This window comes from Ruegeria sp. CDSB117, from assembly GCF_059611005.1.
This window is the reverse complement of record NZ_JBXWOS010000005.1, coordinates 1-115,343: the sequence shown is the minus strand read 5'-3', so window position 1 is coordinate 115,343 and position 115,343 is coordinate 1. Positions and strand designations below refer to the sequence as shown.

Genomic DNA, 115,343 nt, shown 5'->3' with positions numbered 1-115,343 from the left:
ATCCCGTGGCGAACCATAGGGAACCATCGCGGTGATGCTTGCCCGAGTTCCGAATTTGGGTCAAGCGATAATCCGCGCCGCCCCACGCACAGAGGTCATTTGTCATTTGCCAATGATCTGACTACGCTGCGTTGCAGAAATGTAGCAACAAAGGTGGATATGTTCTGGTTCCGGGGGGCCGCACATCCAATGTTTGAAACAACGAACACGCATTCAAAAACAAAGCCGGACGAGATGAAAATTCAAGAAAACAGAACCTATTCTCAACTGAAGGTAGGCGACAAGGCGCAGGTCACCCGATTGTGCACCGTGGACGACTTGTACGCGTTTGCCTCGGCTTCGGGTGACCACAACCCGCTAAATCTGGCGGCCTATGACGGAGATGGAGATGGACACCCCGAGGCTGTTGCGCCCGCCTTGTGGCCCGCGGGTTTGGTGGCTGCAGTCATTGGAAACATCTTACCGGGGGCCGGTACGCAAACACGTCGGGCGGACCTGAGTTTTCATGCTCCGGTTATGGCGGGCGAAGAACTGACCGCCTTTGTGGCTGTTACCGAAAAGCGTGAAGACGGCGACCTGACCTGTTCCGCCGAAGTGCGCCGGGTCGGGGATAACGCATTGATCCTGAGTGGTACCGTACAGGTCACGCCACCGTCGCGGCATTTGACCTTCGACTCGGTCGAGGTGCCGGGACTGATCGTTCAGCGTCACCGGCATTTCGACGCTTTGTTGGAAAGGGTACGTCCTTTGGACCCGATGCCCACAGCGATCGTCGCCCCGGAAGAGCCGAATTCGCTAGGCGGGGCATTACTCGCGTTGGAAAGCGGCATCATTACTCCGATTTTGGTTGGCGACCCGGACAAAATCACCGCCGCTGCTGCCCAGCTTGGGGCCGATTTGTCCGGAGTTGAAATCATTGAAGCGCGAGACCAGGAAGTGGCCGCCCAACGCGCGGTCGGGCTGGTCGTTGAAAGTAAGGCCCGGATGCTGATGAAGGGTCATTTGCACACGGATGTGTTGTTACGCGCCGTTCTGCGCAGGGAAAAAGGTCTGAGAACCGGGCGGCGGCTGTCGCATGTGTTCGTGATGGACGTGCCAGGCATGTCTCGACCCATCATGGTTACAGATGCGGCGGTGAATATCGCACCGGATCTCGAAACCAAGGCCGATATCGTTCAGAACGCCATCCATCTTGCGCATTCTATTGGCATCGAGATGCCTAAGGTTGGCGTCTTGTCAGCGGTTGAGACGATCAACCCGCATTTACCGTCGTCTGTCGATGCCGCGCTGTTGTCGAAAATGGCCGAGCGTGGGCAGATCACCGGCGGGCTGGTCGATGGCCCCTTGGCCATGGACAACGCGGTTGATCTGAACGCGGCGCGGACAAAAGGCATCACCTCACCGGTCGCGGGGGTCGCAGACATTCTGGTTGTTCCGAATATCGAAGCCGGCAACATGGTAGCCAAACAGCTGACATATATCTCTCATGCCGAGGCTGCCGGCGTCGTGATAGGTGCTGCGGCACCGATTATCCTGACATCTCGGGCAGATGATGATGCTTCGCGGCTGGCGTCTTGTGCTGTCGCGGCGCTGCATGCAATTGCGAATGAAGGCAAAATCCATGGCTGAACATGTTTTGGCACTGAATGCCGGGTCGTCCTCGTTGAAATTCGCGCTTTACGAACTGGTCGAGGACCGACGTCCCAGTATGCGCTGGCGCGGTCAGATCGAGCGGTTGGGGGATGCACCACGCTTGTTGGCCCAATCAGCAGGGGGGCGGTCTGTCGACCGTCAGTTGTCTGGAGCCAAAACACATGACGAGGCCATCAATGCGTTTCTTGAACTTACCCGCGAATACCTGCCGGACATTCACGTCCGGGCCGTGGGCCACCGCGTCGTTCACGGCGGACCAGTCTATTCGGAACCTGTCGTGGTGGACGAGCACGTCTTTGATACGCTAAGCGGTTTCATTCCCTTCGCGCCTTTGCACCAACCCTACAGCCTTACGGGTATCAAGGCGGCCGCCGCGGCTTTTCCTGGCACAACTCAGGTAGCGTGTTTCGACACCGCGTTTCACCGGACGCATCCTTGGGTGAATGATACCTTCGCATTGCCTCAAAGATTCTACGAAAAGGGCGTTCGCAGATACGGGTTTCACGGGCTGAGCTATGACTACGTCTCACAAAAACTGAAAGAAATTGCGCCGGGTTTGTACGACGGCCGCGTCGTCATTGCGCATCTGGGAAATGGCGCGTCGATGTGTGCGGTGTCGGGCGGTCGGGCCGTGGCCTCGACCATGGGATTTTCGGCGCTCGACGGTCTGCCCATGGGCACCCGCAGCGGGCAATTGGACCCGGGGGTCGTGCTTTACATGATGCAGCAAGAAGGGATGGAGGCAGACGAAATCGCCGAGCTTCTCTATCGAAAGTCTGGCTTGCTTGGTCTGTCCGGCATGTCCTCGGACATGCGCACCCTGTTGGCTGCTGACACTCCGGATGCGCGCAAAGCGATTGAGTACTACGTCTTCCGCATCCGTCGGGAACTGGGTGCCTTATCTGCTGCGCTGGAAGGCATCGACGCTTTGGTTTTTACTGGAGGTATCGGTGAAAATGCCGCCCGTATCCGACAGATGGTCTGCGAAGGGATGCGCTGGATCGGCATTGATATGGATCCGAACCGAAATGCCGACAACGCTACGGTTCTGTCCACTGATTTCAGCCGGGTGCGTATTCTGGCCATTCCCACAAACGAAGAGATGGTGATCGCCCGTGCAGCCGCCAGAATGGCATAATCGCTCCTAATCTGGTTTGTTTTTTCCACGCCGCGCGTATCTGAGTAAGACGCCAAGAACCGTGCTGATAATGTCAGGCGACAGCATCCCGATCGGATCGCGTTTGAGACCGACAATCATGTTGCGCGCTTCGGCGAAGTTGTCCCGGACTTCGTCTTCGATGTCGTGCAGCGCCATATCCCGTAACTCAACGGCCGCTGAGGTATCAGTTTCGGCCGTCATGGAATTTGCGACCAGTGCGAGGATCACGGCCAGAACAAGGTTCACCCCGGCCACTATGATTGCCGCCAGAGACTTTGACATGGTCTCGGACAGCCAAAAGAACCCGGCGACGTTCAGCATGATTACTGCAAGCCCAACGGCTAACCCGGCAGCAGCGTAAAAGCCTGTGCGTTTTGCCGCGACTGACAGTTGCCTTTGAGCAATAAGTCGCTCGGCGCGCAGGATGATCGAAATGTTGCGTGAAATGCGGTTCATGTTCGGGCTCCTACCGGGAACGGCCTAGAAGATAGCCAATCGTGAAAATCCCAAGGGCGAATAGGATCGGCCTTTTATGGGGAAATTCTTCAAGCTCTGTCATGACTTCTTCTAGTTGCGTTGACCACTCATCCAAGCTTTCGACAATTCCGTCCGTCATTGATTTGTCGGGATCAGCTTGTTTGCCGCTGCTCGAATCTGAAACGCCTTCTCGTGCGTTGGATTGTTCGGCCAGCTGACGCCGCAACTCTGCGACTTCGGCTTCTAGCTGTGCTTTGGTTACCATCACTCGGGTCCTTCGATGGTCGCGCAACAATCAGGCTCGCGACTTTTTCCTTTGTCGAGGGCCATGTTAATTCGATTTTTTGAATTCGGGAAAGGGTGTTATCCCGATGCAGCGATCAGCACCCGGCCCGGATGTGATCCAGCCGGCGCACGCGCTATCCGTTTATCAATAGTCTGATACCAGCAAGAAATCGGGCTTTGTGTTTTCTTCAATCGTTGCAAAGCGCGGAATGGGATCCTCGAATACATTATCGGTCCGGTCATCGTTGACAGTTGACACCTCGCCAATCAGGCAGTCGCCCTGTTCCGCCCAAAATGCGTGCCAGATACCCGGCATCAGGGTCACGCTCTGCCCGGGTTTCAGCCGCAGCAACTCACCAGGTACGATGGTGACAGGGCAGTTGTCGCTGGGAACAACCACCGGGTTATCCCGGTCTATACCGCCGTCCGGGTCCGAGGCATAAATCTCCATGACCAGATCGCCGCCGCCCCGGTTGATGATGTCTTCGGCCTTAATGATATGGCGATGCATCGGGGAGAGTTGCTTGTCCCGAGAAACCAAAAGCTTCTCTGCATATAGCATTCCGCGACCTTTGTTCAGATCCTGCACATCGCCATTACGCAGGGTAAATAGGAACAGGCCGAGCTCATCAAACCGGCCTTGACCATAGTCGGTAATGTCCCACCCGAGGCCGCGGTCACGGATGCCTTGTGCCTGTGCGCTGCGCATTTGTTCCGGCGACCAGTTGGCAAAAGGCGGCAGGACGGCCCCGAACGAGCGAATGAAGGCCTCGGCTTCGGTTTTGATGTCGTTGATATCTGATCTTTTCATCTCGGTCCCTCAGGGGGTCAAAGTTCATGCGCCCAGGGCGGGTTTGCGCCTGCGCGGGAAACGGTGATGGCGGCGACGTCTGCACCTTTGGCTAACGCCGCGCGCAAGTCGTCCTGGCCCAACGTCCGCAGATTGGACTTGGTCAATCGACCTGTTCGGTCCAATTCAGCAAGGACTCCGGCGTTGAACGTGTCACCGGCACCCACCGTATCGACCACCTCGACCGCTTTGACTGGCACCGAGGTTTCGGACCCGTCCGCCAGATATCCCGAGGCCCCATCACTGCCGCGCGTTACGATAACCACGGAAGGACCTGTTTGCAGCAGCAAAGGTACTTTCTCCGCCAGTGTTTCAGGTCCCGGAACGATCCAGTCCAGATCCTCATCCGAGACTTTGACGATGTCAGATTGTGCAATCATACGGTTTAGCCGGGTGCGATACCGCGTTTGATCCTTGATAAATCCCGGCCGGATATTTGGATCCAGCATGACCGCTCGGTCCGCTCCGTGACGCTCAAGCAGGGCTGCATAAGCATCAGCGCAGGGTTCGCACGCCAGGCTAATCCCGCCAAAATACAGCGCCGATGCAGCAGGCAATTGTTTTGGCATATCCTCAGGGGTCAACATGCGCCCGGCCGAGTTTTCGTCGACAAAGTTGTAGCTGGCATGGCCATCTTCCAGCTGGACAAACGCCAATGTCGTTGGGCGATCCGATCGGATCACATGGCTGGCGTCTACATGGCTGGTTTGCAGCGCGTCCGCCAGTTGCTGTCCGAACATATCCGACGATAGCCCGGTCAAAAGACCCGCTGGCGCGCCTAGCCGACCCAGCGCTACGGCTGTGTTGAACACTGCGCCGCCGGAGTGGGGCACGAATCCGCGCGACCCAGAAACGGTTGGCTCGGCGATCATGTCTATCAGGGCTTCACCGCAGCACAGAATCATGCCGTGGTCCTTTCTGTAACAGGGTCAGGCGGCCAGTTTACCGCGCGAGCGCACTTTTACAGAAATTGTTAGCGCCAACAATGCCAAATTCATCCTGCTCGGACACATACAGGTTCATTGAACGCCGCAAGTCACTGAACCGCCCACCGGCGTTAAAGGCATCCCGGAACGCATCCTTGAACAGCCACCGGTTTTTCTCGGCGACGCCACCCACAAGGAAAACACCCCCTGTCGGCATGTAGGCGACGGCCAGATCGCCCATAATGGCCCCAAGGTGAGTTTTGAACATATGCGCAGTTTTGACCGCAATCGGGTCGGAGTCCGCCAGCGCGTCCTGCAGTATATCCTTGGCGCTGCGCCTTGGAGCATCGGTCTGTCCAGCGGCCATGCTGGCGGCTTGGTACAGAATGGGAAGGCCGGTTCCGCTGAGGAACATTTCCGCTTCGAGCACTAGGCTGTCATCAAAGAAGCATTCGGGCGCGATATGGCGTGCCGCTTTGAAGACTTCGACCTCATCCTCGTGGCGTGGGGACAGGCCGACATGGCCACCTTCACCCGACGCGGTATGGTATCGCCCTTGGGAATACAGCAATGCGCCGACGCCAAGGCCTGTGCCGGGGCCTACAACCAGCCGGGTTCCGACCGGCGGTGTCTCAGCCCCTTGCAGGACCTCGACATGGTCACCGGTGATTTCGGCGACCGACCAGGCGGCCGCGGTGAAGTCATTGATAACAAATGTGTGTTGCGCTCCTGTTGCCTTGCCGATGTCGCTTTCGGACAAATCAAGATGTGCATTTGTCAGGCGGATTGTCCCGTCTTTGACCGGACCTGCTCCGGCCGCGACGACGGCGCGTGGGTCGGTGCCAATCTCGTCACGCAGGCTGTGGAACGCATCTAGAAGCTCTTGCAACGACCCGGTTGGGTATTTGCGAAGGTCCGTCAGTTGTCCGTTCGAGATGACACCCAGTCGCGTGTTTGTGCCGCCTATGTCTGCAACAAGGTTCCAGTGCTCGTGCATGGTTCCGGCAGGCTGCGCCATTGGTAGGGAAACAGACCCACCGGACAAGGCCGATTTCAGCGCGTTGTACGAGGCTTTTGGGGTCCGTTCGAGCGTATCGAAATCTACATCAACCAACCCGAACCGCTTTTCATAGCCAAAGGACCACTCGTAGTTATCCAACAGGGACCAGATGAAATAGCCCCTGACTGGAACGCCGTCGTCCAGCGCGTTTTGAACGGCACCAAGGTGTTTGTTGAGGTAATCAATGCGGTCGTCATCTTGCTTGCGTTCCGGGCTCGCCATGCCGTTTTCGGTGACATAAATCGGCAAGTCGCCGGTATAATCGCGCACCGTACGGGTCAGAAAGCGCGTCAGGGCATCGGGTTCAATCTCCCACCCCATCTGTGTTTTGGGAAGCGGGCCGGGTACTTCTTCCAGGCTTGGCCATGCGGTATCGGCAGGCGCGATCAGTTTGCGGGTATAGTAGTTCAGACCGCACCAATCGACGGGTGCACCAATGGTGTCAAAGTCGTCTCGCCAGCCGGATGGAAGATGAGGTTCCAACCCGTCCAGAACATTTTGCGGATAGGCTTTTTTGAACACACCACCTAGGAAAAACCGGTTGTAAATCCCGTCATAAAGATCGGCCGCCTTGCGCGCAGCGGGGCTGTCATCAGCGGGCTCGGCCCATTCCAGATTGAACACAGCGCCAAGGTTGGACATGCCGAGGCCACGCATCGCCTCAATGGCGCGGCCATGAGCCAGCAGAACATGATGCATGGCCCGTGCCGTCGCGCGAATGTCGCGCATTCCGGGTGCATGGTGGCCTTCAAAATGGCTCAGCCAGCTGACACACCACGGCTCATTGATTGGGGCGACGCTGTACATACGGTCGCCGATGCGGCCCATGATGACCTCGGTGAAATCGGCAAACCAGCTTGCGATATCCCGGTTGCGCCAGCCGCCCAGATCAGCAAGCGGAGAAGGCAATTCCCAATGATAGAGGGTCGCACAGGGCCGAATGCCGCGTTCCAACAAGGCGTCGGCAAGCCGGTCGTAATAATCCAGACCTGCCTGATTTACCGGGCCACGCCCTTCAGGCAAAACGCGCGCCCAGCTTGTCGAGAACCGGTAGCAATCAAAACCCGCGTCCCGCACAAGATCGAAATCCTGTGGAAAACGGTTCAGGTGGTCACAGGCCAGATCTCCATTCTCGTTTCGCACCACGTTTCCGGGTGAAGCGGCAAAGCTATCCCAATGGGTTTTCCCCGCGCCACCCTGTGCGTGGCCTTCGATTTGATAGGCAGAGGTTGCGACACCAAAGAGAAAGTCTTTGGGGAAGTCCGAACGAGTGTATTTCATTTTTCAGAACCTGTTGGGAGCGGGGCCGGTCGAGCCGCCAACTACCAGTTCGGCCTCCAGCAATCTAGTTTTTACCGGGTCTTCCGGAGATTTGATGCGTTCGATCAGCATTTCAGCGGCTATTTCTCCGGCTCGACGCACGGATGACCGTGTGGCCGTGAAAATTGGCACATCCTGACCGTTTTTCAGATAAGAAAGATCGTCGTCATGGGCGATGACTGATACGTCCTTGCCCATCTTCAACCCCGCCTCGTTGAGAGCACGGCGCACACCGATCGCGGAAATCATGGATGCGGTCAGGATGGCCGTAGGTGGGTCATCCAGGCGAAGCATATCGCGGGATTCATGGTGGCCATAAACCTCGGTCATCTCGGCGCTGCGCATCAATTCCGGGTCGGGGGACAGACCTGCCTCATGCAGGGCCTCAAGATATCCTTCGCGGCGACGTTGAGCGAAATCCATATCCTCAAGCCCGTTGATCAGGGCAATGCGACGATGCCCAAGGTCGATCAGAAACCGGGTGGCGCGCAGGAACGAACTTTTGTTGTTCACGTCGATCCAGTCATAGGGCACGTCTACCCCGGTCGATCTGCCATGAACGATAAAGGGCACGCCCATTCTGGTCAGGACCTCGATCCGATGCTCGTTGACTTTGGGGCCTTGCAAAACAATACCATCGACCGCGCCACGCTGGAAAAGACTGCGATAGGCTTCCTCGATCGAGGTGTCATCTGCATTGGTGAACATCATGTCATATCCATGATCCGAATACTTGCGTGCAGCACCGGCGACAAAATCACCAAAAATCGGGTTTACCATTTCATGCTGGGATGAGGAGGGAATCACGTGCCCAATCACCATCGAGCGGCCTGTTGCCAATCCCTTGGCCCGGCTGTTCGGCCGGTAGCCATGCTTGGCAGCGGCGGCTTGGACGCGCAGGCGCGTATCCTCGTTCACCTCGGGGTAGCCATTCAGCGCGCGACTGACAGTGGTTTGAGATAAACCAAGGATTTCTGAGAGCTGCTTTAGATTCATCTTCGCCTCAAAGCGCCTTCAAATTTGATCATTTGCGGATTTGCAGGCGCTTCCCGCCCGACTGCCACATCTTTCTGACACAGCCCTGAATATTAATAATATGGGCATCAGTAAACAGATTATTGACAAAAATTGAATGTTAGCGGATAAAGTGCGTCATCCAAAGCGCTTTGAAAATGAGTCTCAAAGGCGCGAGCAAAGTTGGGAGGAAACTTCATGAAACACTCGCTTTATGCGGGCGCGGCCACGTTCGCCCTGATGGCGGGCGCAGCGTATGCCGACAAGGTCACCGTGTTCGGCCCGTGGCTGGGGCCTGATCAGGAAAATGTCGAAAAGGTTTTGGACGGCTTTGCCGCAGCGACCGGGCATGAGTACAGCTATGTCGGCTCGGACAGCTTTGAGCAGCAGATCAGAATTGATGCCGAAGCCGGATCGGCGCCCAACGTAGCAGTGTTTCCCCAACCCGGTCTGGCATCAGATATGGCCAAGGCGGGATTCCTGACGCCCCTGAGTGAAGGAACTGCGGATTGGATTCGCGACAACTATGCGGCCGGCCAGTCGTGGGTGGATCTGGGAACCTATCAGGGCCCGGACGGGCAGGACCATCTGTATGGGTTTTTCTACAAGGTCGACGTGAAATCGCTGGTTTGGTTTGTGCCGGAGAACTTCGAAGACGCCGGCTATGAAATCCCGACCACAATGGAAGAGCTGAAGGCGCTGACCGATCAGATCGTTGCAGATGGCGAAACGCCATGGTGCATCGGGCTGGGGTCTGGCGGAGCGACCGGTTGGCCAGCGACTGACTGGGTTGAAGACATGATGCTGCGCACGTTGCCGCCCGAAGATTATGACGCCTGGGTCGCCAACGAATTGAAATTTAACGATCCTAAGGTTGTCGCCGCGATTGAAGAATTCGGAGCTTTTGCGCGCAACGATGATTACGTGGCCGGTGGAGCAGGTGCGGTTGCAACGACTGACTTCCGTGACAGCCCGAAGGGTATGTTCAGCTCACCTCCGCAGTGCTACATGCACCGTCAGGCTTCATTCATTCCCGCTTTCTTCCCTGAAGGCACGGTTGTGGGCGAAGATGCCGATTTCTTCTACTTCCCGGCCTATGAAGGCAAGGATCTTGGCAGCCCGGTCCTTGGGGCCGGCACAGTTTGGGCGATCACCAATGACAGCCCGGGCGCGCATGCGCTGATGAAATACCTGGAAACACCCGAGGCGCACGAAGCCTGGATGGCTCTGACCGGGTTCCTGACGCCGCACAAAGGCGTCGATACTTCGGTCTTCTCAGACCCTACGCTGAAGAAGATGAATGACATTCTTCTGGGGGCCACCACCTTCCGGTTTGACGGTTCCGACCTGATGCCGGGCGGCGTGGGTGCAGGCACCTTCTGGACTGGAATGGTCGACTATACGGGCGGAACACCTGCCCAGGACGTCGCCGACGAAATCCAGTCCTCGTGGGACGCGCTGGACTAAAGCGTCTGAGATTGGGCAACCCGCTCTGCCGGGTTGCCCGAACCTATCGTCGCAAGGGAGAGCGGCATGCACCCGGCATTTCAAGGCCTGCTGACCATCGCCATCGGCGTGTCAGGTTGCGTGGGCTATTTCTATCTATCCAATCAGTTTCTGGACAGAGTTCTTTTCCCGCCTCGGGGGCCGAATGCTGGCCGCAATATCAACCGCGCGAACATGATCCGGCCTTGGTTGTTTCTATTCCCAGCGCTGGCTGCTTTGGGCTTGTATCTGGCCTATCCGGTTGTCGAAACCCTGCGCCTGTCACTGACTGATCGTGTCCCGGGCGGCGGCTACAAATGGGTTGGGCTGGACAACTATATCCAGATGGCCAAGGAGCCCAAGTTTTGGGAAGCGATGCGCAACAACATGTTCTGGTTGATCATTGTGCCTGCAATGTCGACGGCCTTTGGCCTGTTGGTGGCACAGCTGACTGACCGCATTCGTTGGGGCAATCTGGCCAAGTCGCTGATCTTTATGCCTATGGCGATCTCGTTAGTTGGGGCATCGGTTATCTGGAAGCTGGTCTATGACACACGTCCGGCCGAACAAGATCAGATCGGAATGCTGAATGCGCTGTATATTTTCTTTGGCGGGACCGAACCGCAGACATGGCTTACGATACCGTTCTGGAACAGCTTTTTGCTGATGGTTGTCCTGATCTGGATTCAGACTGGTTTTGCTATGGTCATCCTGTCGGCCGCCTTGCGTGGTATCCCCGAAGAAACGATTGAAGCCGCAATTTTGGATGGCGCCAATCCGTTCCAGATCTTTTTTCGGATCAAAGTGCCGCAGATCAAAACTACTATCCTTGTCGTCTGGACCACGATCACCATTACTGTCCTCAAGGTCTTTGACATCGTCTTCGCCATGACCAACGGCCAATGGGAGACGCAGGTTCTTGCCAACTACATGTACGACAAGCTGTTCCGAGCGAATGACTGGGGCGTCGGGTCCGCTTCGGCCATGGTTATTATGCTCCTGGTGGCTCCGATTCTCGTCTGGAATGTGCGCAACGCACGGAAAGAGATGGAGTAGGGCAATGAGCGATATTGCAGGAACCAAACCCGCCCTTCGCTGGGTCGTCCATGCCTCGGTTCTCTTTCTGGTGGTGCTGTGGGTGGTACCCACGCTTGGCTTGCTGATTTCATCTTTCCGCACGGCGGACCAGATCGCAACCAGTGGTTGGTGGCGGTCGCTGTTCCCGTCCGAACAAAACCTGACCCTTCGCAGCGCGGCCCCGGATACCCAGGTACTCGAAAACGGGCTGTACGTGATCGAAGGCAATCTGTTTGACGAAGGGACGAAGGTGACAATCTCAAAATGGGGGATCAGCTCTCGCGCGATTGATGCCTTTGCCCCCGGCGAAACAGCTGAGCTGCGAAAGGGCGGCACAATCACCGTAGATGCCGCAGGGAATTACCGCATGGAGAACCCGGACGAGTTCACCGGCAGCCGCGGATCGCGTGTTTTTGTAACTGCAGAATTGCCGCCTGAGTTTACCTTAGACAATTATCACAAGGTTCTTCTGGCAGAAGACAGCACCGACAGTATGGGACGCGCATTTTTCAACACGTTGACCGTGACGATACCGGCAACGATCATTCCGATTCTCGTGGCGGCTTTTGCAGCCTACGCACTGGCCTGGATGGATTTCCCCGGGCGCGCGTTGCTTATTGCGGCTGTCGTTGGCCTGCTTGTTGTCCCGCTGCAACTGGCCCTGATCCCGTTGCTGAAATTCCACCTGAATATTGGGATTGGCAAAGGGTATTTGGGGGTTTGGATGGCGCATACCGGGTTCGGGTTGCCGCTGGCGATTTATCTTTTGCGTAACTACATGGCCGGTCTGCCCCGCGATCTGATCGAAAACGCGCGGGTCGATGGCGCGACCGAGTTTCAGATCTTTACCAAGTTGATCTTGCCGCTCAGCTTTCCAGCGCTGGCGTCTTTCGCGATCTTCCAGTTTCTCTGGACGTGGAATGACTTGCTGGTCGCCAAAGTGTTCCTGATAGACGCGTCCGGACAGACCACCGTCATGACCAACCGCATCGTCGAGCTTTTGGGCACGCGCGGTGGGAATTGGGAAATCCTTGCCACAGCGGCCTTTGTTTCGATCATCGTCCCGCTGATTGTTTTCTTCGCAATGCAAAAATATCTGGTCCGCGGTCTGTTGGCCGGGTCCGTTAAGTAGAGGCGTCTGATGAACGTGCAGAACACCGTGAAACTCGAAACAACAACCAAAGCAGCCGCCGAATGGTGGCGGGGCGGGGTGATCTACCAGATCTATCCACGCAGTTTTCAGGACAGCAACGGCGATGGAATTGGAGATCTCAAGGGTATCACCCAAAGGCTTGGTTACATCGCTTCGCTTGGCGTCGACGCAATCTGGATCTCACCCTTCTTCAAATCACCGATGAAGGACTTCGGTTACGATGTCAGCGACTATCGTGATGTTGATCCGATGTTCGGAACCATGGAGGACTTTAAGGAACTCTTGGATCAGGCGCATTCAGTGGGGCTGAAGGTGATGATTGACCTCGTGCTGTCGCACACGTCGGATCAGCACTCATGGTTCAAGGAAAGCCGGTCCAGTCGCGAAAATACCAAGTCCGACTGGTACGTTTGGGCTGATCCCAAACCCGATGGAACGCCACCAAACAACTGGCTGTCGATTTTTGGGGGGTCTGCATGGCAGTGGGATTCCCGACGCCTTCAGTACTATCTGCACAATTTCCTGACGTCGCAGCCGGATCTGAACTTCCATTGCTCGGACGTGCAGGATGCATTGCTGGATGTGGCGCGGTTCTGGCTGGACTTGGGCGTGGATGGTTTCCGTCTGGACACGATCAACTTCTATTTCCACGACAAACAACTGCGCGACAACCCTGGCCTGCCGATGGATCAGCGCAATGCCTCGATCGCGCCCATGGTGAACCCCTATAACCATCAGGATCACCTTCATTCCAAAAGCCAGCCGGAAAACATCGCCTTCCTCGAGCGGTTGCGCGCACTAACGGACGAATACGAAGGCCGTGCTTGTTTGGGCGAGGTTGGCGACGCGCAGCGCGGTCTTGAGATCATGGGTGAGTATACCAGTGGCGATAAGCGCATGCATATGTGTTATGCTTTTGAGTTTCTCGAAAAACGCGCTTTGACCGCCGCATACGCCAAACAGGTGTTTGATCAGTTGGAAGAAAAGGCTGGCGATGCATGGCCTTGCTGGGCGTTCTCAAACCATGATGTTCAGCGTCACGCGTCGCGGTGGGGGCTGGACGACGCAGCCATCCGTCAACATGCAGTGCTGATGATGTGCCTGCGTGGGTCAGCATGCTTGTACCAAGGCGAAGAACTTGGCCTGCCCGAGGCGGATGTTCCATTTGAACATCTGCAGGACCCTTACGGCATAGAATTCTGGCCGGAGTTCAAGGGCCGTGATGGTTGCCGCACTCCGATGGTTTGGGCTGCGCAGGACGAACAGTCCGGGTTCAGTACTGGAGCCCCCTGGTTGCCCGTCAGCCAAACGCAGGCCGAGCGTGCGGTTGACCGGTTAGAGCAAGAGCCAAATTCGACGTTGCACCATTATCGCCGTGCCATCGCGTTGCGCCACGCGCATCCCGCATTGATGTCTGGCCAGCAGCGCGAGATGGCGCAGTCTGGACCGATCCTGACCTTCTTGCGTGAGGACAATGCCCAACAGATATTCTGCGCGTTCAATTTGGGATCTGACAGCGCGGAAATCACACTGCCCGACGGTAACTGGCAGGCAATCGGGCAAGAGTTGGGCGGCGTCGGAGGGGCGGGGACCATCACCCTCGGTGCGGCCCAATTCTGTTTGATGGCTCGGGTACAGGGGTAAGTTATGTCTGAACTCAATCTCACGGATGTTGCCAAAACGTATGGCAATGTCGATGTCTTAAAGAACATTAACCTCGACATCGAACGCGGTGAATTGATTGTATTTGTCGGGCCTTCGGGTTGCGGTAAATCCACGTTGCTGCGTATGATTGCGGGGCTAGAAAAGATCACTGGCGGAACGCTTGAGATCGAAGGCCAGGTGATGAACGACGTGCCGCCAGCGCAGCGGGGCATTGCGATGGTTTTCCAAAGCTATGCCCTGTATCCGCACATGACGGTACGCGAAAATATGGCTTTCGCATTGAAGATCGCCAAAATGCCATCGGACGAGGTCGACGCAGCGGTAGACCGCGCCGCTCGCATCCTACAGTTGGAACCGTTTCTGGACCGCCTTCCCAAGGCCCTTTCTGGTGGCCAGCGGCAACGGGTTGCAATCGGTCGGGCGATCGTGCGCGATCCAAAGGTCTATCTGTTCGATGAACCGCTTTCCAATCTTGACGCAGCGCTGCGCGTTGCGACCCGCATAGAAATCGCGCGTCTGAAAGAGGCAATGCCCGACAGCACGATGGTCTATGTCACCCACGATCAGGTCGAGGCGATGACATTGGCCAGCCGGATTGTCGTCCTGGCCAACAAGGGGATCGCGCAGGTCGGCACTCCGCTTGAGTTGTATGAAACGCCCGACAATGAGTTTGTCGCGCAATTTATTGGCTCACCTGCGATGAACCTGTTGCCGGGGGTCATCACGCAGACTGGTGAGCGCACCGTCGTAAAACTGGATGGCGGTGGGACCGCGGTGACCAGCATCCCAACCGATGCAGCTGACGAGGGTAAACAGGTAAATATCGGAGTGCGTCCCGAAGACTTTCACCCCGTTGAAAGCAATCCGATTATGGAAGGAATTGTGGACTTTACCGAAGCACTTGGCGAGGTCACGCTGTTGTATTTTGCCGCCAAAGACGGGGAGGACCCCACAATCGCAAAACTGCCGGGGGTCCAAAAAAACATGCGGGGCCAAACCGTTGCCATTTCGGCAGATCCGGGCAAAGTTCATCTGTTTCACCAGGGCCTGTCTATGAGGAAATGACCGCGAGCCGCGCCTGATGATCGAAAGGTGCGGCACAGTACGCGAATGCCGCTTACTGTACAGTGTGGAACGTTGTCTGTGCCCCGCAGTAGTAAGTCCCGAGTTCTGCGTGCGTTGCCAAATGCATGCAGTTTACGACTGTTTTTGGTGTGAATTCTTTCGGTCGGGCATGGCAAATACTTCTTTTCCCCTTTTGAATTGCGGCGCAAAGCCTAGTCCCGAGCTTGACGGGCAGCCGTGTCAATTTCTTACGAAACATTGCCAAAATAAGCTGCTCCGGTCTCAAAATGTGACTGCGATCCCAGGGGGTAACTAGCCATATTTGCTAGATTAAATCGCAATCTGGACATACGAAATTGCCAATCCGTCACTTTTGGCCTGACAATGCCCCCGCAAAGTTCTAGCGTGGCAATCATAATAACAAAACAACACAGTCCAATAACGGGAGAACCATAATATGGCTGAACGGAAAACCCATTCCAGACGCTCGATTCTGAAAGGCGCGGGTGCGGCTGCCCTTGCTGCGCCGCTTTACAGCAAAAGCGCTCTGGCATCTTCGGGTGAAATCAACATTCTGATGTGGTCGGACTATCTGCCGCCCGCATTCCTGCAAGAGTTTGAAACTCTGACCGGAATCAAGGTGAACTATACCGGTATCGGGTCGAACGAAGAAATCATCAACAAGATGAAGGCCACCAAGGGCCAAGGCTTTGACATCGTATCGCCGACGAACAACCGCTCGCTGCAGTGGGGGCCGCTGGAACTGTTGCAGCCCTTCGACATGAACAAGGTTCCGATTGATCTGGTGAACCCTGCGATGGCACAGATCGGCACCGACGCCTGGAACTTTGCTGACGGCGGCGTACACTGGCTGCCGCATATCTGGGGTACAGAAGGTATTGCCTACCGCACCGACCTGTGGCTACCCGACGGAGACGCCCCGTCCTATGGGGACGTCTGGTCCGAAGCAAACGCAGGCAAGACCATGGGTCGCGCGCATTCGATGATGCTGGGCGCGGGTCTGTATATGGAAGCCTCCGGAGAGATGGAGCCTGGCTCTGTCTGGGCTGCGTACGGCGACGAAGACACCATGCGCAAGGTCTGGGGTCAGATCACTGACTGGTGCGTCGAGCGGAAGAACCGGATCAAGCTGATCTGGAACGATGCTGACACCCAGAAAAACGGCCTGTTGAACGAAGGCGTTATTGTCGGCCAGACCTGGGATGGTCCGCCGCTGGCGCTGAAATCAGCGGGTGAGCCGGTGCACTATCAGGCTCCGGTCGAAGGTGCGATGGCATGGGTCGACGGTATGTCGATGCCGACTGGTGCGCAGAACATCGATCAGGTTTATGCCTTCATCGATTTCGCCTATCAGGCCAAGCCTGCAGGTGTCGCCATCGACAGCCACGGGTACAACTCGCCAGTACTGGGTGCCGACCAATATGCGGGCGACACCTACAAGAAGAACTTCGCTGAGGCCTATCCGGGCGACTCGCTGGCAAACCTGAACCCATGGCCTGCTGAGGCTCCGTGGTATGCCGAAACTCGGACCGAGTTCGTCAACAAGTTCAAAAGCGCCTGATTGCTTTGACAAGGTGCCCTCCGCCACTGTGCGGAGGGCTATCAACCCGCATGCCACAAAGGCGTGACGGACGCTATTTCGGTGCGGTCATGGACTGTACCTGACGGAGATACCAAAAATGAGTGCAGGGGTCGGTGTAGATCTTGAGAACCTGTGGATCCGTTTCGGTGATTTTGTTGCCGTGAGGGATGCAAACGTGAACATCAACGGGGGCGATTTCTTTTCGTTTCTCGGTCCCTCGGGGTGCGGCAAAACAACGATCCTGCGGGCAGTTTCGGGCTTTCTTGAACCAAGCGAAGGCAAAGTTCTGATCGGCGGCAAGGATATGCGGGGCATTGGTCCGAACAAACGCCCGACCGCCCTGATTTTTCAGAACCTCGCGTTGTTCCCGCTGATGAAAGTGTGGGAAAATATCACCTTCTCATTGGAGATCAGCGGCGCAAGCGCAAAAGAACGCCGAAAGCGTGCCGATGAGCTGCTGGACATGATCGCGCTGCCCGATCAAGGTGACAAGCTGCCAAGCGAGTTGTCCGGTGGTCAGCGCCAACGGGTTGCCATCGCCCGCGCGCTTTGTGCGGAACCGGACGTGCTGCTGCTGGATGAACCGTTGTCCGCGCTGGACCTCAAACTGCGCCAGCATATGCGCACCGAGCTGCGAGAGATTCAAAAGCGCGTCGGCATCACTTTCATCTATATCACCCACGACCAGGGCGAAGCCCTGACCATGTCAGACAATATCGCTGTCATGCGGGCTGGCGTGATCGATCAAATCGCCGATGGCAAGACTATCTATAATGATCCCAACACTGCATTCGCGGCCTCTTTCGTAGGTGAAAACAACGTATTTCGCGGCAAAATTAAACAGGTTATGGGGAACGAAGCGCTGATTTCAACGAACCGGTCTGGTGAACTGGTTGCACGCATCTCGACCGCCAACCAAGGAAAGCTGACAGTGGGTGATGACGCCATGATGTTCATACGCCCCGAAGCTTTTGCGATCGCCGCCGATGGTGCGGCAGGCGATCACTTTGTTACCGCGCGGGTGAACCACGAAGAATTCGAAGGTAACGTCTTCAACATCTTCACCGAAGGTGACGGCGGTAAAGAGATCAAGGTGTCCTTGCCAAATCTCGGCCAATCCTTCGATGACCACACAGGCCAAAACATCACGTTGGAATATGAGACCCGCAATGCGGTTCTGGTTCCGGCGGGTGATTTGGCCGCAGAATAAGGGGGCCTTCTATGCCAGGCTTCCTGAAAGAATTCTTCAACCGAAACGGCATCGGCATGGGCGCCGCAATATTGGGTCTTGTCCTGTTCTGGACTATTGGCCTGATCATTCTGCCCCAGCTGTCGATGCTGGATTTCTCCTTCCGTCCGAACCTGCCACCGCCCGAGATTGGCGGGCCCAAGGACGTCTATACGCTGGAGAACTACAAATACCTGATCTATGGCCCCGAAGGCGGCAGTCAGTCCTATAATGCAGTCGACCTGAGGGTCTTTTTCCGCACGCTGCTGGCCGCAGTCTGTGTGACGATCTTCAACCTGATCCTCTGCTATCCGATTGCCTATTATCTGGGTCAGTCCAAAGGCAACCACATTCGCATCTTCGCGATCATGCTGATCATCCCATATTGGATCAACGAGATTTTGCGCGCCTTTGCCCTGCGGATTATCTTTGGTGAGACCGGTGTTTTGAATACCCTGTTCGTGGGGCTGGGCATCTGGGATACGCCGTTTGACTTTATTCGCAATGACATCGCGCTCTATGCCGGTCTGGGTTATGCCTACATCCTGCTGATGATCTTCCCGATGTACAATGTGATCGAAAGTCTGGACAAAAACCAGATCGAGGCCGCGCGTGATCTTGGTGCGCCATGGTGGCGAATTCACTGGCGTGTGGTCATTCCTTACGCCAAACCGGGCATCAGCTCGGGCTGTACCATGGTGTTCATGCTAAGCGCCGGTGCGCTGGCCGCGCCGCAAATCCTGGGCGGACCGTCCAGCCTGTGGTTCACGCAGCTGATCTACCAGCAGTTCAATGACAACAATGACTGGCCGCAGGGTGCCGCCTACGCCATCGTTCTGCTGGTGACCTGTATCCTGTTCGTGCTGGCGATGATGCGCCTGTTCAAGGTGAACATGGGGGATATCGGGAAATGAACAATTCCTTCCTTCGTGTAAGCATCTGGGTCTATCTGGTCATCTTCTTCCTGTACCTGCTGGGCCCGCTGGTAATCATGTCGGTCACGGCCTTCAATTCCTCGGCCTTCCCACGGATGACGCCGTGGGAGTGTCTGACCTTCCAGTGGTTCGGCGAGCTGTTTCAGGATCAGCGTATCCTGAACGGCATCAAGAACTCGCTGATCATTGGCGCCGGAACGGTTATTCTGTCGGTGGCGATGGGTCTGGCCGGTGCGCTGATGCTGACCCAGATCTGGCCTAAGTTGCGGGCGACCTACTATACGATCATAATCGCTCCGATCCTGATCCCGGGTGTTGTTCTGGGCATCTCGACTTTGGTGTTCTGGGATCGGATCAACCGGATGCTGGGACTGGGTGCAGATAGCTTCCTGTCCAACGGTATCTTTCTGACGGTGATCGGCCAATCCACCTTTATTGCAAGCTATTGCATGCTGGTTCTGGTGGCGCGCCTGCAGCGTTACGATGTGGCATTGACCGAAGCGGCGCTGGACCTTGGTGCAACGCATGCTCAGGCTTTCCGCAAGATCCTGTTGCCCTTCATGCGTCCTGCGATCGCGTCGGCTGCAGTGCTGGCGTTCCTCGCTTCGTTCGAGAACTACAACACGACCACTTTCACCTTTGGTGAATACCCGACGCTGACGATCGAACTGGCCCAAAAGGTGCGCTACGGCATTACGCCTGCCATTTCGGCTCTGGCCTTCATCATCGTGGCACTAACCGTGTTCTTTGCCTTGTTGAACGAAGCCAAGCTCAAGCGTCAGGAACTGGTGGCCGCAGCCCGCAAGAGCGCCACAGTTGAGGAGCTGGCCGGCAAGATTAAGCTGCCCAGCTTCTTTGCTGGCAACATGGCGGCTGTCCTGCTGGTTGTGTTTGCGGTTGCGACGATCACTGTCGTCGGAACCGCAACGGCCTACAACCCCGGCCAATGCATCGCCAATGTGAAAGAGCAGAAACGTCTGGAAGCGGAACAACGCATTCAAGAGCTGCGCAAGCAGCGCGAAGAACAGCGTAAGAAGCGCGAGGCCGAAGAAGCCGAACAAGGTGGTGCGCAGCAATCCACACCGAAACCGTCCAACAACAGTGGTTTTGGCAACGTCTTTGCGCCGAATGCTCTGGGTGGTGACGCGGAAGAGGAGAGTTCGGATACTGAAACTCCACCTTCAAACAACGGTGGCTTTGGGGGCGCGTTCGACCCCAACAGTCTGCAGACTGACCAGTAGGTTTCGGAGCGAATTCCAAAACCAGCGCCCGGAGAGGTTATTCCTCTTCGGGCGCATCTTTCTGTATGACGGCAACGTCACAAGCGTCAACGACGTCACCGTTCCTTGCGACCGGTTGCGCATTGTAGTTTATTAGGAAAACATGCGTGGCCGTCTCGCGACGGCGCAACCCTTTGGGCATCGGATATAGGGTCACCTCGGTTTTGCGCGCGGCCATTTCAACGACCCGGTCCCACAATGTGTCATCCGGGAAACCTGCCAGATACCAAAGACGATTTTCACCCAAAAGCGCAGGGGTGCCATCTGCAAATGTCAGCAAATTGGGGGCAGCCCCCGAAACCCTGTCGATCCAATGTTGCACCGCTCCGCCGCCTTCAACGCCACGGCGGATGTTAGGCGGCAGTGTCTCGACCAAATTGACGTCGCATTTCAGACCGTTCAGACCGGGTCGTGCCCGGGGAATCTGGAAATCATGTGTGATCGCCCCGCTGCGTGGACCCATGATGAGCAGATCACAGGCCTCCACCAATTGACGTTCCAAATTGTCGCTCACGGTGGCTATCCCCGGAGCAAGGATGAACTTGTAGCCAACACGCGGAATGTTGGTTGAGGACACGAAGTCCACAGACAAGCCCGCCCGCCGCAAGGCGCGATACGCCGAGAAAACCAGACGGAAATAGTCAAATCCAGCGCCCTGAGGCTGTGTCGACCAAGCCCAATCCGAGGCGTAGTCGAACAGGATGGCCACCTGGGCCTGTGTCTGCACAACGTTGCCTATTTCTGACAACGCGTCCGAAGTCTGCTTTGCCTCGGTCAGGGCCGGGGCAGGGTGGTTGTTGGGTGTCAGCAGCCCCGCATGCATTTGCTCTTGCGCAAACGGCGCCTGCCGCCAGCGGAAATAGCTGACAACCTCGGCGCCGTGCGCCACTGCCTCAAGCGACCAAAGCTTAACCATTCCGGGTAGTGGCGCCGGATTGTATGGCGCCCAATTCACCGGGCCGGGTTGCTGCTCCATCACCCACCAACGCCCACGGCCGACCGCGCGATACAGGTCATGGTGAAATGCCTGCATGTCCGGGTCGCCCTGCTGAAGAAAGGCGGTTTTGTGCGCTTCATCCGCTTCAAGCCGGTCGGAGAGGAAGCCGATTGGATAGCTGTCCCATGTGGCGATATCCAGATCTTCGCCAACCTTGAAATGGTCGAAATCCAGCACTCGGCCCATATAGTTGTGCAACAAAGGCGCATCGGTCAAAGCGCGCAGTACATCTGCCTGGGCTTTGTTATACGCAACGACCTGATCCGAACTGAAACGCCGGAACGCCAGAACATGCGCCGGGTTGGGTTCGGTCACTGTCTGATTGGGCAAATCAATCTGGTCGAAATCGCGATACTCCATCGCCCAGAATATGTTGCCCCATGCCTCGTTTAGCGCGTTAATGCTGCCGTATTGATCCTTTAACCAAAGCTGAAAGGCATGCAGAGCGGCGAGGCCGTAGCTGACGGTCGTATCGTGACAGCCATATTCATTGTCGATTTGCCAGGCCGCAATATGCGGGTTTCGTCCATAGCGCTCGCCCATGATCCGGGCAATGCGGACGGATTCTTGGACATAACCCGGATGGCTAAAACAATAATGCCTGCGTGAGCCGAATTTTCGTGTATTCCCCAGAACATCCACTGCCAGCATGTCTGGGTGTTTCTCAAGCATCCACCGCGGAGGCGTCGCAGTGGGCGTCCCCAGTACAACCTTGAGCCCAGCCGCCCCAATCGTTTCGATTGCACGGTCCAGCCAATCCAACTGCAGATCGCCAGGAACCGGCTCCATTCGGCTCCAGGCAAACTCACCGATCCGGACCCAGCTTATGCCAGTTTCAACCATTCGAGCCGCGTCTTCGGCCCACATGGCCTCGGGCCAATGTTCCGGGTAATAGCAAACACCAAGTTCTGGTTTCATAGAAGGACTCTGTGTTCTGCTTGGCCTGTGCCCGCGTCCAATGCGCCAAAGGTCATGCCATTGGTTGGTTGTGTCTTAACAGTGTCTGCGTCTAACCCCTGACGGGCAGTAGTGCAAAACAGCGTTGTCAGATCGTCGCCGCCAAAGGCGGGACAAGATGTATGTGCGGCCTGAAACGAGACGGCATGCCGAAACCGCCCGTTCGGGTCATAGCAGGCGACACGGTTTGCCCCCCATTGGGCGATCCAGATATTGCCTTCTGCGTCAACCACTGCTCCATCGGGGTAAAGGCCATCAGCGCGCAGGTCGAGAAACACCGTGCTATTGCCTTCGGGCCACCCCGTCTCAGGCTCCAGCGAGCAGCGCCTAACCTGTTGTGTGACCGTATCGGTGTAATAGACGCGGGACTTGTCTGGGGCAAAACAGATCGCGTTCGAGATTGTGACCTCGGGCACAAGAAGGCGTAGTTCGCCCTGCCAGTACCGATAGATCGCGCCCGCCTCTTGTTCGGCGTTTTTTCCCATCGTCCCGATCCAGAACCCGCCCCACGGGTCTGCGCGACCGTCATTGGTGCGGGTGACCGGGTTGTCCGCCTCAAGCGAGACGATCAGGTCTTTTTGACCGCTGTCCAAACCAAACCGCCACAGACCGGTTTCCGATGCCATCACTATTGTATCCCGGTCCACCCAACCTGCCGCTGAGACATGTTCCGAAAACTGCCAGCTGTGTTGCTCGCCCGCTGTCTGCGTCATCAAACGTTTGTTGATGATGTCGAACCAGAACAGTTGCTTGCGTTCAGGATGCCACAGGGGCCCTTCGCCTAACTCACATGGACGATCATCAAAAACAAAGCTCATCCAGCTGCCTCGTCATAGGCAGCGACGATCCGTTTGGCCTGACCGGCAATTTCCGCGACGGACATCCCCGGTTTGAACAGGGCCGATCCGATGCCAAACCCGTCTGCCCCAGCCTTGAACCATTCGGCGAAGTTCTCAGGTCCAGCGCCACCAACGGCATAGACCAAAGTACCCGATGGCAATACAGGTCGCAGTGCGGCCAAACCACTTGGTCCGGCGGTGACACCCGGGAACAATTTCAATCCTGTCGCGCCAGCCTTAAGCGCAGCAAACGCCTCGGTCGGGGTATAGACGCCCGGCCAGCTTTGCATGTTTAGCGTGACAGAACGCACAATGACCTCGGCGTCATAATTAGGGGAAACGATCAGCTTACCGCCAACTTGCGCAACGGCTTCGACCTGTTCGGGGGTCAGAACCGTGCCAGCGCCGATCAGAGCTTGATCGCCGAATGAGCTGGCCAACGATTCAATGCTGTTCAGCGGGTCAGGCGAATTCAACGGAACCTCGATCTTGTCGATACCGGCTTCGATCAGGGCATGACCCACATCGACGGCTTCTGCCGGTTGCAAGCCACGCAATATGGCGATGATGGGGCGGTTCATGCGGTTTGCCTCGTTAGTTTACGGGCCTGCGACAGGCCTGCCAATGTGCATTGGGTTGCGCTAGCGGTGTCCACGAAAGCACCCTGCAGTTGCAACGCGCCCGCATAGATTTGGGAAATCCCTTCAGCGCCGATGATTGCCAGCTGCTGCCCCAACCAATAGGGGCGTGTTGCGCCCAGTTCAGCCCCGATCAAGAGCCCGGATAATTTTGCCCGGGCTGTCCCCTTGTCCTGATCGTGCAACAAATCCGCCGCCCGCAGTCCAAACAGACGTGCAGCCAATTGTTCGGGTTTTGACAACGTGTCTGCCGTAGCTTCTGCAAAGGCATCGGCGTCCCAGCCGTCACCGACCGAATGCTTGAGCACTGATTGCTCGGAGAGAAGCTCAAACATCTCACCTGTCATGAACGTTCGAAAGCTCACGACTTCTCCTGCGCTGATCTGAACCCATTTTGAATGCGTCCCGGGCAGGCAGATAACCCCGTCCCAGTCCGGGCGGGTTGCCAGAAAGCCAGAAATTTGAGTTTCCTCGCCGCGCATCACATCCGGCGGTGCGTTCTGCTTCAGCCCAGGCACCACGAATGCGCGTATCCGGGCATCGGTACCGGGTACCCGTATAGGCGCATCAGGCAGTGGCGCTGACGGGACGGCCGAGTAGGGGGCTTCGACCCAGCCTTGCCGCGCACCGACCATGCCGCAAGCCACAACATCGACAGGTTCAGCGCCCAACCAATCTTCGATAAGGTCCAGCAAGACAGATTGGAAGTCATCTCTACTCAGACGCGCCATGCCGCGGTCAGACTGCCTTTGCGCCAGTACGGTGTCGGACTGCATAGCCCAGGCCCGCAGTTGGGATGTTCCCCAGTCGACGGCTATCCACTCTGCATTCATGGCTTTACCCCGTTACTACAACGCCGCCATCGACGGCCATGCACTGTCCGGTCATCGCGCGGCTGGCATCCGAGGCCAGGAACAATGTCGGTGCGATCATGTCTTCGGGCGTCAGGTGTTCTTTTAGGCACTGGCGCTCCAAATGCGCCGCCAGGTCTTCCGGCGTCGCCCACATGTCAAGTTGCTTTTGTGTCAAAACCCATCCGGGAGCCAGCGCATTGATACGAATTTTTTGCGGGCCCAATTCGCGCGCCAAAGATCGCGTCATCCCGGTGATCCCGGCATTCGACGTCGTATAGATTGGGTACCCCGCATTCCCCATCATGTAGCTGATCGAGCTGAAGTTGACGATTGAACCCCCTTTGCCAGCCATTTGGCGCGCAGCCTCCTGACAGGCGAAGTAGTAGGCCTTGAGGTTCACCTCAATCATCCAGTCCCAGAACTCGGCGGTGGTTTCCTCAAGCGAGTGACGCTTGTCGTTAGCGGCGTTGTTGACCAACACATCCAAAGGTCCATGTGCCTCGGCAGCCTTTTGCATTGTGGCGCGCAGCAATTCGGTATCCGTCATGTCGCCCTGCATGAACAGCGGCGCGCGACCGTGTTTGTCACGCATTTCTTCAACAAATGCGGTGGCGTCTGAGCGGCCGATAAATGCAACGTTTGCGCCCTGAGCCAAAAACCCATCCGTCAGAGCTGCCCCTACACCAGAGCCGCCGCCGGTGATATAGACCGACGCGCCGTTGAGGTCGTGGAATGTGGCTGGATTGTCCATCAGTGGCTCTCTCTGGTTACAAGGCGCGTGTCTTTGCCAACGAGAAAATCAAGGTCCGCGCCTTTATCGGCCTGTAGCACGTGGTCGATATAGAGTTTCGCATAACCGCGCGTGTAGTGCGGATCATCCGGTTGCCACGCGGCGCGGCGGGTTTCCAGTTCCTTTTCATCGACCAGCAGTTCCAATTCCCCGTTGCTGGCAGAAACCCGGATACGGTCCCCGGTTTTGACGAGTGCCAGCGTACCGCCTGCCTGTGCCTCGGGGCTGACATGCAGGATGACGGTGCCATAGGCGGTGCCGGACATGCGGGCGTCGGATATGCGGATCATGTCGCGGACGCCTTCCTTCACCAGTTTGGCCGGGATCGGCATGTTGCCGACCTCGGGCATGCCGGGATAGCCCTTTGGGCCGCAGCCCTTCAGGACCAGAATGGTTTCAGACGTTACTGGTAGATCATCCCGGTCAATATTGGCTTTCAAGTCCTCGATGCTCTCAAAAACGTAGGCTTCGGCTTCTGTTTCCAATAGTGCATCCGTCGCGGCCGAAGGTTTCACAATGGCCCCGTTGGGCGCGAGGTTCCCGCGCAGCACGCGCAATCCCGCGGCGGGTTTCACCGGATCGTCGAAGGGGCGGATGACGTCGGGGTTAAAGCATTCTGCCCCTTCAAAATGCGCCGAGATATCTTTGTTCAGAACGGTTTTTGCAGGGCGCAGGAAGGGTTTCAACTCGTTCAGAACCACGGGCACACCGCCTGCGTAGCAGAAATCTTCCATCAGGTATTTCCCTGAGGGCATGCAGTTCACCAGCAGCGGGATTTCCGACCCGATTTCAAAGTCTTTCAGCGTCAGGTCTACGCCCACGCGGCCCGCCAGCGCGAGTAAATGCACCACTGCATTGGTCGAGCCGCCAACGGCTGCATTGGCCAGAATGGCATTTTCGAACGCTTCCTTGTTCAGGATGTCCGACGGTTTTAAATCTTCGTCCACCATCTCGACAATCCGTTTGCCGGTCAGGTGCGCCAGCGCCATCCGGCGGGCATCAACTGCTGGTAGGGCGGCGTTGGTCGGGAGGGACATGCCCATTGCTTCGACCAGCGACGCCATGGTCGAGGCCGTGCCCATGGTCATGCAGACCCCGGCGCTGCGGGACATGCCGGACTCGGCATTCATGAAGTCCTTCAGTGTCATCTCACCAGCGCGCACAGCTTCTGAGAATTTCCAAACATCCGTGCCCGAACCAATGTCTTTTCCCTGGTACTTCCCATTCAACATCGGGCCAGAGCTGACCACGATAGAGGGCAGATCTACCGAAGCGGCCCCCATCAGCTGCCCCGGCGTGGTCTTATCGCAACCACCCAACAGGACTACGCCGTCGATGCCATAGGCGCGAATAGATTCCTCGACATCCATTGCCAGCAGGTTGCGGAACAGCATGGCGGTGGGCTTCATTTGGGTCTCGCCCAGCGACATGACGGGAAATTCGACCGGAAACCCTCCAGCCTCCCACACGCCGCGTTTGACACCTTCGGCCAGATCACGCAGGCCCGAGTTGCAGGGTGTGAGTTCCGACCACGTGTTGCAGATGCCAATGATCGGACGACCATCGAAGGCGTGATCAGGAAAGCCTTGGTTCTTCATCCACGATCTGTGGATAAAGCCATCCTTGTCAAGCTTGCCATACCAATGCTGAGATCGGCGTTTTTTTGTCATTATTTTCAGCCTTCTTAAATTGGGATCAGGCCGCCTTGGCGGGTTTGCACCAGTCTGGCAACCAATCGGCATGTGCCACCAACAGGTCACTAACCAAACTGCGGATCTGACGCAGGTCCAGTTCAGCGGCCGTATGTGGGTCCATCATGGCGGCGTGATAAATGTGTTCGGGGTTCTGCTCAACCAATGCCCGTACAGTCAGTTCCTGCACGTTGATCTGGCTGCGCATTAACGCGATCAGCTGCGGTGGAATGTCGATGACGACCGAAGGTTGCACGCCGTTGGTGTCCACAAGACATGGGGTTTCTACAGCAGCACCAAGCGGAAGTTGCGGGATCTGTCCGGTGTTCGGCAAGTTCCCATACGCCACGTATGGGGTGTCGGTCATGATCGCATTCATCAAGTCGGCCGCGAATTCATGGCTGCGGGTAACTTCAATGTCACGTCCGTCAGTCAGGGTCTTTGCCTGTTCCTTCCAACTGGCGATCTGTTCCTCGCAGCGGGTTGGATATTCATCTAGAGGGATACTGAACTGCTCAATCAGGTCCCGTCGGCCGTCTTTGATGAACCACGGGACGTATTCCGCCAGGTGTTCGGAACTTTCCGTGCAAAAGTAGCCCAGATGATCCATCACTTCGTACCGCACTTTGTTGGCGCAACGTGGCATCAACAGTGGTGGTTTTGGTATTTGTCCGCTGGCATACCCTTGCCGCAATGCAGGGTAGAGATCGCGCCCGTCATGCTCCAGCCTCAAGAAAAATGCGACGTGGTTCACGCCTGCCACTTTGTAGCGGAATTCGTCCTTGGGCAGGTCCAGATCGTGCGCCAGTTCCTCGACCGTATTCTGGACCGAATGGCACAAGCCGACATGCTTCAGCGTCGGAAAACGCTCAGCCAGAGCCCATGTGTTGATTGCCATCGGATTTACATATTGAAGCAGCGTCGCGTTTGGGCAGAGCTGCATCATGTCTTGTGCGACATCCCATAACACAGGAACCGTGCGCAGACCGCGCATAATGCCTCCGACGCCAAGCGTGTCGGCGATGGTCTGGCGTAGACCGTATTGTTTGGGAATCTCGAAATCCGTGACCGTGCAGGGCTTATAGCCGCCGATCTGAAAAGCGGTGATGACGAAATCGGCACCCTCCAGCGCGGCGCGCCGGTCGGTATGGGTGGAAACGGTCGCCCCGGTTCCGACAGAGCGGATCATCGCCTTTGTGACGGCCTCGCTTTCTGCAAGACGCATTGTATCGATGTCCATCAGAGCAAAGTGGCTGTCGGCCAATGCGGGGGTCAACAGGGCGTCGCCCACGATATTCTGCATGAAGATCGTGGAGCCTGCCCCGATAAAGGTGATCTTGGTCATGTGGCAAACCTTTGGTTTGACGTTATTTTACGGCACCGAGGGTCAAACCCGCGATGAAGTGTTTCTGCATGAGGAAGAACATGGCCACCGGCGGCAGAGCCGCGACGATGGAGCCGGCACTCATTAATTGATAGGCCGCCCGAAATTGGGCGTTAAAACTGGTTATACCTGCTGTCACGGGTTGGCTTTCCGCACCCTGTGTCAGGACAACAGCCCAGAAGTAGTCGTTCCAGATGAAGGTGAAAATCAACACACTGAGGGCCGCGATCGCCGGTTTCATCAGCGGTAGGACCACGTACCAGAAAATGCGCCATTCACTGATGCCCTCAACGCGAGCCGCCTCGATCAGTTCGAAGGGCAGGGCGCGGATAAAGTTGCGCATGAACAACGTGCAAAAGCCTGTTTGGAAAGCAATGTGGAACAAGACGAGGCCGGTTTTGGTGTTGTAGAGACCCAACTCCAACGTCAGGTCGCGCACCGGAACCATTAGAATCTGGAACGGGACGAAGTTGCCCGCAACAAACATGAAAAAGATCCAGATGTTTGAGCGGAATTTATAGATCCCCAGTGCAAACCCGGTCATGCAACTAAGCGCAACGGCACCGATCACTGTTGGAATGGTGATCATGAACGAGTTCAGCAAATAGCGTGGCATGTCCGAGTTGAAGAATACCTGCCCATAGTTGTAGGCACCCTCAAAGCTGGACGGCAACCCCCAGTAGTTCGCGTTGGTAAAGTCAGCTGCCGGCTTGACCGAGAACAGCGCTACCGCCAGTAGGGGGCCGAGCCACAGCAGCAGTGCCAGGGGCAGCATCGCCTGGTAGGTGATCTGAGCCCCGCGGGGTTGTTTTTCGATGGGTTTGGGAAACATCTTAATGCCCCCTTTCTTCGCGGTACATCGACCACAGGAAATAGGCGATGAAGCACAGCATGATCAGGAACAGGATCACCGCGATGGCGGCGCCATATCCCATGCGGAAGCCGTATTCAGACAGCGCGACTTCGAACATGTAATAGGCCAGCACACGGGATGAACCGAACGGGCCACCTTGGGTCATGATTGAGATCAGATCGAAAGACCGAAGCGCGCCGATGATGGTGACAACGAAAGCGATGAAGGTGGCTGGGCGTAGTTGAGGCAGGATGATGTGCCACAGCATCCGCCCGCCTTTTGCACCGTCCAGACGTCCGGCCTCGATCTGTTCCGGATCCACAGCGTTCAGGCCAGTGAGATACAGGATCATGCAGTAGGCTGTTTGCGGCCAGAGTCCGGCAAAGATGATGCCGTAGGTGACGAAACGCTCATCCCCCAGAACATTCAGCGGGCCGAAGCCGAAGAATCCCAGGAATTCGTTCAACAGGCCGAAAGTCGGATCATAGAACCACGTGAAAACGAGTCCGACGACGACCTGAGAGATGACAAAGGGGAAGAAAAACAGCGACTTATAGAGCCGAATGCCCCAGACGGTTTGATTCAGGAACAGAGCAATGAACAGACCAGCTGGGATTGCCAGCAGGTACATGATCAACCAGATCAGGTTGTTCTTCAGCGATATGTAAAACGCGTCGCGGTCGGCCAATTCCCAATACAGGTCTTCGTAGTTGCGAAAACCCACATATTCCGCTGCGCCAAGCCCATCCCATTCGTACAAGGACAAGTTGAACGATTGGAACACTGGAATGATCACATAGACCATGAAGAACAGCAGACCCGGGGCCAAAAATAGCCACGGCGCTATGCGCTGTTGATTTCTGTGGAACCAGCTTTCTTGTTCAGGGACATCGACGGCTGACATGCGCTCACTCGGTTTTAGGTCATAGGAGTAAGCCGGGTATGCACCCGCCTTACACACGAAGTGGTGCAGGCCAGGCAAAAGCCCGGCCCGACCGGTTTAGTTTTCGTAGATACGCTGACGTGCGCGTTCCAGTTTGGACAGGATACGGTCAGCATTATCCGGTTTGACCATGAATTCCTGGAACCCTTCCATCGACACCTTCGCCATTTCCGCAGGTGCGTCACGATCCCAGAACTGGGCGACGCCACCGGGGCTGTTGGCGGACAGCATCTCAAAGCCTTGCTGCAGGAACTTGTCGGCATCGACGGACGACTGAGCGTTCACAGGCAGCTGGCCCAGGTTTGCGCCGTTGTTGATCTGAGTTTGCTCATCCGCGGAAACAGCAAAGCGCAGAAACTCACGCGCGGCTTCTTTATTCGATGCGTTGGCCGGGATGTGGAAGGTATCAGTTGGCGCATCTTCCGCCAATTCTACATCCGGGTTGATAGAAACGAACTGATAGAAGTCCAATTGGTCGTCGGTCAGTCCCGCTTCGCGCAGCGGAGCAACAGCAAAGTTACCCATCAGGTACGCGGCGGCTTCACCGTTCACCATGAAGGGCAGGGCCTCTTGCCAGCTGTACGTCTGATGGTTGTCGACGAACGCGCCCATGTCGATCAGCTGTTTCCAGTTGGCGAAAGTCTGCTTGACCCGGTCGTCTTCCCAGCTGATTTCGCCATTGGCAAGCTGGTTGTGGAAGTCAAACCCGTTGGTGCGCATGTTCAGGTAGTCGAACCAGCCGCCAGCGGTCCACAGGAACTTGGTGCCGATCGTATAGCAGGCGCGACCGGAATCGACGATCTTCTGGCAGTTTGCCAGCTCTTCTTCCCAAGTCGTTGGTTCGGTCAGGCCCAGCTCGTCAAAGATGTCCTTGCGATAGTAAACACCCCACTGATAGTAGGTGTAGGGTACACCCCACTGCTTGCCGTCGATGGTCATCGCACCCTTGGTCGACGCTAGATTTTCGGCGATCTCAGGTTCGGCCCACAAGTCCGATACATCTTCGAACAGGCCTGCCTCGACGTAGGGCTTCATGCGGTTTGCCGCATACCACGTCGCCACGTCCGGCGTATCCGCAGTCAGGAAGTTGCGGATCTGGGTCTTGTACGCCTCGCGGTCGATTACTGTTGTTTCGATTTCCAGACCCGGATGCTGTTCCGCGAATCGGTCGATCATTGCCTCCATCGTCGCGCGCGGCGCCGGGTTGGAGGTATCGAGAAAGATTCGCAGCTCACCGGTCAGTTCGGCGGCAACAGGTGCCGCAAGTGCGACACTGGCTGCCAAAGCGGCGGCAGTGCGCTTGTACATGGAATGCATGGTTTCCTCCCTTAGCTTCCATTTTATGTCTTTAAGGTTCCAAATAGTGAAACCGTGTTTTATATATTGAAAACTACACATCGACTCGGTTAGTCTTGTCAAGACCCTCGTGTCGATTGCGATGGGTTAATGGGAGGAGAACAGGCACCCGTGGCTGGTGACGGAACAATAGGAAAAGCATGTGATGTGCTGGATCAGGTGGCTGCGTTCGCGCGCCCGGTCCGATTCGCAGAGCTGTTGGAAAGCAGCAATTTCCCCAAGGCGACCCTGTATCGGTTCCTGCAAACGCTGACCAATCAGGGAATGCTGTCGTATGATCCGGACCGACAGACATATACGCCAGGGTTGCGATTGGTTCGGCTGGCTCATGCAGCGTGGACACAAAGCTCGCTCGCGCCGATTGCGCGACCGTTTCTGGATGCATTGAGCCGGGAAACCGGGGAAACGGTGCATTTGGCACAGCTTGATTCAAATCAGGTGCTGTACGTGGATAAACGCAACGCAGCCCAGCCGATTGAGATGTATTCGCAGGCTGGCAAGGTCGGTCCGGCCTATTGCACAGGCGTGGGTAAAGCCATGATGGCGTTTCTGGATGAGGCCGCGCTGGACCGCGCCGCGTCTCAGCAAAGCTACCACCGCTTTACCGACAAAACACTGACATCCGAGGCGGCGTTGCGCGCCGATCTCGACCTGATCCGCAGTCGTGGCTACGCCGTCGATGACGAAGAGCATGAGCCCGGCATCATCTGCATTGCCTGTCCAATCCTCACCTCGGGCGGGCGGATGTTAGGGGCGATTTCCGTGACCGGATCGACCGAACGGATGAATTTCGACCAATTGGAAACCTGGGTTCCCCGTGTTCGCCGTGTGGCCGAACAAATCGGAGCCGAAGCACAGGCCTGGCGGTTCCCCGAGACCCGCCCGAGCGCCGAAACAAACAGGATGCAAGCGACATGACAGGTGTGACTCTGAACCAGGCGATCAAGCGGTATGGCGAGACGCAGGTTATTCACGGCATTGATCTGGAGATTGAAGATGGAGAGTTCTGTGTCTTCGTCGGCCCTTCGGGCTGTGGTAAATCCACTTTGCTGCGGATGATAGCGGGCCTTGAGGAAACGACCGAAGGGCAAGTCCATATCGGCGCACGCGACGTGACCCATATGGATCCGGCCAAGCGCGGCGTGGCCATGGTGTTCCAGACCTATGCCCTTTATCCGCACATGACCGTGGCCGAGAACATGGGCTTTGGATTGCGCATGAATGGTGTACCCAAGTCCGAGATCAACAAGAAAGTGCAAGACGCCTCGAACATCCTCAAGTTGGATCAATACCTTAAGCGCAAGCCCAAGGCCTTGTCCGGCGGGCAACGCCAGCGTGTCGCCATCGGGCGTGCCATCGTGCGGGGCCCCGAGGTGTTTTTGTTCGACGAACCTCTGTCCAACCTTGATGCGGAGCTGCGCGTAGAAATGCGGGTCGAGATCGCGCGACTGCACAATGAAATTGGCGCGACCATGATCTATGTGACCCACGATCAGGTCGAAGCGATGACAATGGCCGACAAGATCGTGGTGCTGCGCGATGGCCGGATCGAGCAGGTCGGCGCGCCAATGGACTTGTATCGGGATCCAGACAATCGGTTTGTAGCGGGGTTCATCGGATCGCCTGCAATGAACTTCCTTGATTGCGATATTGTCGATGGGAAGGTCTCGCACCCGGCCCTTAGTGAACCGTTGGATGTGCCTGTAAACGTACCAGCTGGGATGAGCAAAGTGACTCTTGGCATACGTCCGGAGCACATCACAGTGGACCGGGCAGGCGATACCTGCACGGTCGATTTGACCGAAGCGCTTGGCGGCGTGAGCTATACCTATCTGCTGACGCCCAATGGCGATAAGCTGATTGTCGAGGAACGAGAGGATCAGCGCAGCAAACAGGGTGAGCGCATCGGGCTGTCAGTGCGTCCGGAACGCGCGATGCTTTTTGATCCCGAAACAGGTCACCGGCTTCGTTGAAAAAATTCAATTTGTAATTTGAACGCGCCCGATCATCGATCCGGCGCGTTTTCAATTTTTCTGGATTTTGTATCCAATATCCGTTATGTCGATTCCAAAAGCGTGTGTAACCGCCCAGCCATCGAGGAATTTACCAATGTCGACCAATGTGTTCACCGGCACGATGCCCGCTCTGATGACGCCATGCAAACCCGATCGGACGCCTGACTTTGATGCGTTGGTGCACAAAGGAAAGCAGATGATCGACGCGGGTATGTCCGCAGTGGTCTACTGCGGTTCGATGGGGGATTGGCCCTTGTTGACCGATGCACAGCGGATGGAAGGTGTCGAGCGTTTGGTCGACGCGGGTTTGCCCGTTGTGGTCGGGACCGGCGCCATCAACACCAAATCCGCCGTGGCCCATGCAGCCCATGCGCAAAAGGTAGGCGCCGTTGGCCTGATGGTCATTCCACGCGTTCTGTCTCGCGGCAGTTCACCTGCCGCACAGAAGAACCACTTCAAAGCGATCTTGACAGCCGCCCCCGATGTTCCGGCAATCATCTACAACAGTCCGTATTATGGTTTTGCTACGCGGGCCGATCTGTTCTTTGCTCTGCGCGCGGAACATTCAAACCTGATCGGATTCAAGGAGTTCGGTGGCAAAGACGACCTGCGCTATGCGGCTGAAAACATCACCAGTCAGGATGATCAGGTCACCCTAATGGTTGGTGTTGATACCGAGGTTTACCACGGTTTCGTAAATTGCGGTGCAACCGGGTCGATCACGGGAATAGGCACAGCCTTGCCGCGCGAAGCATTGCTGCTGGCCGCCCTGTCCAAAAAGGCGGCGCAAGGCCATGCCGAGGCCCGCCAGCGTGCGCAGGAACTCACGGAGGCGATTCAAGTGCTTTCCAGCTTTGACGAAGGTCCGGATTTGGTGCTGTACTACAAGCACTTGCTGGTCCTGAACGGGGAGCAGGAATACCGTCTGCACTTTAACGAAACGGATGAACTGACCGATGCACAGCGTAATTATTGCGAGCAGCAATATGATCTGTTCCAAACATGGTTCGCCGATTGGTCGAAACTGGGCGGGGTGATCGCCGAATGCATGTGATCGACAGTCACACTGGCGGTGAACCAACCCGCGTCATACTGGATGGCGCCCCGGATCTTGGGTCCGGGCCTTTGTCTGAGCGGGCAAGGCGATTGGCGACCGAGCACGAAGCGTTCTATCGCTCTGTCATGTTAGAGCCGCGTGGCCAGCCCGCCATGGTGGCTGCGCTGCTGGTCGAGCCGGTTGATCCGACATGCGTGACTGGTGTGATCTATTTCGACGTCGACGCAGTTTTGGGCATGTGCGGGCATGGAACCATCGGTCTGGCGGTTACACTGGCTCGTCTGGGACGAATTAGCATTGGCCAACACCGAATCGAAACGCCTGCCGGTGTGGTGACAGTCGAGTTGCGCGATGCCAACACCGTTACCGTGACCAATATCGAAAGCCGCAGGATCCATCAAAACGTTAGCCTGGATGTCCCGGGATATGGCCAGATCGCAGGCGACGTCGCATATGGTGGAAATTGGTTCTTTATCGTTGACCCAAGCCCGATCCCCGTCGAACCCGCGAACATTCGCAAGCTAACGGATATGTCGATAGCGATCCGTGAGGCTTCGGTCGCGCAAGGGATTGGCGCCGAAAACGGTGAGCAGATTGACCACGTCATCTTTCAGGATATTTCACCTGACCCGGCGGTTCACAGCCGCAATTTCGTGCTGTGCCCCGATGACAATTATGACCGCTCGCCTTGCGGAACGGGCAGCTCGGCTCGGCTGGCCTGTCTGGCGGCCGACGGGCGTTTGGCGCCAGGACAGGAGATCGTCCAGCAAAGCGTGATTGGCAGTTCCTATCGGCTGTCCTACCAGCCTGGGCCAAACGGGGGTGTTATCTCCTCGATCACCGGGCAAGCATTTGTTATGGCCGAGGCCAAGCTGTTCTTTGACGAAGCCGACTCATTCAGAGCCGGGATCGAAAAATGACCCCGCAAGTCGTTGTCATTGGCGCCGGAGTGATCGGTATTACAACTGCACTCGAGCTGCAACGACGCGGTCATTTTGTACTTGTTCTGGATCGCAAGGGCGTCGCGGCAGAGACATCTGCCGGCAACGCCGGTGCATTCGCGTTCGCTGAAGTTGAGCCGCTGGCGACGCCCGGCATCATGCGAAAGGCTCCAAAGTGGCTGTTGGATCCGTTGGGCCCACTGTCTATCCCGCCAGCTTACGCTTTGAAAATTGTGCCGTGGATGTACCGGTTTTGGCGGGCCAGCCGACCGGATCGCTATGAAAACTTGCTCGGTGCGCAAGCCAGTTTGATGGCGTTTTCCAAGGCTGCGCTTGATCAGCTGATATCAACCGTCGATGGCGAGCACTTGCTGCAACGCGATGGACAGATGCAGTTGTATGAAAGCGAGGCTGAATATCGCGCCAGTTTGCCGACATGGAAATTGCGGCGCGAACACGGGATCGAATTTGAACTGCTTGAAAGCCTGGCCGCAATTGCCGAGATGCAGCCGGGCCTCAGCCCTCGGTTCACCCATGCGGGGTTTACGCCGAACTGGCTGAACACTGTTGATCCAAAACGATGGGTCGAACATCTTGCTGAGATCTTTCAGGGTCGAGGCGGTCGGTTCGAACGGAAAGATATCCGAACCCTGTTGCCGCAGGAAAATGGTGTGCGGGTCGCATGCGCGGACGAAACAATAGATGCGGCCAAAGTGGTAATTACCGCAGGCGCCTGGTCTCATCACATCGCACAATCTTTGGGCGATCGCATCCCACTGGAAACCGAGCGTGGATACAATACCACCTTGCCGGAAGGCGCATTTGATTTGCGTATGCACCTAACATTCTCGCGCCACGGCTTTGTTGCCAGCAAAATAAATGGTGGCGTGCGCGTCGGAGGGGCAGTCGAGCTGGGCGGGTTAACCTTACCGCCAAACTACAAGCGCGCCGATATTTTGTTGGAAAAGGCGGCGGCGTTCCTGCCTGGACTAAAAACCGAAGGTGGCACGCAATGGATGGGGTATCGTCCATCGTTGCCGGACAGCATTCCGGTGATCGGCCCATCTCGTAAATCGGCGGATGTCGTTTACGCATTCGGGCACGGACATTTGGGCCTGACCCAATCTGCGGGAACTGCGGAACTCGTCGGGGCGCTGGTCGATGTGCAAGACCCACCAATATCATTATCGCCTTACGCCGCCACCCGGTTTTGAGGAGGGGATATGCGCAGTATCAAGACCATTCATGTCGTGTCCGCCCATGCCGAAGGCGAGGTCGGTGACGTCATCGTTGGCGGCGTCTCACCGCCACCGGGTGACACGATCTGGGAACAACGGACGCATATTGCCAACGATCAGACGCTTAGAAATTTTGTGCTGAATGAACCGCGAGGCGGCGTGTTTCGGCATGTCAATCTGCTGGTTCCGCCCAAACACCCGGATGCGGATGCCGCCTTTATCATCATGGAGCCCGAGGACACTCCACCCATGTCTGGTTCAAACTCGATCTGTGTTGCCACGGTATTGCTGGATAGCGGGATCATCCCGATGCAAGAACCCGAGACCACTCTGACGCTTGAAGCGCCCGGAGGCCTGGTTCGCGTGCGCGCTGAGTGCCGGGGCGGCAAAGCAGAACGGATCCACGTGCAGAACCTCCCCAGTTTTGCGGGTAAGCTCTCTGTCCCGTTAGAGGTTCCGGGTTTGGGCACGCTGACTGTTGATACGGCTTTTGGAGGCGACAGTTTCGTGGTTGTAGACGCCGCTAAGCTGGGGTTTGGCATAACCCAAAACGAAGCCCGTGAAATCGCCCGGACCGGCGTTACAATTACGAATGCCGCCAATGCCCAATTGGGGTTCTCGCATCCCGAGAACCCGGATTGGACCCACATTTCCTTTTGCGCTTTTTGTGGCCCGCTTGAAAAGACGCCGACTGGTTGGCGCGGTAAATCTGCCGTTGCCATCCAGCCCGGAAAGGTGGATCGCTCGCCCACTGGCACAGCAGTATCTGCGCGCATGGCGCTAATGGCGGCTAAAGCGCAGATGACGGTCGGGCAAACCTTCGAGGCCGTCTCGATCATCGGCTCGCGCTTTACCGGGCGCATTGTTCGTGAAACTCATGTTGGCGCCCAACCCGCTATCATCCCAGAAATCAGCGGGCGCGGCTGGATCACCGGAACCCATCAGCACATGCTTGACCCAGACGACCCCTGGCCGGGTGGGTATCGGTTGAGTGACACTTGGGGCGTTTGATCAAACTCTGCGATTGCGCTTGTGTCTTTTCCGTTTCATTACAGAAATTTGGCGACGCGTTTCCTTGAGTATAGGTTCTGGATTGCCACCTTAAGGTGAGTGCTTTGAACAGATTGGAGGTGTTATGCACATTCGTCTTGCCGCCCTGGCTGTTGTGATCGCCACGTTGTTGCCTTCCTTCAATTCACCATCAAAATCTGAACCAAACTACACGCAGCTGGCCCAGTCATGCCTTGGCAACAAAGGCGGCGTGGCAAATGTGGTTGCGGCCTGCACAACATTGATGAATGGCGTGGATGTTACCCCAAAAACCCGGAGCACGCTGCTGAGATCTCGTGGTTGGGCGTACTACAGCGGCAAACAGTACGAAAAGGCAATTTCGGACTATAGCAGTGCTTTGGCTCTCGCTCTCGACGACCCACATTCAACTTTGTGGCGTGCTATTGCCTGTCACGCGACGGGCGATGTCCAATCTGCTGAAACAGCGTATGAAAAAGCTCTGTCGCTTGCCCCAAGCAGCACTGAGGCATTGTTTCACAAGGCCCAGTTCGACAGGGATCAAGGAAACACATCTGCCGCTATTCATGGTTTTGAGAAGGTTCTGGATCTCGACCCGAGACATGCGGGGAGCGGGAACCTCGGTTCCACGCGAGGCGGACGCTGGTTCTGTTGAGCATTTGGACACCGCAATTGAAGATCACGTGAACCAACTTGCAAACGAAGGCGGGTTCAAGGTGTTTTGGACCGGCAAAAAAAGCTGGATCAATATCTACCCGCAAAACTACAGATCAATAGTCCTATCCATGGTCCAATCCGTAAATCTGACTACCCGTGGCAATATGCGCGCGCTTTAGATGATTGATCCCAGGCCCTTCCTGATTTATGGGAGGCCCTGTCAAATCAGAGTCACCGTCGGGGCGGTAGGAGAAACGCGCCCCACCTACGCCACGCAAAAGTGGAACACTCTTGGATCGCACGCCCCGAAAGGTTTAAAAAAGGTAAAAGAATATGGCAGATAACTCGAACTTCGACATATTGTATACCATTGTAGACGAAGCGCCCGAACTGGCCAGCGCCTCGTTCCTGCCCATCATTCGCAAGTTTGCTAGCGCCGCGGGTGTCAGTGTTGGCACCAAGGATATTTCATTGGCCGGTCGTATTCTCTCGACCTTTCCGGAAAAACTGACTGATGCACAGCGCATCACCGACGATTTGGCCGCATTGGGCGAGCTGGTGAAAACGCCCGACGCCAACGTAATTAAACTGCCAAACATCTCGGCATCGGTCCCGCAACTGGTGGCGGCCGTCGAGGAACTGCAGTCACAAGGCTATGACATCCCGAGCTACCCCGAAGAGCCGTCGACCGATGAGGAAAAGGCGATCCGTGCGCGTTACGACGCTATCAAAGGCTCGGCCGTGAACCCGGTTCTGCGTGAAGGAAACTCGGATCGTCGCGCGGCGCGTGCGGTGAAGAACTATGCTCAGAAGAACCCGCATTCGATGGGGGAGTGGGCGTCGGACAGCAAAACCAAAGTGTCGTCGATGTCTGGCAATGATTTCTATGCCAACGAGAAGTCCGCCACCATTACTGCCGCTCAGGCCGGTGATGCCAAGATCGAATTCGTCGGCAAAGACGGCAGCGTCACTGTCCTGAAAGACGCCTGGCCACTGGCCGAGGGCACCGTTGCAGACGCCACATTCATGTCCGTCAAGGCGCTGTCATCCTTCCTGGCAGATGCGATTGAGGACACCAAGAAAGACGGCACCATGTTCTCGTTGCACATGAAAGCCACGATGATGAAGGTCTCGGACCCGATCATCTTTGGCTTCGCGGTCAAAGCCTGGCTGGCCCCGGTATTCGAAAAGTTCGGCGCTGAACTGGACGCATTGGGAGTGAACCCGAATTCCGGCTTAGGCGATTTGCTGGAACGTGTTCAGGGCAATGCCGATATCGTGGCTGCCATCGAAGCGATCAAAGGTGATCGCCCGTCCATGTATATGGTCGACAGTGACAAAGGCATCACCAACCTGCACGTGCCGTCAGACGTGATCATCGATGCCTCGATGCCTGCGGTAATCCGGGCAGGCGGCAAAGGCTGGGACGAGGCCGGTGCCAAGGGCGATACTAATTGTGTTATCCCCGACCGCTGCTATGCATCGGTTTATGATGAGAGCATCAACTTTTTCAAAGCCAATGGCGCGCTGAACCCAGCCACTGTCGGTGCTGTCGCCAACGTCGGCCTGATGGCGCAAAAAGCGGAAGAATACGGTTCGCACCCGACGACGTTCCAAGCGCCGGCCGACGGCACCATCCGTATCGTTCTGGCCAATGGCGAAAGGCTGCATTCACACGACGTTGAAAAGGGCGACATTTGGCGTGCCTGCACTGTGAAGAAAGCTCCGATCGAAAACTGGATCCAGTTGGCCATGGACCGTCAGCGCCTGACCGGATCCGAAGCGATCTTCTGGCTGGACGCAAACCGCGCTCACGATGCGGAATTGATCAAATACGTCAAACCGGCGCTTGAGGCGGCTGGGGTTGCCGACAAGTTCCTGATTATGGCTCCGCGCGAGGCGACCCGCCAGTCGTTGGAAACCATCACGGCAGGTAAGGACAGCATCGCAATCACGGGCAACGTTTTGCGCGACTACCTGACTGACCTGTTCCCGATTCTGGAACTGGGCACGTCGGCCAAGATGCTGTCGATTGTAAAGCTGATGAATGGCGGTGGTCTGTTCGAAACTGGTGCGGGTGGGTCCGCTCCGAAACACGTGCAGCAATTGGTCGAGGAAAACCACCTGCGCTGGGACTCGATGGGTGAATTCTGTGCTTTGGGTGAATCGCTGAACTTCCTGGCCGACAACAAAGGCAACGCCAAAGCGGGTGTTTTAGGTGCTGCGGCCGAAGCGGCCACGCAAGGCATCCTGGACAACAATAAATCGCCCAGCCGTAAAGTTGGACAGCCGGACAACCGCGACAGCCACTACTGGTTCGCGCGTTATTGGGCCGAAGCCCTTGCCGCGCAGTCCGATGATGCTGAATTGGCAGCAGAATTTGCGCCGATTGCAAAAGAGCTGGCGGACAACGAAGGCAAGATCCTGTCTGAATTGGCGACCGTTCAGGGTGCTGCGGCGGACCTCGGTGGATATTACCACACCGATCCTGCGAAGACCGCAGCGGTAATGCGCCCCAGCGCAACACTGAACGCGATCATCGGCTGATAAACAGTACCCACGCTTTGCGGCGTGGGTATTTTTGGATTGATGAGACCAAAAGAAAAAAGGGTCGACCCCCAAAGTCGACCCTTTTTTGAGTGAGTGGTCAGGCCGAAGCCTCACCGGTGTATTTGATTTCATGTTAACCAATCCACAATTCTTGGAAATTAGGGGATTCCCGTAATCTTCGAGTTTTAAGGTCCAAACTTCTCATAAATTCCGATAAAAAATGAAAAAGGGCCGGTCAGAAGACCGGCCCAAGGCGTTCGGATTTCCGAATTATCAGTTGGAAGCTGCCATCAGTTTTTCGTTGTGCTCACGCAACGTGTCCGAGACAACGGCGTACCATTCACCGGATTCACGCATCTCGTTCAGACCTTTGTTCAGCATCGCCAGATACTGTTTGCCAAACGGATTGCTGCGGTGGCTGATGAAGCGCAGCGACGACAGCGAGGTGACGAAGGGGTTCTCGATCAGGTCGTTCTGGTTCAGACCCATTTCTACCATGGTGTCCGAGAACAATTGAACTTCGAAAGTAGCGACATCTGCGGTGCCGGTCAGAACGGCGTCAAGGCATTCGCGCGCCGTGATCGGCTGCATCAGCGTCATGGTATCGCCGTTGTGCAGGCCTTCCTGCTCCATGTCATGGATGAACCAGCCGTCCATACGGCAGATTGTGGAACCCTGAAGCTCATCGAAAGTAGTGGCGCTTGCGTACTGGCTTTCCGGCAGCGTGTAGAAGCCAACGACAATATCATAAACTGGAACCGACGAGTCGAACTGAGTGCAACGCACTTCGGTTTCCCAGGACCATTCGTATGTGCGGTTGGTGCAGTCCGGCATGTTCCAGGCCATCGAGACGTCGAACGCCCCCAGCGGCAGCAGTGTTTCCAAGTGCGAATTCCAGTCATCCACGAAGCTGACCGAGTAGTCGCGTGCGTTGCCGCCACGCTGCAGCGCGGTTGTGCCCAGACGAGTGATCGCGCCACCACCATTCAGTGATTCATCAGCGAAAGGTGCCCAACCGTTGCCGGTGACCAGCTTGATCGGCGGCTGATAAACGCTGGAGCGTTGCACGCTCGCAGCCCGCTGTTCTTCCGCCGCGATGATTTCCTGAGCGGTCTGACCGTTCGGCAGGCTACCGTCTTCGCAGGGCAGGGCCAGAACCAGGCCCGGCGCAAGCGCGTTCGGGTTGGTGATGACGTTTCGGTTCGCGTTGAAGATCGGCTGATAGTTCGATGTGCCGTAAGCTGCGATCGCGATGGTTGCCATCGTGTCGCCATCGGCAACGGTATAGTTAGTACAAGCTTCCTGCGCAGCGGCGGCGCCGGCGCTTAGGGCGGTGACGGCGGTGGCCGACATTACAACTTTCTTAAGGTTGAATTCAAACATGTCCACTTCCTCTAGACTTTTCTTATAGTTAGGCCAAAAGGGGCTTTAACCATTTTCCATTTGATGACGCAGAGCGGCTGCCACGATGTCTCGCCACTCTCCGGATTGCTGCATGATCGCCAGACCCTGATTGAGCGTCTCAAGGATCGCTTCCCCATCCGGATTATCTTTGTGGGTCATAACGTTAAGCGACTTGATTGCCGCCAGATTGGGGTTCTCGATGATACGGTGTTCATAACCCAGCCGGCCGATTGCCTCGACAGCCAGATGAGCTTCGATCGCGACGATATCGGCGGTCCCGTTCATAAGCGCGTGAAAACAGTCATCGGGTGAAACCGGACGCAAAAGCGAGATTGCCGGTTCGTACAATCCGACCGTATCCATGTGCGACAAGGACCAGCCTTCCGGGCGACAGATGGTTGTCCCGGCGAAGTCGGCATAGGTCAGCGTTTGCTCATAGCCCGAGCCGTCGCGGGCAAAGAACGTGTCCACAACTTCGTAGAACGGGTTAGAGAAGTTGTATGTATCACACCGCGCGCGATCTTTTTCGGAAAGCGCCCCAGCCTCTTCGCAGTTTGGACGCGACCAGGGGAAGGTGGCATCGAACGCGAGTGTCGGCATCAGAAGGTCCAGATGCGATGACCAGTCGTTGACGAACTGGATTTTATAGGACTGTTCGGGCGCGGCGCGCAGCATCGCTGTTTCGACAAGGTAGGTGTAGAGCCCGCGATTGGGCAGCGCCTCGTCGGTGAACGGCGCATAGTCACCGCCAGTGATAAGCAACAACTGACGGTCTCGGATTTCCGGGCGTTCGCCGGCATCTGCATTACGGATCAGCGCTGCGGCTTCTGCCCGGGCGGCTTCGATCTCGTCCTTGGCTGCCGCTTTTGCGGCGATCACCGCATCTTCGCTTGCCTTTTTGGCTTCTGCTTCGGCATCGGCGACACGAGCTTCCGCCTCGGCGATGGCTTTCGCCGCGCGATCCTCGGCGGCCTTGACCAACTCTGCTGCCATTTCCGCGGCCATTGCCTCGGCTTCGGTCTGCGGAGCGGCCGGGGCACGGCCGATCTCTTCCAGACAAGGCATGGTCAGAACGTCACCCACCCGGATGATGTTCGGGTTGTTGCCGATCACGTCCCGGTTTGCATCGTAAATGATACGAAAGTCTTCGGTCGAATACACTTCGATCGTAAGCTCTCGCAGGCTGTCGCCGCGTTGGATTTCGTAGGTTGAGCACGCCTGTTGCGCCGAGGCAGTGCCCGCTGCGGCAGCAAGTGCCAGGCTTGATATGATCAGATGGTTTCTCATGGGTCCTGTTGCTTTGCCTTGTTTAGTTTTTTGTAAGTTTGACAACACCGATTGAGATGTTGTCCTGATCCGGGTCGCCCTTAGCGTTCAGCGCGGCCTGCAGCGCCCCGGCTATGTCTTGTGCAAGCCCGCTGGCATTGGATTGAAGAATGGCCTGAATTTCTGCGTTGCTGAGATATTGCAGGCCGTCGCTTCCCAGAACCAAAACATCCGAAGGTGTCAGGTCCAACGGGGTTTCCGGGCAATCGACCTTTGGAATTGCAGCACCCATGATGACCGAAGTCAGTTGGTTGCGGTCAGGATGCGCCAGCGCTTCGGCTTCGGTCAAAGTGCCTTCAGCCATTTGCGCATCAATCATAGGTGCCATCGAGTGATCTTCGTTGATCTGTGACAGCTCTCCGTCCCGGAACAAGTAAAGTGGACTGTCGCCGATCGAAATCCAGAACAGCCGTTGGCCCAGTAACAAAGTACCCAACATGGTCGAACCCATGTTGAATCCAGCCCCTTGTTCCTCGGAATAGCCGGCGATGGAGGCATTGGCCTGCATCGCCGCCAGAGGCAACGCGTCGATCAATGCGGACTCGGGTGTTGTTGCACCTTCAAGCTCAGAATCTAACGCGTCACGCCAGGCCTGGATCACAAGGTCAGAGGCGACTTCGCCCGCCGCATGCCCGCCCATGCCGTCAGCGACGACGACATAGCTTGCGTTCGCCGCATCGAACATGCGCGAGGCAACCGCGTCCTCCTGCGTGCCACGCTGGCCCTTGTCCAGGATCAGCGCAATATCATATGCCGGTGTCGCCAGCATCTATCAGGAATCCCGCCAGTCAAAGCCATCGTCACAGAAGGCGGCAAAGCGGATTGAGGTTTCACTGATGCGGATCAGGTCCCCGCTGGACAGTGGGACGGTGCTGAGGACCGGCTTGCCGTTCAGGCGCACCAAGTTGGCCTTGCCGCCGTGTCCCAAGTAACATTTGCGGTCCTCAGGATCATACGCAATCACCGCATGGTTGCTACGGGAAATACCAGTGTCTCCAAAGTCCAGTTGAATGGCCTGATCGTCATTGCGGCCAATCTGCATCAAGCCCTCGGTCAGCGTTACGCTTGCACCCCGGCCCGGACCGCCAGTGATGACCAGCCAACCAACTGGGAAAGACTGTTCGGAATTGTCGGTTTTGGCTGCAGGTTCTGCTGTCTCAATGAGGTCCTGCACATGTGTATCGGCGCGTTCGAAACCCAGGAAGGTTGTCTTGACGCGACCACGACGATCTTCGGCAGCCGCGGGTTGCGGAACCGGTGCAACCTCAACCAAAGGTTCTTCGGCGACCGGTGTTTCTGCCACTGGTTCTGCGGCGGGTTCGTCAGCAACGACTTCGATAATCTGTTCCGGCTCGGGGTCCTCGACTTGAATTACTTCGTGCTCGACAACCTCTTCAGTGACCGCTTCGACCTCTTCTTCAACTGCCGAGTGCAGCGTCAACACGGTCTCTGCTTCGGGCGCGGGTGCCTCGTCCGCCACGTCCTGAACTTCTGCGATAACTTCAGCGACGACGATTTCATCCTCAGCCTCAGTTGTATCCGCTACGCCTTCCTCAGAGAAATCTGGCATTTTCTCTTCGGGTACCAACTCATCGGTTTCTTCGTAGCTGTCCGAGGACATATTGCCACCTGCCAGCGCTTCGCGCAGGGCATTGAAATCGGCGATTGGTTCGGCCTTTTCCGCCTCTGGCGCTACCGCTTCTTCGGCTTCGTTCTCTTTCGGTTTGCCGGCACCTTCGAGAAGCCGGCTAAGAGGGCTTTTGTATTTGAACATGGTGTCGACACCTTTATTTCTTGGCACAGGACAACGGTCCCATGGGGCTGCTTCTTACCTCTGTGCGCGGTTGCACAACGGCATGGATAGTTTTGATAACAAGTCACTTTCTACTTCCGCGACGGGCCGGTTCCCGTCAGGGGTGCCAAATTTGGTACAACCCTCAGCAAACACTTACTGGCAGATCACACACGAACCGGTCAGATCACTCCTGCGCTAAGGGCATGTCAGCATTCGTTTCGACCCCACTGCGCAAAACGCTGAAACGGGCCTGCGGCTGGTTTTCGGAAACAAGTTTGGCCAACAAAACATCAAGGCTGTCCGAGCCATCAATGCCAGTTCCCGAATTTGTCTCTGCGACCAGGACATCCCCTTCCTGCAAGCTGCCTGTCGCCTCGGGCGGAACCGAGCTCAGGACTGTTTTCCATCCCGCACCGTCTTTGTTCTGAATTGTGAAAACGTAGCCATTTTCCAGGCCGAGCACGCGCATCGCGGGCAGTGCCAACAATCCGTTCTGAGGGCGGGTTTCACCCAATGTGCGATACCGGGCAGAAACGCGGATGTAGCCGTCTGGATCTACCTTCAGATCGTTCAACACCTGAGCGGCAAAAGTCGTATCCGCCTGCACCGGTGTGCCATTCAGAGTAAAGATCGTGGCGCCGCGCTTGACCCACTCACCCACAATTGACGCGTCTATATCCTGGTCTACACCGGTTATCGCAATCACGTTGCCGGTCGAAGCCCGGCGGCGTGATGTCTGAAACGGGATGTCTACGTCCCAGTGAGAGAATGCGATCTGTTGTTCTGCCAGGTTCACCGGTTCCGCCGGAACAAGCGGCGTTGGCTCGACGGTCGCGGCTTCAGCCGTTTCCGTCGCCGCTGCTTCTTCCTGCTCCGTGGCAACCGGGTCTTCTTGCGCCTGCTCGACAGGCTCTGGAGTGGATGCGACCTTGGCCTGCGTGGTCTCAGCTGGTTCTGGTGCCGGCTCCACTTCGGCTGCGGTCACTTGCTCGACCGGTTCCTGCTCAGATGTTTCGACCGCGGCGGTTTCTTCCACCGTTTCCGTCACGACGGGGGCTTGCGTCGATGCGGTGTCCTCGACCGGAGTTTCCTCTCCGGACATCAGGAAGAACCCGCCTGCCGCCAAAGCGGCGACCACGGCCACGCCCGCAACAATTTTGCCTGCACCACTGGATCCGCTTTTGACCACGGTATCCACCGCGACCGGAGCTTCATCCTTCGATGTGAACGTAGCGAGCCCGTCGTCGTTCTTGTCCTCATTGCCCAGTGCAATGTCTGTGTTTCCGGCAAGCAATGCGGTGACAACGGCTTCGGCGTTTTCGCTTTCAGCCTTAATCCTGGCCTTTTCTTCTTCTTCGTCTTTATGGTCCATCGCCACGATCACAGACACCGGCCGATAGTCAAAGCTGTCGAACATCACGCTGGGGCCGCGGAACATGCGTAACCAATCGAGTGCCGTCTGCAGGCGGTCCGTTGAGTGAACTTCCATCGCCTTGTCGATGGCTTCAAGGAACCCGTCGGGATAGCCTTCAAAGCGCCCGGCCAGTGGAGTGTAGGGGTCCTGCTGGCTGTTGTTGAAGGCGTTCAGGCGGGTTTGGCCGTCGATCGGACGTTCGCCACTGATTGCGTGATAGAGCGTCGCCGCAAGAACATAAAGGTCACTGCTTGGCCCTTGCTCTGCGCCGCGCACGTAAAATTCGTGCGGTGAATACCCATCCTTGATGACACGCAGGGTCATCAACGCGGCAGACTGGTGCGCTGCCTGCTCACGCGCGGCACCAAAGTCGATCAGAACCGGATCGCCGTTTTCGTCTATTAGGATGTTGTCTGGCGAAATATCCCGATGCAGCATGCCACTTTGGTGGATGAAAGACACCGCCGACAGCATCTTTTCAGTGACCTGAACGATAAAATCGGGGCCAGCCTTGTTTTCGAGGTTCTCGACATAATCCAGTAGATCGCAGCCGCGGATGTAGTTCATCGCGATGTAGGCTGTCTCGTTGTCTTCGAAGACCTGATGTACATCCACAATGTTGGGGTGCACCAGACGGGCGTGATTGCGCGCTTCGAGGATAAACAGGTCGATGATCGCGCGCAGATCGTCTTTGTAGCCCGGTTCAACCGGTTCAACCAAGTCGCCATTGCGACGGCAAAGGGCACCGGGATAGCACTCTTTGATCACAACTTCGCGTTCCAGACTGTCCCGCGCAAGATAGGTGATCCCAAATCCGCCATTGCTGATAAAGCGCAGGATCTCGTACTGCCCGCGCAACAGCTTGGCGCCTGGTTGAAGACCTTCAATTTTCGGTTCGTCGTGCGTCGCGCCGACGGCCTGGTTGTGGCTCATTTCTTTCCGCCCGTTCTAATCGTTTTGCGGCTTACTTAACTGGGCTTTCAGCCCGCGAACTCACAACCAAACACAACCGCAGGACACTCAAGTACGTTAGACGTTTCAAATTTGACTTTATTGGGGCCGCCTGATGGCTTCACTAAGAACCCAGCGCCAAGAAAATCCACATATGGTGCCATTGCGTGCATGTGAATCTAAATGTTGATTTTTTACCGGTAATACTTGCGGACTGAGTGCCTGTTTTTTGCGGATTGGTCACTAAATCCGAAACAATAAACGCGCGATTCTGAGGGCTTCGAATCGCTGCATTGCGGCTCAATTAAAACGGGTAGGCGTCAGGTCCCGGTTTTTGCCTGAACGGAATCGACGCGGCTGCCGGCCCAGGCGAGGTTGTCGCTGAGCTGGGCGAGGATGCTGATCGCGTCCTTCAGTGGCGCGTCACCGCTTTCGAATTGCAGTAGCAAAAGAAGATCAGTGGCCTTTTCAAACTCACCGGGAATCCAGTCAGCTTCAGTGGCGATTTCGCCTCCTTGCTCCAGACGCTCCGCAAAATCTTCGACGATTTCCTGACAACTGTTCAGGAATGCGGCCGGTTCTATATCTGATGTCTCGCGCAAGTCGTCATAGATGCTGGCAATTGCCGCCAGCCAGTCTTCAAGGATCGGGTTTTCAAGCGGGGGAAGGGCGGATTCCAACGTCGCATGAATCGACGGTGCTTCGACCTGCGCTGGTTCAGCTTCTGCGATGTCCAGGGTGGAGAGATACGGAAGAAACTCTTGCTCGATGTCATTTCGGGCAGCTTCCAAATCCTTCAAACGCCGCTCGGATGCGACTTGCAGGACCTGTTCGGCCAAATTTTGACCGCCACAGGTCTCCCACAGATCAAAATCAGGCTCGGGTTCTTGCGCCATGGCTTTGACCGCGACTGGTGTGCCGATAGGCACGACAGACCGGAAGAATTTACCTTTTTCTTTTTCCAATCGGTTCAGAACACGGTCCAGCGCGTCGCGAACCGGGGGGAGATCCGCGTGGGTTACGGCTAGCAAGCTATTCGAGCGCAACTCTTGCGGAACTTGTGCCCAAAGGTGGCGCTCAGTCTCACGCCAGGCATTGGTCCCGTTCGTGCACCAGATGGCACAGTCGACATAGGACAATAGGTCCAGAGTGGACTTGTAGGTGTCATCCAGTGCGCCGGTTCCCGGCAGATCGAACAATGAGATCTCTTGCAGGGCAGGGGTATTCAGCCCGATCGAGATAAAGTCCGGGTCGTCTGCCGCGGCTTTTTCCAGTGCAATGCCGGAATAGACTTTGGGCTCTTTGTCCCACCAGCCAACCGTGGTTTCCGGTGCATCCGCATAGGCCACGATAACCAATGGCAATTTCAAGTGTTGAGGGCCGGTTGGCAGAATGTCCGCCCCGGCTAGCATGTTTGCGAGGCTGGATTTTCCGGCCCCGAATTCCCCGGCAAAACCGATGTTTACCGCATTCGAAAGCCGTTCGGCATGGAACAAGGCGCGCTCGCGCATCTTGTCCAGACCCGCCTCTGAAGGCAGGTTTTCGGTGGCGGTCAGGAAGCGTTCAAGCTTGCGTACGTCCTGTTCGGTTCCGGGAAATTCAATCATTCCGCAGCCTCTGCTAATTTCTTGTCGGCGCTATTGCCGCCAAATACCGCATCCAGATCATCTGCAACACGTTGTGCCTGATCGAATGCTGCCTGTGCTTCTGCACGAACATTGGTTTGGCCGGTTCCGGCGCGTTGTTCAAGATGTCCTGCCAACAAGGCCAGATAGTGATCAAGAACGGTGTTCAGACGCTCAAGCAGATCGGCGCGCGCCGTGTCCACCAGATCGTCCCCGATCATTTCGAATTCCTGAACGATCATCCGTTCGGCCCGAGCGACCACAATTTTACGCGAAATCAGACGGGACAGCCAACTGACGCGCAGTTCCACGGTAATGCCCCGCGTCAGTGCGGTGGTATCCGGACGGAACCACCGAACCGCACTGGTATTCATCCGACTGTCGGTCGGGTCTTGCCAGCCGGGCAGGGCGCGAAGTGCGGCATTGCTGTTCATGTCGACCGCATAAAGCTCGCTGAGCATTCGCTGCCGCACCACCTGTGTCGCACCCTGAACCAGCTCGCGCATGCGGTCCCGCAGCGGCGAAAAGTTCAATTCGGTGTCACTGCCCTTGGCCAACAATGGGGAATCGCCATTCGGTCCGCGGACAACGGCAGAAACGGCTTCAGACACAGTGTCATCCATAACGCCGCGAAGATTGGCCAACACATCATCCATATCGTCAATGATCTGTGTGGTTTTTTCCGAAACCAGCGCGCGCAGTTCGGCCAATGTTTTGTGGTTTTCGTCGCCGTCGGTCATGTCGGCGGAGTTTTCGTCGTCAATTACGCGCAGATGGGCCTTGGACCGTTCCAGCTCACCTTGGGCAAAACTGTTAAGGTGCTGCCAGGCCATCTTGAGCTGTTCGTCACGAGGCCCATGCGTCAAGGCGTTGGTAACATGGCGGCGCAGATCGGGCAGACCCGAGGCGATCATTGCGGCAAAGCGCAACACGCCCTCACGGCTGATCGGGCCGGGACCTTGTTTGATCTCTTCTACACCGTCCAGATATTGTTTCATCTGCTCTGGGTGGGCGCGCAGCCAAGCCAGAACGTGATCGTGGTTCACGCCGGTATCGTCGCCGGTCAAGGCATAATGGGCCCATTGTGCGCTGCCCATCAGAACGTCAATGTCCGAGTTGCCCAGGGCTTTTTCCAGGCCTTCCAATACATCCGTCCGGACTTTTTCGGCATCCTCGGCCCCGCCGCCCAACTCGTCCACACGGTTGATGAACACTACGATTTGTCCCAGTTCCAGCGCCTGCATCAGGCGGAACAGTTTCAAATCTGCCCGTGAAAGGGCCTGATGAGCAGACAAAACCACAACAAAGAAATCGGATTCTTTGAGGTATTGGCGCGAGATTTCTTCGCGGATCAGCAGCGGGTCGTTGACACCGGGCGTATCCGTGACCGTCAGCGGGAACGGAAAATGGCCAATGTCAAAGTAGACCTCGGCCTTGCGCGTGATGTCACTGTATAGTCCCCGATCTGAACCGGGGTCGTATTCTTCACCGTCAGTTGGATCGTCACCGGCACAAACGTAGCGGGCCAGATCGTCCGAGTTCAGATGCTCCAGATCGTGATGCTGACCCAGCAACTGCTCATAGCTGTCGCCTAATCGCAGTTGGGCGCGGGTTTTCATTGCGTCGACCTGCTCTTCGATCATCTCGCGTTTATAGCTGTCCTCATCGTCGGGGAACATGTTGCGCAGCTCTTCGCCCTCGGCGATCAGCGCCTGCCACTGACGGTTATCGAAGAAATGAAATTCGGCCCCTTCGGTCCGACCCGAGGGGTGACCGAAATGCATATCGGTGATTACGGTCGTCCACGGATTCACATCCGAAGGCAGGTATTCGGCCTGCCCGGTAAAGCCATTGATCAGGCGAGACTTGCCAGCCTTGATCTGCCCGACAAATGCGATTGACGGTTTTAGATTTGAAAGGTCGCCGACAATACGCGAAATGAACTGGCGGGTCTCGTCATTGCTGACCCCGTTCATATCTTCGGCGATTCTTATTAACTCACGACGGTTATTTTCACTCATACTGTTACCCTGGGTACTTGCAATCACAGATTGAATTAGTCGAAAAATTGAATATTACGGGCGCGCTCATTCGGAACGCTCCGTCAGAGATGTCCACAGATTCACAATGGCGCCTAGCTTGCGCGCCTCGTGAACGACCATGGAAAACTCTTTGCCGTCATTCAGGACGGCCAAACCAGACCCCTTGCCACCGGACGGACGCATGACGATCAGTTGTGGATGATCCAGCGCGGTGGCCGCGTCATCATCCCAGCCCGACAGGTCACGCGCGAACTGCGCCAGCAAAGTTTCATCTGCATGTAATGGCTGATCTTCACTACAATCGCCGTCAGACTGAACCATTTCTCCGCCTTCAGCTTTGACCCGGATGCGACCAACAGCCAAACGCTGGCTGCCGAGATAGAACTGGTTGGCCAAATCGCTGGCATCGTCTGTTGCTTCCACGTCATTTGCGGGCTCGGCTGTGTCCGGAACGACCGCTATGACGGGTTCAGCGGGCATTTCGATCATCGTGCAAGCACTAGCGATTTCGCTAAAAGTGATTCCGACATCGTCCGCTTCCAGCGTGGCGTCCGGCCGTAGGGATATCAAGCTGAGCGGTGCAGGCGCCGCGGCAATATCGGTTACCAGTTGCGCCAATTGTCCAGCCAGCGTATCGCGTTCTTCGGTCTCGAAATCAGGCGCAACGCCGGACCGGACACGAAAGACATCAGTAACCCGAGAGCTGTTGACCTCAATCGCGAGACAATCGCCATTGGCAGCCGTAAACTCCAACCGGCGCGGCAAAACAGTGCCACGGATGGACTGCAATACCTTTTCGCGGCGCTCAAGCGCAGTGTCTCCAGCAAGCGCGACGGCTGGCTCCAGTCGGGCAACCGATGATCGCCCAATGTCCTCGAGCAAATCGAGTATGTTTGTATCCATCATGCCGTGACCCCCTCTGGTCCCGTCTAAACTGCGGCCGCGACGGGCCCCAGACTGAGATGCGATTTTGTCAGTGCCAACCCTACATTCGCGCTGTTGCGACAGATGTAGCAGACCACATGATCCGGATAGGCCTGCGTCCGCAAGAAAATGTTCAACCGATCCTTTGAAAACACCGCGATTTCCCCAAATCCCGGATTTTCGGCATCAGTATTACCTGATTGCCGCAGCAATGTTTCAAAAGCGCCCACGCCGCCGCCCTGAAACAGGTTCGCCACCGCAAGCGCGAGACTGTCCAGCACTTCGGCGTCCTCTTGATCGCGGACACTGGTCCCCAATAACATCCCTGTTTCCATGTCGATATACCCGGCTGCGACGCAGTCGGGTATCGTTTCCATCGCAGATTTCAATGCGGCTTCGATAGACATCGGGCTTCCCGTCCTTCTACCTTGATTTCACGTTATAAAACATGCCATTCAGCCCCGCCCTTGTTCCCGGCTTTCGGAAGCGTTGAAACGTCTTTTTTTGCGTCGCGGGCGCCGTGTTCAGCGGCGATCTTGTCGAACTCTTCCAGGAAGGCCACAAAAACTTTTTTCAGGCCTTCGGAGTCTTCGGGAAGATCCTCACCAGCGGTGATCTCGCGCCACATCGCCGATGCGCTGAGTGTTGATCCGGCGTCCGCATTCAGCAATTTCTCAAGGGTTTCAGACTTAGGCTCGGCCTCGGACGTTCCGTTTGACATCGGCACGACCTGCGTTTCGATCAGGCCGCTGGTCTCTGGTTCCAGTTCGAACTCATCGGCCGTACCATCCGATTGCTCGGCGAGCAATGCAACGATTGACGACACAGATGTGTCAGCGCGTTGCGCGTCTGCTTCGGGGTTTTCGGATACAGCATCTTCAGCTGCGTCAGCCAGCTTATCCTCAATCGACGCCAATAGGTGATCCTGACCATCGGAGCCGGTGTCAGGCTGATTTGCCTCGCCTTCACTCTCGGCTTCCAGTTCCAAGGTCTCTTCTTCGTCGAAATCCTCGTCATCCAGTTCAAGAAACGCGTTTTCTTCCGAAGGGATCTCGGCAACATCGGCCAAATTCAGAGGCTGACTGGGCGTTTCCCGGAAGAAAGAACGCAGCTCGTCCTGATCGGTTTCGGTCTCAGGTTTGGTTTCTTCCGATATCGCGGTCATCTCAGCGCGCAACCGTTCAGCCTCATCCGCATCAATCCGGGGGGCACGTTCCGTATCGTTTGAGCGTGCTTCAACGCGGGCAGGGCGTACAGGAAAGCTTGTCACCACTTCGTCCTGCGCATTTTCGTCCTGAACGGGATTGACCAGCTTTAGTGGAGTGGGCTGTTCGGCGCTTTCAGTGGTTTTGCGTGGGGGGATCGGTTGGACACGTGGCCCATCAGCAAGGCTATTGTCGATCTGGTACCGCGCCAGCATGTCTGCGCGATTGTCCATGATCTGCTCGGTGATCTCAAGAAAGCTGTCTACCATCTTGCCGCCACCGCTGCGTCCCCACAGTTCGGCATCGCCGCTCTTGTCGCGGGCGGTGATCGCATCGCGAGCTGAGAATAAAATCGACCGGTTGAACAGATGCCCTGCCTCGCGGTTGACCCGGCGCAACACCTTTTGGCGGTCTTTCGGACCCAGTGTATCCGCACGTGTTACCAACAGCAGCGAGTTGTGCTGCAACCGTTCGGGCAGGGCGACCCATGTCGCCCGTTCGGTCTCGCGCCAGGCTTGGGTTGCATGTGTGCACCACAGCACGCCGTTGGCCTGACCTACGGCGCGACGCCAAACATCGGTTGAAATCTTGGGGTCCGAGATACCCGGCGTGTCGATCAGATCAACCGCTTCGAGGATATCGGATTCAAGAAAAATACGAATGAATTGGGCGTCGTTTACGCCGACCGATTCCAACGCATCCAGTTCAATATTCTCGCGCGTACCATCATGGCGCTGCACATAGGCTGATTGCTTACCCCAGCTGAACCAGACCGGCGGCAACTGTGTGGCCGTCACTTGGGTTGGCAGCGCGTGCGACCGAAGCAGAAAGTTCATCAGCGTCGATTTGCCGGCGCTGAACTCTCCCATAAGGGCAAAGACCGGCTTGCGGCGGGACCACTGCTCGATGCGTTCCCATGCTTTGGGCGAGACGAAACGGGTTTGTGAGTCTTTTGCCATATCGCTACTTATGCTGCCTCGTTACTAAGATCTTTCAGGATGTCGCCCAGAATATCGTCACGCGATTTCTGTGGTGTCAGTCCTGCCATCAGAGCTGCGTTGCGGCTTGGGTCATTCTCGGCCGAGGCCGAAATGCTAAGCAACGTCTCTTTCTGCTCGCGCATGAAATCTGACAGGACGGCACGTACGTTTTCCAATACGGCTGCGACCTGATTTTCTTCGATATCCTTGGTGATCGAATTCGCCTCGGACGCGATCAGGCGCGTATAGTCGGCTGCATAAGCTTCGAACCCTTTGCGGCGCTGCCACCAGCGACGCCACCAGGTGCTTTGCAAGTCCAAAGCGATTGTTCGCCCAATTCCGAGTGGGGGTGGGACACGCGGAACAATGGGCGCTTCGATACTGAACTCACCCAGGTGATTGCCCAGTATCTTCTGATACAGCGTCTCAATATCTGCGGCCGCCGTATTGTACAGCGCACCTGCTTCTTTGCGCATCGACCGCGCAAAGCTGAAATATGCGGCCTTTTGCAAGGTGCGCAGCCCCGCTGGATCATACTGCCATGTGCCTTGTTCGCCGTTCAGCTCAAGGTGGGCAATCAGCGAATCCGTTGCACGTTTGACAAAGTTCGATTCCGCTGAATTCAGTCGCTCCAACACCTTCGCACGCAGGGATGCGGTCAATTCGGCCGCTTTCTTTTCATATTGATCCGAGAGTGTGGCAATCGCTTCCTCTGGCGATACCCCGTCCAAATCACGCACAAGGCCTTCGCCGCCCGAAAGGGTCTTGGCAACGGCCGTGGCGCGGATTTGACTGGCGATATTGCGGGCGCGGTGACGGACGCGATCCAGCAAACGGGTGCCTGCGCCTTCGGCGATGCGTTCGTTCATGGCCAACAGCAAATCGGGCAAGCCGGACAGTGCCCAAATCTTGTCGAGCGAGGGTGCCTGATCGCCAAAACCGGCGGCCAGATAGAACGTGTTCAACGCCTCGCGGGATTCATCGGAAAGAATCTCAGGGTTGCCCGTCAACGCGGCCTCGGCCCACAAGGCGCTGCCAAAGACAACACTGGTATTGGCGTCGATATTGTTCTGTTTGAGTGTATCCTGAATGCGGTCGCGGATTTCCGGCACCTGATTGACCGGATCAGCCAATTCGTCAATTCGGTTCACAAACAGGATGATCTGCCGGTTCTCGAACTGGGCGATAATCCGCATCAGCGCCATGTCCATTGTCGTCAGCGCTTGGCTGGCAGCCAGAACAACAACGCAGACCTCAGATCCGCGCAAGCTGCGCAGGGTGATCTGTTCGCGGACCATAAAGGTATCGTTGACACCCGGCGTGTCGCACAGCTTCAACGCAATCGGGTATTGCGGAATGTCCATATACAGTTCTGCCGACTTCGTCACATCGGCGAACCGCCCGGTCTTGGGGTTGATGTCCGGGTCATCTTCGTCACCCAGACAGACATAGCGCTGGATCAGCTCTTCGTCGAAGTAATCATATTGATGGCTCTGCCCCAGAATCAGGTCGAAATGCTGGCCCAATCTGGATTCGGATTTAGCCTTCATCTCGCCGATCTGGCGGCGAATGTCATCCATCTCGTCATCGGCGCCAGCGCGGTTTGCCAGCTCACCCAGACGGCCGCCGCCGACCATCAGGTTGTCCCATTCTTCCTGTTCAAAGAAGGTAAATTTGGCGCGTTTGTCGCCTTCGGTGCGGGTGTTGATGTTCAGTGTGGTCACCACCGATGTCCACGGGTTTACATCCGACGGCAGCAGGGCAGGGCGCCCGGCCAGGATGTTCACGATCGAGGACTTACCAGCCTTGACCTGCCCGACCATCGTAACGCTGGCCGAGAAATTCTCCATCCGCGTCTTGAGCGTGGCAAGACGCGCGGACGAACGTGCATCCGCCACCTCTGTCAATTGATCAATCTGTGCGGTCAGCGAGTTCATCGCTGACGTCATGGGCGTCAGTGCCTCATTGCCAACTGACAAAAGATGGTCGTTGCGCGCCATGTTCAGCCTCCGGTTCCGGTCGCGGCCAACGTGTCTGTTGGCGTGCTGGTCATGGTGTCGATTCGGGCGATCAGATTCAGGGCATTGCCCAAGATAGCGGCTTCGGCGCCCGGCGAAATCGACTCGAAGGTGTGGCAATCCGCCAAAACTTCGATCGAGCTGAAGCGCTCGCTATTTTCAAGGCGGGCAAGACGACGCCCGGTCGGAAAGCCCTCGGATTTGGTTTCGGGCAGCGGCATACGCGAGTTGGCTAGCAAGTATCGCCGCCCCGAGCGCGTGCGCAATGAAACGCCAAACCCGGTGTTTGGATGGTCGCGGTTCAGGGATTTGAGTTCACCAAGAAAACTTTCACGCGCAAGGCCAACGGCTTCTTGCTCGGCAGCAGCGGAGTTCATCATATTGGTCACGTTTCAGACCCTTGTACTGGAGTTGAGCGAAAAAACTCGTACAGCGCCCGAAGGCAAAAAAGACTCATTAACTCCTTCTGCTCATAAGTGACTTTCAAGGCGGTCTTATTTTGACGCGAATAAGATTTTTTGGCGTTTGAATTGTGTCGCAATTGTGTTTGGTAATATTTTTCAACCACAACCTGCGGGCGTATTTTCGGCATCAATGTGAACAGCGCCATTTTTTGTTAGCAGCATTCAAGAGCAGAAAACTTGCAACGATGCGCACGTGTGGTATTTTTGGTAATGCGCCTAGAGCGCTGTTTATAAACAGTAATTATTCTATCTGTTGAAATCAACCTGACACCAAATCCACCCAGAGGACGTCTGTAAAATATATGTATGTTGCATTCGACTTTGGGTTCTCATCATTGCCCGCCCTTAGATGAGGAGCGCATTACTCAACGTAAGATAGTTTTCTACTGCTCACCAAAAGGACCGGAATGTTGCTAAATACAAAACAATGAAATTAGTCAAACTTGCCCAAGTAATCTTTTCTATCTGCTCGTAGAACGCCAAAAATCAGGCTGCTTTCCTGCCGCGAACCGCATCACATGAGAATATCCCGCATCCCGCTTAGCGGCAGCGTCCGGCAGACACCATTTTTGCACGACGGTCATATTTGCACGACGGTCAGTTCAGAAGCGTGTTGCGCCGATGTCATCAATAATCTTGCGCACAACTCAATTTTCCCTCTCGCACTCTGTGGCAAGCTTTGCTATTCACCCCGACATTCCGGCACCGAGTGCCTGGGTTGCGGGTGTGGCGAAATTGGTAGACGCACCAGATTTAGGTTCTGGCGCCGCAAGGCGTGGGGGTTCAAGTCCCTCCACCCGCACCATACCATTTCAGAGAATTTTCCCGTCCGGACCGCCTTTGCCGGCTTTCAGGCAATGACCAAAGTTTCGTACGGGACAGCCGACTGGATTTTGACGTTTGAACAGTCGGGTCCGCTCGCCAAGCGAACGATTAGGTGACTGCATCCAGAGTGAAAACACCGGCCTCTATGATTTGGAAATGCAGGTTACATGGCCTGCATTTCGGAACGCGCAGTCAGGAGAACAGGTAGTAGGTCGTTGGGGACGTGGCTAAAATAGCCAATGCAACGACAAGCCAAACCAAAACGCAAACCCAGTAGGTTCCCGGATTTTCAGCGCGGGTTACCCGTTCCCACAAGTAGGTCGAACCAAATACCAAGTCTCTGATAGCCCATAACAACAAGCCAAGCCCCACATAGAACCAAATATCCATAATTCCCTCGCGTGATGAGTTTGGCGCAACTTAGGTTGTCAGAAATGATTGCGCAATTGTGCATTGATCATTTTCGGCAATTGCTGACCAAAGAATCTGGTTAATGTCGGCCTTTCAGCGATCTCTTCACGTCCATAGCACGCGCTTGCGGACCCAAAACCCCGCCACTATTGCCCGGCCAATCCCATCTGGCGCACGGCCAGGTCGCGCATTATCTCTTCGGATCCGCCGCCAATTGCCATTATTTTGATTTCGCGCCAGATCCGCTCGACCGGATTACCCAGCATGTATGCGGCACCGCCAAAGATCTGCATCGCTTCGGAAGCAACAAATTGCAGTGACGTCGTGGCCTGAACCTTGGCCTTTGCAATTTCGGCGACTGGCATCAGGCCCTGTTCAATTGCCCAGCAGATCCGTTCGATATATGCCTCATTCATATCAATCCGGGCAGACATTTCTGCAAACTTGTGGCCAATGACCTGATGTTCGACCAGTCGCCTGCCGAATGTCTTGCGTTCCCGTGCCCAGTCCAGGGCACTATCGTAGCATAGTTTCATCATACCCAACGAAGCGGATGTCAGGCCAAGCCGTTCAAAGTTAAAATTGTTCATGATTGCGACAAAGCCCCTGTTCTCAGGCCCCAACAACGCAGTAGAATCCAGCTCGCAATCATCGAAATGCAGCGTTGCTTGCTGTGAACTGTGCCAGCCCATCTTGCCACCCAACGGTGTACGGCTGAATCCGGGCGCGTCATGAGGGACCAAGAACAACGAAATGCCGGTCAATCCTGGGCCGCCAGTGCGGGCACCAACCACAAACCATTCGGCATCCATCCCCCCGGTGATATAGGTCTTTTCCCCGTTCAGAATCCATTGGCCGCCTTTGCGTTCGGCCTTTGTTTGAATATTGGCCACGTCCGACCCTGCGCCCGGTTCGGTGATCCCAAGGGCCGACATCATGCGCCCCGAGATGATCTCGGGCAGCACTTTCTGTTTGAACTCCTCGGAAGCGAATTTCGCAATTGGGCTGATTGAAATCGTACGCCCCCCAACGGCGGCTCCGATACCGGATGCCCCACAGCCGAACAGGATTTCACTATAATCATGGCGCATAAAGGCATTGTCGAAACCCAGACCGCCGTATTCCTCATCAATCCCAAAGCCAAAAACGCCGAACTCAGCAATTGCGGCATGCAGCTCCCACGGGACGCTGCGATCCGCCTCCCATTGATCAATATGAGGTTTGATTTCGGATTCGACAAAACGCTGGAAATTTCCGCGAAAAGCTTCGCGTTCAGGGGTCATGAAAGGGGATGGCAGGGTCATTTGACCTCCTCGACGTCATGTTCGGGCAATACCTGAAGCTGGCTTTCCATCATGCGGGCAAAGCGATCCATCATCTGCGTAAGGTATTCTGGCGACGAAACGAATTTCTCATGCAGCAACAAACCACGCAGGAAATTCCGGGTGATGCTCCACAACAATTCAGTGTCGTTACGGTCACCCGTTGCGCTGACATACCGGGCGGAGATCAGGCTGAGGTTCGATTTGTCCCAGTCTCTCAGGCTTTTTTCCAGCATTCCGAACAGTGCCGGGTCCGTTCGGCAAGCAACCAGAATCTCAACTATGGCGCGTCCGCCCGCGGAATTTACGATATTGGCCCAGGCAGACATAATCAGATCATAGACGGGCTGAGGCGCGCGATCATGTGGCCAAAGCGGGTTTTGCGCATTGCCCAATAGTCGCATCGCGGTCGCTGCGACCAGGGCCTGTTTCGTGGGGAAGTGATGCGTAATTGCCCCGCGTGAGATACCCGCCTTGGCTTGTACTTTGGCAAAAGTAGTCTCGGCATACCCAAGCTGATCCAGACAAGTGACCGTCGCGTTGCAGATTTTGGCCTGCATATCTCGGGACCTTTGATCCTGGACTGAGGTTTTTTTTGGCATCGATTCCGTCATCTTCCGTCGCGTCGCAGTGGTAAATCTTCGTTGACCAAGGTGATCAGCAAATCATAAAAACAGAACAGTCGGTCTGTAAACTGCGGATCGCACCCAAGCGGGAGAGACGTGGCGTGACACATTCTCTGCGGATCGGAGGAGCAAGTGGTTTTTGGGGGGATGCCCCTCATGCGACACAGCAATTGCTGCGTGCCCCAGGGCTCGATTTTCTGGTCTACGATTACCTTGCCGAAATCACCATGTCGATCATGGCCCGCGCCCGTCTTAAAGACCCCCAAAAGGGATATGCGGTGGATTTCGTCTCTGACGTTATGGCCAACAATTTAACCCAAATCGCCGAGCAAGGCGTCAAGGTCTTGTCAAATGCAGGCGGGGTCAACCCAGTTGCCTGCGCTGATGAATTACGTCGCAAATCTGCAGAGTTGGGATTGAACTTGAAAGTTGCAGTGGTCGAAGGCGACGACCTGCTGCCGCGTGTGGCTGAGTTTGTCGATCGGACTGAGATGTTTTCCGGTGCACCGATGCCACCGATCGAAAAGATCGCCTCGGTGAATGCTTATATTGGGGCTGGGCCGATATTGGCGGCGCTGCACGGCGGTGCTGATATCGTCATCACGGGCCGCTGCGTCGACAGCGCTCTGACTCTGGCGGCGTGCATGTATCATTTTGGATGGCGGCCCAAAGACCACGACTTGCTAGCTGCCGGGTCGCTTGCGGGGCATCTGCTGGAATGTGGTCCGCAAGCCACCGGAGGCAATTTCACGGACTGGAAATTGGCAGGCGACATCGCCAAGATCGGCTATCCAATTGTCGAGGTAAACGCCGATGGCGGGTTGGTCCTGACCAAGCCGCAGGGCACAGCTGGATGTGTGACCCCGGCTTCGGTCTGCGAGCAGATGCTGTATGAGATCGGCGACCCGCAGTCCTATTTTCTGCCTGACGTGATTTGCGACTTTTCCAATGTCAGGATCAAGCAATCCGAGCCAGACTATGTAACCGTTTCGGGTGCAAAAGGCCGCGCGCCGACAGGGCAGCTCAAAGTGTCCGCCACCTGGGCGGATGGCTATCGCGCGGGCATGACGATTCTGATCAACGGGCGTGAGGCACGACAAAAGGCGAAGGCTTTTGCCCAAGCGGGGTTGGATCGCGCGCGCGCTGTCCTGCACCAGATCGGTGCTTCCGACTATCGCGAGGTGTCGTTTGAAGCCTTCGGGGGTCGGCCCGGTGACGGCGATTACGAAGAGATCTCGTTCAAGGCAGCCGTGAAACACGACGACCCTCACGCAGTTGGAGTATTCCTACGCGAGATGACCGGGTGCGCACTGGCCGCACCGCCGGGGTTGCACATCTTTACCGGAGGAGGGCGTCCAAAACCCTCGCCAGTCGTTGCCCTGTTTTCCTTCTTGGTGCCAAACGACACGCTGACCTATTGCGTAACGATGGATGGGGAGCAGATCGCCTACAATCCGCCGAAAACGTCCCCACAAGACCCGGAACCTGTCCCGGCAAAAGCCCCAGAAACAGCCGATGAAAAGGTGACCGATTGGATCACATGCCCTTTGGAAGATTTGGCCTGGGCAAGATCGGGGGACAAAGGCGACACCGCAAACATTGGGGTCATTGCACGCCATGCTATCTTTTTGCCCTATATTTGGGCTGAGTTGACCGAAACGACGCTGGCCGATGTTTTTTCTAATCATCTATCCGGCAGGGTCGAACGGTTCCATCTTCCAGGAACGCATTCCATGAACATTCTGCTGCACAATGCGCTGGGTGGCGGTGGCGTTGCCTCGTTGCGCAACGACGCGCAAGGCAAGAGTTATGCCCAGATATTGCTAGCCACACCGATCAGGATTCCTGCAGAGTTATCCTCATACACCGAGCGAGGAGAAAACTGATGGGTTTTGTCAGTAAAGTCGTCCGCGATTCTGATAGCTTCGCCAAGAACCGAGCCGATATGTTGGCTCTTGTTGACGAGATGCGCGCGCTTGAAGCGCGTCCTGTCGCCCTGTCAGAGAAACGGCGCGAACGGATGGAGGCCCGGGGGCAGATCACACCCCGTGACCGTTTGACCCAACTGTTGGATCCTGGCATGCCTTTTTTGCAACTGCACGGGTTGGCGGGTTACTGCGTCGATACAGACGATCCCGAGCAATCGGTTCCGGGCGCGTCATTGGTCATCGGCATCGGTTTCATCTCGGGCGTGCGCTGCATGATCATCGTCGACGATTCAGGAATCAAGGCCGGCGCAATGGTCGAGATGTCAGCGACAGCATTCCTGAGCGCGCAGGACATGGCTTTGAAACAGAACCTGCCTTTTGTGCATCTTGTCGAAAGCGCCGGTGCAAATCTTATGGAATACAAGGTCGAATTCTGGGCCAATGGCGGCAAACTGTTCCGCAATCTGGCCCGCCATTCGGCCGCTGGCCTGCCCAACATCGCAGTACTGCATGGCCCGTCAACCGCCGGTGGGGCTTATATGCCAGGCCTTGCAGACTATGTTGTCGGCGTGAAGAACAATGGTATGGCCGCATTGGCCGGTGCAGCCTTGGTTCACGCGGCGACGGGCGAAAAGGCCAATGACCGCGATCTGGGCGGGTCAGAGATGCATGCCACCACATCCGGGCTGGTCGACTATCTGGCCGGGGATGATGCGCACGGTATCGAAATGGCGCGGAACGTGATGGCCCGGCTGGATTGGAACAAATCTTTGCCTGTGCGTCGCTGCAAAGAAGTGCAGCCTCCGAAATATGATGCGGATGAGATCGCAGGCCTTGTTCCAACCGATTACCGTGTCCCCTATGATGTCCACGAGGTCGTGGCCCGCATCGTGGATGGCTCGGATTTTGAGGATTTCAAACCCGATTATGGTTCGGCGACTGTCTGTTTACAGGCCGCAATCAATGGTATCGCTGTGGGTATTCTTGGAAACAACGGGCCACTGGACCCTGCAGGCGCAAACAAAGCCGCGCAGTTTATTCAGTTATGTGGCCAGGCCGACATTCCCCTTATTTTTCTTAGCAATATCACAGGGTTCATGGTCGGCACCCAATATGAACAAAGCGGCATGATCAAACATGGGGCCAAGATGATTCAGGCCGTTACATCTGTCGATGTGCCCAAGATCACGCTCTATGTCGGGGCAAGTTTCGGGGCGGGCAATTACGGGATGTGCGGCTACGCCTATGACCCGGACTTCCTGTTCGCCTGGCCCAATGCGGCAACGGGCGTGATGGGCGGCGAGCAAGCCGCCGGGACGATGGAACTGGTCGCGCGTGCAGGGTTCAAACGCAAAAGGATCGACCCCGACGAAGCCAAACTGTCTGCGCAGAAGGCAGCGATCACAGCGCATTTCACACGACAGGAAAATGCGTTTTATACCTCGGGCCGGTGTATCGATCATGGCGTCATTGACCCCCGCGACACGCGGCGCGTGCTGGGTTTTTGCCTTGAAACCTGCCTTGAGGGTCGCGCGCGAACGGTCAAACCCAGCTCGTACGGGGTGCACAGGTTTTGATCATACTGCATTACTCACCAAATCCACATCCAAGACAGATAGCAGAGGCTGAGGCATGACATTCGACACGCTTCTCGTTGCCAATCGTGGGGAAATCGCCGCGCGTATCATGCGAACCGCCCGGTCGCTTGGGCTGCGCACAGTGGCCGTTTATACAACCGCTGACGCGCGAGCGCCCCATGTCGAACTTGCTGATGAGGCGGTTTGGATCGGTGAAGGGCCGGTTGGTGATAGCTATCTGAACGCAGAAAAGACCATTGCTGCCGCTCAGAAAGCCGGGGCAGGGGCAATTCACCCGGGCTATGGGTTTTTGTCCGAAAATGCGGGTTTTTCAGCGGCAGTCGAGACCGCGGGTCTGACTTTTATCGGACCCGATCCCGAAGCGATCCGGCTGATGGGCGACAAGGCCGTCGCCAAACGCCTCATGATTGGCGCGGGCGTTCCCTGCGTTCCAGGGTATGAAGGCGATAATCAATCGGATACCGCTCTGGTCACAGAAGCGGACAAGATCGGCTTTCCCATTATGGTTAAAGCCGCAGCTGGTGGCGGTGGACGCGGAATGCGCGTGGTCCAATCCGCCGACGCTCTTTCTGAGGCGATTGCGCTTGCCAGATCCGAGGCCGAGAACGCTTTTGGATCCGGCAAATTGATCCTTGAGAAAGCGATCGGTGATGCGCGCCATATCGAATTTCAGATTTTTGCCGATAGGTACGGGAACGTAATTCATCTGGGCGAAAGGGAATGCTCGATTCAGCGTCGCCACCAAAAAGTCATCGAAGAAGCCCCAAGCCCCGCCATGACGCCAGAATTGCGCGAAAAAATGGGAGCCGTGGCGATTGAGGCGGCCCGTGCGGTGAACTATCGCGGCGCCGGAACCGTGGAGTTCCTATTGGAACCGTCCGGCGTTTTCTATTTCCTTGAAATGAACACCCGACTGCAGGTTGAGCATCCTGTCACCGAGATGGTCACTGGCATCGACCTAGTGGCGCTACAGATCGCTGTCGCGCAGGGTGACGCCCTTCCGATCTCTCAGGAAGACGTCACCATGAACGGCCACGCCATTGAGGCGCGGCTTTATGCCGAAGACCCCGCTAACGGATATCTACCGGCAACCGGTCCAATTGATTTCTGGCAGGCTGCGACTGGACCCGGAGTGCGTGTGGACTCCGGCATTCAACAAGGGCAAGAGGTATCGCCTTTCTATGACGCCATGCTTGCAAAGATCATTGCGCATGGTCCAACCCGCGAAACGGCACGTGCGCGGCTGATCAAGGCTGTGAACGAATCTATTTTGCTGGGAACGGTGACAAATTCGCGGTTTCTTGCAGATGTGCTGCAGCACAGAGATTTCATTGCTGGTGATGCAACGACAACATTTTTGGATCGGACCTACCCCCGGGGCTTTCCTGCGTACCGGGTAACTGCGCCGGACATCGCCTTGGCGGCTGCGCTGTTGTTGGATGCGGATCAATCCCGCGCAAGGGCGGCGTCGGGCTACGTATCCGCCGAACAGTTGGGTTGGTCCAGCGCAGCGTTGCCGCCGTTCGCCGTGACGCTTACATATGGGGACGAAGAGATACAAACGCGCGCACTCGCCCGCCCTGATGGATGGGCGGTATGGGTTGAGGGCAACGCGTTTGATGTCTCGTTCATCAAGCGCAGCAGCGGGAAGGTCCGGGCACGCATAAATGACAACACCGTCGACGCCACCGCACACATAACCCGGGACACGGCCCAGATCGCCATCGGCGCCGAGCGCCTGACGTTTCGACGCCTGCGTCCCGGTGCATTGGATGCGGGAACGATCGCTGGCGGTCGCGTCACCGCCCCCATGCCGGGTGCCCTGGTCGAGGTGGCGGCAAGACCTGGTCAAAGCGTTTCGATTGGCGACTGTCTGGCCGTTCTCGAAGCCATGAAGATGCAGCACCAAATCACTGCCGCCGTTGCGGGCGTCGTGACCTTTGTACACGTTGAGATCGGACAACAGGTGGCGGCGGGGGATGTTATGATCGAGATTGACGAAACATAGGTAGAATTGGGTGTGTGCCGGCTACCGCCGCTCAGACACTGCATCCGAGGACATCGAATGGGCAAACACAAAATCGAGGGAACAAGCAGTGCAACAGGCAACGGATTTTCTACAAGAAAGCGAGGCATTATTTGCCATTCTCGCCGATACTTCGGGCAACCAATGGGAAAACCAAACCCAGTTCAAGGGATGGACGCTGAACGATGTTCTGGTGCATCTGCACTATTGGAACCAGATGGCCGATTTGTCGCTTCAGGATCCCGACGCATTCGCTGCGCGCATTGGCGCATTGTTTGTCAAAGCCAATGCCGAAGGGCTGCGCGCAGCCGAGAACGAAGCGATCTTGCTGCGTGGGAACGAGCTGCGCGATTCCTGGCGGACACTTTACACAGATATTGGCGCGCGTTGGGCCGATCTCGATCCCAAGCACCGGGTGAAATGGGCCGGTCCGGATATGTCTGTACGCTCATCAATTACGGCCCGCCAGATGGAGACTTGGGCACACGGGCAAGAGGTTTTTGACGTTCTTGGTGTCGAGCGCGTCGAACAGGACCGAGTCAAGAACATCGTCATTCTGGGTGTGAACACGTTTGGCTGGGCCTATCAGGTCAACGGCAAACCCGTGCCCGAGGCGATGCCGCGACTTGAACTGACCGCACCTTCCGGAGCCTTATGGGAGTTCGGTGAACCGGGGGACAATCGGATAACAGGACCTGCGGTAGAGTTTGCGCAAGTCTCGGCCCAAACCCGCAACATCGCAGATACATCTCTAAAGGTGGAAGGGCCGGTTTCTGCCGAATGGATGTCAATCGCGCAGTGTTTTGCCGGTGGTCGCGAAACGCCTCCAGCACCGGGTAACCGTCACTGCGCTCGGGGCGCTCAGATTGCGTGAAAGACGTTGAATATAAGCCTAGAACCCGGCACAAAAGGACCCACACGTCCGACCGAAAGCGAAGATATGCTGCAGTTTAATGTGACAAAACTTGCATCTGGCCTGATCGTCGCTGTTGTCATCGGCTGGCTGCTGGTGCTGGGCAAGAGCATTTTTCTTCCGGTGCTTTTGGGCATTATCGGAATATACATTCTGGACTCGACCGCCTCGACAATCGGCCGTGTTCCGGGGTTGCGCCACATTCCACGCCGCGGGCGCCGTTTACTTGCACTGCTTGCCATATTTCTAACGCTGATTCTGATAGGGGTTTTTCTTGAGGCAAACGCGCAAGCGGTCGCCCAGAATATCCCGCGTTACCAAACCAACCTAAAAGCGCTGGTTGACTCGGCAATGGCGATTTTGGGTGTCAAAAAACTGCCAGACTGGTCCACGATCGAGCAGACGATTGCTGGCAAGTTCGATGTTTTGGGTTTTGTGCAGGGGACGCTTTCCACAGTGCAGGGTTTCGGGACGGTCATGTTGATGACAATCCTTTATATTGTGTTCATCCTGTCCGATCTGGACGATATGCCAGAAAAAGTTAGAAAGGCTTTGGGTGATGCCGAAACAGCTGACCGGTCGCTGCAAATTGTCGCCCAGATAAACCAGAAAATCGGCAGCTACCTAAGCGCAAAGACCCTGATCAACGTCATTTTGGCTGTGATCTCATATGTGATCATGTTGTTGCTTGGCATCGAGTTCGCAATGTTCTGGGCCATATTGATCGGCCTTTTGAACTATATCCCATACCTGGGTTCCATTGTTGGTGTTCTGTTTCCCGTCATGCTGAGCCTCGTGCAATTTGGCGGCATCTGGCACGCCGGTGTCGCGCTAATCGCGCTCATGGCCGCTCAGCTGTTTGTCGGAAACTTCCTTGAACCCCGCCTGGTCGGAAACTCGGTGAACCTGAGCGGGTTTATGGTGCTGTTTTCGCTGACGATCTGGACCGCGATGTGGGGTCTGGCAGGCACCATATTGGCGATACCGTTGACTGCCGTGGTGATGATCATCTTGTCGCAAATCCATTCTACGCGACCGCTGGCGATTTTGATGTCAGAAAGCGGTGAACTTGACTGATTTTTCCAAAGCCCGGTTTTAAGTGATCGAATAATTCGTCATCTTTGGTGCGCGACCGCCACCCATTGGTCGGGGTGACGGTCGGCTTTAAAACTCTGGCGTTTTAAAGCTTGATGCGGAACGCGGCGAAACCATCGGCGCCTTCGCCTGCGTCTTCGATCACCACTCCATTGACGTCGCTCATATAGTCGCGCGCCTTGGGGCCGGTTTCGAAAAGCACCGTGGTATCTGCGAGCGGAGCGAAGGACCAGTTGGCGTCCGCCTTTGGATCGATTGTGCCCTGTTCGACAATGTAACGCACGATGACGTCGCGGTTTGTGTCCGGAGCCTCGAAGACAATCGTGTCACCCAATGCGCCTGGGAATGACCCGCCGCCAGACGCGCGGTAATTGTTGGTGGCGATGATAAACTCCATATCATCCGTAACTGGCGTGCCGTTGAAGGACAGGTTCACAATCCGTGCCGCGTCCGGGTTTACTTCTTCGCCTTTTGGTCCAAATCGTGAGGGCTGAGACAGGTCGATCTGATAGGTCACGCCGTCCATTACATCAAAGTTGTAGGACGGGAATTCCGGGTTCAGTAGAATTGCGTCGGCCGAGCCCGGCTCAACCTGATTGAACATACCTGCCGAACGCTCCAGCCAACCCCGGACCTGTGCCCCGTTCACGCGGACCGCCCGCACGGTGTTCGGATAGAGATACAGGTCAGCCACGTTTTTGATGGCCACATCGCCCACTGGAACGTCGGTATAATACTCTGGCCCACCGCGGCCACCGGCCTTGAACGGGGCGGCGGCTGATAGGATGGGCAGCCCCTCATGCTCTGTGCCCTTCATCATCTCCTCGACATACCATTTTTGTGCGATCGACACGATCTGCACCGACGGATCATCCGCGACGAGTGCGAAGTAGCTGTGCAAAGGTGCGGACGTCTTCCCAACGGCGCGGCGCACATAGGCCAGCGTTTCGTCGTGATCTTTGGCGACCGAATCCAGCACGGTCTGGTCGTCGCCAACCAGCGCGGTGATTGAGCGATCTTCGTTGCGCTTTGAGATCGGGCGCGCCTCGGACGTCGTTGTTACGACGCGCCATTCGTTCCCGTCGCGTTCCAGCAGCAGGTCCAACAGACCCAGATGCGAGCCCCAGAAACCGCCCATGACCGCTGGTTTGCCCATCAAGGTACCTTTTTCGACGTCGATACCTGGACGATCCGCGAAGGTGGGCGAAGGGAAGACCAGGTGATTGTGGCCTGTGACCAGCGCGTCGATGCCATCGACGCCAGCCAGCGCGACTGAGGCGTTCTCCATCCCGTCGGCGTGGTCTGCCTCACCGATACCCGAATGCGACAGGGCGATGATCAGGTCGCAGCCTTGCTCTTGCATTTCTGGTACATAGGCTTTCGCCGTATCGACAATGTCTCGGGCCTGAACGTTGCCTTCCAGATGCTTGCGATCCCAATTCATGATCTGAGGTGGTGTAAAGCCAATGACGCCGACCTTGATTGGATGCTTGCTGCCGTCGCCCATTTCAATTTCGCGGTCCAGAATGGCGTAAGGCTTGACCAGGGTCTTATCATCGCGTGGCCCTGCACCTTGTTCCTTGGCGATATTGGCCAAAACGACCGGGAAATCCGCACCGGCGAGTGACTTTTCCAGAAAATCCAAACCGTAATTGAACTCGTGATTGCCCAGAGTAGCGGCGTCATAGCCCACGGTGTTGAATGCGGTTATGATCGGGTGGGCGTCGCCTTCCTTCATGCCGCGTTCATAGGCGATGTAATCACCCATCGGGTTGCCCTGCAAAAAGTCACCATTGTCTACCAGCAACGAGTTGGTCGCTTCGGACCGAATGTCATTGATGATCGATGCGGTGCGCGACAGGCCTACCGTATCGCGCGGCTTGTCTGCGTAGTAATCATAAGGGAAGACATGCACATGGATATCGGTTGTTTCCATGATCCGGAGATGCGCCTGATTGTCAGCGGCAGCGGCCGAAAACGGGTGTAGGGTGATTGCGGCGGCGCTGGCCGTAGTTGTGGCAAGGAACTGGCGGCGAGACATCGAAAAATGGCTGGAGGAGGTCATTCGGAACCTTTCAATATGTTGGCTAACGCGCCTTCTGCATGACTTACAAAACAACCGTGTGACACTGGTATCCAACGCGTTTGCAGGGGCGCGGCGCATGAGGGAATGTTTGGTACTGATGCCCATTGTGATCTGCTTACCCAATCATGGCAACATGTGTAGATTTGAGACGGTTGATTATCGCGCGGTGCATATTGCGGAAATAGCGACAGCGGCATTGGGATAGAATGTTCCGCATCGTTTGCTAAAGCGGCGTTGGCACAGCGGACCATTGCAAGCATCCGCGTTTTTCCGCCTGAGTGACGCAGATGGTAAAATTTGGTTGTGATAACGATCTTTATCTATAAAAGAATGTGTAGCCATGAGAGTTCTCGAAAAGTATCTATAAAATGAAAAATACCTCCCCGATATGGTCCCGCGACGCTGCTCAAGCTCTGTATGACCTTCCGCTGATGGATTTGCTGTTTCGCGCGCAGACAGTGCACCGGGAGAACTTTGATCCCAACAAGGTCCAGACATCGAAACTGCTGTCGATCAAAACAGGTGGCTGTGCCGAAGATTGCGCCTATTGCTCGCAATCTGCACGGAACGGATCCAAACTGTCGGCCTCGAAACTGATTGAGGTTCAGCGCGTTCTGACCGAAGCCCGCAAGGCCCGCGACGGCGGGGCAACCCGTTTCTGCATGGGTGCCGCATGGCGCGAACCCAAGGACCGCGACATGGATGCGCTTGTCGCAATGGTCGAAGGTGTGCGCGAGATGGGGATGGAAACCTGCATGACCCTTGGCATGTTGGACGATAATCAGGTGGTTCGTCTGCGCGATGCGGGGCTGGACTACTACAACCACAACATCGACACGTCCGAGCGGTACTATCCCGAAGTCATCACAACACGCACCTTTGCAGACCGCATTGACACGATGAACCGCGTGCAGGATGCGGGCATCAAGGTCTGTTCCGGCGGCATCCTCGGGATGGGGGAAGAGGTTCAAGACCGCGTCGATATGCTGGTCACACTGGCCAATATGAACCCGGCACCAGATTCGGTGCCGATCAACATGTTGATGCCGCAAGAAGACACGCCTCTGGCAGACGCTAAACCGATCGATCCGATCGATTTTGTAAGGGTCATAGCCGTTGCGCGGATCATGATGCCACAGTCCTACGTGCGCCTGTCCGCTGGGCGCAGCGACATGAGTGATGAATTGCAGGCCATGTGTTTCTTTGCTGGCGCAAACTCGATGTTCGTAGGCGAAACGCTTTTGACGGCAGAAAATCCTGAAGAGGACACCGACGCCATTCTGTTCAAGAAGCTTGGGCTGCAGGCCGAAACCTCGGCTGAAAAATCCTGTTTGGATGCTGCTGAATGAAGGCATTGAGTCGTCTGAACTCGATGCTTGAACAGCTGGACACCCGGCACCGCCGCCGGGTGTTGGCGCAGCCGCGCGGTCTGGATTTTGCGTCCAATGATTACCTCGGATTGGCGCAATCGTCATTCCTGCGCGAAGCCGCGCAAACGGCATTGGCGCAGGGCGTGCCGTTGGGATCCGGTGGTTCCCGTCTTTTGCGGGGCAATCATCCCGAACATGAGGCGCTTGAACACGAGGCAGCCGCCTTTTTTGATGCTGAGGCTGCTTTGTTCATGGGCGGCGGGTTTCAGGCCAATCAGGCGATTTTCTCGACCCTTCCTGCCGCCGAAGATCTGATCCTTTACGATGCTTTGGTTCATGCAAGCGCGCATGAAGGCATGCGGATGGGTCGTGCCCAAGCACGTGCTTTTGCCCATAATGATGTTGCCGCAGCGCGTCTGGCCATTGAGGCGTGGTTGGCAGAAGGCGGGTCTGGCCAAATCTGGATCGCCGTGGAAAGCATCTATTCCATGGAGGGCGACATTGCGCCCGTGGCTGCGCTGTCTGATCTGGCCTGTGAACACGGTGCCATATTGGTCGTGGATGAGGCTCATGCAACCGGAGTATTTGGCCCTAAAGGTAAGGGTCTGGCGCATGGTCTCAAGGCTGAGTTGCTGACTTTGCACACATGCGGCAAAGGGTTGGGGGTTTCTGGAGGGCTGATTTGTGGCCCGCGGGTGTTGATCGAAACATTGATCAACCGCGCGCGCCCGTTTATCTTTGCGACATCCCCATCTCCGCTCAATGCGGCCCTTGTTCGCGTGGTTCTGCAGCATCTTCAAACAGATAGTTCGCTGCCCCTGAACGCCCTGTCCCGCACCCGCCACGCGCATGCCGTTGCACGTCAGATCGGAACACCCCAAGAGGCGCTGAACAGCCAGATTATCCCCATAATTTTGGGAGATGACGCCAAAACCATGGAAATGGCCGCAACGTTACAGGCCAAAGGTTTTGACGTCCGTGGTATCCGGCCGCCGACCGTGCCACGGGGCACGTCGCGCCTGCGCGTGTCGATCACCGGCAACGTGGGCAAGGATGACATAAGCGCCCTGTTCGAAGCACTGGCGCATCAACAGACGGAGGCGGCATGAGCGCTGTAATCGTCACAGGCACCGACACTGGTGTCGGAAAAACGGTTTTTGCTGCGGGCCTGACGGCCGCGCTTGGCGCAACCTATTGGAAGCCGGTGCAATCCGGGCTTGGGGATGCAACGGACACAGAAACCGTCGCGGCGCTTTCCGGTGCTGAAATTTTGCCGGAAGCCTATCGCCTGAACATGCCAGCCTCACCACATTTGTCAGCCGAAGACATGGGCGTCGAGATTTCGCCGGATCGGCTTGCGCTGCCGCAGGTCAACGGACCCCTGGTCGTCGAGGGGGCAGGCGGGATCATGGTGCCGCTGAACCGCAAGACCTTTTTCCTTGATGTCATCTCGGTGTGGCGGGCGCCCGTGGTTCTGGTGGCCCGGACCGCATTGGGTACGATCAACCACACAAGCCTGTCCCTGATGGCTTTGCGGGGAGCAGGTTGCAACGTCGTCGGCGTAGCGTTTGTAGGCAACGCTGAGCCAGAGGTTGAACAGACCATCGCCGAGATGTGTCAGGTTACCCGTTTGGGACGCTTGCCGCACCTTGAAACCCTGTCGCGGGGTACGCTGTCGGATGCTTTCGATGCGATTGACACAGCAACAATTCGGAGGGCTCTGTGACCGCTCTGGAGTTTGATGCTCGCCACCTGTGGCATCCCTATACGAATGTTCTGAACCTCGGTCCGATGCATCTGATCACCGAGGCCGAAGGGGTATGGCTGACACGCGAAGACGGTACTCGGATGATCGATGCTATGTCGTCGTGGTGGTGTGCGGTGCACGGGCATCGTCATCCGGCCATTACTGCCGCGATGCAAGAACAGCTGCAGCAAATGCCCCATGTCATGTTCGGTGGCCTGACGCATCAACCCGCAATTGAACTGGGTCGCAAACTAGTCGGGCTGTTGCCTGACGGGCTGGATCGCATTTTCTACAGCGACAGCGGATCGGTCGCGATTGAAGTCGCCTTGAAAATGGCCGTGCAGTTTCAGATGGCGCTGGGTCACACGGGGCGTACGCAGTTTGCGACCATTCGCGGCGGCTATCATGGGGATACATGGAAAGCGATGAGCGTCTGCGACCCCGAGAATGGGATGCATGGGCTGTTTAGGGGCGCGCTGTCGATCCAACATTTCCTGCCGCGCCCGCCGATATCGTTTGAGCAGGAATGGACGGATGATCCAACCCTGAATGGGCTGGATGCTTTGGAAGAGCTGCTGGAAACCAAGGCCGATCAGATCGCGGCCCTGATCCTAGAGCCTGTGGTGCAGGGCGCGGGTGGTATGTACTTCTATCACCCCAAGTGGCTAAAAGGCGCGCAAGACCTGTGTAAAGCACACGGAATTCTTGTGATTTTTGACGAAATCGCGACCGGGTTTGGTCGCACGGGCGAACTGTTCGCGATGAACCACGCCGAAGTGGTTCCGGACATCATCTGTTTGGGCAAAGCTTTGACTGGCGGCCATATTACTCTGGCCGCGACCGCCACGACTGAAGATGTCGCGCGCCGAATTGGGGAAAGCGAAGCCAGCGTTTTGATGCACGGCCCGACCTATATGGCCAACCCGCTGGCCTGTTCTGCCGCGGTGGCCAGTCTGGAACAATTATCGGTCAGAGATTGGCGCGCCGAAGTGCACGCGATTGCCGACCAGATGAAGCAAGAGCTTGCCCCCGCACGTGAATTGCCAGGCGTTGCCGATGTGCGCGTGCTTGGCGCGATTGGGGTCATCGAAATGGAGCAATGGGTTGATCCTGCGGTTGCGCATGCGCTCGCACCCGATACCGGCGTTTGGTTGCGCCCGTTTGCCCGCAACATCTATTGCATGCCGCCTTACATCATCTCTGCGAATGATTTGAGCCGTGTAACATCGGCCATGATCTCGCTCGTCAAAGGCATGTTATGAAACAGCGGTGGTTATCGCGTTCGGGAACGGATGAATTGATCCTGATTTTTGGCGGTTGGGCGCTGGGGGCCGCGCCTTTTGCTGGGCTTACAGGGCGCGGCGATGTGCTGTTCGTCGACGACTTCCGCCACCTTGACGATCCTCTGCCTGATATTGCGCAATATGACCGGGTCAATCTGATTGCCTTTTCTTTTGGCGTCGCATCCGCGGGCCATTGGTTGGAGCAAACTGGATTTTGTCCCGATCGGCTGATTGCAGTCAGCGGCACGCTATGCCCGGCTGACACCGAGCGTGGCATCGCACCGAATATGATCCGCGCCACGGCGGAAAACCTGACCGCAGCCAGTTTCTCAAAGTTCTGTCGCCGTGCCGGATTGAACGGGCCGGTTCCTGAAATTGATCTGGAGGCTGCGCAGGCAGAGCTTCACGCCGTGATCGACCGTGGTGGCGCACCCGAGATGGCGTTTGACCGGATATGGATCCCCCAGCAGGACCGTATTATCCCGACCCCCGCGCAAGAGGCGGCATGGGCGCACCAACAATCTGCCGTGCGTGGAATTGCCACCTCGCATGTCCCGTTTCGCGACGGTCAGAACTGGCAGGAGTGGGTCGCATGAACGTCCAGATCGCGGACCGCGTCCAGCGCAGTTTCAGCCGCAGTTTCCGCAGCTATCACGGCTCGGCCAGCCAGCAGGCCAAAATCGCGGATCGGCTGGTCCAAGAGATGCGGGTCGGCGGCGCGCCGCATCGTTTCGCTACCGGATTGGAATTTGGGTGTGGTACCGGCCACCTCACGCATCGGGTGTGTAGCACATTCGATATTGGCCAGTTGACGGTCAATGACCTGTCGCCCGAAGCAGCTGAGACCGCAACAGCGGTCGGCGCAGACTTTTTGTGTGGTGATGCCAAAACTGTTGAATGGCCATCTCAGCCCAATTTGGTCATTTCCGCATCCATGATCCAATGGCTGTTCGATCCCGTAGCCTTCTTGCAAAAGGCGGCCAACGCATTGGCTCCTGGAGGTTGGTTGGCGGTTTCAGGCTTTGGACCAGATCAGTACCGGGAGCTGATGAAAGTCGGCTCCACAGCCAAAGCGCCGGGCCTGTGCCGATCTGAAGATTTGGCCGCGGCGGTCGAAGGCCGGTTAGAGATTATCAGTTGCGGCGAAATTCTCTCTGCATTGCGCTTTGATACGCCCCGAGGCGTTCTCAATCACCTTCGAAGAACTGGGGTCAACGGGCGCGCGCAAAAGGTCTGGACCAAAACCAGTCTTGCCCAATTCACGGAACAATATGTCCGGGACTTTGGCGACGATGATGGCGTGTCCCTGACATATAACCCAAGTTGGATCGTGGCCCGCAAACATGGCTGAGTGCCGCTACCAATCAATGCGCTCATAGGCTTCGGTCTCAATACACGAGATCTCAGAGCCCGGGTTGGTCAGTACCGCTTCGGCCATGACATCGCCGTCGGTTTCCCCGTCACTTTGCGCAAAATCCAAGTGCCACGGCGCGGGCGGTTCAACCAGTGTTGTCGCAGCAAGCGTTTCGGACAGATCAAGGGCAAGGTCTTTTGCAATTTCATCTGTTTGCCCGACGTCCAGCGCAAAGGAAGTCACTGAAGTCAATTGCCCCCCGTTAAATCCGGTGTCAGTCACCAAGATTTCCCCTTCGATTGCGCATTGAAATCCTGGGGGCGGGGAAATCTCAAGAAAGCCGAGATCCCAGCCGGAGAGATCCGCCGAACCGCCATCAGTCATCAGTGAATCCTCACCGCTGATCAGCAAAGTATTTGGTGGCAGCCCTTCCAAAGATACAGCAGCCTGATCACTTGCTTGGTGCAGCTCGATTGCGACTTCGATCGTCCCGTTTTCGCCGAAATTTGGGGCTGGGTCAGCCTGCAAAAGCTCGCGCCCCGTTGTGTCCGGCCCGTCCCATTCCAATTTCAATCCTGCACGACCGTTATTCTCAAAATACCGAACTTCGATATCATAAGTGTCGGGTTCCAGGTCGATTTCTCCGGACCGCGTTCGGAACCCATGCAGACCATCATTGTCCATGATCCTAACGCCGTTGACGAAGACCGCTACGCCATCGTCCGCACCGGCAAAAAAAGTGTAAGAACCGCCTTCTTCTATTGTGATTTTACCTCCGAGCTTTGCCCCAAAGGTATCCCTTGAACCGCCTTCCCAGAATGAGTTGCGACTGTTTTCATAATTGATTTCAGACACAAATTCCTGATGCGTCGGGTCAGCGGACCAGTCGATGTCGTCCAGCTTTGACAACCTGTTGTCCATGTCAAAATAACTGGCACGGAAACCGCCCACAATTTTGGCATCTGGTGAGGGCAAGTCAGCCTGAGTTACTTCGAAAGTCAGGTATTGTACGCCGTCGTGACTGCTGTTTTCACCGGTTGGCGTAGAATGATGCAGAGCCGCTTCGACCGTTCCCTCAAATTCTGGCGGCGGTGTTACGGTGATCATCCCACCTTGCCAGCCTCCCATCTCTGCGATCCCGTCCGTGTTTGCCGCAAATTCGGTTCCGCCAGCCTCGATAATTGTTCCGGTGGGCAGACCTGTCAGTTCGAATGAGGTTTCATCGGTCACGCTGAGCGTTCCCATGTCCACATCAATGGCCAGCGGCATGCCCGAAACGGTTTGGGCCTCGGACATGTCCGGGGCTGTAACCACCTCACGTCCGTCAAGACCTGGTCCCTCCCATTCAAGCTTCAGTCCAGCCCGGCCGTAATTTTCGAAGTATCGGATTTCGATCGAATGTGTTCCCGGTTCAAGCTCAACTTCACCTGTTCGAGTTCGAAACCCGTGCAGCCCGTCATTTTCAACGACGGGTTGGCCGTTGATTACCAACATCGCACCATCATCGGCGCCCAGAAAGAAAGTGAATGTTCCGCCTTGCTCAACCTCGATACTGCCATTGATCTGGACGCCAAACGTGTCTTTTGCGCCTCCATCCCAGAATGTGTCGTGACCGTTAGCGTAGTTGATTTCGGACGTAACCTCTTCATGGGTCGGTTCTGCGATCCAGTTGATGTCTTCCAGTTTGGAAAGACGATGATCAACGTCGAAGTATTTGGCGTGAAACCCTGACGAAAACGTCATCTCGTCCGTATCTGCCACATTGACCGTAAAGCTTTCGGTCTGACGTAACCCGCCTTCGTCAATCACCGTGACGTCAATAGTGACCGAGGATGCCGCTTCATAGTCCAGTGCCACGCCGGGCTTCAGACGCAGTTGATTGTCAATATCTTCGAACCGGTCATCCGAGATTTCGAACTCATGGGTATCGTGCAAATCCGCATCCACGAAACTGAGCTGCCCCACAACGGCCCCATCGACGTTTTCGGCCACTGTCTGCTGCGCGGCGGTCAGTGTGATGTTATCAACCAGGGCGCCGTAGGTATCATTCTGTCCCTCAGGTTCGCGCAGTTCCAGCGTATCTTGCCCGGTTCCAACAACCTGCATCTGGAACGTCTCCCAATCAGCGGATTGCGGGTCCAGCTCCGCCACCAGATTGCCGTTCCAATAGACCTCGACCGTATCGGTTCCACCTGCGAGGCGCTCACGCAGGTCGATGCCCAGATCATAGAGCTGACCATCCTCTGTCTGGACGACCTGGGAAATACTGTCGATGCCCCGACCATGATCCATCTCAAGCAGCTGATCGCCATCGGACGCTTTCGTACCGCCTAAATGATCCCAAATTTCCAATCCATGCGCGTCTTGCCAAGACCCGCTTTCATCCGAGCCAAAGCCTTTCCATTTACCCTTTTCCAAGTCAAATTCTTCGAAACTGCCATTCTGAATAAGGTTTTCAGAGATGTTGTCCAGCACCAGATCTGTCGGACCCTCGTTCACATCCTGAACCTCCACGATGAAACGCTCGGTCAGGTTGGCCCCGCCAGAGTCTGTGACTGTGACGTCGACCTCAATCTGTGCCGCTTCCTCATGGTCCAGAACAATGCCAGGCTTTAGCTGCAACTTGCCGTCAACGATGTCCAAACGGTCGTCCGAGATGTCAATGTTGTGCGTGTCCGATGCATCCGGGTCGACGATCGAGATGTTCCCGATCACCGCGCCTTTGGCGTTCTCGGCGACTGAAGTGTTGTCCAGAGTGACCTCTTGTGGCGGGTTGTTTTCGGTCTGTGTGTCGGTTGAAACTGCCGGCGCTGCATCCAGATTGGGTACGCTTGGCGGCTCTGGACGAGAGGCCGGACCGCTTACATGGGTTTTTGCCACACCTTCGGTTGTTTGGGGCGTTGAAATTGCAGCACGGAATGTTTCCATTCCGGCGGCGCTTTCGTCAATTTCCGTCGCCTCTGCCTTGGGGTTTTGTGCAATTGACCCAGCCGACGAGCTCGTTGAATGAAAAGTGTGGGCGACAGGATCAGTGTTTGTGACGTTGCCGGATTGTTGTGCATGCACGGTGCGTGGGTTCAACTCTTCCGGGGCACCTTCGCTCCGAATGCTAGGTTCCATTGTCCCAGAGAACTGTTGGCCTGTGTGTAACGAACTGCGCGTCGGATCTTCGCTTGGCCCGACAACATTGCGGGAAAGATGAGAGGCGATCTCGTGTTGTTCGTCCATATCCGCCTGTGCGGACCTTGTGTGAAAATTCAGGTCGTTCTCTTGTTTACCCATCGCACAATTCCCCAAACAACAACTGATTCACCGAATTTGGTAACACGCGTCCGTCGATATTTGGTAACTAAGCGTTTAAATTTAAAGGTAAATCCTAGGCAAGATGCGCCGGGGAATTTACGGGCCTTAAACGGAAACCGACCACTCCTGCTGAAATGACCAAGGGGGTGGAAAGCATCATGGAACCGCGTGGATTTGTTGGTCGCATTTCGGCTCCTCACTTTGATATCCCGCTTTGGGTTGCCTCTCTGACTATGAATGTTCTGTCGCTTTTGATGCCGATTTCCATCTTGCTGATATTCGATCGGGTTATCCCATTTCAGTCTATAGACACGCTGCGCGTATTGACGGTGGCACTGGTGATCGGTGCCGGTATGGAGCTGATGCTGAGACAGTGCCGTGCCGTCCTTTTGACAACCACGGCTGAGGGGGCAGCGGTCTGGAATTACCGCCGCTTTATGACCAAAGTCCTGAACGCGAATTCTCTGGCCTTCTCGCGCGAACCCGCCAGCAATTATGCGGAACGCTACGCAGCTATCGGCCAGTTGCGGGACTACCATTCAGGGCAGGGGCAAACACTCTCGATTGATCTTCCCTTTACAGTCTTGTTTGCGATTTTGATCGGATTGATCGGGGGGTGGCTGATTTTGGTGCCATTGGGCGCGTTCTGCGTTGTGATCATCTTCGCAGCGGTCATGAAGCGGGGGCAGTGGGCTTTGTTCAAGCACCGCAAGTCCCTGGACACACGCCGATACGCGTTCTTGTCCGAGATTTTGTCGAATATGCCCACGATCAAGGCAAACCGGATGGAGCCACAAATGGCCCGCCGCTTTGAATTGCTTGAAGATCAGACCGTCGATATCAGCAAAAAGCTGATCCATTTCTCGAGCTTCGCACAAAGCTTTGGAGCCATTTTCTCGCAGATGACTGTTGCCGCGATGGGGCTGCTGGGGGCCTACTTGGTGATCATCAACCTGATCGGTATCGCCGAATTGGCTGCCTGCATGCTGTTGAATGGCCGAATTATCCAGCCTTTGACCAAACTCATGGCGATGTGGGTTCAGTCGGAAAACTCTGCCATTTCACAAGCACGATTGAACGAAATGGAACAGCTTGAAATCGGGCAAAGTGCAGGGCTTTCCTGCGATCACTTGGGTCAGATCAAGGTGTCCGGTTTGTCCATGCGCCGTTTGAAAGGAGAGGGGAGAGCTTTCTTGCCCCTCAACTTACAGGTGGAGCAAGGGCATGGCGTTTTGATTGAGCCCGAAGAAAGCTGGATGGTCGAAGCTTTGTTTGACGCAATGACGGGGCAGCGAGAGCCAGATGAGGGTAGATTGTCCATTGGCGGCTTGCGGGCATCACAGTTGATCGGGTTGCGCGGGCAGGACGCGCTGGTTGCGCTCGAAGCCGAGCCCGCGATCCTGTCGGGAACACTGCTTGAAAACATCAGCGCTTTTGGTGACGCAGAGACCGTTGATCGCGCCAAGCAAGTTGCCGGCGCCCTTGGGCTAGAGAAACGCATTCATCGTTTGCCCATGGGTTATGCAACCCAGCTTAACACCGGAACCGGGTTTGAGGCCGACCCGGTGAACCGGCATCTCATTGCATTGACACGGGCCTTGGCGCTGCGGCCGCGGGTGCTTTTGATGAATGAACCAACAGCGGTTCTAGATACAACGGAACGCCAAGCTTTGGCGGATTACCTCCAATCCGTGTCACCGCGGCCCACGATATTTGTGGCAAGCCCGGACCCTCGGATGAGGAATATAACGGACAAGTGCGTTCGCTTAAGTTCTTCAAACGCCCTGGATCTGGCGGCATGGGCGGTGGACGCAGATCTTGAACGCACTGCCGCGGAAGCCTGGAAAAAGGGTGCTGCATGACCGTAATGAACACTCAGATTGCAAGCGGGATGCTATTTAGACTGCTTTCGGCGGGTGGGTGGCGCAATAGTGAAGACCGGCTGCTTGAGGCGTTTCCGCACGTGCTGGATCGGCTCCACCCGGATGACATTTTCGAGACGTTGGAAAACCTCCATATCCCCTACACGCAGATCAGATGTCGTGAACGCGAGATCACGGATCACGAATGCCCGGCATTGATAATACCGGACAATGGTGCCTGCTACCTGGCGTTGGCCCGGACGGGCGGCACGCTGCAAATCAACGACGATCTGAACCCAGATCTGAACCACCTCAAGCCCGGCCGCCGATGGTGCACCGTCGTCCGGATCGACCGCTTCACGCATCACCAGACAGACAGGCGGTTCACATCTGTCCGTTCGGCATTCGCAGAATTAGGCCCGATGTTGCCCTGGCTGCTGATCGCCTCATTGTTGTCCAACGTTCTGGGGCTCATGGCACCCTTGCTGATCATGGGCATCTACGAATGGGTCATCCCGTCAGGTTCTATCAGTTTGCTGGTTTCCCTGATGATCGGTGTGGTGATTGTGGGGGCGTCAGACCTGTGCTTCCGCCATGCGCGCACGCGGGCGCTGGCATATGTTGGCTGGCGTGGAGAGCGTCAGTTGATGGTTGCCCTGTTTCGCAAACTGATGTCCTTGCCGCTGAGCCAGCTCGGGAAAACGGATGTAAACCAACAGCTATCGCGTTTTCGCCAATTCGAATCCTTGCGCGATGCATTTCCCGGGCAGGTCATGACGACCCTTCTGGATCTGCCATTTGTGGTGATTTTCTTTGCGGTCCTTGCATATCTCGCACCGCAGGTCGGGCTGCTGACGCTCGGCTTGGCGGTCTTTCTTGTCTTGCTCGGCGCAATCATCATCCCACAACAAAAACGGTTGGATCAAAAAACGGCAGAGGCCGCCGCCGCCAGCCAGTCAGCCGTTCAGGACGCTATTCTTCACCAGCGGACCATTGCAAATCTGGGGATGCAAAACCAATGGTTGGACCGCTGCATGCCGCTTGCAGAGCGAGCAGAAGCGGCCGCGCGCCGCAGCCGTCAGTTTCAGGCGCTTGCGCAATCATTGGCTCAATCCGTTACGGCACTTGCGACGATGGGGGCCATCATCTTGTGTGCGCAAGGCGCGTTGCGCGGTGATATCAGCTTTGGTGCGTTGATCGCTTCGATTGCGTTGGTGTCCAAAATTTTGGCGCCGATTCAGTCTCTGTATTCCAGCTTCCCTCAGATTCTTTCCTTCCGAAGCAGTCGAAATCAAGCGGATCGTGTCCTTGATCTTGGCGAGGAGATCGAAGTGGGGCTGGAACAAACGCACCAAAAAACTTTAAGCGGCGCGATTACGTTTTCCTCTGTCACGTACCGGCCGGACCCTTTGAACGCGCCTGTCCTTTCGCAAGCCAGTTTCAATTGTGATCCGGGCGAAGTGGTTCTGGTCATGGGCAGCGATGCGGCAGGTCGCACAGCGGTGCTGGATCTGGTCGACGGCCTTTACGCGCCTCTGGCCGGTACAATTGAACATGACGGCATCGACATTCGTCAGATTGCCAGGGACGAATTGCGCAAATCCATAACCTACGCCACTTACGACATGTCGATGTTCTACGGCACTGTTGCCCAGAACTTTCGATTGGCCTCGCCGTCTCTCACTGATGACAACATTATGGCTGCTTTGACCGATATGGATTTGCTGGATGACCAAGGCCTTCTGCCAAAGGGCATCGACACTCGTTTGACCGACGGTGACCTGGCGCAGATGCCATCGGCAACCTTAAAGTCGCTGGTCCTTGCACGCAGCATGGCGCGTCCTTCTTCGGTCTATCTGTTTTCCGATCCAACCAACGGCCTTTCCGACCATCGACGGGCGTGTTTCAGAAACTGGATCCGCGCGCAGCAAGGGCGCAAGACAGTGGTCATAGCAACGGCGGATCGCTCATTCATGCAGGTCGCCGACCGCTTCATCTTTCTGAATGGCGACAAGGTTGTCGTGAACAGCACTGGTGATGCAGGACGCAAGAAATTTCAGGCCGTATTAAAAACGCTTGGGAGGGCACAGTGAAATCAGGATCTAAGAAAAGTGACATGTCCGGTCCAATGGAACGCGCGAATTGGAGGCGTCGAATGCGGCGGCCAAGATTTGCGGCCTTCCTCTCGCTTGCGGTTTCGGCCATGGTTGGTTGCCTGGTGGTTCTGGCGGGGCAAACTGCTGTTCCCCAGATCATCCGCGCCTCGGGGACGATCCTGCCAGTTGGCGCGTATCCGCAAATCGAAACGATGCCCGGCGGCATTGTCCGCGCTGTTCACGTCCGCGATGGTCAGTTGGTTGAGGCGGGGGATTTGCTGGTTGAACTGCATCACCCGGATCTGACGCGAGAAAGAGATGTCACGTCCGGCCAGCTTGCTGCGGTTCAGCGAGACCTGGCCACAGCGTCCGCTGTACTGGCGGTATTGGATCGCGAAGCTGTACCTGACCAGGCGGAAATTGATGCGCTCAAAGGCAAGGGCCTGATTTCTGCAGCCGCAAGGTTGGACCTTTATGCTGAAAGCCAACGCATTCAGCTGGCCACGATCAAACAGCAAGAGGGGACATTGGATATCCTGACACGGGCCACGCAGTTCGCACAGGACCGCGTTCGAAAGAAAGAGGAGATTCTGGAGAGATACGCGCAACTGCGAATGCAGGGTCTAAAATCCCTGAGCGATTTCCTTGAGGAAGAGGATGAAGTGGACGCGGTTCGCGTTGCTGCTTCGGACGCCCAAGTACGCCTTGCCGAAGCCCAGAGCGCATTGATGCTGGCCCGTGCAGCCAAAGCTGAAGAAACCCTGGCGTTGCGAGATGAGGTGCTAATTCGATGGGCCGAACTTGAGCAAAAGCGCGTGGAGTTGGAGATATCCCTGGATGTCGTAAATTCAAAATTGTCGGCATTGCGTATTTCTGCCCCAGCACGTGGAATAATTCAGGCGGTAACATATCCTAACCCAGGGGAAGTCATCGCGCCGGGCGAAGTGATTTTTGAGATTTTGCCAACCCGTCGCGCTTTGGTCGTAGAAGCACGTATCGCAAATTCCGAGGTCGGCCATGTTGAGTTGGAACAGCCGGTTTCAGTAAGCGTAGACACATTCGATGCCCGACGTTTCGGTAAGGTCGAAGGACGCCTGCAATCCATCTATCCTGTGCCTCTGACGGATGAACAAACCGGTGAAACCTATTTCAGGGCCTCGTTTAAACTGGCCGAAGCCAAGGTTGGCGCGGGTCCGTGGGAGCGTCCACTTCAAGCTGGGATGACCGTTGTTGCAGAATTGACGACCGGCGAACAGACGCTGCTTTCCTACCTGTTAAAGCCGGTGCAGATGACAATGGAACGCGCATTCAGAGAGCGTTAGCTTACAGCTGTAAGTTCTTGCAATAATAGAACCATTCCTGCTTATCGAAGCGATCAGTACAGCAAATTGAGCATAAGGAGTGACACAACAAGAAACAGTATGGTCATGACCCCACCTGAGCGTACAAAGTCCATAACTTTGTACCCTGCAGGACCCATGATCAGGGCGTTTACCTGATGGGTTGGGATTATGAAGCTGTTCGATGTTGATATGGCAACTGTCAGGGCAAATACAGCCGGATTTCCGCCAGCTGCCACTGCAATTGAAACGGCCAAAGGCACTAGCAGAACGGTGGCGCCGACATTGGACATCACCAACGAAAACGCCGTAGCCAGAACCGCAACGCCTGCCTGAAGGGACCAGGTCGGCCATCCATCCAGAATGATCATGATTTGCTGCGCGATCCACGCTGCCGTGCCGGTATTCTGAACGGCCTGACCTAATGGAATAAGACATGCGAGCAGAAAGACCGTATTCCACCCAACGGCCCGGTAGGCTTCGTCAACGCTCAGCACTCGAGACAACATCATTCCCGCGGCTCCCGTCAAAAGGCAGAGAGAGAGACGAATGTCGGTGAACAGGATCATCGACAGGGAAATGGCAAAGAACCCCAGCGCCCAACCGACCTTTTGCGGGCGCAGTTCGTCTTGCGGGAAGTCGGTGGTGACGACCACAAAATCGGGATCGCGCTTGATCCGCATCAGGTTGTCCCACCGTGTGTGGGCCACTAGCATGTCGCCTGCGTGAAACTCCTCAAGCCCAATTTGAGTGGACTCGTGCGTTTCGGATTCAACATGGCTGAGCGTTTCCTCGCCGCGATGGATAGCAAGCAACGACATGCCGTATGTCTTGCGGAACAATAGCTCGCGTGGACATTTCCCGATCAGCTTGCTGTCGGGTGTAATGACAACTTCAGCGATGCCGGCATTGGTTGGTGCGAATTCTTCGACAAAGATGTCCAACGTCGGCAGGACGGTCAGCCCGTACTTCTGCGCGAACTCCTCTACGACCCAGCGCCTGCCGATGATCGCCAATCGGCAAGGCGCGGCAATTTCGGCCGTCAGGACCTGAACCATTGAGGTTTTTCCACGATAGAATGTCGAAATTATGTACAGGTGATTTTCGTGGTTTATGTCGGCCAAAATCTGCCCGACCAAAGGGCTTTCGGCTGGAACGATTACTTCGAAAACATCGGCTTTCAGGCCGTAGACACGTTGCAGATACTCTTGCGTTCCCTGTCCGGTCCCGGTGTTTTCCGATCCCTCATCACCCGGCAAAACCCACCGACCCAGCAGCAGAAAGTAGGCGATGCCGGTCAGGATCAGAACAATCCCTATCGGCGTCACAGAGAAAAGGCCGAACTGCTCCATTTTCTGACCTTCGGGCAGGCCGTTGTTGGCCGACTGGATCAGGTCGTTCAGCAGGATAAGAGGCGAAGATCCGACCATCGTCATTGTGCCACCAAGGATGGCGCAGAACCCCATGGGCATCAGCAAGCGCGACAATGGGATGCCTGATCGGGAAGATATTCGGCTGACGACCGGAAGAAACAGCGCGGCGGCTCCAACGTTCTGCATGAACGAGGAAATGACCCCTACGGTGCCCGAAATAATCGGCAGCACGCGTTTCTCGGACGTTCCGCCATATTTCAGAATAACAGCGGCGACTTTGTTCATTATGCCGGTTTTGTCGAGGCCCGCGCCAACGATCATGACCGCAATAATGGAAATCACCGCATTGGATGCAAATCCATCAAACAGGTGCGGCACGTCAGCTAGTTTTTCGAGCCCGGGCGCGTAACTAAGAAGGCCGATTATGACCAGAACAAGTATGGCAGAAAGGTCAATCCTGACGATTTCGGATACAAAGAGAAATACGGTGAAGGCAAGAAGGGCGCAAACGACACCCATCTCAAAATTGAAGGCCACCTGTTCCACAATCGTCACCAGGAATTTGTTCTTACATTAAAAAAACATCTAACCCATCAATGTTGGATTGTCATGATGTTTCAAAACCGCAAGCTTGAGCGAAACAAAATTACTACCACTGCCAAAACGTCATGTTTCGAACCGGCGCGTGGGGCCCCTTTGATTGCTTGTCAGGCTGGGGCCTTCACGCCTCTCAAATCATCGGGGTCAGCCACGCCCGCGGTAAGGCGGAACACCCTGATCCGGGATCCAGACGCCTTCGGGCATTGGGCCAGTTTGCCAGAACACGTCGATCGGAATGCCCCCGCGCGGATACCAATAGCCTCCGATGCGCAGCCACCTTGGCTCCAGAAACTCTTGCAGCCGGCGGGCAATCGAGATGGTGCAATCTTCGTGAAAGGCGCCATGATTGCGGAACGAGCCCAGAAACAACTTGAGCGCCTTGCTTTCCACCAACCATTGATCGGGTACGTAATCTATCACCAGATGGGCAAAATCCGGCTGGCCTGTCATCGGGCAAAGCGAGGTGAACTCGGGCGCGGTAAAGCGCACGTTGTAATCCACATCAGCCTGGGGGTTCTGCACGCGTTCCAGAACCGCCTCTTCCGGGCTGGCTGGCATTTTGGTGTCTCCGCCCAACTGGGTGAGGTTGCTGTAGATACTATCGGTCATGTTATCTCTCCTGCGGTCAGACGCCGCGCTTGTTGCCCCAGATCAGCACATGTAGCTGGGGCAGAATGCGAGGCGCGAACCAACCGGCATTCAAAGTCTTGTCGATCAGCCATTCCATACGGCTGGTGGCATTGGTCAGATCAACCGGGCTGGCCGGATCGGTTTCCGGGTTGCCGGGTTGAAGATAAAGTGGAAGGTCCGGATACCGGTCGGCAACGCTGCGCGCCCAGTTAAAATCCGTGTCGTCAAAGATCACGATCTTGAGGACAGCTTGCGCAGGGCGCACGTTGAGGCAGGCGTCAAACGCCGTCCAATCCATATCCTCGCCACTGCTGGGCGGTTTCGGGCTGAGAACCAGCATAGCGAGGTCGGCAAACCACGGCTTTGCGATTGACCCTTGGGTTTCGCACGCAAAGGTATAGCCTTCCGCTTTGCCTTGCTGGATCAAAGGGCCAAAATCCTGAATGGCAGGATTGCCGCCAGACAGGGAAACAGTCAGAGGCCGCCCGCCTGACAAACGCTGAACTTCGGACCAGACGGCCAGCGTGTCCATTACCGCCCAATCGTGGCGATAGGCGCTGTCGACGGCGTGCAGACTGTCGCACCAACTGCACCGGAAATCGCATCCGCCCGAGCGTACAAATACCGTCGGCTGACCGATCAGCGCGCCTTCGCCCTGTACCGTGGGGCCGAATATTTCAGATATTCTAAGGGTCATGGGCGATACTCGGCCCATGTCTTGGGCGTTTCGGACACTTTCACCGCAGCGGTTTCGGGCCAGCGGGCCGCGCACCAGTCAAAGAAATGGCGCGCAAGGTTTTCAGCGGACGACACGACGTTCAGCACATTGTTCAGGTGCCGGTGGTCGAATTCATCGTCGATATAGGTCTTGAGCGGTTTCAGCTCGTGGTAATCCCGCACGAACCCATCAGTATTAAAATCGCGCCCGGCCAATTCGACCACGACAATATAGTTATGGCCGTGCATCCGGGCACATTGGTGATCATCGGGCAAGTGGGTCAGCTGATGTGAGGCGGAAAAGTGGAACTCCTTAGTAATCCGGTACATCAGACACTTGCTCCTGCGATGGAAGATTTCCAGAACTCGGCGTCGTCGTACTTGGTTGGGTCCGGCACTCCGGCCAGCTCGAACGCCTCGCGCCGTTCAACGCATGTTCCGCATCGGCCACAATGTAAGCCGCCGCCCTTGTAGCAGGACCACGTCTGATCGAACGGGGTGTCCACGCGCGCGCCCTCGCGGACAATATCGGCTTTGCTGCGGTGCACGAATGGCACATGCAGCACTACATCCGCGTAGCCGTCCAACGCGGCGCGCTGCATGGTGTCAAACGCATCTGTGAATGCCGGGCGGCAATCGGGATAGATGAAATGGTCGCCGCCATGCACAGCAGCAGCCACCGCATCATCCCCCTGCGCTGCTGCAACACCATAAGCGATGGTCAGCATGATCGCATTGCGGTTGGGGACAACCGTGACCTTCATCGTCTCTTCTGCGTAATGCCCGTCGGGCACGTCCACGTCGTCGGTTAAGGCCGAGCCCGTCAGCGACGCCCCGACAGAACGCAGGTCAATAACGTGATGGGGCACGTCCAGCCTCTGCGCGCAGAGGGCAGCGAAGGTCAGTTCTTTGGTGTGGCGTTGGCCATAGTCGAAAGACACAAGCCGCGAGAGGTTTCCTTCCGCGGCCAGCACATGGGCAAGCGACACGGAATCCAGTCCGCCGGAGCAGACCAATGTAGTTTTCATGTTTTCAGTCCTTGTTTTGATAACCGGGTAGGCTGCGACCGGCGGGCGGGACGCTTACGGTCTTTTGCCGGTAAGCGCAATGCACGAATTGGTGGAATCGAACGGCGGTTGTGCCTCCTAAGGACCGGGGAAGCGCGGCGGCAAAAGCCCGGCCTGAAACCAACTGACCAATGTCACGATGGAAAAGACGGGCAATCCTGTGGCGCGCTGAATATCTGCCGCGTAAGGGCACATATTCGTGCATTCCAGAACAATTGCACCGAGATCAGGGTTTTGAGACTGCAACGCAAGCACTGCATCGACGTTGTCTGCGCGCGCCTTGTCGACCTCCAGGGCAAGTTCGTTCCCCAGTATCGCACGTGTGAATTCGCGCCCGCCTTCGGTGGTACCGATGGGTGTACCGTCCGGAACCTGAGCGCTTTGCAGGTGATCGTTGGTCAGTGTGGATGCCGATATGGTCAGAATTCCGGCGCGCTTTCCGGCGGGAAGAACTCGATTTACCATCTGCACCTGCATCAAAGATGAGGTCACAACCGGAACTGGCACAGCCTCGGATAGCTCTTTCTGAAACAGGGACAGAAACCCGCAATTGGTGGTAATGCCGTCCGCGCCGTCCTTGACCAGTTCACGCGCGGCATCGATGAATGCGTCCAACATGCCCTCGGCCCGGTGCCGAACGACCAGTTCCGGCGAGGCATCCCGCACAATGCGATAGAGCACCGGAAAAGGCCATGTCAGCGCATTTCCCATATCACCGGGGATGCGTGGGAATTGGGCGTCTAGCATAAGAATACCCACCGACGCTCCGTAAATGGATTTGCCACCTTGGGCGATCATCCTTGCGCCTCCTCGATAATGCGGGCCGAGATGTCTTCGGACCCTTCCATGTAGATACTGGATATCCCGTGGCGCACGGCGTCCTGCACCTGATCTATTCGCTTGGAGATATGGGCACCCAGTACGCGCGCGGCCTCATCCGCGTCGCGATCCAGCAAGGCCTGCATGACCCGTTTATGTTCGTCTTTCGAGCGTTGAACCCGATCCAAGCTCATGGAAACCCAGCGGATATATCGGATGCGTTCGTTGATCCGGGTCAGGGTTTGCACCAGTTCGTTGTTGCCCGATAGCCTGGCAATGCCCAGATGAAAATCTTCGTCTCTGCTAACCGCTTCTTCGACGGTCAGGCCGGTGATGTCGATGCCGGTCGCGTAAAGCTCATCCCGAAGTGTTTGTAGATCTTTGTCAGACGCCTTCGCGCAAGCAATGCGCGCGGCGGCGGATTCGATGATCTGGCGCAACTCGAACAGATCAAACACGCTCTGCGGGTCCAGCGGGCGGCAGAAAAAGCCCAGGCCAGGGCGAAAGTCGAACAGGTGTTCGGCCACCAACCGGTTCAGGGCCTCGCGCAGGGGGGTTCGGCTGACGCCCAATTCCTTCGACAAAGCCACTTCATTCAATCGATCACCCGGCCGCAGGCGAAACGAGACGGCCATCGCCTTTACCTGATCATAGATGTCATCAACGCGTGGACCTGCCATAAGTGCCGCCTTTTTCCGTTTGCTAAGGCGTGCCACAGGTTGCTCTTGAAATCAATATACAAAACTGTATACAGCTCTGTGTGCAGAATGAAATCAAAGGAAACCCAGCCATGACCGGGACGAATTATCTGACAGGAGCCGAAGCAATGGTGCGCATGTTGGAAGCACACGGCGTGAAACACATGTTCGGCCTGTGCGGTGATACAACGCTGCCCTTCTATGACGCGTTGGCGCGGATGGATCATGGTATTCAGCACATACTGACCCGGGATGAACGTCACGCGGCCTATATGGCGGATGGATACGCACGCGTCACTGGCAAGCCGGGTGTCTGCGAAGGCCCGTCCGGAGGCGGGGCGACCTACATACTGCCGGGGGTGATCGAGGCCAGCGAAAGCTCGGTTCCCATTCTAGCGATCACCTCTGATGTGGCGACGACCAGCCGCGGAAAATACCCGTTGACTGAGTTGGATCAGGCAGCGCTGTTCAAGCCGTTGGCAAAGTGGAATGCGTCTCTGGAAGACGCCTCGCGTTTGCCTGCGATGGTGCGGGCTGCGTTTCGTGCAATGACGACCGGAACGCCAGGCGCCACACATCTGGCGCTGCCCTTTGATACGCAGAAAGGTCCGGTGGACGAAGCTGAGGTTTGGGCAGATGCACGCCACCGCAGCTATCCCGCTGAACGGGCTGGACCGGATCTGGATGCCATTGAAGCGGCCGCGGATATCCTGGCCAAAGCCAAATCAGCAGTCATCGTTTGCGGCGGTGGGCCGGTTCTTTCCGGGGCTGAAGAGGCATTGCACCGTGTTGCCACCCTGCTAGGTATCCCAGTTGCCACAACAGTTTCCGGTCAGGGCTCCATTGCCGAAACGGACCCGCTGGCCTTGGGCGTCGTTGGCTCGAACGGTGGTGTTCCGGCCACGCGCGCCGTTGTGGATCAGGCAGATGTCGTTGTGTTTGTCGGATGCCGCGCGGGGTCGGTCACGACCGAACGCTGGCGCAGCCCCGGGCGGGATGCCACCATCATCCATATAGACAGCGACCCGATGGTGATCGGCGCAAATTATCAAACCGAAGTCGCCATTTGTGCCGATGCCCGTTTGGCGTTAGAGGCTTTGGCGGGGTCGCTTGAGACGCGGCACGATCTGCCAGGTTTTGGTGGAGCGGCCCAAGCCCGTGCCGCCTGGGAGGCCAAGTTGCAAGCGTTCGCACCGCTTGCGGCCAGTCGCGACACCCCGATCCGGCCCGAAGCCGTAATTGCGGCTCTTGCAGACATCCTGGACGATGATGCGATTGTTGTCGCTGATCCGGGCACCCCGTGCCCTTACTTCAGCGCCCATTACCGCTGGCGCAAACCGGGACGGCATTTTATCACCAATCGGGCACATGGCGCGTTGGGGTATTCGCTAGGTGCGGCCATGGGCGCCCATGTAGGTCGGCCATCGGTCAAGACATTGTCCGTTATGGGGGATGGATCGTTTGGCTTCACTTGCGGTGAGTTTGAAACGATGGTGCGGCACAAAATGCCGATTACCTCGATCGTATTCTCGAACTCAGTCTTTGGTTGGATCAAAGCGGGTCAGGATGCAGGCTTTGGGCAGCGTTACTACAACGTCGATTTCAATCGGACCGATCACGCCGCTGTTGCGGCGGCATTTGGGGTCAAATCCTGGACAGTGAAAGACCCGGATGATCTGCGCAGAGTTTTGAAGCAGGCCGTTGAGCATGATGGCCCGACGCTGGTCGACATCCACTCACAACAACTTCACGAAGCTGCGGCACCGGTGTCGGAATGGGTGGCGTAAGACGCGATGGACGGGGTCAGTTGGGCCAGAAACTCCTGCGCAATCATTGATAAAGGGCGTCCTTTTGCGGTGATTATCGCAAGATCCAGCGTGACTGCTGGTGTGAAAGGGCGGGTTTGATATCCGCCCTCTTCATCGAAGGTCACTGTGAACGGATCAATCATCGCGACGCCCATACCCTGTTTGACAAAGCTCAGCAGGTTTTCCGACAAATGCGTGTGTATTCGCGTCTGCCAGGTGCGCTCTGCAATCTGAAAAATGTCACGGGTTCTGCGATGGGTTTGGTGTTCGGGGCCCATGACGATGAACGGCTCATTCTCCAACAGCTCTGGTGTCAGAACGTCATGGGTCGCCAAATGGCTACCCACGGGGAACGTGGCCATCGTTTCAAATTGGAAGACCTGAAAGTTCAGCGTGTCATGGAGTATTGGCATCTCGACGATGCCGATCTCGAACAAGCCCGAGGTTACCCACTCCTGTATTTTCGAAGAATACTGAGACTGAAAGCTGACGGACAGATTGGGGCGCGATTTGGCAAAACGGGCAATCTCTCGCGGCATGAAACCAAATGATAGAAGGTGGGGAGCAGCAACCTGCAATTGCCCGGGATGCTTGTTCTGCAGGTCCGATACGGCCTGCGCGACATGGTCCAGCCCGCGAACTACGGTATCGACCTCTCGATACAAAAGCTCTGCCTCTGGCGTCGGCAAAAGACGTCCTTTGTTGCGTTCGAACAAGGGCAATCGAGCCTCACGTTCCAACTGAGCCAATAGATTGCTGATACCCGGTTGCGAGATTCCCAGAACCGACGCGGCCCCAGTTACGGTACCCGTTTCCATGATGGCGTGGAACGCCTGCAACTGACGAAAGCGCAGAGACATAGCTTACCCTATCATTTCTTATGATGGACTTACGAAAACATAGTATTTGAAATGATATGCCGGTCAAGGCAGGCTTCCGCCTATCGCTGGGGAGGACGAATGGGCGATCTGACACAACAAATCATAGGTTACGACCTGTGGCATCTTGAACTGCCCGTCACATCTCGCCGGGACCACGGTATCGGATCTGTCGAAGGTGTGTGCGAGGTCGTTGTCCTGCGCCTGACGTCCGAGGATGGCAGCCAGGGATATGGCGAAGCCTCACCCTGGTCGGTCTTCACGGGAACGCCCGAGGCGACCTATGCCGCCCTGAATCGCTACCTCCGCCCGTTGGTGGTGGGGGCCAGAGTTGCTGACAGAGCGGCAATCATGGCGCGTGCTGCATATGCGGTTGCGCATTGCACCGAGGCTAAAGCGGCACTGGAAGCTGCTCTACTTGATTTGACGGGCAGGATCAGCGCCGTTCCTGTCTGGGCCCTGTTGGGAAGGAAATGCCGCGACGAGATCCCGCTCAGCTGCTCTATCGCCAATCCCGATTTTGCGCAGGATATCGAATTGCTGGGCCGTTTGCAGGACGACGGCGTGAGGATCGTGAAGTTGAAGACTGGGTTCAAGGATCATGCTTTTGATATCATGCGCCTTGAGTATTTGGCGAAGCATTACCCACAGTTCTCAGTGCGTGTTGATTACAATCAAGGCCTGTCAATCGAGGACGCTCCGGCGCAGGTGCGGGATGTGGCATCGTTCAATCCCGATTTCATCGAACAACCGGTACGCGCACATCACTACGGCATGATGGCGAAGCTACGGCAAATGACGGATGTGCCGTTACTGGCCGATGAAAGCGTTTTTGGCCCCGAGGATATGGAACGGGCTGCGCGTGAGGGTATCTGCGACGGTGTGTCGATCAAAATCATGAAATCTGGAGGTCTGGTGCGCGGGCAAACAGTCGCTCGCATGGCTGCAGCACACGGCCTGAGTGCTTATGGCGGAGATATGTTTGAAGCTGGTCTGGCACATCTGGCAGGCACTCACATGATCGCCGCCACACCGGAAATTAAGCTGGGCTGCGAGTTCTATCAGGCCTCTTACTTCTTGGCAGAAGACATTCTTGAGGAGCCTTTCGAAGTGAAAAGGGGCCAGGTCATAGTCTCCGACACACCTGGTCTTGGAGGGAAGCCGGACGAGGCAAAGCTGAACCATTATGCTGTTTCCAAAGCGGTGGCGGCATGAGCGAGAAAAAGACAATTGCCATCATCGGTGCCGGTATCGTCGGTGTCTCAACCGCCGTCTGGCTGCAACGTGACGGGCATGATGTCATCTTGATCGACAAGGCCGGCCCCGGAGAGGGTACCTCGCATGGCAATGGTGGTGTGCTGGCCTCTTGCTCGATTATTCCGGTCACGGTGCCGGGGCTTTTGAAAAAAGCGCCCAGGATGCTGTTTGACCCGTCGCAGCCTTTGTTCATGAAATGGGGCTATGTACCCAAGCTGTTGCCGTGGTTGACGCGTTACCTGAAACACGCAAACGCAGATGACGTTGAACATATCGCGGCCGCGCTAACCCCCATTGTCGGAGACAGCCTGAACGATCATCAGGCCCTGGCTCAGGGTACGGCGGCCGAGAAATGGATTGTGCCATCCGACTACCTGTTCCTCTACGAAAACCGCCAGCATTTCGAAGGCGATGCCTTTGGTTGGGGTGTTCGGCGCAAGCACGGGTTCAAGTGGGAAGAACTAGAGGGTGCCGCGTTCCACGCCTACGACCCGATCTACAGCAAAGACATCGGGTTTGCTGCCAAGCTTTCTGATCACGGACACATCACCGATCCTGGGCGGTACGTGAAAGACCTCGCCGCACATGTTGAGGCCAACGGCGGCAGGGTCATCCGTGCTGCTGTTGAAGATGTCGTACACGATAACGGCAAGGTCGCCGGCGTGCGCACCGCTGGTGAGACAATTGCTTGTGACACTGCCATTGTCACTGCGGGCGTCTGGTCCGGGCCTTTGGCCAGCAAATTGGGCGTTTCTGTTCCTCTGGAGACAGAACGTGGTTATCATCTTGAATTGGTGGAACCTTCCGCGATGCCAAAAAGTCCGGTTATGGTTGCTTCGGGCAAGTTCGTCGCCACGCCGATGGATGGCCGCATTCGGCTGGCCGGGATTGTCGAATTCGGCGGGCTGGACGCGCCGCCTTCGAGGGCGCCGTTCGAACTGATGCGCAAGAATGCCCGGGCGGCCTTTCCGGGCGTGACATGGAAGGACGAAGTAGAATGGATGGGGCACCGGCCCGCACCGGCAGACTCGATCCCGATCATCGGCGAAGTGCCGGGAATTGACGGAGCATTTATGGGGTTTGGCCACCATCATATCGGTCTGACAGGCGGGCCAAAAACAGGACGTCTGCTGGCGCAGATGATCGCGGGCAGGACCCCAAACGCAGACATGAGCGTCTATGCGCCGTCTCGCTACGCGACTTAAGAAATGTCCGGTAACACAAGCCGGCAAAACAAAATTAAACAGGGAGAAAAAGATGAAGAAATTGACAAGCCTTCTGGCGGCAACCGCTTTGACAGCCGCAGCAACCGCACCGGCGATGGCCGAGAAATGGGATATGCCCATGGCGTATTCGGCATCGAACTTCCACTCGGCCACGGGTGCCGAATTTGCCAAATGCGTGACCACAGGCACCGGGGGCGAGGTTGAGATCGTCACGCATCCGTCCGGGTCGCTGTTCAAAGGCGCCGACATCAAACGTGCCATTCAGACCGGTCAAGCACCGATTGGCGAGCGTCTGTTGTCCGGTCACCAGAATGAAAACGCGCTGTTTGGGTTCGACTCAATCCCATTCCTGGCAACGTCATTCGATGACAGCGCCAAGCTTTGGGAGGCCGCAAGACCTTCGATTGAAAATCTGCTGGCAGAACAGAACCTGACGTTGCTTTATGCCGTGCCATGGCCGCCGCAAGGACTGTACTTTAAAGACGAGGTGAACTCGGTCGCCGACATGGAAGGCATCAAGTTCCGGTCTTATAACAATGCCACGTCGCGTTTGGCGGAACTGACCGGCATGCTGCCTGTGACTATCGAGGCTGCAGAAATCAGCCAGGCTTTTGCCACTGGTGTCGCGGACTCGATGGTGTCGTCGGGATCGACCGGATATGATCGCAAGGTTTGGGAAAGCCTAAATTATTTCTACGAAGTGGACGCGTGGCTGCCACGCAACTACGTCATGGTCAACTCAGACATCTGGGCTGGTGTTTCTGATGCCAACAAGAACGTCATCAAGGGCTGTGCAGAGCTTGCTGAATATGCCGGCAATTGGCGCGCCAAGGAATACACCGGATTTACCCTGCAAGGCCTACGTGATGGCGGCATGACAGTCGGTCCGGCGTCCGAGCAGATGACCAACGAGTTGAAAGAGATCGGTGTCACTATGACCAATGAGTGGCTTGAGGCCGCAGGCGACGAAGGCAAGGCCATCGTCGATGCGTTCAATTCGTCTCAGTAATTGGCCAAAGATGGGCGGCGGATCAACCTGCCGCCCGTTTCCATAGAATAACTAATAGTGGGGACAGCATGGCGGCACTACGAGGGCTCAGGTCCGTATTGGATTTCATTTATCAGGCAGCAGGGGTTCTGGCAGCACTTAGCCTGATTGCTATTTTGGTGCTGATCGTTGTGCAAATGCTGGCCCGCTGGACCGGAGAGGTTTTCCCGGGCGCGCCCGACTATGCGGGCTATGCCATGGCTGCCGCGTCCTTTCTGGCCTTTGCCAATGCGCTGAACCGAGGCAGCCACATTCGCGTGTCGATCCTGCTGAATGCGGTCCCCGACCGGGTGCGCCGCATCCTTGAAATATGGTGTTTTACAGTGGGCGCGGCGGTAATGTGGTACTTTTGCTGGTACGCCTACCGCTTTGTTTACTGGAGCTGGAAATTCAACGATGTTAGCCAGGGACAGGACAAAACCGCGCTTTGGATTCCGCAGTCAACAATGCTGATTGGCGCAGTCATCCTTGCAATCGCCCTGACCGATCATCTGATCCACGTCGTTTTTAAGGGCGATCACCGCATCGTCCGTGATCTGGCCGATCAGAGCCACGGGGAGTGAGAGCATGGAAAACGTATCAGTCATCATCCTCTTCCTCTTTGTTCTTTTCACTCTGCTTGGCACCGGTGTCTGGGTTGGCCTTGCCCTTATGGGCGTCGCGTGGGTCGGGATGGAGCTTTTCACGACACGCCCTGTCGGAGACGTGATGATCACGACCATCTGGTCGGCCTCATCGTCATGGACACTGACCGCGCTGCCGATGTTCATCTGGATGGGCGAAATCCTGTATCGAACGCGATTATCCGAGGATATGTTCAAGGGACTTTCGCCTTGGATGGCACCTTTGCCCGGTGGTTTGGTGCACACCAACATTGTCGGCTGCACGGTGTTTGCCGCTGTTTCTGGGTCGTCAGCCGCCACCCTGACGACTGTGGGTAAAATGTCGATCCCGGAACTAAGGAAACGCAACTACCCCGAACGGATGATAATTGGTACGCTGACCGGCGCTGCGACACTGGGCCTGATGATCCCGCCCTCTTTGACGTTGATCGTCTATGGTGTGACTATCAATGAATCGATCACCAAGCTGTTCTTTGCAGGCATTCTGCCCGGATTGGTGCTGGCGACGATGTTCATGGGATACGTCGCAATATATTCGAAATTCGGGAAAGACTGGAACCCAAACAGCGAAGATAAGCTGAGCTTTTCTGAAAAGCTCAAGAACTCTCGCTTCTTGTTGCCCGTAATCCTGCTGATCATGGTGGTGATCGGGTCGATGTATCTGGGCTATGCCACTGCGACCGAAGCCGCGGCCTTTGGTGTGATCGGTGGTCTGTTGCTGGCGGCAGGGCAGGGATCCCTGACCTGGAAGACCTTCACCGAAAGCCTGATGGGGGCCACCCGGACCAGTGCGATGATCGCCCTGATCCTTGCTGGGGCTGCGTTCTTGTCATTGTCCATGGGATTTACGGGTCTGCCGCGGGGTCTGGCTGATCTGATCGCAGGGTGGGAGCTGACTCGGTTTGAGCTATTGATGGTTTTGCTGGTCTTTTACATCATTCTGGGCTGTTTCCTTGATGGCATCTCCTCGGTCGTGCTGACCATGGCCGTAGTAGAACCGATGATCCGGGACGCGGGTATCGACCTCATCTGGTTCGGTATTTTCATCGTGGTTGTCGTTGAGATGGCGCAAATTACACCGCCAATCGGCTTCAACCTGTTCGTGATGCAAGGCATGACGAACCATGAGATGAGCTATATCGCCCGCGCGGCAATCCCTATGTTCCTGATCATGGTGGTGATGGTCTTCGTCCTGATCTGGTTCCCGGAATTGGCCACATGGCTGCCGGAAAACCTTAGGCAAAGCCCGGGCGGGTAGGGGGCTTTGAACCCACTTCATCTGGCGGCGCGTAACGGTCCTTATGTTCTGGTCGCAGGGCTGGCCGCCGGATTGCTGCTGCCCGCGCTAGCCGAGCCGATGCGGGCGATCTTACCGCCGCTTGTCGCACTGCTGCTGTTTCTGACGGTCCTTCGAATTGAGCCAGCTTTGCTGTTGGGGTCCTTGGTCGACTTACGCCAGGTGGCAAATACAGTGATCGCGTTCCAGCTGGTTTTGCCGCTATTAGTTGTGACTATTGGCATGATCGGTGGATGGACCGGCACGCCGGTCTTTTTGTCTCTGCTGATCATGGCCGCGGCTCCGTCCATTTCGGGCAGTGCGAATATGTGCCTGATGATGGGACATCCGGCAGAACACGCCATGCGCCTGATGGTGATCGGGACCGCCGTATTGCCGTTAACCGTGTTTCCCATATTCGTGCTGATGCCCGATCTGGGCGACTTTCAATCCGTTCTTATCGCCGTCTTGCGCCTGTTTCTGACAATTGCGGGGGCGACTGTTGCAGCCGTGTTGTTGCGCCTCGCGTTTCTGAGGAACCCTTCCCAAGCTACGCTAAAAAATCTGGAAGGGTTGGCAACGATCACCCTCGCTGTCTTTGTGATCGGCCTGATGCCATCAGTGACCGCGACTGCGCTTGTTGATCCCGGGCTTGCGGCCTTTTGGGTGGGGTTCGCATGTCTGGCCAATTTCGGCGCGCAACTGGTGATGTATTTTCTGACACGCAACCGAGTGGCTGCCGACAAACCCACCGCTTTGTCCATTGTCGCCGGAAACCGGAATGTCGCGATTTTCCTGATTGCGTTGCCACCCGAGGTAACGGCGCCACTTTTGGTGTTCATCGGGGCCTATCAGATCCCGATGTACCTGACCCCCATTGTAATGCGCCGTTTTTACCAAGCGTCGGGCAGTTTGGGGTAAAGCGGGCGCGGCAACATTCGCCGCGCCCGCTATTGTATTAGAAATGCACCGAGCGGGCAGTACCGGGAACTTCCATCGGTGGTGCAAATTTGGTCAGGTCGATGCCTTCGACCGCGACCTTATATTCCTCCAGCGTCGGCGTACGACCCAGAATGGCTGACAAAACAACAACCGGGGTTGAACCCAGAAGGGATTCACCCTTCTTTGTCTCACTGTCCGCTACAACACGGCCTTGGAACAGACGGGTGGACGTTGCCAGAACGGTGTCGCCATTAGCAGCTTTTTCCTGGTTGCCCATGCAAAGGTTGCAGCCCGGGCGCTCAAGATAGAGGATATTCTCGTACTCGGTCCGAGCGGTTTGCTTGGGGAACAGGTCATCGAATTCAAAGCCTGAATACTTCTGCAGAATTCCCCAATCACCTTCTTCTTTCAGCTCATCAACGATGTTGTACGTTGGCGCGGCAACAACAAGCGGGGCCTTGAACTCGACCTTGCCGTATTCCTCTTCGAGATTACGCAACATCTGGGCCACGATCTTGATGTCGCCCTTGTGCACCATGCAGGACCCTACAAAGCCCAGATCAACCTTCTTTTCAGCCGCATAGTATGAGATCGGGCGTATCGTGTCGTGGGTATAGCGCTTAGAAACGTCGGCATTATTCACATCCGGGTCGGCGATCATCGGTTCGACGATCTGACCTAGATCCACGACGACTTCGGCAAAGTACTTGGCGTTGTCGTCTGGGCGCAGAGCCGGTTTTTCGCCCGAGCGAATTTCGGCGATACGTTTGTCCGCGATGTCGATCAGACCCTGCAGCATCTGAACATCGTTATCCATGCCTTTCTCGATCATGATCTTGATCCGCGACTTAGCGATTTCCAGCGATTCAATCAGCGTATCGTCGTTCGAGATACAGATCGACGCCTTGGCCTTCATCTCGGCCGTCCAGTCTGTGAAGGTAAAGGCCTGGTCCGCCAGCAGCGTACCGATATGCACTTCGATAATGCGACCCTGGAACACGTTGTCGCCGTGTTGCGCCAGCATCTGCGCCTGCGTCGCGTGCACCACGTCGCGGAAATCCATGTGCGGTGCCATTTCGCCCTTGAAGGTCACCTTGACGGATTCCGGGATCGGCATAGTTGCCTCACCCGTGGCCAAAGCCAACGCAACCGTGCCCGAGTCCGCACCAAAGGCCACGCCTTTGGACATCCGCGTGTGGCTGTCGCCGCCGATGATGATGGCCCAGTCATCGACCGTGATATCGTTGAGCACTTTGTGAATGACGTCTGTCATCGCGTGGTACACGCCTTTGGGATCACGTGCGGTGATCAGACCGAACTTGTGCATGAACGCCATCAGGCGCGGGGTGTTGGCCTGCGCTTTCAGGTCCCAGACCGAGGCCGTGTGACAGCCAGATTGATAGGCACCATCCACGCTGGGCGACAGGACGGTCGCGGCCATAGCCTCAAGCTCCTGACTGGTCATCAGACCGGTGGTGTCCTGAGAACCCACGATATTGACTTTGGCGCGCACGTCTGAGCCAGCATGTAACACTTTGCCCGGGGTCGCACCGCGCGCATTAGCGTTAAAGATCTTTTCGACGGCCGTCAGCCCCTGACCTTCATGGCTGACTTCCTTCGCAGGGGCGAAGGCCGATTTCAGCTCAATACCCAGCGTTTCACATGCAAATGTCTGCAGTTTCTTGCCAAAGACGATGGCGTAAGAACCGCCAGCCTTCATAAATTCCATCTTTTGCGGCGTGAATGAACCTGCCATGTCGACCAGCTCTTCACTGCCATCCGCGCTATAGAGCTTTTTCTCTTTCGTGTTGATGGTCAGCACAGTGCCCGTTTCAACCGAATAGCGCTGTTCCAGGATCGGGTTGCCGTCGTTGTTGAGGATCGCCTTGCCATCCTCGTCCACTTTCTTGACCCAGTTCTTCAGGTCAACACCGATACCACCGGTAACGCCCACGGTTGTCAGAAAGATGGGCGAAATTCCGTTTGTTCCGGCCACGACCGGTGCAAAATTGACGAAAGGCACGTAAGGGCTGGCTTGCTTGCCGGTCCAAAGTGCCACGTTGTTGACACCCGACATCCGCGACGAACCAACACCCATAGTGCCTTTTTCCGCAACCAGCATCACGCGCTTGTCGGGGTGCTGCAGCTTCAGCGCTTCAATCTCTTTTTGTGCGGCCTCGGAAATCAGGCATTTGCCATGCAGCTCGCGGTCGGAACGCGAATGCGCCTGATTGCCCGGCGACAGAAGGTCGGTGGAGATGTCACCCTCGGCTGCAATATATGTGACAACTTGGATTTCCTCGTCCACATCAGGCAACTTGGTGAAAAATTCGGCTTTGGAATAGCTCTCAAGAAGATCCGCAGCGATCTTGTTGCCCGCCTCATAGGCAGCTTTCAGACGGTCCGTGTCCGCCTCATACAGGAAGACCTGAGTTTTCAGAACCTCGCCTGCCTGGACCGCTATGTCTTGCTTGTCGCCCAGTGCAACATCCAGAAGCACGTCAACCGACGGTCCGCCCTTCATGTGGGACAACAGTTCGAACGCGAATTCGGGCGAGATTTCTTCGACTGCAACATCACCGACGATGATGGACTTCAAGAACGTTGCCTTCGCACCCGCAGCACTGGTTGTGCCGGGCAACGTGTTGTAAATCAGGTAGTGCAACGAATCTGCACGATGCGGATGACCGGTATCCTTGATTTGTTCGATGATTTCCTCGACCAGCGCACCATCGTCGATGGGTTTTGGGCTAAGCCCTTGTTCTTTGCGCGTTTCAATTTCATCCAAGTAATCTGAATACTGGCTCATGGCTGTTTCCGCTTTGTGTGAATCTGCTGCTGTTGAGAGGTGCTGGGCAACCCGCTCGATCGTATTTGTATGCACCGGTATACATTTGTTGCGGAGGTTTCAAGGTACCACCGTGGAAATTTGCAGGTACTGTATACTTCTATGCTTGGTTTCAACCTTGACCAACGGTCGCAAATACATACCTAGCCTTTTCCTAAACTCGCTGGACCCTAAGGGCCGGGGCTTGGTGCTTTCGATTGTGCCTTTTGATACAACGCCTGCGGGCCAAAAAAATCATTCGCGACGACGGCATGGGTCACACGCTGATCCCTGCACAATCTCGACGTTTTGGTCGAAAGATCGCGGTTTGAAGAACGGATGGGCGGAGCCACGCGGCTGTATGTGAACCTTCGATGCACCTTCCCACGAACGGGCAAAGGCTTCCGTAAAGCCGCTGAAGCGATCCGTATCGCTGCATCGGAATAACATGTACCTCAACACGAACGTTTACGTTGTTCATCAGTAATTCGGCTGTTTCCATTAACTCAACTTTGATGGTGTGGTTAGCGTGGCATAAGCGTTGGCATCAGGTTCGTCGTAGTCGGTGCGCGGGTCAGCATTTGGCCGATGCTCGGAACCGCGTTATTGACTGCATGCAACGGTGCGTACAGTCACGCCAGTCGCAACTAGCGGCAAACTCTCGTACGGTCGATCATTGAGCCTTCACAAAGCGATTGCGTTCGATTTCTCCAATAAAGGTCGTTCTTACAGTGCACAGCATTGGTCGAAATGGGCTCTCCATGCAGCTTCGCCGCTCGACGCACGAATGCGTACTGTCTGAGTCCGTGCCTTCCACGTTACCGACCGGGAACTGAAAAAGGGGGGGGGCGAACTTCAGCTGGCTCTTTATTTTTACGGCGATCAACCAAATTGGATTGGAGAGAGAAACCGCAATTGATGGCGGGCTACAAGAGGTCAAAACAACGCCTGACACTACACCAGAACCATATTTTTGCCATGAATGTTCAATCTATTGGCGAGTATTGAATTTGTTGGAAAATACTATTGTGAACGCGATTCATTCGGAGCTGGTGCCAGAACCAAGCAATTCGTCAATACTGGCCCTTGAAACCGAGTTGACCAGTGAAGTTCGTTCCGAGCGGTGCCGGCTGGATGCGCGAAGAGGGTTCAAGCAGTTTCTTCTATTGGCAATAGCGGTGGGATGTCTGGCAGTAACATTTCTAGCCGAGCTTCTGGGCGGCTTTGTCGCGGCCTGGAATTCCGGGCTTGACCTGAGCACCGCTGGAGCCAAACTCTGGGCTCCAATCCCGCTTGGTCTATTATGTTTTTTTCTCGCGCGGTCACACGCATTGAGCGCTGGAAGTCTATGGGCGGTTTGGAGGGGCCGCGCGCCTGTAATTCTCAGGGCGGCTGAACTCTATGGTGGCAAAACGCAGTACACTGTCAAGAAAGACTACGTCGAAGCAATTGAAGCCCACCAGACAGAGGCTTGGCATTTTTCACATGTATCAAAACCAATGCACGTTGGGCGGTTTGTTATCTGGAAAAGAGCGAGCTACGGATTGTTTTTTCTTCCAATGCCTTCGGATGAAGACGCCAGAGAACTCGTGAAGAAGGTGAAAGAGGAAAGCAGGGCGAAGAATTCCAATGGTTTTAACCCGAGAAACGCTCCGATAGAAGCCAAACACCAGCACATATCCGCGACCGCAGCATTTCATGCCTTGGAAGGACTATCCAAAAAACTGGGGACACCCTGTCCCGCCTGGCTGGATTCAGTCTTTAACTATTTGGCGTATGCTTGGATCTCGGGTCTCTCTATTTTTCTCTTAATTGTTTTGTTGACCGGAAAGTCATTGGAGACGGGTTTTCCGTTGTTTAATCAAATCGGTGTCATATTGCTGTTTGTCGCGATGACCACAGCAGCGGTAAATGATTGGCCCTATCTGCCAAAACTGCGCCATCTTCACTATTACCGTCACGGGCTTTTACGAGGTTTCGATTGGGGGCCGACGGCAGTGAGTTGCGACAAGGCGGCCATTGAAATCTGGCGCGAAGGTAAACGATTGCGCCTCGATTGGTCTGCGGTTCGTGCCGTTCATATTGAAAATGACCTGACCATTATCGAGACGAAGGATGATCAGTTGCATGTTGTTCCAGAAATACCCGCCGCGGCAAATCTTCTTTCCGCCTACAGAGTGTCTCAGGGGTTGGGTCCATGGTCAGACAACAAACGAACGGCTGCGCCGAAAGTTGAGAAAAAGAAGTGGTGGCAATCCACATTCGCCAACATTGCAATTTGGGTCATCGTCTTTCTTGTCATACTGGGCTTGTTTAATTTGGCTGGAGCCAAACCTGCATCAGCAGAATTGCTACGCGACAAAAACCTACCTGAGTGGCACGAGGAGGTTTCGCAGCGGGATCGAGAAGCGGCATTGCATGCTGATACATCTGTAAGTCTCCCTATTCACGACGAAAAAATCCGAGTCGAAAACAACGGATATCAAAGAGTCAGGCAGAGCTTCTTTGCCGTGCATGATCGTTCAACTCTGGAACTTTATGGCGAGGTCCAATTGCTGGTGGACCCGAATTTTGAGCGTGCCACTCTTCATCGATTGCAGATCCACCGAGATGGTAAAGTGATAGATCAACTCGACTTGCCGTTCGAAGAACTCCGGCGCGAACCAGAACTCAGCTCAGGTGTGATGCTGGGCGACATCGAGTATTTCGGTCAGATTGCGGATCTTCGTGTTGGTGACACCGTCGAGATGATCTGGTCGATCATTGCCACCACACCCGTTTTCCCAAACCAGTTTCACTATCGATCAGACGGGCTCAGAGACTGGGGTTGGGAACAGAGGCGCACGTCCATTGACTTGCCCGCTGCAACGCGTTTCGAGCTGAACCATACGGATGAGTTCGATGTTCAGCGCGAAGAGGCTGCCGGCAGGACGATCTTGAGTTGGTCCTTGGAAAAGGCTGAAGAAGATGACAGAAACACACGCTCTGCGGATGATTGGGATGTCTCCAACGATGGGTTGCAGCTCTCGACCTTTCAGGATTGGTTTCAGATCGTTCAGGGACTAACCGGCGACTACAAACCCAGACCGGAATTATTGCCCGGTGACCTGATCAAACTGCTTGATGAAATGCTGGAGCAGTCCGAAGATCCGCAATGGCGCGCGACGCAAGCTTTGCGTTTGGTACAGGACCGGGTCCGGTATTTCAGCGTTTCAATTGGTGAAGGCGGCTGGATACCTCGATCCCCCGACGAAGTCTGGCTGAGCGCATATGGCGATTGCAAAGACAAGGCGCTTCTTCTGATTTCCATGCTGGCCTATTTGCAGATTGAGGCCGATGTCGTTCTCGTCGACCACGACATCGGGCCTGCTTTGCCGCGCATGTTACCTTCACCGTTTATCTTTGATCACGCCATAGTACGTGTTCGCGATCCGCAAGGTGACTGGTTTGTTGATGCAACCGATCTACTGCAAGGCGGCGTAGGTCGGGCGATCCCATTGAAGGATTTTGCCTGGGGCCTGCCACTGGCAGAGGACAGCACCGGACTTGTTGAAGTCGTAACGAATCTTTCTGATGAACCGACCCGAGAGGCTGTACAGGAATATGTGTTCTTGGATGAAGGCCCGATTGCCGCCGTACTCAATGTTACAGACACATGGCGGGGTGTCGAAGCGGACAACATGCGCTGGCGCTATGACGGCGAGGACATGGAAGACCGGCGCAAGCAATATGAAAAGTGGTACGCCAAACGGTTTCCCGGAGCTACGCACTCAGAGGTAATGATCATTGAGGATGATCTGGACGCCAATGTTTTTCAGCTCGTCCAGCGCTACACGTTGCCGCGCGAGGGGTTTGAAGACAAGGAACTTTGGAACAAACTGAACCATTATGGCTACGCTATTTCGGACGAGCTTTATGAATTTGATGACGATGAGGTGCTTGAAGGGCAATCTCGCGTAAACGCTCCGATGCACAACGTCCATAAGATCGTGATGCGCAATGTTCCCGCCCCAATCAAAAAGCCCAGTTCGCTTGAGTTCGAAAATGACTTTATTAAATTCGAGACCGGCGGCGAGTGGGATGAGGCGGGGGCAACCTGGACATACCAGTGGAGTCTCAAAACAAAACAAACAACGCTTAAGCCAGGTGACGAAGAGGCATGGCGAGAAGCCGAAGATTACGTGGACAATAACGATGGGTACTACGTCTACTTGCATCGTCGGCTATTTGAAGTCGTGGAAGAAAAACCGATTTATTTGGGGCTGAATGCGACGCAGTTGATGATTTTCCCAGTCTTCTTGATAGTTGCAATGCTCATGCTGTTTTTCTTTCGACAAGGAATACGAGCGGAGGTGCTTGCCGCGAAAGCCAAGCAAGAAGAGCGTGAGGGTTGCGCACCCTGACGCCGCTACTGTTGGGCTAAAAACTGATGAACCCACCGCGTCGTTTTTCACTCTACTTGTGAATATTGCTTAGCAATTTGCCCCCGATTTCGGGGGGCAGATTTCTGACACCTGCGATATTCCTCAGTAGTTGGACCGTTTTGCAGGCGGCTCAGGTTTCAGCACCTGTAGCTTTTGTTTGGGCACCAAAGATGCAGGCAAGCAAGTTACTGAAACGTATATGGGCTACGAATGCTTCAGGTCGGGCTGTCCATCAATTCACTTTGATATCCGAAGAGTGCAGGCAGTCCGCCTGTGTGCAGCAGAATGACTTTCTCCGCCGACTTGATCTTTCCGCTTTCTACGAGGTCCAGCAAACCAGCGAATGTCTTTGCAGAATAAACGGGGTCAAGGAAAACCCCCTCGACCCGGGCCATTTTCTTCAATGCAGCGCGCGTGGTTGCATTTACTTTGCCATATCCCGGCGGCAAGGCCTCATCAAAAACATCGATCTTGTCCTGTAGAAGTCCTGCGTCGATATCCAGCAAGCTCGCAAGTTTTTGCAGAACGACCTTCATTCGGGCCTGCTGCATTTCACGATCTCTGCGCACACAAATCCCATACACCGAGGCAGTGCTTTCTTCTAACACCAGACCGGTCAGCAGTCCGCCATGGGTGGCACCGCTACCCGAGGGGACGACGACCGCGTCGAAATCCGGCATCTGTTGATACAATTCCTGCCCGGCCACAACGTAGCCCAAGGCACCCAAGGGCGGATGGCCCAGCCCCAGATGAATAACGTACGGTTTGTGACCTTTGGCTTTTAATTCAACTGCGCGCGCATGCAGCGCTGCGTCGGCTCCCGCTTCGTCCTCTCCTTCAGGGTAACTCATATGCTCGGCACCCAGGATTTGCGCCAGCAGCACGTTCCCGGACGAATAGTACTCCGCCCCCATGTCAGTGACACGCTCTTCCAACTGAAGCACGGATTGCATGCCCAGTTTGGCTGCGGCAGCGGCCGCAGACCGAACGAAATTGGATTGGACGGCACCGGTGATCAGAATGGTATCAGCACCTTGTTGACGCGCATCTCCGAGATAAAATTCAAGCTGCCGTGTTTTGTTGCCACCAAAACTAAGCCCAGTCAGATCATCACGTTTCAGCCAGAGATCGATGCCCAGTTCTGTCGATAAGTTGTCCAGACGCTCCAAAGGAGTTGGGCCGGACATGAGTTGGGCGCGTGGAAATTTGTGCAGATAATCGTTTTGTGTCATCGTGTAACCTTCAAGACCAAGCTATTAAATGCGCGCGATAGAACAAAACTAAGCAGGCAATCAGGGATACCACGCGGATCACTGTTATGACCACCGACTGTGGTAAGTAAGGGCCTACCACACGACCAAGTAGGCTGCCGATCAGAGTTATCGCAACAAACCCCAGTATTTGCGGTTCATATGAGATTGTCTGCGCGTTGGACAATCTGTGCAACAAAAAGGCGATGCCGTATGCCACCAGCGCTATGGGTTGAACCAACTTTGCCACCTCTTTGGCGGAACGACCCTTTGCTATCAAACCGAACACCATTAGAGGGCCCGGTGTCGCCGCCCAAACAGTCGCAAGCCCAGACAGTCCTGTAACGACTGAAAACCCTGCGTTGCCAATGGATCCCCGCAAGGGAAGCAAGGTCGTAATCAACCCGATCAGCAGTAGACACGCCGTCAGGGCAAGAACAAATGCTTCGCTCAAAAAGGGATACACAACAAGGCCACCGGCCACCCCGATACAGCATCCAATGACCGCGGTGCGGATTAGTTGACGGTTGTTTTTTAGAACATGCCGGTCTGTCGCTACCAATGAAACAAACGTGTTCAACAAGAGCAAGACTGGAACTGCCGTCGACGTGCCAAGTAAAATCATCATGGGCGGTCCCGCGATGATGCTGAACCCGATACCAACTCCGACTTGCAGCATTGCGCCAAGGCAGATGGCAATCATCAGGAATGACAGGTCGACGGACACTCAAAACTCCTATGGATCAAGGCAATGTCGCAAGGCCTCAGATATTCCGAGGTCCCCGCCAGCGTCCATTCTTTTTCTCTTTCAGTGACCGCTTTGGTACGGTCAGCGCTGCCACGGCATCAGTCCCGAGTATGGCACCCGGGTCGTCACAGCGTGCGCCATTTGCGCTAGTGTGGTCAGGTCAAAGACAGGAAGCTGCAGTTCTTCCTGAAGCCGCGATGCGTAAGGCGGCAAGTCCGTGCATTCCAAAACCAACGACCGAATGTCCGGAGCTTCAAGAACCAGATTACGGGCCGCATCCAAGACCTCGGTCTCGATCAGGTCCGTGTCCATCCGGGTCCGTGTGTTCCGCAAGATCACTTCGGCGAATTCTGTGGTATCTTCCAATCCCTTCACGGCCACAGGAACACCTGATGCACCGACACCTTCGAAATGCCGGGGCGTCAATGCGGATGCATCTGCGGTTAGCACGCCCACTGGCGCGTTGGTCCCGGTCATGTGAAAGGCCAACGGAACCTGGATCAGGCTGGAGGCAAAGACAGGCACTGAAACCGCAGCTGCCAATTCTTTTTGAAACAAGGCTAGAAAGCCGCAACTGCCTGTGATGGCTCGCACGCCTTCAGCCTCAAGCCGCTTGGCGCCTTCGATGAACGGCGCCAGTAACTCGGGCGAAGGGTTGTTCAGCAAGGTCGGGACCGTCACACCGTCGATCATCTCATACAGAACCGGAAATGGCAGACTGGAAGGGTTCTTGATGTGACCCGGTGGTTTTGGAAAATAGCTTTCAAGGCACAGAACACCAATTGACGCCCCGCAAATGTTCTGGCCACCCTTGTAGATAGGCATTGTCATCCGATCCTTTTGATTTGAAGGTTCAAAACCGGGCCAGCGAAAACGGGGCCAGATCGATGTTTGGGCTGCGACCGGACACAATATCGGCCACAAGCTCGCCGGTTTTCGGCGCCATCATCAGCCCATAGTGAGAATGCCCGAACGCGGTATAGAGCCCTTCCCGCCCGTTAACTGGTCCGATCGCGGGTAAACTGTCCGGAAAGGACGGGCGTCGACCCATCCAAAATTGTGCCTCGCCTGTATTGAGGCTTGGCACCATGGCCTTGGCCTGTTCAGTCAGGATTTTTTTCTTGCGTGGATCAGCGGGCGCGTCGACGCTACCAAATTCGGCCGTGCCAGCGACTCTCAGACCGTCCTGCATCGAACTTGCGACCACCTTTGCGTCTACATCCATGACCGAATTGTTCAATTGGGCTAAGGGCTTAGGGAATTCGACATGGTAGCCCCGTTCGGCCACAAGCGGCACAGGCATCCCCAATGGTTTCAGCAGGTCGGCGGACCACACACCGGCCGCGAGGATGATGCTGGCAGCACGCATCGTGCCCTGCGAGGTTGTAATCTGCCAACCACCATCTTCTGCCGGTGCCAGCATGGTGACTTCGGTTTGTACTATTTCGGCGCCTTGCGAGCGCGCTTTTTCAGCCAGAACCGCCCCCACACGTCCTGGTGAGGTTACGCGCGCCTGACCTTTTATCACGATCGCGGCTTTGAATTCTTCTGACAGTGCAGGTTCCAGGTCGCGCAACTCGGCACCATCGACAAGCTCCAGATCGCCTCCTTTTTCCTGGCGGATCAGATATCCAAGCCCATTCAGATCAGCCTGCTTCCGGTGGCGAAAAGCGTGAATATAGTAGCTGTCAGTGATCAGGTTTTCGTGCCCGGTGCCTTGAAGGTGACGACGATACAGGTCGATGGAAGGGCGGCACAAAAGCTCCATCGCGTCCGAGATTTCGCGCACTGACTTTTCACCGGAGTTTCCCAAAAACCGCAGCCCCCAGGGGATCATTTTTGGCCAGAAACTGGTTCTGACCGAAAGCGCACTTTTAGGATCCAGTAGCATCTGGGGCAGTGATTTCCATATGCCCGGCATCGCTTGCGGAATGATTGACCACGGCGACACTACACCTGCATTCCCGAAAGAGGTTTCCTGCCCCGGTTGACCGCGGTCAATCAGCCGAACAGAAATGCCGCGCTCTTGTAGTGACAAAGCGCAACAAATGCCGACGATCCCTGCGCCGATGATAGTCACTTGTTCTGTCATCGATTCAGGCCGGTGAGTGACTGCGATTGCGGGCGATTAATTGGGTGACAATGACCGGCGAGGCCACAGCCAGCGCGATCAGATCTGCCGTCAGACTAGGCGCAACAAAGATAATCCCAGCGATGGCCAACAGAATGCGCGATGCGATATTCAGCGGGCTCAACCAATACCCAACCACAGCCGCCGACAGGGCAATAACCCCGGCGATGCAACTGGTCGCGGTATAGGTGAATTCCCATAGGTTGAACCCGGTTGACGACACAAACAGCAGGACCGGCGCATAGACAAAGGCCATGGGCGCAATCACTTTGCCCAATCCAAGGGTGAAGGCAGAAAGACCAGTTCGGAACGGGTTCGAGTTCGCAATGGCAGCCGCGGCATAGGCTGAAGTACAGACCGGTGGTGTAATCTCGGACACCACGCCATAGTAGAGCACGAAAAGGTGGCTGGCGATGGGTGGAACACCCAGCTGCGCCAGCGCAGGCTGCGCCACTGACACCAGCATGATATACAGCGCGGTGGTCGGAATGCCCGCGCCCATCAGGATACAGACGACGGCGATGAACACCAATGAGATGAACAATTGTAAGTCTTCCATCGCAAAGAACTGGAAGCTGCCGAACGAGATCATGTTGTACAGATCCGATGCCAGGTTGCCTGCGCCTTGCGTAACCATGAAACCGATGCGGAACCCGATGCCAGTGGTGTTGATCACGCCTACCACGATACCAACCGCAGCAGCGGCGGCACCCACGGCTAGCGAGTATTTCACACCCAATTCTACCGCCTGCAGCATCTCGGGCACTTCGATGCGTTTCTGAGGGTTCAATGTTGCGACCACCGTCAATCCGCACAGGATTGTTGTCATGGTCAGGTCAAAGCCGCCGTCTGAGAACTTCCACAGTACAAAGCTGAGGAACGCTGCCGCGTAGATCAGTGTCGGAGGTTGCCTCAAGCGCGACATGCCCGCGATTACAGCAAGTGATATGCCGCAGAAGGCCGACATGAAGGGCGTGTAACCCGTGAACAGAACTACTAGCAGGCCGATCAGGGGAACTATGTTGGCCCAGCCTTCGGCCCAGACGGCTTTGAGCTGCGGCAGTTGCTCTTTGGTCAGACCTTTGAGATTTAGCTTGCGTGCCATCAGGTGCACGACAGCAAAGACGCCAACATAGTGCAGGAGTGCTGGGAAAATCGCAGCAATAACGATGGTGGTGTAGGGAACCTCAAGAAACTCTGCCATGATAAAGGCAGCGGCACCCATGATCGGCGGAGTGATCTGACCACCCGCCGAGGAAGCAGCCTCGACCCCACCCGCAAAATGGCCGGGGTATCCAAGGCGCTTCATGTTGGGAATTGTCAGCGCGCCGGTTGATACGGTGTTGGCCACCGAAGAACCCGAGATCGTGCCGAAGAAGGCCGAGGATACCACCGACACTTTTGCCGGACCGCCGGTATAGCGGCCCGCCAAAATGGTGGCGTTGTCGATGAAAAGTTGCCCCAACCCGGTGCGTTGCGCGATCACGCCAAACATCACAAAGTGGAAAACGATTGTCGAGACGACCCACAACGTGACGCCGTAGATGCCCTCCTGCGGAAAGTACATCGACGAAACGAAGGTTTTGAAGTTCACGCCAGGATGCTGCAACAATCCGGGGAAATACGGCCCAAGCAAAGCGTATGAGATAAATACGCAGATGATCAGCGGCAGAACCCAACCAAGCGTGCGGCGTGCGATGTCCAGCACCAGCAGGATGATGATCACACCCAAAATCACGTCATAACTGTTGGGGTTACCCATTCGGAAGGTCTGTTCCTCAATCCCAAGAAACGTAATGCCACGCCAGGCGACGCCCACATACAGCGCCGCGATGATCCCAAGGGCCATGAAGACCAGATCGTAAAGAGGGATGTTGCCGATCCGGAACCTGCTGACCTTTAGCGCGTAAAGGCTTTTGGCCCCGATAATCGGGATCGTCGCGTAGACCAGAATGAACAGCAGTGCCAGATAGATGCCCATGTGCCAGTGATCTGCCGGCAGGCCAAAACCGGCCGTGAAGAATTCGTAAAACGCAAAGATCAGGGCCACAACGCGCAGGACCTTGCCGGTTGTCGGCGTAACCTGCCGGACGGCAGCACCCTCGTCGAACTGTTCTTCGATGGCCGCTAATTCTTCGGCTGTGAGTTCGTGGTCATCAAGATTCTTAGTCGTGGACATGATGGCCCCCTGATTTCGCGCATTTAGAGTGTGCGGTGCCCCAAATAGGGGCACCGGACGATGAGTTGAGATGAGAACGGGTTACTGAAGAAGTCCGGCTTCTTTGTAGAACTTCTCAGCACCCGGATGCAGCGGAACGCCCAGTGCTTCGACACCATCCAGAGCGGTATCAGGGGTGATCTGCTTGCCCTTGGCATGACCGTTATCCAACAGCTTGCGTGTGTTGTCGTTCCACATCGCCTTGGTCAGTTCATAGACCAGATCGTCAGACAGGTCTGACGACACAACCAGCATCGCGCTAACCGCGGGGGTCTTGGTTTCGCCGTCGATGCCTTCATACACGCCACCTGGAATGGCAGAAGGGATATAAGCCGGAATGATCTCGTTGATCTTGCCCAAATCTTCGTCAGAGAAGGAATGCAGGTTCATACCTTTGGTCGAAGACAGCTGCACCATCGCAGCAACCGGCCAGCCTGCGGCATAGAAATAGGCGTCAAGCTGACCATCGGCCAGACGTTCGGCACTCTGACTGTTGTTCAACTCGGCCTCATCCATGTTGTCACGGTTGACACCCCAAGCATCCAGCATCTGCAAAACGGCTACCTGCGTGCCGGAACCAGCCTGAGCAATACCAACACGCTTGCCTTCCAGGTCACTCAGATCGTTAATCGTCGAGCCGGCCGGAAGCACCAGATGCAGGTCTTCTGGGAACAGGTTGGCTACGATGCGCAGTTTGGGATGGGGTTTGCCTTCGAACTTACCTTCACCCAGATACATCGAACGGGTGACATCGGCTGCAGCCAGCCCGGCCTCAAGTTCTCCATTCTGCACAGCGGCATTGTTGAAGACCGAAGCGGTGGTGGATTGCGCGATCGCGATCAGGCCCGGAACACCGCACTGGCCGCCTTCTTCACACGGGCGCGATCCCGGAGGGGCGGAGATTCCATTTGCAATGGTGCCACCGATGGGGAAATAGGTTCCGCCAGCGCCACCGGTGCCAATACGGAAGAACGTTGGGTCCTGCGCCAGCGCGGGGGCTGCCAGCGCGCCCGCCAATGCAAGACCAGTCAAGCATTTCACAAATTTCATTATCATCTCCCTTGTTGGAATTTCGGTTTTGGTTTTCCCAAACTTCGATCCCACAAGCGTAGAGACAAACTGCATAAATACAAATTTGTTATATTTCACTAAACTAAAGTTTTGCTTATGTTTAAGAATATGAACCTAACTCAGCTAACCGTATTTCGTGAGGTGATGGAGACCGGATCCATCTCTCAAACCGCCAAGAAACTAAATCGCACGCAGCCTGCGATTAGCCTAGCGTTGAAAAACCTTGAAAAGACATTGGGCCTGACGTTGTTCGAACGTAAGGGAAGAAGATTGGTGCCAGTCCCCGAGGCGCACTATCTCTTAGCCGAAACTACGGGTATTTTGGACCGCTTGGCGACAATCTCCAGCACGATGGAAGGACTTATCAAAGGGCATGCCGGAAGCTTGAATATTGCAACGATGCCGGGTCCATCTGCCTTTTTGTTCCCACGTTTCATAAGCCAATCAGTTGGTGAAAACCCCGATATTCGCATCACGCTTTCGACACGCAGTTCACCGCAGATTATGGAGCTTGCGGGGACGCAAAATATCGACTTCGGCTTTGCTGACTTCGAGCATTCAGCCGGCAAAGAACCCCAGTATTCCGCTGAACTTATCCGGGCTGATTGCTTCTGTGCTATTGACTGTGAACATCCTCTTGCGTCGCGCAAGATCCTGAAACTATCGGATCTTGACGGAACGCCAATGGGCGGCCTGCATCCTTCACACCCGTTCCAACGGAAAGTCCGGCAGGAGTTCGAGGACGTTGCCGTTGAGTACAATCAGACTGTTACCTGCCAGTATTTTCTACCTCTCATCCCGTTTGTCAGTTCGGGGCAGTGTTGCAGTATCGTTGACCCGCTGACAGTTGCGACCGAAAGAGAGCTTAATCTATCCAATGGAAAGCTTGTGTTTTTACCTTTCGAGAAACCATTAAGATATGAATACGCTCTCCTCGAACCCGACCACAGGCCACCATCCCAATTGGCAATACAGATCAAAGCAGGTTGGAAAGCCGAAGTGTTGAGGAAGTTGGAAGCGGTGATGGCAAACCCTCGCGCCACATCGATTGAAGACGCGCGAGGCGAGCAGAGTTGAAGTTTTTTGGCTGCCGCACCCTAAATCCAGCGAGATCGACAGGCGGCTTTGACCAATATGCAGTAACGCGACGAATAGCGGCTCTGGGCCGCGAATTACTCGGGCATGCGATCGCGCGCGAGTGTGTTGGCCCAATGCGGGAAAGTTCCAGTCGCAAGTTAGAAGTCTCAAGGGTCGTTGCGACGGTTTCCGCTATCTCAATTTCATCAGTTCATCTCTAAATGCCTCGGTTGGAGTTTGCCATCCAAGGCACTTTCTAGGTGTCCCGTTTAGGCGGT

89 protein-coding genes, 1 tRNA gene, 1 pseudogene and 1 riboswitch (1 of these 92 running past the window's edge) are annotated in these 115,343 nt (G+C 56.0%); of the genes and pseudogenes, 43 read left to right on the top strand and 48 right to left on the bottom strand.

All coding sequences use genetic code 11. The annotated features are described in order from the left end of the window. Positions 1-41: riboswitch (cobalamin riboswitch) on the bottom strand; it reaches 165 nt to the left of the window's first position. Between the two features lie 193 nt (positions 42-234). Further along, positions 235-1,629 carry a bifunctional enoyl-CoA hydratase/phosphate acetyltransferase gene (locus AC2FJC_RS08010; RefSeq protein ID WP_496739079.1) on the top strand — a complete coding sequence of 465 codons (1,395 nt, stop codon included), beginning with the start codon at positions 235-237 and terminating at the stop codon, positions 1,627-1,629. Continuing rightward, on the top strand, positions 1,622-2,791 hold the full coding sequence (locus AC2FJC_RS08005) for an acetate/propionate family kinase (protein WP_496739078.1): 1,170 nt from the start codon (positions 1,622-1,624) through the stop codon (positions 2,789-2,791). Before AC2FJC_RS08010 ends, AC2FJC_RS08005 begins: the two co-directional genes overlap by 8 nt. Before the next feature lie 6 nt (positions 2,792-2,797). On the opposite strand, the gene AC2FJC_RS08000 is transcribed toward AC2FJC_RS08005, so the two are convergent. From AC2FJC_RS08000 to AC2FJC_RS07970, 7 genes and pseudogenes are all read right to left on the bottom strand, one after another. Further along, on the bottom strand, positions 2,798-3,268 hold the full coding sequence (locus AC2FJC_RS08000; protein WP_496739077.1) for a phage holin family protein: 471 nt from the start codon (positions 3,266-3,268) through the stop codon (positions 2,798-2,800). Between the two features lie 10 nt (positions 3,269-3,278). Then, positions 3,279-3,554: a hypothetical protein gene (locus AC2FJC_RS07995; protein WP_496739076.1), complete on the bottom strand. Its 276-nt coding sequence runs from the start codon at positions 3,552-3,554 to the stop codon at positions 3,279-3,281. Between the two features lie 165 nt (positions 3,555-3,719). Further along, entirely contained in the window at positions 3,720-4,385 is a 666-nt protein-coding gene (locus AC2FJC_RS07990) for a D-lyxose/D-mannose family sugar isomerase (RefSeq protein ID WP_496739075.1), read from the bottom strand. Between the two features lie 17 nt (positions 4,386-4,402). Beyond that, positions 4,403-5,329 (bottom strand): carbohydrate kinase family protein, encoded by a 927-nt coding sequence (locus AC2FJC_RS07985; RefSeq protein ID WP_496739074.1) that lies wholly within the window; start codon positions 5,327-5,329, stop codon positions 4,403-4,405. A gap of 37 nt (positions 5,330-5,366) precedes the next feature. Beyond that, positions 5,367-6,347, bottom strand: coding sequence for a glucokinase (locus AC2FJC_RS07980; protein WP_496739155.1), 981 nt, complete (start codon positions 6,345-6,347; stop codon positions 5,367-5,369). A gap of 42 nt (positions 6,348-6,389) precedes the next feature. Continuing rightward, a pseudogene (locus tag AC2FJC_RS07975) lies at positions 6,390-7,691 on the bottom strand (GH1 family beta-glucosidase); the annotation flags it as partial. Between the two features lie 3 nt (positions 7,692-7,694). Next, positions 7,695-8,726: a LacI family DNA-binding transcriptional regulator gene (locus AC2FJC_RS07970; protein ID WP_496739073.1), complete on the bottom strand. Its 1,032-nt coding sequence runs from the start codon at positions 8,724-8,726 to the stop codon at positions 7,695-7,697. A gap of 216 nt (positions 8,727-8,942) precedes the next feature. Between AC2FJC_RS07970 and AC2FJC_RS07965 the strand changes: the two genes are divergently transcribed. From AC2FJC_RS07965 to AC2FJC_RS07925, 9 genes are all read left to right on the top strand, one after another. Next, positions 8,943-10,211 (top strand): ABC transporter substrate-binding protein, encoded by a 1,269-nt coding sequence (locus tag AC2FJC_RS07965; RefSeq protein ID WP_058276650.1) that lies wholly within the window; start codon positions 8,943-8,945, stop codon positions 10,209-10,211. 66 nt (positions 10,212-10,277) lie between these two features. Then, positions 10,278-11,285 carry a carbohydrate ABC transporter permease gene (locus AC2FJC_RS07960; RefSeq protein ID WP_496739072.1) on the top strand — a complete coding sequence of 336 codons (1,008 nt, stop codon included), beginning with the start codon at positions 10,278-10,280 and terminating at the stop codon, positions 11,283-11,285. 4 nt (positions 11,286-11,289) lie between these two features. Continuing rightward, on the top strand, positions 11,290-12,438 hold the full coding sequence (locus tag AC2FJC_RS07955; protein ID WP_496739071.1) for a carbohydrate ABC transporter permease: 1,149 nt from the start codon (positions 11,290-11,292) through the stop codon (positions 12,436-12,438). A gap of 9 nt (positions 12,439-12,447) precedes the next feature. Then, on the top strand, positions 12,448-14,103 hold the full coding sequence (locus AC2FJC_RS07950; protein WP_496739070.1) for an alpha-glucosidase: 1,656 nt from the start codon (positions 12,448-12,450) through the stop codon (positions 14,101-14,103). A gap of 3 nt (positions 14,104-14,106) precedes the next feature. After that, complete coding sequence (locus AC2FJC_RS07945) at positions 14,107-15,189, top strand: ABC transporter ATP-binding protein (protein WP_496739069.1); 1,083 nt, start codon at positions 14,107-14,109, stop codon at positions 15,187-15,189. A 457-nt stretch (positions 15,190-15,646) separates the two neighbouring features. After that, positions 15,647-16,771 carry an extracellular solute-binding protein gene (locus tag AC2FJC_RS07940; protein WP_496739068.1) on the top strand — a complete coding sequence of 375 codons (1,125 nt, stop codon included), beginning with the start codon at positions 15,647-15,649 and terminating at the stop codon, positions 16,769-16,771. A gap of 118 nt (positions 16,772-16,889) precedes the next feature. After that, the gene (locus tag AC2FJC_RS07935) at positions 16,890-18,002 is read left to right on the top strand and encodes an ABC transporter ATP-binding protein (RefSeq protein WP_496739067.1); all 1,113 of its coding nucleotides are present in this window, start codon (positions 16,890-16,892) and stop codon (positions 18,000-18,002) included. 11 nt (positions 18,003-18,013) lie between these two features. Beyond that, complete coding sequence (locus AC2FJC_RS07930; RefSeq protein ID WP_058272003.1) at positions 18,014-18,934, top strand: ABC transporter permease; 921 nt, start codon at positions 18,014-18,016, stop codon at positions 18,932-18,934. Further along, positions 18,931-20,196 (top strand): ABC transporter permease, encoded by a 1,266-nt coding sequence (locus tag AC2FJC_RS07925; RefSeq protein WP_496739066.1) that lies wholly within the window; start codon positions 18,931-18,933, stop codon positions 20,194-20,196. Before AC2FJC_RS07930 ends, AC2FJC_RS07925 begins: the two co-directional genes overlap by 4 nt. 37 nt (positions 20,197-20,233) lie before the next feature. Here AC2FJC_RS07925 and AC2FJC_RS07920 read toward each other — a convergent pair whose 3' ends face one another. The 10 genes from AC2FJC_RS07920 to AC2FJC_RS07875 all read right to left on the bottom strand — a co-directional run bounded on the left by AC2FJC_RS07920 (position 20,234) and on the right by AC2FJC_RS07875 (position 31,498). Then, positions 20,234-22,150 (bottom strand): beta-galactosidase, encoded by a 1,917-nt coding sequence (locus AC2FJC_RS07920; protein ID WP_496739065.1) that lies wholly within the window; start codon positions 22,148-22,150, stop codon positions 20,234-20,236. Further along, a complete protein-coding gene (locus AC2FJC_RS07915) occupies positions 22,147-23,007 on the bottom strand; it encodes an SMP-30/gluconolactonase/LRE family protein (RefSeq protein ID WP_496739064.1) in 861 nt (286 codons plus the stop codon). Before AC2FJC_RS07915 ends, AC2FJC_RS07920 begins: the two co-directional genes overlap by 4 nt. Continuing rightward, on the bottom strand, positions 23,004-23,609 hold the full coding sequence (locus tag AC2FJC_RS07910) for a 2-dehydro-3-deoxy-6-phosphogalactonate aldolase (RefSeq protein WP_496739063.1): 606 nt from the start codon (positions 23,607-23,609) through the stop codon (positions 23,004-23,006). The genes AC2FJC_RS07915 and AC2FJC_RS07910 overlap by 4 nt, the downstream gene beginning before the upstream one ends. Further along, positions 23,606-24,499 carry a 2-dehydro-3-deoxygalactonokinase gene (locus AC2FJC_RS07905; protein WP_496739062.1) on the bottom strand — a complete coding sequence of 298 codons (894 nt, stop codon included), beginning with the start codon at positions 24,497-24,499 and terminating at the stop codon, positions 23,606-23,608. The genes AC2FJC_RS07910 and AC2FJC_RS07905 overlap by 4 nt, the downstream gene beginning before the upstream one ends. 4 nt (positions 24,500-24,503) lie before the next feature. After that, positions 24,504-25,271: an SDR family NAD(P)-dependent oxidoreductase gene (locus tag AC2FJC_RS07900; RefSeq protein WP_496739061.1), complete on the bottom strand. Its 768-nt coding sequence runs from the start codon at positions 25,269-25,271 to the stop codon at positions 24,504-24,506. Continuing rightward, on the bottom strand, positions 25,271-26,980 hold the full coding sequence (locus AC2FJC_RS07895) for an IlvD/Edd family dehydratase (RefSeq protein ID WP_496739060.1): 1,710 nt from the start codon (positions 26,978-26,980) through the stop codon (positions 25,271-25,273). Before AC2FJC_RS07895 ends, AC2FJC_RS07900 begins: the two co-directional genes overlap by 1 nt. 25 nt (positions 26,981-27,005) lie before the next feature. Beyond that, positions 27,006-28,346 carry an alpha-glucosidase/alpha-galactosidase gene (locus AC2FJC_RS07890; RefSeq protein WP_496739059.1) on the bottom strand — a complete coding sequence of 447 codons (1,341 nt, stop codon included), beginning with the start codon at positions 28,344-28,346 and terminating at the stop codon, positions 27,006-27,008. 22 nt (positions 28,347-28,368) lie between these two features. Further along, on the bottom strand, positions 28,369-29,217 hold the full coding sequence (locus AC2FJC_RS07885; RefSeq protein ID WP_496739058.1) for a carbohydrate ABC transporter permease: 849 nt from the start codon (positions 29,215-29,217) through the stop codon (positions 28,369-28,371). Position 29,218: 1 nt separating this feature from the next. Then, on the bottom strand, positions 29,219-30,142 hold the full coding sequence (locus AC2FJC_RS07880; RefSeq protein ID WP_058271993.1) for a carbohydrate ABC transporter permease: 924 nt from the start codon (positions 30,140-30,142) through the stop codon (positions 29,219-29,221). Positions 30,143-30,238: 96 nt separating this feature from the next. Beyond that, on the bottom strand, positions 30,239-31,498 hold the full coding sequence (locus tag AC2FJC_RS07875) for an ABC transporter substrate-binding protein (protein ID WP_108859651.1): 1,260 nt from the start codon (positions 31,496-31,498) through the stop codon (positions 30,239-30,241). Between the two features lie 150 nt (positions 31,499-31,648). Here AC2FJC_RS07875 and AC2FJC_RS07870 point away from each other — a divergent pair, with 150 nt between their 5' ends. From AC2FJC_RS07870 to AC2FJC_RS07835, 8 genes are all read left to right on the top strand, one after another. Further along, positions 31,649-32,455: an IclR family transcriptional regulator gene (locus tag AC2FJC_RS07870; protein WP_496739154.1), complete on the top strand. Its 807-nt coding sequence runs from the start codon at positions 31,649-31,651 to the stop codon at positions 32,453-32,455. Further along, positions 32,452-33,510 carry an ABC transporter ATP-binding protein gene (locus AC2FJC_RS07865; protein ID WP_496739057.1) on the top strand — a complete coding sequence of 353 codons (1,059 nt, stop codon included), beginning with the start codon at positions 32,452-32,454 and terminating at the stop codon, positions 33,508-33,510. Before AC2FJC_RS07870 ends, AC2FJC_RS07865 begins: the two co-directional genes overlap by 4 nt. A gap of 136 nt (positions 33,511-33,646) precedes the next feature. Further along, entirely contained in the window at positions 33,647-34,606 is a 960-nt protein-coding gene (locus AC2FJC_RS07860) for a dihydrodipicolinate synthase family protein (RefSeq protein WP_496739056.1), read from the top strand. Then, entirely contained in the window at positions 34,597-35,529 is a 933-nt protein-coding gene (locus tag AC2FJC_RS07855; RefSeq protein ID WP_496739055.1) for a 4-hydroxyproline epimerase, read from the top strand. Before AC2FJC_RS07860 ends, AC2FJC_RS07855 begins: the two co-directional genes overlap by 10 nt. Beyond that, positions 35,526-36,764: an NAD(P)/FAD-dependent oxidoreductase gene (locus AC2FJC_RS07850; RefSeq protein ID WP_496739054.1), complete on the top strand. Its 1,239-nt coding sequence runs from the start codon at positions 35,526-35,528 to the stop codon at positions 36,762-36,764. The genes AC2FJC_RS07855 and AC2FJC_RS07850 overlap by 4 nt, the downstream gene beginning before the upstream one ends. Before the next feature lie 9 nt (positions 36,765-36,773). Continuing rightward, positions 36,774-37,799 (top strand): trans-3-hydroxy-L-proline dehydratase, encoded by a 1,026-nt coding sequence (locus tag AC2FJC_RS07845; RefSeq protein WP_496739053.1) that lies wholly within the window; start codon positions 36,774-36,776, stop codon positions 37,797-37,799. A gap of 124 nt (positions 37,800-37,923) precedes the next feature. Beyond that, a complete protein-coding gene (locus tag AC2FJC_RS07840; protein ID WP_496739052.1) occupies positions 37,924-38,472 on the top strand; it encodes a tetratricopeptide repeat protein in 549 nt (182 codons plus the stop codon). Between the two features lie 335 nt (positions 38,473-38,807). After that, positions 38,808-41,021, top strand: coding sequence for an NADP-dependent isocitrate dehydrogenase (locus AC2FJC_RS07835; RefSeq protein WP_496739051.1), 2,214 nt, complete (start codon positions 38,808-38,810; stop codon positions 41,019-41,021). A 276-nt stretch (positions 41,022-41,297) separates the two neighbouring features. Here the strand turns inward: AC2FJC_RS07835 and AC2FJC_RS07830 are convergent, their stop codons facing one another. From AC2FJC_RS07830 to AC2FJC_RS07775, 12 genes are all read right to left on the bottom strand, one after another. Then, the gene (locus AC2FJC_RS07830; RefSeq protein WP_496724719.1) at positions 41,298-42,407 is read right to left on the bottom strand and encodes a peptidoglycan-binding protein LysM; all 1,110 of its coding nucleotides are present in this window, start codon (positions 42,405-42,407) and stop codon (positions 41,298-41,300) included. Positions 42,408-42,452: 45 nt separating this feature from the next. Next, a complete protein-coding gene (locus tag AC2FJC_RS07825; protein WP_496724718.1) occupies positions 42,453-43,715 on the bottom strand; it encodes a type 2 periplasmic-binding domain-containing protein in 1,263 nt (420 codons plus the stop codon). A 22-nt stretch (positions 43,716-43,737) separates the two neighbouring features. Further along, the gene (locus AC2FJC_RS07820; RefSeq protein WP_496739050.1) at positions 43,738-44,523 is read right to left on the bottom strand and encodes a PP2C family protein-serine/threonine phosphatase; all 786 of its coding nucleotides are present in this window, start codon (positions 44,521-44,523) and stop codon (positions 43,738-43,740) included. Between the two features lie 3 nt (positions 44,524-44,526). Then, the gene (locus tag AC2FJC_RS07815; RefSeq protein ID WP_496739049.1) at positions 44,527-45,528 is read right to left on the bottom strand and encodes an FHA domain-containing protein; all 1,002 of its coding nucleotides are present in this window, start codon (positions 45,526-45,528) and stop codon (positions 44,527-44,529) included. Positions 45,529-45,733: 205 nt separating this feature from the next. Continuing rightward, positions 45,734-47,896 (bottom strand): serine/threonine protein kinase, encoded by a 2,163-nt coding sequence (locus AC2FJC_RS07810; protein WP_496739048.1) that lies wholly within the window; start codon positions 47,894-47,896, stop codon positions 45,734-45,736. Between the two features lie 338 nt (positions 47,897-48,234). After that, positions 48,235-49,521 (bottom strand): dynamin family protein, encoded by a 1,287-nt coding sequence (locus tag AC2FJC_RS07805; protein ID WP_496739047.1) that lies wholly within the window; start codon positions 49,519-49,521, stop codon positions 48,235-48,237. Next, the gene (locus AC2FJC_RS07800) at positions 49,518-51,560 is read right to left on the bottom strand and encodes a dynamin family protein (RefSeq protein ID WP_496739046.1); all 2,043 of its coding nucleotides are present in this window, start codon (positions 51,558-51,560) and stop codon (positions 49,518-49,520) included. Before AC2FJC_RS07800 ends, AC2FJC_RS07805 begins: the two co-directional genes overlap by 4 nt. Positions 51,561-51,626: 66 nt before the next feature. Further along, complete coding sequence (locus AC2FJC_RS07795; RefSeq protein WP_496739045.1) at positions 51,627-52,487, bottom strand: hypothetical protein; 861 nt, start codon at positions 52,485-52,487, stop codon at positions 51,627-51,629. A 23-nt stretch (positions 52,488-52,510) separates the two neighbouring features. Then, complete coding sequence (locus AC2FJC_RS07790; RefSeq protein ID WP_496739044.1) at positions 52,511-52,912, bottom strand: hypothetical protein; 402 nt, start codon at positions 52,910-52,912, stop codon at positions 52,511-52,513. 32 nt (positions 52,913-52,944) lie between these two features. Further along, entirely contained in the window at positions 52,945-54,669 is a 1,725-nt protein-coding gene (locus AC2FJC_RS07785) for a dynamin family protein (RefSeq protein ID WP_496739043.1), read from the bottom strand. 8 nt (positions 54,670-54,677) lie between these two features. Further along, positions 54,678-56,690 (bottom strand): dynamin family protein, encoded by a 2,013-nt coding sequence (locus tag AC2FJC_RS07780; protein ID WP_496739042.1) that lies wholly within the window; start codon positions 56,688-56,690, stop codon positions 54,678-54,680. Positions 56,691-56,692: 2 nt separating this feature from the next. Further along, positions 56,693-57,088, bottom strand: a complete 396-nt coding sequence (locus tag AC2FJC_RS07775; protein ID WP_174822482.1) for a hypothetical protein — start codon at positions 57,086-57,088, stop codon at positions 56,693-56,695. Between the two features lie 804 nt (positions 57,089-57,892). Between AC2FJC_RS07775 and AC2FJC_RS07770 the strand changes: the two genes are divergently transcribed. Beyond that, positions 57,893-57,977 (top strand) — tRNA-Leu (locus AC2FJC_RS07770). 577 nt (positions 57,978-58,554) lie between these two features. On the opposite strand, the gene AC2FJC_RS07765 is transcribed toward AC2FJC_RS07770, so the two are convergent. Beyond that, positions 58,555-59,712, bottom strand: coding sequence for an acyl-CoA dehydrogenase family protein (locus AC2FJC_RS07765; protein WP_496739041.1), 1,158 nt, complete (start codon positions 59,710-59,712; stop codon positions 58,555-58,557). Continuing rightward, the gene (locus AC2FJC_RS07760) at positions 59,709-60,290 is read right to left on the bottom strand and encodes a TetR/AcrR family transcriptional regulator (protein ID WP_496739040.1); all 582 of its coding nucleotides are present in this window, start codon (positions 60,288-60,290) and stop codon (positions 59,709-59,711) included. Before AC2FJC_RS07760 ends, AC2FJC_RS07765 begins: the two co-directional genes overlap by 4 nt. Before the next feature lie 167 nt (positions 60,291-60,457). Between AC2FJC_RS07760 and AC2FJC_RS07755 the strand changes: the two genes are divergently transcribed. The 5 genes from AC2FJC_RS07755 (at position 60,458) to AC2FJC_RS07735 (ending at position 67,898) form a co-directional block, all read left to right on the top strand. Continuing rightward, positions 60,458-62,242 (top strand): acyclic terpene utilization AtuA family protein, encoded by a 1,785-nt coding sequence (locus tag AC2FJC_RS07755; RefSeq protein WP_496739039.1) that lies wholly within the window; start codon positions 60,458-60,460, stop codon positions 62,240-62,242. After that, positions 62,242-63,861 (top strand): acyl-CoA carboxylase subunit beta, encoded by a 1,620-nt coding sequence (locus tag AC2FJC_RS07750; RefSeq protein WP_496739038.1) that lies wholly within the window; start codon positions 62,242-62,244, stop codon positions 63,859-63,861. The genes AC2FJC_RS07755 and AC2FJC_RS07750 overlap by 1 nt, the downstream gene beginning before the upstream one ends. 55 nt (positions 63,862-63,916) lie before the next feature. Further along, the gene (locus tag AC2FJC_RS07745; protein ID WP_496739037.1) at positions 63,917-65,890 is read left to right on the top strand and encodes an acetyl/propionyl/methylcrotonyl-CoA carboxylase subunit alpha; all 1,974 of its coding nucleotides are present in this window, start codon (positions 63,917-63,919) and stop codon (positions 65,888-65,890) included. A gap of 88 nt (positions 65,891-65,978) precedes the next feature. Beyond that, on the top strand, positions 65,979-66,782 hold the full coding sequence (locus AC2FJC_RS07740; protein ID WP_496739036.1) for a TIGR03084 family metal-binding protein: 804 nt from the start codon (positions 65,979-65,981) through the stop codon (positions 66,780-66,782). An 81-nt stretch (positions 66,783-66,863) separates the two neighbouring features. Continuing rightward, entirely contained in the window at positions 66,864-67,898 is a 1,035-nt protein-coding gene (locus tag AC2FJC_RS07735) for an AI-2E family transporter (protein ID WP_496724686.1), read from the top strand. 103 nt (positions 67,899-68,001) lie between these two features. On the opposite strand, the gene AC2FJC_RS07730 is transcribed toward AC2FJC_RS07735, so the two are convergent. Next, complete coding sequence (locus AC2FJC_RS07730; RefSeq protein ID WP_496739035.1) at positions 68,002-69,981, bottom strand: bifunctional 2',3'-cyclic-nucleotide 2'-phosphodiesterase/3'-nucleotidase; 1,980 nt, start codon at positions 69,979-69,981, stop codon at positions 68,002-68,004. A gap of 389 nt (positions 69,982-70,370) precedes the next feature. On the opposite strand from AC2FJC_RS07730, the gene bioB reads away from it, so the two are divergent. From bioB to AC2FJC_RS07700, 6 genes are read left to right on the top strand one after another with little or no spacing between them, the layout of a single operon-like run. Next, complete coding sequence (gene bioB, locus AC2FJC_RS07725; RefSeq protein WP_496739034.1) at positions 70,371-71,351, top strand: biotin synthase BioB; 981 nt, start codon at positions 70,371-70,373, stop codon at positions 71,349-71,351. Then, positions 71,348-72,481 (top strand): 8-amino-7-oxononanoate synthase, encoded by a 1,134-nt coding sequence (locus tag AC2FJC_RS07720; RefSeq protein WP_496739033.1) that lies wholly within the window; start codon positions 71,348-71,350, stop codon positions 72,479-72,481. Before bioB ends, AC2FJC_RS07720 begins: the two co-directional genes overlap by 4 nt. After that, positions 72,478-73,098 (top strand): dethiobiotin synthase, encoded by a 621-nt coding sequence (gene bioD, locus AC2FJC_RS07715; RefSeq protein WP_496739032.1) that lies wholly within the window; start codon positions 72,478-72,480, stop codon positions 73,096-73,098. The genes AC2FJC_RS07720 and bioD overlap by 4 nt, the downstream gene beginning before the upstream one ends. Beyond that, a complete protein-coding gene (gene bioA / locus AC2FJC_RS07710; protein ID WP_496739031.1) occupies positions 73,095-74,381 on the top strand; it encodes an adenosylmethionine--8-amino-7-oxononanoate transaminase in 1,287 nt (428 codons plus the stop codon). The genes bioD and bioA overlap by 4 nt, the downstream gene beginning before the upstream one ends. Further along, the gene (locus AC2FJC_RS07705) at positions 74,378-74,998 is read left to right on the top strand and encodes a pimeloyl-ACP methyl esterase BioG family protein (RefSeq protein WP_496739030.1); all 621 of its coding nucleotides are present in this window, start codon (positions 74,378-74,380) and stop codon (positions 74,996-74,998) included. Before bioA ends, AC2FJC_RS07705 begins: the two co-directional genes overlap by 4 nt. Next, positions 74,995-75,753: a methyltransferase gene (locus tag AC2FJC_RS07700; protein ID WP_496739029.1), complete on the top strand. Its 759-nt coding sequence runs from the start codon at positions 74,995-74,997 to the stop codon at positions 75,751-75,753. The genes AC2FJC_RS07705 and AC2FJC_RS07700 overlap by 4 nt, the downstream gene beginning before the upstream one ends. 6 nt (positions 75,754-75,759) lie before the next feature. Here AC2FJC_RS07700 and AC2FJC_RS07695 read toward each other — a convergent pair whose 3' ends face one another. Continuing rightward, on the bottom strand, positions 75,760-79,038 hold the full coding sequence (locus AC2FJC_RS07695) for a PA14 domain-containing protein (protein ID WP_496739028.1): 3,279 nt from the start codon (positions 79,036-79,038) through the stop codon (positions 75,760-75,762). 179 nt (positions 79,039-79,217) lie between these two features. Between AC2FJC_RS07695 and AC2FJC_RS07690 the strand changes: the two genes are divergently transcribed. From AC2FJC_RS07690 to AC2FJC_RS07680, 3 genes are all read left to right on the top strand, one after another. Beyond that, positions 79,218-80,921 carry an ABC transporter transmembrane domain-containing protein gene (locus tag AC2FJC_RS07690; protein ID WP_496739027.1) on the top strand — a complete coding sequence of 568 codons (1,704 nt, stop codon included), beginning with the start codon at positions 79,218-79,220 and terminating at the stop codon, positions 80,919-80,921. Beyond that, on the top strand, positions 80,918-83,014 hold the full coding sequence (locus AC2FJC_RS07685; RefSeq protein ID WP_496739026.1) for a peptidase domain-containing ABC transporter: 2,097 nt from the start codon (positions 80,918-80,920) through the stop codon (positions 83,012-83,014). Before AC2FJC_RS07690 ends, AC2FJC_RS07685 begins: the two co-directional genes overlap by 4 nt. A gap of 62 nt (positions 83,015-83,076) precedes the next feature. After that, positions 83,077-84,339, top strand: coding sequence for an HlyD family type I secretion periplasmic adaptor subunit (locus AC2FJC_RS07680; protein WP_496739025.1), 1,263 nt, complete (start codon positions 83,077-83,079; stop codon positions 84,337-84,339). A gap of 53 nt (positions 84,340-84,392) precedes the next feature. Here AC2FJC_RS07680 and AC2FJC_RS07675 read toward each other — a convergent pair whose 3' ends face one another. The 7 genes from AC2FJC_RS07675 to AC2FJC_RS07645 form a co-directional block, all read right to left on the bottom strand. Continuing rightward, on the bottom strand, positions 84,393-86,249 hold the full coding sequence (locus AC2FJC_RS07675) for an SLC13 family permease (RefSeq protein WP_496739153.1): 1,857 nt from the start codon (positions 86,247-86,249) through the stop codon (positions 84,393-84,395). A gap of 225 nt (positions 86,250-86,474) precedes the next feature. Beyond that, positions 86,475-86,939 (bottom strand): preQ(1) synthase, encoded by a 465-nt coding sequence (gene queF / locus AC2FJC_RS07670; protein ID WP_496724662.1) that lies wholly within the window; start codon positions 86,937-86,939, stop codon positions 86,475-86,477. Positions 86,940-86,955: 16 nt separating this feature from the next. Beyond that, a complete protein-coding gene (gene queE, locus AC2FJC_RS07665; protein WP_496739024.1) occupies positions 86,956-87,657 on the bottom strand; it encodes a 7-carboxy-7-deazaguanine synthase QueE in 702 nt (233 codons plus the stop codon). Then, positions 87,654-88,007, bottom strand: coding sequence for a 6-carboxytetrahydropterin synthase QueD (gene queD / locus AC2FJC_RS07660; protein ID WP_496739023.1), 354 nt, complete (start codon positions 88,005-88,007; stop codon positions 87,654-87,656). The genes queE and queD overlap by 4 nt, the downstream gene beginning before the upstream one ends. Continuing rightward, a complete protein-coding gene (gene queC / locus AC2FJC_RS07655) occupies positions 88,007-88,705 on the bottom strand; it encodes a 7-cyano-7-deazaguanine synthase QueC (protein WP_496739022.1) in 699 nt (232 codons plus the stop codon). Before queC ends, queD begins: the two co-directional genes overlap by 1 nt. 117 nt (positions 88,706-88,822) lie before the next feature. Next, on the bottom strand, positions 88,823-89,542 hold the full coding sequence (locus tag AC2FJC_RS07650; protein ID WP_496739021.1) for an aspartate/glutamate racemase family protein: 720 nt from the start codon (positions 89,540-89,542) through the stop codon (positions 88,823-88,825). Beyond that, a complete protein-coding gene (locus AC2FJC_RS07645) occupies positions 89,539-90,279 on the bottom strand; it encodes a GntR family transcriptional regulator (RefSeq protein ID WP_496739020.1) in 741 nt (246 codons plus the stop codon). The genes AC2FJC_RS07650 and AC2FJC_RS07645 overlap by 4 nt, the downstream gene beginning before the upstream one ends. A gap of 74 nt (positions 90,280-90,353) precedes the next feature. On the opposite strand from AC2FJC_RS07645, the gene AC2FJC_RS07640 reads away from it, so the two are divergent. Beyond that, positions 90,354-92,048: a thiamine pyrophosphate-binding protein gene (locus tag AC2FJC_RS07640; RefSeq protein ID WP_496739019.1), complete on the top strand. Its 1,695-nt coding sequence runs from the start codon at positions 90,354-90,356 to the stop codon at positions 92,046-92,048. Here the strand turns inward: AC2FJC_RS07640 and AC2FJC_RS07635 are convergent. Beyond that, complete coding sequence (locus tag AC2FJC_RS07635; RefSeq protein WP_496739018.1) at positions 92,009-92,929, bottom strand: LysR family transcriptional regulator; 921 nt, start codon at positions 92,927-92,929, stop codon at positions 92,009-92,011. The genes AC2FJC_RS07640 and AC2FJC_RS07635 overlap by 40 nt on opposite strands. A 99-nt stretch (positions 92,930-93,028) precedes the next feature. Between AC2FJC_RS07635 and AC2FJC_RS07630 the strand changes: the two genes are divergently transcribed. The 6 genes from AC2FJC_RS07630 to AC2FJC_RS07605 all read left to right on the top strand — a co-directional run bounded on the left by AC2FJC_RS07630 (position 93,029) and on the right by AC2FJC_RS07605 (position 99,298). After that, the gene (locus AC2FJC_RS07630) at positions 93,029-94,162 is read left to right on the top strand and encodes an enolase C-terminal domain-like protein (RefSeq protein WP_496739017.1); all 1,134 of its coding nucleotides are present in this window, start codon (positions 93,029-93,031) and stop codon (positions 94,160-94,162) included. Beyond that, on the top strand, positions 94,159-95,409 hold the full coding sequence (locus AC2FJC_RS07625; RefSeq protein ID WP_496739016.1) for an NAD(P)/FAD-dependent oxidoreductase: 1,251 nt from the start codon (positions 94,159-94,161) through the stop codon (positions 95,407-95,409). The genes AC2FJC_RS07630 and AC2FJC_RS07625 overlap by 4 nt, the downstream gene beginning before the upstream one ends. A gap of 52 nt (positions 95,410-95,461) precedes the next feature. After that, positions 95,462-96,439, top strand: a complete 978-nt coding sequence (locus tag AC2FJC_RS07620) for a TRAP transporter substrate-binding protein (RefSeq protein ID WP_109311038.1) — start codon at positions 95,462-95,464, stop codon at positions 96,437-96,439. A 68-nt stretch (positions 96,440-96,507) separates the two neighbouring features. Next, positions 96,508-97,041, top strand: a complete 534-nt coding sequence (locus tag AC2FJC_RS07615; RefSeq protein WP_496734651.1) for a TRAP transporter small permease — start codon at positions 96,508-96,510, stop codon at positions 97,039-97,041. Between the two features lie 4 nt (positions 97,042-97,045). Beyond that, complete coding sequence (locus AC2FJC_RS07610) at positions 97,046-98,359, top strand: TRAP transporter large permease (RefSeq protein ID WP_496739015.1); 1,314 nt, start codon at positions 97,046-97,048, stop codon at positions 98,357-98,359. A 6-nt stretch (positions 98,360-98,365) separates the two neighbouring features. Beyond that, on the top strand, positions 98,366-99,298 hold the full coding sequence (locus tag AC2FJC_RS07605) for a hypothetical protein (RefSeq protein WP_496739014.1): 933 nt from the start codon (positions 98,366-98,368) through the stop codon (positions 99,296-99,298). Between the two features lie 37 nt (positions 99,299-99,335). Here the strand turns inward: AC2FJC_RS07605 and AC2FJC_RS07600 are convergent, their stop codons facing one another. After that, positions 99,336-102,128: a bifunctional aconitate hydratase 2/2-methylisocitrate dehydratase gene (locus AC2FJC_RS07600; RefSeq protein WP_496739013.1), complete on the bottom strand. Its 2,793-nt coding sequence runs from the start codon at positions 102,126-102,128 to the stop codon at positions 99,336-99,338. Positions 102,129-103,174: 1,046 nt separating this feature from the next. Here AC2FJC_RS07600 and AC2FJC_RS07595 point away from each other — a divergent pair. Further along, a complete protein-coding gene (locus tag AC2FJC_RS07595; protein WP_496739012.1) occupies positions 103,175-106,549 on the top strand; it encodes a DUF3857 domain-containing transglutaminase family protein in 3,375 nt (1,124 codons plus the stop codon). Between the two features lie 236 nt (positions 106,550-106,785). Here the strand turns inward: AC2FJC_RS07595 and AC2FJC_RS07590 are convergent, their stop codons facing one another. The 6 genes from AC2FJC_RS07590 to AC2FJC_RS07565 form a co-directional block, all read right to left on the bottom strand. Beyond that, positions 106,786-107,802: a D-cysteine desulfhydrase family protein gene (locus AC2FJC_RS07590; protein ID WP_496739011.1), complete on the bottom strand. Its 1,017-nt coding sequence runs from the start codon at positions 107,800-107,802 to the stop codon at positions 106,786-106,788. A gap of 10 nt (positions 107,803-107,812) precedes the next feature. Further along, a complete protein-coding gene (locus AC2FJC_RS07585; protein ID WP_496739010.1) occupies positions 107,813-108,547 on the bottom strand; it encodes a TSUP family transporter in 735 nt (244 codons plus the stop codon). Positions 108,548-108,649: 102 nt separating this feature from the next. After that, positions 108,650-109,393 (bottom strand): aspartate/glutamate racemase family protein, encoded by a 744-nt coding sequence (locus AC2FJC_RS07580; protein ID WP_496739009.1) that lies wholly within the window; start codon positions 109,391-109,393, stop codon positions 108,650-108,652. Positions 109,394-109,421: 28 nt separating this feature from the next. Then, positions 109,422-110,660, bottom strand: coding sequence for an NAD(P)/FAD-dependent oxidoreductase (locus AC2FJC_RS07575; RefSeq protein WP_496739008.1), 1,239 nt, complete (start codon positions 110,658-110,660; stop codon positions 109,422-109,424). 4 nt (positions 110,661-110,664) lie between these two features. Then, positions 110,665-112,878, bottom strand: a complete 2,214-nt coding sequence (locus tag AC2FJC_RS07570; RefSeq protein WP_496739007.1) for a TRAP transporter permease — start codon at positions 112,876-112,878, stop codon at positions 110,665-110,667. An 81-nt stretch (positions 112,879-112,959) separates the two neighbouring features. Beyond that, a complete protein-coding gene (locus AC2FJC_RS07565; RefSeq protein WP_113788396.1) occupies positions 112,960-113,967 on the bottom strand; it encodes a TAXI family TRAP transporter solute-binding subunit in 1,008 nt (335 codons plus the stop codon). Positions 113,968-114,084: 117 nt separating this feature from the next. On the opposite strand from AC2FJC_RS07565, the gene AC2FJC_RS07560 reads away from it, so the two are divergent. After that, positions 114,085-115,065, top strand: coding sequence for a LysR family transcriptional regulator (locus AC2FJC_RS07560; protein ID WP_496739006.1), 981 nt, complete (start codon positions 114,085-114,087; stop codon positions 115,063-115,065). Positions 115,066-115,343 lie beyond the last annotated feature (278 nt).

Bases quoted from the DNA above. Each gene is read 5' to 3' on its own strand.
- AC2FJC_RS08010 (WP_496739079.1), top strand. From the start codon at position 235: ATGAAAATTCAAGAAAACAGAACCTATTCTCAACTGAAGGTAGGCGAC.
- AC2FJC_RS08005 (WP_496739078.1), top strand. From the start codon at position 1,622: ATGGCTGAACATGTTTTGGCACTGAATGCCGGGTCGTCCTCGTTGAAA.
- AC2FJC_RS08000 (WP_496739077.1), bottom strand. From the start codon at position 3,268: ATGAACCGCATTTCACGCAACATTTCGATCATCCTGCGCGCCGAGCGA.
- AC2FJC_RS07995 (WP_496739076.1), bottom strand. From the start codon at position 3,554: ATGGTAACCAAAGCACAGCTAGAAGCCGAAGTCGCAGAGTTGCGGCGT.
- AC2FJC_RS07990 (WP_496739075.1), bottom strand. From the start codon at position 4,385: ATGAAAAGATCAGATATCAACGACATCAAAACCGAAGCCGAGGCCTTC.
- AC2FJC_RS07985 (WP_496739074.1), bottom strand. From the start codon at position 5,329: ATGATTCTGTGCTGCGGTGAAGCCCTGATAGACATGATCGCCGAGCCA.
- AC2FJC_RS07980 (WP_496739155.1), bottom strand. From the start codon at position 6,347: ATGCACGAGCACTGGAACCTTGTTGCAGACATAGGCGGCACAAACACG.
- AC2FJC_RS07970 (WP_496739073.1), bottom strand. From the start codon at position 8,726: ATGAATCTAAAGCAGCTCTCAGAAATCCTTGGTTTATCTCAAACCACT.
- AC2FJC_RS07965 (WP_058276650.1), top strand. From the start codon at position 8,943: ATGAAACACTCGCTTTATGCGGGCGCGGCCACGTTCGCCCTGATGGCG.
- AC2FJC_RS07960 (WP_496739072.1), top strand. From the start codon at position 10,278: ATGCACCCGGCATTTCAAGGCCTGCTGACCATCGCCATCGGCGTGTCA.
- AC2FJC_RS07955 (WP_496739071.1), top strand. From the start codon at position 11,290: ATGAGCGATATTGCAGGAACCAAACCCGCCCTTCGCTGGGTCGTCCAT.
- AC2FJC_RS07950 (WP_496739070.1), top strand. From the start codon at position 12,448: ATGAACGTGCAGAACACCGTGAAACTCGAAACAACAACCAAAGCAGCC.
- AC2FJC_RS07945 (WP_496739069.1), top strand. From the start codon at position 14,107: ATGTCTGAACTCAATCTCACGGATGTTGCCAAAACGTATGGCAATGTC.
- AC2FJC_RS07940 (WP_496739068.1), top strand. From the start codon at position 15,647: ATGGCTGAACGGAAAACCCATTCCAGACGCTCGATTCTGAAAGGCGCG.
- AC2FJC_RS07935 (WP_496739067.1), top strand. From the start codon at position 16,890: ATGAGTGCAGGGGTCGGTGTAGATCTTGAGAACCTGTGGATCCGTTTC.
- AC2FJC_RS07930 (WP_058272003.1), top strand. From the start codon at position 18,014: ATGCCAGGCTTCCTGAAAGAATTCTTCAACCGAAACGGCATCGGCATG.
- AC2FJC_RS07925 (WP_496739066.1), top strand. From the start codon at position 18,931: ATGAACAATTCCTTCCTTCGTGTAAGCATCTGGGTCTATCTGGTCATC.
- AC2FJC_RS07920 (WP_496739065.1), bottom strand. From the start codon at position 22,150: ATGAAACCAGAACTTGGTGTTTGCTATTACCCGGAACATTGGCCCGAG.
- AC2FJC_RS07915 (WP_496739064.1), bottom strand. From the start codon at position 23,007: ATGAGCTTTGTTTTTGATGATCGTCCATGTGAGTTAGGCGAAGGGCCC.
- AC2FJC_RS07910 (WP_496739063.1), bottom strand. From the start codon at position 23,609: ATGAACCGCCCCATCATCGCCATATTGCGTGGCTTGCAACCGGCAGAA.
- AC2FJC_RS07905 (WP_496739062.1), bottom strand. From the start codon at position 24,499: ATGAATGCAGAGTGGATAGCCGTCGACTGGGGAACATCCCAACTGCGG.
- AC2FJC_RS07900 (WP_496739061.1), bottom strand. From the start codon at position 25,271: ATGGACAATCCAGCCACATTCCACGACCTCAACGGCGCGTCGGTCTAT.
- AC2FJC_RS07895 (WP_496739060.1), bottom strand. From the start codon at position 26,980: ATGACAAAAAAACGCCGATCTCAGCATTGGTATGGCAAGCTTGACAAG.
- AC2FJC_RS07890 (WP_496739059.1), bottom strand. From the start codon at position 28,346: ATGACCAAGATCACCTTTATCGGGGCAGGCTCCACGATCTTCATGCAG.
- AC2FJC_RS07885 (WP_496739058.1), bottom strand. From the start codon at position 29,217: ATGTTTCCCAAACCCATCGAAAAACAACCCCGCGGGGCTCAGATCACC.
- AC2FJC_RS07880 (WP_058271993.1), bottom strand. From the start codon at position 30,142: ATGTCAGCCGTCGATGTCCCTGAACAAGAAAGCTGGTTCCACAGAAAT.
- AC2FJC_RS07875 (WP_108859651.1), bottom strand. From the start codon at position 31,498: ATGCATTCCATGTACAAGCGCACTGCCGCCGCTTTGGCAGCCAGTGTC.
- AC2FJC_RS07865 (WP_496739057.1), top strand. From the start codon at position 32,452: ATGACAGGTGTGACTCTGAACCAGGCGATCAAGCGGTATGGCGAGACG.
- AC2FJC_RS07860 (WP_496739056.1), top strand. From the start codon at position 33,647: ATGTCGACCAATGTGTTCACCGGCACGATGCCCGCTCTGATGACGCCA.
- AC2FJC_RS07855 (WP_496739055.1), top strand. From the start codon at position 34,597: ATGCATGTGATCGACAGTCACACTGGCGGTGAACCAACCCGCGTCATA.
- AC2FJC_RS07850 (WP_496739054.1), top strand. From the start codon at position 35,526: ATGACCCCGCAAGTCGTTGTCATTGGCGCCGGAGTGATCGGTATTACA.
- AC2FJC_RS07845 (WP_496739053.1), top strand. From the start codon at position 36,774: ATGCGCAGTATCAAGACCATTCATGTCGTGTCCGCCCATGCCGAAGGC.
- AC2FJC_RS07840 (WP_496739052.1), top strand. From the start codon at position 37,924: ATGCACATTCGTCTTGCCGCCCTGGCTGTTGTGATCGCCACGTTGTTG.
- AC2FJC_RS07835 (WP_496739051.1), top strand. From the start codon at position 38,808: ATGGCAGATAACTCGAACTTCGACATATTGTATACCATTGTAGACGAA.
- AC2FJC_RS07830 (WP_496724719.1), bottom strand. From the start codon at position 42,407: ATGTTTGAATTCAACCTTAAGAAAGTTGTAATGTCGGCCACCGCCGTC.
- AC2FJC_RS07825 (WP_496724718.1), bottom strand. From the start codon at position 43,715: ATGAGAAACCATCTGATCATATCAAGCCTGGCACTTGCTGCCGCAGCG.
- AC2FJC_RS07820 (WP_496739050.1), bottom strand. From the start codon at position 44,523: ATGCTGGCGACACCGGCATATGATATTGCGCTGATCCTGGACAAGGGC.
- AC2FJC_RS07815 (WP_496739049.1), bottom strand. From the start codon at position 45,528: ATGTTCAAATACAAAAGCCCTCTTAGCCGGCTTCTCGAAGGTGCCGGC.
- AC2FJC_RS07810 (WP_496739048.1), bottom strand. From the start codon at position 47,896: ATGAGCCACAACCAGGCCGTCGGCGCGACGCACGACGAACCGAAAATT.
- AC2FJC_RS07805 (WP_496739047.1), bottom strand. From the start codon at position 49,521: ATGATTGAATTTCCCGGAACCGAACAGGACGTACGCAAGCTTGAACGC.
- AC2FJC_RS07800 (WP_496739046.1), bottom strand. From the start codon at position 51,560: ATGAGTGAAAATAACCGTCGTGAGTTAATAAGAATCGCCGAAGATATG.
- AC2FJC_RS07795 (WP_496739045.1), bottom strand. From the start codon at position 52,487: ATGATGGATACAAACATACTCGATTTGCTCGAGGACATTGGGCGATCA.
- AC2FJC_RS07790 (WP_496739044.1), bottom strand. From the start codon at position 52,912: ATGTCTATCGAAGCCGCATTGAAATCTGCGATGGAAACGATACCCGAC.
- AC2FJC_RS07785 (WP_496739043.1), bottom strand. From the start codon at position 54,669: ATGGCAAAAGACTCACAAACCCGTTTCGTCTCGCCCAAAGCATGGGAA.
- AC2FJC_RS07780 (WP_496739042.1), bottom strand. From the start codon at position 56,690: ATGGCGCGCAACGACCATCTTTTGTCAGTTGGCAATGAGGCACTGACG.
- AC2FJC_RS07775 (WP_174822482.1), bottom strand. From the start codon at position 57,088: ATGATGAACTCCGCTGCTGCCGAGCAAGAAGCCGTTGGCCTTGCGCGT.
- AC2FJC_RS07765 (WP_496739041.1), bottom strand. From the start codon at position 59,712: ATGACCCTGCCATCCCCTTTCATGACCCCTGAACGCGAAGCTTTTCGC.
- AC2FJC_RS07760 (WP_496739040.1), bottom strand. From the start codon at position 60,290: ATGCAGGCCAAAATCTGCAACGCGACGGTCACTTGTCTGGATCAGCTT.
- AC2FJC_RS07750 (WP_496739038.1), top strand. From the start codon at position 62,242: ATGGGTTTTGTCAGTAAAGTCGTCCGCGATTCTGATAGCTTCGCCAAG.
- AC2FJC_RS07745 (WP_496739037.1), top strand. From the start codon at position 63,917: ATGACATTCGACACGCTTCTCGTTGCCAATCGTGGGGAAATCGCCGCG.
- AC2FJC_RS07730 (WP_496739035.1), bottom strand. From the start codon at position 69,981: ATGACCTCCTCCAGCCATTTTTCGATGTCTCGCCGCCAGTTCCTTGCC.
- bioB (WP_496739034.1), top strand. From the start codon at position 70,371: ATGAAAAATACCTCCCCGATATGGTCCCGCGACGCTGCTCAAGCTCTG.
- AC2FJC_RS07720 (WP_496739033.1), top strand. From the start codon at position 71,348: ATGAAGGCATTGAGTCGTCTGAACTCGATGCTTGAACAGCTGGACACC.
- bioD (WP_496739032.1), top strand. From the start codon at position 72,478: ATGAGCGCTGTAATCGTCACAGGCACCGACACTGGTGTCGGAAAAACG.
- AC2FJC_RS07705 (WP_496739030.1), top strand. From the start codon at position 74,378: ATGAAACAGCGGTGGTTATCGCGTTCGGGAACGGATGAATTGATCCTG.
- AC2FJC_RS07700 (WP_496739029.1), top strand. From the start codon at position 74,995: ATGAACGTCCAGATCGCGGACCGCGTCCAGCGCAGTTTCAGCCGCAGT.
- AC2FJC_RS07695 (WP_496739028.1), bottom strand. From the start codon at position 79,038: ATGGGTAAACAAGAGAACGACCTGAATTTTCACACAAGGTCCGCACAG.
- AC2FJC_RS07690 (WP_496739027.1), top strand. From the start codon at position 79,218: ATGGAACCGCGTGGATTTGTTGGTCGCATTTCGGCTCCTCACTTTGAT.
- AC2FJC_RS07685 (WP_496739026.1), top strand. From the start codon at position 80,918: ATGACCGTAATGAACACTCAGATTGCAAGCGGGATGCTATTTAGACTG.
- AC2FJC_RS07680 (WP_496739025.1), top strand. From the start codon at position 83,077: ATGCGGCGGCCAAGATTTGCGGCCTTCCTCTCGCTTGCGGTTTCGGCC.
- AC2FJC_RS07675 (WP_496739153.1), bottom strand. From the start codon at position 86,249: ATGGGTGTCGTTTGCGCCCTTCTTGCCTTCACCGTATTTCTCTTTGTA.
- queF (WP_496724662.1), bottom strand. From the start codon at position 86,939: ATGACCGATAGTATCTACAGCAACCTCACCCAGTTGGGCGGAGACACC.
- queE (WP_496739024.1), bottom strand. From the start codon at position 87,657: ATGACCCTTAGAATATCTGAAATATTCGGCCCCACGGTACAGGGCGAA.
- queD (WP_496739023.1), bottom strand. From the start codon at position 88,007: ATGTACCGGATTACTAAGGAGTTCCACTTTTCCGCCTCACATCAGCTG.
- queC (WP_496739022.1), bottom strand. From the start codon at position 88,705: ATGAAAACTACATTGGTCTGCTCCGGCGGACTGGATTCCGTGTCGCTT.
- AC2FJC_RS07650 (WP_496739021.1), bottom strand. From the start codon at position 89,542: ATGATCGCCCAAGGTGGCAAATCCATTTACGGAGCGTCGGTGGGTATT.
- AC2FJC_RS07640 (WP_496739019.1), top strand. From the start codon at position 90,354: ATGACCGGGACGAATTATCTGACAGGAGCCGAAGCAATGGTGCGCATG.
- AC2FJC_RS07635 (WP_496739018.1), bottom strand. From the start codon at position 92,929: ATGTCTCTGCGCTTTCGTCAGTTGCAGGCGTTCCACGCCATCATGGAA.
- AC2FJC_RS07630 (WP_496739017.1), top strand. From the start codon at position 93,029: ATGGGCGATCTGACACAACAAATCATAGGTTACGACCTGTGGCATCTT.
- AC2FJC_RS07625 (WP_496739016.1), top strand. From the start codon at position 94,159: ATGAGCGAGAAAAAGACAATTGCCATCATCGGTGCCGGTATCGTCGGT.
- AC2FJC_RS07620 (WP_109311038.1), top strand. From the start codon at position 95,462: ATGAAGAAATTGACAAGCCTTCTGGCGGCAACCGCTTTGACAGCCGCA.
- AC2FJC_RS07615 (WP_496734651.1), top strand. From the start codon at position 96,508: ATGGCGGCACTACGAGGGCTCAGGTCCGTATTGGATTTCATTTATCAG.
- AC2FJC_RS07610 (WP_496739015.1), top strand. From the start codon at position 97,046: ATGGAAAACGTATCAGTCATCATCCTCTTCCTCTTTGTTCTTTTCACT.
- AC2FJC_RS07600 (WP_496739013.1), bottom strand. From the start codon at position 102,128: ATGAGCCAGTATTCAGATTACTTGGATGAAATTGAAACGCGCAAAGAA.
- AC2FJC_RS07590 (WP_496739011.1), bottom strand. From the start codon at position 107,802: ATGACACAAAACGATTATCTGCACAAATTTCCACGCGCCCAACTCATG.
- AC2FJC_RS07580 (WP_496739009.1), bottom strand. From the start codon at position 109,393: ATGCCTATCTACAAGGGTGGCCAGAACATTTGCGGGGCGTCAATTGGT.
- AC2FJC_RS07575 (WP_496739008.1), bottom strand. From the start codon at position 110,660: ATGACAGAACAAGTGACTATCATCGGCGCAGGGATCGTCGGCATTTGT.
- AC2FJC_RS07570 (WP_496739007.1), bottom strand. From the start codon at position 112,878: ATGTCCACGACTAAGAATCTTGATGACCACGAACTCACAGCCGAAGAA.
- AC2FJC_RS07565 (WP_113788396.1), bottom strand. From the start codon at position 113,967: ATGAAATTTGTGAAATGCTTGACTGGTCTTGCATTGGCGGGCGCGCTG.
- AC2FJC_RS07560 (WP_496739006.1), top strand. From the start codon at position 114,085: ATGTTTAAGAATATGAACCTAACTCAGCTAACCGTATTTCGTGAGGTG.